Annotated in this window: 99 protein-coding genes, 1 tRNA gene and 4 pseudogenes (2 of these 104 cut by a window edge); 54 read left to right on the top strand and 50 right to left on the bottom strand. The window is 72.5% G+C overall.

Annotated elements, in window-relative coordinates; all coding sequences use genetic code 11:
* A protein-coding gene (locus tag ACZ7N4_RS15965; RefSeq protein ID WP_471358655.1) for a helix-turn-helix domain-containing protein crosses the window boundary here: on the bottom strand, positions 1-1,005 show its 5' portion. 339 nt of this gene lie to the left of the window's left edge; only the first 1,005 of its 1,344 coding nucleotides appear in the window; its start codon is at positions 1,003-1,005; the stop codon falls past the left edge of the window.
* A 389-nt stretch (positions 1,006-1,394) separates the two neighbouring features.
* Between ACZ7N4_RS15965 and ACZ7N4_RS15960 the strand changes: the two genes are divergently transcribed.
* Positions 1,395-2,636, top strand: coding sequence for an amidohydrolase (locus ACZ7N4_RS15960; protein WP_471358652.1), 1,242 nt, complete (start codon positions 1,395-1,397; stop codon positions 2,634-2,636).
* A 124-nt stretch (positions 2,637-2,760) separates the two neighbouring features.
* Complete coding sequence (locus tag ACZ7N4_RS15955; protein ID WP_471358649.1) at positions 2,761-4,734, top strand: Ig-like domain repeat protein; 1,974 nt, start codon at positions 2,761-2,763, stop codon at positions 4,732-4,734.
* A 3-nt stretch (positions 4,735-4,737) separates the two neighbouring features.
* Here ACZ7N4_RS15955 and ACZ7N4_RS15950 read toward each other — a convergent pair whose 3' ends face one another.
* Positions 4,738-5,931, bottom strand: a complete 1,194-nt coding sequence (locus ACZ7N4_RS15950) for a hypothetical protein (RefSeq protein ID WP_471358645.1) — start codon at positions 5,929-5,931, stop codon at positions 4,738-4,740.
* A gap of 70 nt (positions 5,932-6,001) precedes the next feature.
* On the bottom strand, positions 6,002-7,171 hold the full coding sequence (locus tag ACZ7N4_RS15945) for a PP2C family protein-serine/threonine phosphatase (RefSeq protein ID WP_471358818.1): 1,170 nt from the start codon (positions 7,169-7,171) through the stop codon (positions 6,002-6,004).
* Between the two features lie 186 nt (positions 7,172-7,357).
* Between ACZ7N4_RS15945 and ACZ7N4_RS15940 the strand changes: the two genes are divergently transcribed.
* From ACZ7N4_RS15940 to metG, 9 genes and pseudogenes are all read left to right on the top strand, one after another.
* Positions 7,358-7,879 carry a hypothetical protein gene (locus ACZ7N4_RS15940; RefSeq protein WP_471358642.1) on the top strand — a complete coding sequence of 174 codons (522 nt, stop codon included), beginning with the start codon at positions 7,358-7,360 and terminating at the stop codon, positions 7,877-7,879.
* 261 nt (positions 7,880-8,140) lie between these two features.
* Entirely contained in the window at positions 8,141-9,064 is a 924-nt protein-coding gene (locus tag ACZ7N4_RS15935; RefSeq protein ID WP_471358639.1) for a hypothetical protein, read from the top strand.
* Positions 9,065-9,281: 217 nt separating this feature from the next.
* The gene (locus ACZ7N4_RS15930; protein WP_471358636.1) at positions 9,282-9,806 is read left to right on the top strand and encodes a toxin-antitoxin system HicB family antitoxin; all 525 of its coding nucleotides are present in this window, start codon (positions 9,282-9,284) and stop codon (positions 9,804-9,806) included.
* A gap of 115 nt (positions 9,807-9,921) precedes the next feature.
* The gene (locus tag ACZ7N4_RS15925; RefSeq protein WP_471358633.1) at positions 9,922-10,764 is read left to right on the top strand and encodes a DUF4097 family beta strand repeat-containing protein; all 843 of its coding nucleotides are present in this window, start codon (positions 9,922-9,924) and stop codon (positions 10,762-10,764) included.
* Between the two features lie 111 nt (positions 10,765-10,875).
* Positions 10,876-11,865, top strand: a complete 990-nt coding sequence (locus tag ACZ7N4_RS15920; RefSeq protein WP_471358815.1) for an ATP-binding cassette domain-containing protein — start codon at positions 10,876-10,878, stop codon at positions 11,863-11,865.
* On the top strand, positions 11,862-12,644 hold the full coding sequence (locus tag ACZ7N4_RS15915; protein WP_471358630.1) for an ABC transporter permease: 783 nt from the start codon (positions 11,862-11,864) through the stop codon (positions 12,642-12,644). Before ACZ7N4_RS15920 ends, ACZ7N4_RS15915 begins: the two co-directional genes overlap by 4 nt.
* Before the next feature lie 229 nt (positions 12,645-12,873).
* A pseudogene (locus ACZ7N4_RS15910) lies at positions 12,874-14,817 on the top strand (FUSC family protein).
* Positions 14,818-14,906: 89 nt separating this feature from the next.
* Positions 14,907-16,571 (top strand): VWA domain-containing protein, encoded by a 1,665-nt coding sequence (locus ACZ7N4_RS15905; protein WP_471358628.1) that lies wholly within the window; start codon positions 14,907-14,909, stop codon positions 16,569-16,571.
* A 106-nt stretch (positions 16,572-16,677) separates the two neighbouring features.
* Entirely contained in the window at positions 16,678-18,393 is a 1,716-nt protein-coding gene (metG, locus tag ACZ7N4_RS15900) for a methionine--tRNA ligase (protein WP_471358626.1), read from the top strand.
* A gap of 69 nt (positions 18,394-18,462) precedes the next feature.
* Here the strand turns inward: metG and ACZ7N4_RS15895 are convergent, their stop codons facing one another.
* Positions 18,463-19,806 carry a pectate lyase family protein gene (locus ACZ7N4_RS15895; protein ID WP_471358622.1) on the bottom strand — a complete coding sequence of 448 codons (1,344 nt, stop codon included), beginning with the start codon at positions 19,804-19,806 and terminating at the stop codon, positions 18,463-18,465.
* Positions 19,807-19,921: 115 nt separating this feature from the next.
* On the opposite strand from ACZ7N4_RS15895, the gene ACZ7N4_RS15890 reads away from it, so the two are divergent.
* Positions 19,922-20,614 carry a hypothetical protein gene (locus ACZ7N4_RS15890; protein ID WP_471358620.1) on the top strand — a complete coding sequence of 231 codons (693 nt, stop codon included), beginning with the start codon at positions 19,922-19,924 and terminating at the stop codon, positions 20,612-20,614.
* Between the two features lie 7 nt (positions 20,615-20,621).
* Here ACZ7N4_RS15890 and ACZ7N4_RS15885 read toward each other — a convergent pair whose 3' ends face one another.
* Positions 20,622-21,515 carry an intradiol ring-cleavage dioxygenase gene (locus tag ACZ7N4_RS15885; RefSeq protein ID WP_471358617.1) on the bottom strand — a complete coding sequence of 298 codons (894 nt, stop codon included), beginning with the start codon at positions 21,513-21,515 and terminating at the stop codon, positions 20,622-20,624.
* A 113-nt stretch (positions 21,516-21,628) separates the two neighbouring features.
* The gene (gene aspS / locus ACZ7N4_RS15880; protein ID WP_471358613.1) at positions 21,629-23,392 is read right to left on the bottom strand and encodes an aspartate--tRNA ligase; all 1,764 of its coding nucleotides are present in this window, start codon (positions 23,390-23,392) and stop codon (positions 21,629-21,631) included.
* 175 nt (positions 23,393-23,567) lie between these two features.
* On the opposite strand from aspS, the gene ACZ7N4_RS15875 reads away from it, so the two are divergent.
* Positions 23,568-25,766: a SpoIIE family protein phosphatase gene (locus ACZ7N4_RS15875; RefSeq protein WP_471358610.1), complete on the top strand. Its 2,199-nt coding sequence runs from the start codon at positions 23,568-23,570 to the stop codon at positions 25,764-25,766.
* On the opposite strand, the gene ACZ7N4_RS15870 is transcribed toward ACZ7N4_RS15875, so the two are convergent.
* The 5 genes from ACZ7N4_RS15870 to ACZ7N4_RS15850 form a co-directional block, all read right to left on the bottom strand.
* Positions 25,718-26,782 (bottom strand): AI-2E family transporter, encoded by a 1,065-nt coding sequence (locus ACZ7N4_RS15870; protein WP_471358607.1) that lies wholly within the window; start codon positions 26,780-26,782, stop codon positions 25,718-25,720. The genes ACZ7N4_RS15875 and ACZ7N4_RS15870 overlap by 49 nt on opposite strands.
* A gap of 79 nt (positions 26,783-26,861) precedes the next feature.
* Positions 26,862-27,440 carry a fasciclin domain-containing protein gene (locus ACZ7N4_RS15865; protein WP_471358604.1) on the bottom strand — a complete coding sequence of 193 codons (579 nt, stop codon included), beginning with the start codon at positions 27,438-27,440 and terminating at the stop codon, positions 26,862-26,864.
* 256 nt (positions 27,441-27,696) lie between these two features.
* A complete protein-coding gene (locus tag ACZ7N4_RS15860; protein ID WP_471358601.1) occupies positions 27,697-28,668 on the bottom strand; it encodes a pirin family protein in 972 nt (323 codons plus the stop codon).
* A gap of 154 nt (positions 28,669-28,822) precedes the next feature.
* On the bottom strand, positions 28,823-29,299 hold the full coding sequence (locus ACZ7N4_RS15855) for an SseB family protein (protein ID WP_189296402.1): 477 nt from the start codon (positions 29,297-29,299) through the stop codon (positions 28,823-28,825).
* A 39-nt stretch (positions 29,300-29,338) separates the two neighbouring features.
* Positions 29,339-29,767: a BP74-related protein gene (locus ACZ7N4_RS15850; RefSeq protein WP_471358598.1), complete on the bottom strand. Its 429-nt coding sequence runs from the start codon at positions 29,765-29,767 to the stop codon at positions 29,339-29,341.
* Between the two features lie 264 nt (positions 29,768-30,031).
* On the opposite strand from ACZ7N4_RS15850, the gene ACZ7N4_RS15845 reads away from it, so the two are divergent.
* The 3 genes from ACZ7N4_RS15845 (at position 30,032) to ACZ7N4_RS15835 (ending at position 33,592) form a co-directional block, all read left to right on the top strand.
* The gene (locus ACZ7N4_RS15845) at positions 30,032-31,858 is read left to right on the top strand and encodes an acyl-CoA dehydrogenase (protein WP_471358813.1); all 1,827 of its coding nucleotides are present in this window, start codon (positions 30,032-30,034) and stop codon (positions 31,856-31,858) included.
* A gap of 99 nt (positions 31,859-31,957) precedes the next feature.
* Complete coding sequence (locus ACZ7N4_RS15840) at positions 31,958-33,274, top strand: M18 family aminopeptidase (protein WP_471358595.1); 1,317 nt, start codon at positions 31,958-31,960, stop codon at positions 33,272-33,274.
* A gap of 66 nt (positions 33,275-33,340) precedes the next feature.
* Positions 33,341-33,592 (top strand): DUF6458 family protein, encoded by a 252-nt coding sequence (locus ACZ7N4_RS15835; RefSeq protein ID WP_388320994.1) that lies wholly within the window; start codon positions 33,341-33,343, stop codon positions 33,590-33,592.
* Here the strand turns inward: ACZ7N4_RS15835 and ACZ7N4_RS15830 are convergent.
* From ACZ7N4_RS15830 to ACZ7N4_RS15820, 3 genes and pseudogenes are all read right to left on the bottom strand, one after another.
* Positions 33,580-33,920, bottom strand: a pseudogene (locus ACZ7N4_RS15830) (hypothetical protein); the annotation flags it as partial. The gene ACZ7N4_RS15835 and the pseudogene ACZ7N4_RS15830 sit on opposite strands and share 13 nt — an antisense overlap.
* A 34-nt stretch (positions 33,921-33,954) precedes the next feature.
* Complete coding sequence (locus tag ACZ7N4_RS15825; protein WP_471358592.1) at positions 33,955-34,815, bottom strand: calcium-binding protein; 861 nt, start codon at positions 34,813-34,815, stop codon at positions 33,955-33,957.
* Between the two features lie 149 nt (positions 34,816-34,964).
* Positions 34,965-35,351: a cupin domain-containing protein gene (locus ACZ7N4_RS15820; RefSeq protein ID WP_471358588.1), complete on the bottom strand. Its 387-nt coding sequence runs from the start codon at positions 35,349-35,351 to the stop codon at positions 34,965-34,967.
* Positions 35,352-35,403: 52 nt separating this feature from the next.
* Between ACZ7N4_RS15820 and ACZ7N4_RS15815 the strand changes: the two genes are divergently transcribed.
* Positions 35,404-36,372, top strand: coding sequence for a GlxA family transcriptional regulator (locus tag ACZ7N4_RS15815; protein ID WP_471358585.1), 969 nt, complete (start codon positions 35,404-35,406; stop codon positions 36,370-36,372).
* Between the two features lie 42 nt (positions 36,373-36,414).
* Positions 36,415-36,909 (top strand): LURP-one-related/scramblase family protein, encoded by a 495-nt coding sequence (locus tag ACZ7N4_RS15810; protein ID WP_471358582.1) that lies wholly within the window; start codon positions 36,415-36,417, stop codon positions 36,907-36,909.
* A 3-nt stretch (positions 36,910-36,912) separates the two neighbouring features.
* Here ACZ7N4_RS15810 and ACZ7N4_RS15805 read toward each other — a convergent pair whose 3' ends face one another.
* Positions 36,913-37,704 (bottom strand): carbon-nitrogen family hydrolase, encoded by a 792-nt coding sequence (locus tag ACZ7N4_RS15805; protein WP_471358579.1) that lies wholly within the window; start codon positions 37,702-37,704, stop codon positions 36,913-36,915.
* Between the two features lie 179 nt (positions 37,705-37,883).
* On the opposite strand from ACZ7N4_RS15805, the gene ACZ7N4_RS15800 reads away from it, so the two are divergent.
* Positions 37,884-38,708, top strand: a complete 825-nt coding sequence (locus ACZ7N4_RS15800; RefSeq protein ID WP_471358576.1) for a maleylpyruvate isomerase family mycothiol-dependent enzyme — start codon at positions 37,884-37,886, stop codon at positions 38,706-38,708.
* 118 nt (positions 38,709-38,826) lie between these two features.
* Here the strand turns inward: ACZ7N4_RS15800 and ACZ7N4_RS15795 are convergent, their stop codons facing one another.
* Together ACZ7N4_RS15795 and ACZ7N4_RS15790 are read right to left on the bottom strand one after the other, a co-directional pair.
* Positions 38,827-40,134 carry an MFS transporter gene (locus tag ACZ7N4_RS15795; RefSeq protein ID WP_471358573.1) on the bottom strand — a complete coding sequence of 436 codons (1,308 nt, stop codon included), beginning with the start codon at positions 40,132-40,134 and terminating at the stop codon, positions 38,827-38,829.
* Positions 40,131-40,805, bottom strand: a complete 675-nt coding sequence (locus ACZ7N4_RS15790) for a GntR family transcriptional regulator (protein WP_471358570.1) — start codon at positions 40,803-40,805, stop codon at positions 40,131-40,133. Before ACZ7N4_RS15790 ends, ACZ7N4_RS15795 begins: the two co-directional genes overlap by 4 nt.
* A gap of 189 nt (positions 40,806-40,994) precedes the next feature.
* Here ACZ7N4_RS15790 and ACZ7N4_RS15785 point away from each other — a divergent pair, with 189 nt between their 5' ends.
* The 3 genes from ACZ7N4_RS15785 (at position 40,995) to ACZ7N4_RS15775 (ending at position 42,966) form a co-directional block, all read left to right on the top strand.
* On the top strand, positions 40,995-41,897 hold the full coding sequence (locus ACZ7N4_RS15785) for a D-alanyl-D-alanine carboxypeptidase family protein (protein WP_471358567.1): 903 nt from the start codon (positions 40,995-40,997) through the stop codon (positions 41,895-41,897).
* Positions 41,898-41,974: 77 nt separating this feature from the next.
* Positions 41,975-42,517 carry an RNA polymerase sigma factor gene (locus tag ACZ7N4_RS15780; protein ID WP_471358565.1) on the top strand — a complete coding sequence of 181 codons (543 nt, stop codon included), beginning with the start codon at positions 41,975-41,977 and terminating at the stop codon, positions 42,515-42,517.
* A complete protein-coding gene (locus tag ACZ7N4_RS15775) occupies positions 42,514-42,966 on the top strand; it encodes a hypothetical protein (protein WP_471358562.1) in 453 nt (150 codons plus the stop codon). The genes ACZ7N4_RS15780 and ACZ7N4_RS15775 overlap by 4 nt, the downstream gene beginning before the upstream one ends.
* A 6-nt stretch (positions 42,967-42,972) precedes the next feature.
* On the opposite strand, the gene ACZ7N4_RS15770 is transcribed toward ACZ7N4_RS15775, so the two are convergent.
* Entirely contained in the window at positions 42,973-43,848 is an 876-nt protein-coding gene (locus ACZ7N4_RS15770) for an alpha/beta fold hydrolase (RefSeq protein ID WP_471358559.1), read from the bottom strand.
* Between the two features lie 235 nt (positions 43,849-44,083).
* On the opposite strand from ACZ7N4_RS15770, the gene ACZ7N4_RS15765 reads away from it, so the two are divergent.
* The gene (locus ACZ7N4_RS15765) at positions 44,084-45,061 is read left to right on the top strand and encodes a BRO family protein (RefSeq protein WP_471358556.1); all 978 of its coding nucleotides are present in this window, start codon (positions 44,084-44,086) and stop codon (positions 45,059-45,061) included.
* Between the two features lie 88 nt (positions 45,062-45,149).
* Here ACZ7N4_RS15765 and ACZ7N4_RS15760 read toward each other — a convergent pair whose 3' ends face one another.
* The 3 genes from ACZ7N4_RS15760 to pdhA (ACZ7N4_RS15750) are packed head-to-tail and all read right to left on the bottom strand — an operon-like array spanning position 45,150 to position 48,775.
* Positions 45,150-46,556 carry a dihydrolipoamide acetyltransferase family protein gene (locus ACZ7N4_RS15760; RefSeq protein WP_471358553.1) on the bottom strand — a complete coding sequence of 469 codons (1,407 nt, stop codon included), beginning with the start codon at positions 46,554-46,556 and terminating at the stop codon, positions 45,150-45,152.
* A gap of 10 nt (positions 46,557-46,566) precedes the next feature.
* Complete coding sequence (locus ACZ7N4_RS15755; protein WP_471358549.1) at positions 46,567-47,544, bottom strand: alpha-ketoacid dehydrogenase subunit beta; 978 nt, start codon at positions 47,542-47,544, stop codon at positions 46,567-46,569.
* Position 47,545: 1 nt separating this feature from the next.
* Complete coding sequence (gene pdhA / locus ACZ7N4_RS15750) at positions 47,546-48,775, bottom strand: pyruvate dehydrogenase (acetyl-transferring) E1 component subunit alpha (protein ID WP_471358546.1); 1,230 nt, start codon at positions 48,773-48,775, stop codon at positions 47,546-47,548.
* Between the two features lie 500 nt (positions 48,776-49,275).
* Here pdhA (ACZ7N4_RS15750) and ACZ7N4_RS15745 point away from each other — a divergent pair, with 500 nt between their 5' ends.
* Entirely contained in the window at positions 49,276-50,319 is a 1,044-nt protein-coding gene (locus ACZ7N4_RS15745) for a phosphotransferase (RefSeq protein ID WP_471358543.1), read from the top strand.
* A gap of 103 nt (positions 50,320-50,422) precedes the next feature.
* On the opposite strand, the gene ACZ7N4_RS15740 is transcribed toward ACZ7N4_RS15745, so the two are convergent.
* Positions 50,423-52,072, bottom strand: a complete 1,650-nt coding sequence (locus ACZ7N4_RS15740; protein ID WP_471358540.1) for a protein kinase domain-containing protein — start codon at positions 52,070-52,072, stop codon at positions 50,423-50,425.
* 343 nt (positions 52,073-52,415) lie between these two features.
* Between ACZ7N4_RS15740 and ACZ7N4_RS15735 the strand changes: the two genes are divergently transcribed.
* Positions 52,416-54,056 carry a protein kinase domain-containing protein gene (locus tag ACZ7N4_RS15735; protein ID WP_471358536.1) on the top strand — a complete coding sequence of 547 codons (1,641 nt, stop codon included), beginning with the start codon at positions 52,416-52,418 and terminating at the stop codon, positions 54,054-54,056.
* 90 nt (positions 54,057-54,146) lie between these two features.
* Here the strand turns inward: ACZ7N4_RS15735 and ACZ7N4_RS15730 are convergent, their stop codons facing one another.
* On the bottom strand, positions 54,147-54,686 hold the full coding sequence (locus tag ACZ7N4_RS15730) for a bacterial proteasome activator family protein (RefSeq protein ID WP_471358533.1): 540 nt from the start codon (positions 54,684-54,686) through the stop codon (positions 54,147-54,149).
* Between the two features lie 174 nt (positions 54,687-54,860).
* Here ACZ7N4_RS15730 and ACZ7N4_RS15725 point away from each other — a divergent pair, with 174 nt between their 5' ends.
* Positions 54,861-55,619 carry a hypothetical protein gene (locus tag ACZ7N4_RS15725; protein ID WP_471358530.1) on the top strand — a complete coding sequence of 253 codons (759 nt, stop codon included), beginning with the start codon at positions 54,861-54,863 and terminating at the stop codon, positions 55,617-55,619.
* 40 nt (positions 55,620-55,659) lie between these two features.
* On the opposite strand, the gene ACZ7N4_RS15720 is transcribed toward ACZ7N4_RS15725, so the two are convergent.
* From ACZ7N4_RS15720 to pdhA (ACZ7N4_RS15690), 7 genes and pseudogenes are all read right to left on the bottom strand, one after another.
* A complete protein-coding gene (locus tag ACZ7N4_RS15720; protein ID WP_471358527.1) occupies positions 55,660-56,640 on the bottom strand; it encodes an NAD(P)H-quinone oxidoreductase in 981 nt (326 codons plus the stop codon).
* Between the two features lie 29 nt (positions 56,641-56,669).
* Positions 56,670-57,775 (bottom strand): annotated as a pseudogene (locus tag ACZ7N4_RS15715) (potassium channel family protein).
* Entirely contained in the window at positions 57,763-59,148 is a 1,386-nt protein-coding gene (locus ACZ7N4_RS15710; protein WP_471358524.1) for a molybdopterin molybdotransferase MoeA, read from the bottom strand. Before ACZ7N4_RS15710 ends, ACZ7N4_RS15715 begins: the two are co-directional and overlap by 13 nt.
* On the bottom strand, positions 59,145-60,053 hold the full coding sequence (locus tag ACZ7N4_RS15705; RefSeq protein WP_471358521.1) for an NTP transferase domain-containing protein: 909 nt from the start codon (positions 60,051-60,053) through the stop codon (positions 59,145-59,147). The genes ACZ7N4_RS15710 and ACZ7N4_RS15705 overlap by 4 nt, the downstream gene beginning before the upstream one ends.
* A gap of 46 nt (positions 60,054-60,099) precedes the next feature.
* Complete coding sequence (locus ACZ7N4_RS15700; protein ID WP_471358517.1) at positions 60,100-61,488, bottom strand: dihydrolipoamide acetyltransferase family protein; 1,389 nt, start codon at positions 61,486-61,488, stop codon at positions 60,100-60,102.
* Positions 61,488-62,492 (bottom strand): alpha-ketoacid dehydrogenase subunit beta, encoded by a 1,005-nt coding sequence (locus tag ACZ7N4_RS15695; RefSeq protein WP_471358515.1) that lies wholly within the window; start codon positions 62,490-62,492, stop codon positions 61,488-61,490. Before ACZ7N4_RS15695 ends, ACZ7N4_RS15700 begins: the two co-directional genes overlap by 1 nt.
* Complete coding sequence (gene pdhA / locus ACZ7N4_RS15690; RefSeq protein ID WP_471358513.1) at positions 62,489-63,652, bottom strand: pyruvate dehydrogenase (acetyl-transferring) E1 component subunit alpha; 1,164 nt, start codon at positions 63,650-63,652, stop codon at positions 62,489-62,491. Before pdhA (ACZ7N4_RS15690) ends, ACZ7N4_RS15695 begins: the two co-directional genes overlap by 4 nt.
* A 175-nt stretch (positions 63,653-63,827) precedes the next feature.
* On the opposite strand from pdhA (ACZ7N4_RS15690), the gene ACZ7N4_RS15685 reads away from it, so the two are divergent.
* On the top strand, positions 63,828-64,325 hold the full coding sequence (locus ACZ7N4_RS15685; protein WP_471358511.1) for an Lrp/AsnC family transcriptional regulator: 498 nt from the start codon (positions 63,828-63,830) through the stop codon (positions 64,323-64,325).
* A gap of 2 nt (positions 64,326-64,327) precedes the next feature.
* Here the strand turns inward: ACZ7N4_RS15685 and ACZ7N4_RS15680 are convergent, their stop codons facing one another.
* A complete protein-coding gene (locus tag ACZ7N4_RS15680) occupies positions 64,328-64,915 on the bottom strand; it encodes a TetR/AcrR family transcriptional regulator (protein ID WP_471358508.1) in 588 nt (195 codons plus the stop codon).
* Positions 64,912-66,426, bottom strand: a complete 1,515-nt coding sequence (locus ACZ7N4_RS15675) for a 3-hydroxyacyl-CoA dehydrogenase (protein ID WP_471358506.1) — start codon at positions 66,424-66,426, stop codon at positions 64,912-64,914. The genes ACZ7N4_RS15680 and ACZ7N4_RS15675 overlap by 4 nt, the downstream gene beginning before the upstream one ends.
* A gap of 158 nt (positions 66,427-66,584) precedes the next feature.
* Here ACZ7N4_RS15675 and paaN point away from each other — a divergent pair, with 158 nt between their 5' ends.
* Positions 66,585-68,279: a phenylacetic acid degradation protein PaaN gene (gene paaN, locus ACZ7N4_RS15670; RefSeq protein WP_471358504.1), complete on the top strand. Its 1,695-nt coding sequence runs from the start codon at positions 66,585-66,587 to the stop codon at positions 68,277-68,279.
* Between the two features lie 15 nt (positions 68,280-68,294).
* Here the strand turns inward: paaN and ACZ7N4_RS15665 are convergent, their stop codons facing one another.
* Genes ACZ7N4_RS15665 through ACZ7N4_RS15655 form a run of 3 tightly spaced genes read right to left on the bottom strand, consistent with a single transcriptional unit; the run spans position 68,295 to position 71,037 of the window.
* The gene (locus ACZ7N4_RS15665; RefSeq protein ID WP_471358501.1) at positions 68,295-69,047 is read right to left on the bottom strand and encodes a TrmH family RNA methyltransferase; all 753 of its coding nucleotides are present in this window, start codon (positions 69,045-69,047) and stop codon (positions 68,295-68,297) included.
* Positions 69,044-70,255, bottom strand: a complete 1,212-nt coding sequence (locus tag ACZ7N4_RS15660) for an HTTM domain-containing protein (RefSeq protein WP_471358497.1) — start codon at positions 70,253-70,255, stop codon at positions 69,044-69,046. The genes ACZ7N4_RS15665 and ACZ7N4_RS15660 overlap by 4 nt, the downstream gene beginning before the upstream one ends.
* Positions 70,252-71,037 (bottom strand): DUF5819 family protein, encoded by a 786-nt coding sequence (locus ACZ7N4_RS15655; RefSeq protein ID WP_471358812.1) that lies wholly within the window; start codon positions 71,035-71,037, stop codon positions 70,252-70,254. The genes ACZ7N4_RS15660 and ACZ7N4_RS15655 overlap by 4 nt, the downstream gene beginning before the upstream one ends.
* 400 nt (positions 71,038-71,437) lie before the next feature.
* On the opposite strand from ACZ7N4_RS15655, the gene paaA reads away from it, so the two are divergent.
* The 6 genes from paaA to ACZ7N4_RS15625 all read left to right on the top strand — a co-directional run bounded on the left by paaA (position 71,438) and on the right by ACZ7N4_RS15625 (position 76,567).
* Positions 71,438-72,454, top strand: coding sequence for a 1,2-phenylacetyl-CoA epoxidase subunit PaaA (gene paaA / locus ACZ7N4_RS15650; protein WP_471358495.1), 1,017 nt, complete (start codon positions 71,438-71,440; stop codon positions 72,452-72,454).
* The gene (gene paaB, locus ACZ7N4_RS15645) at positions 72,451-72,738 is read left to right on the top strand and encodes a 1,2-phenylacetyl-CoA epoxidase subunit PaaB (RefSeq protein ID WP_190016117.1); all 288 of its coding nucleotides are present in this window, start codon (positions 72,451-72,453) and stop codon (positions 72,736-72,738) included. Before paaA ends, paaB begins: the two co-directional genes overlap by 4 nt.
* A gap of 71 nt (positions 72,739-72,809) precedes the next feature.
* On the top strand, positions 72,810-73,511 hold the full coding sequence (gene paaC / locus ACZ7N4_RS15640) for a 1,2-phenylacetyl-CoA epoxidase subunit PaaC (RefSeq protein ID WP_471358810.1): 702 nt from the start codon (positions 72,810-72,812) through the stop codon (positions 73,509-73,511).
* Positions 73,505-74,038: a 1,2-phenylacetyl-CoA epoxidase subunit PaaD gene (paaD, locus tag ACZ7N4_RS15635; RefSeq protein ID WP_471358490.1), complete on the top strand. Its 534-nt coding sequence runs from the start codon at positions 73,505-73,507 to the stop codon at positions 74,036-74,038. The genes paaC and paaD overlap by 7 nt, the downstream gene beginning before the upstream one ends.
* Positions 74,038-75,102, top strand: coding sequence for a 2Fe-2S iron-sulfur cluster-binding protein (locus tag ACZ7N4_RS15630; RefSeq protein WP_471358487.1), 1,065 nt, complete (start codon positions 74,038-74,040; stop codon positions 75,100-75,102). Before paaD ends, ACZ7N4_RS15630 begins: the two co-directional genes overlap by 1 nt.
* A gap of 322 nt (positions 75,103-75,424) precedes the next feature.
* On the top strand, positions 75,425-76,567 hold the full coding sequence (locus ACZ7N4_RS15625) for an acyl-CoA dehydrogenase family protein (protein WP_471358485.1): 1,143 nt from the start codon (positions 75,425-75,427) through the stop codon (positions 76,565-76,567).
* Between the two features lie 19 nt (positions 76,568-76,586).
* On the opposite strand, the gene ACZ7N4_RS15620 is transcribed toward ACZ7N4_RS15625, so the two are convergent.
* From ACZ7N4_RS15620 to ACZ7N4_RS15605, 4 genes are all read right to left on the bottom strand, one after another.
* A complete protein-coding gene (locus tag ACZ7N4_RS15620) occupies positions 76,587-76,916 on the bottom strand; it encodes a rhodanese-like domain-containing protein (RefSeq protein WP_471358807.1) in 330 nt (109 codons plus the stop codon).
* A 48-nt stretch (positions 76,917-76,964) separates the two neighbouring features.
* On the bottom strand, positions 76,965-77,777 hold the full coding sequence (locus ACZ7N4_RS15615; RefSeq protein ID WP_471358482.1) for a hypothetical protein: 813 nt from the start codon (positions 77,775-77,777) through the stop codon (positions 76,965-76,967).
* Positions 77,778-78,020: 243 nt separating this feature from the next.
* Entirely contained in the window at positions 78,021-79,487 is a 1,467-nt protein-coding gene (locus ACZ7N4_RS15610) for a DUF2252 domain-containing protein (protein WP_471358479.1), read from the bottom strand.
* 283 nt (positions 79,488-79,770) lie between these two features.
* A tRNA-Leu gene (locus ACZ7N4_RS15605) sits at positions 79,771-79,854 on the bottom strand.
* Positions 79,855-80,570: 716 nt separating this feature from the next.
* Between ACZ7N4_RS15605 and ACZ7N4_RS15600 the strand changes: the two genes are divergently transcribed.
* The 6 genes from ACZ7N4_RS15600 (at position 80,571) to pknB (ending at position 88,896) form a co-directional block, all read left to right on the top strand.
* On the top strand, positions 80,571-81,434 hold the full coding sequence (locus ACZ7N4_RS15600) for an FhaA domain-containing protein (protein WP_471358477.1): 864 nt from the start codon (positions 80,571-80,573) through the stop codon (positions 81,432-81,434).
* Between the two features lie 10 nt (positions 81,435-81,444).
* Positions 81,445-81,981, top strand: coding sequence for an FHA domain-containing protein FhaB/FipA (locus tag ACZ7N4_RS15595; RefSeq protein ID WP_471358474.1), 537 nt, complete (start codon positions 81,445-81,447; stop codon positions 81,979-81,981).
* A 140-nt stretch (positions 81,982-82,121) separates the two neighbouring features.
* A complete protein-coding gene (locus ACZ7N4_RS15590; RefSeq protein ID WP_471358806.1) occupies positions 82,122-83,744 on the top strand; it encodes a Stp1/IreP family PP2C-type Ser/Thr phosphatase in 1,623 nt (540 codons plus the stop codon).
* A gap of 27 nt (positions 83,745-83,771) precedes the next feature.
* The gene (locus ACZ7N4_RS15585) at positions 83,772-85,214 is read left to right on the top strand and encodes an FtsW/RodA/SpoVE family cell cycle protein (protein ID WP_471358472.1); all 1,443 of its coding nucleotides are present in this window, start codon (positions 83,772-83,774) and stop codon (positions 85,212-85,214) included.
* Entirely contained in the window at positions 85,211-86,695 is a 1,485-nt protein-coding gene (locus ACZ7N4_RS15580; protein ID WP_471358470.1) for a peptidoglycan D,D-transpeptidase FtsI family protein, read from the top strand. The genes ACZ7N4_RS15585 and ACZ7N4_RS15580 overlap by 4 nt, the downstream gene beginning before the upstream one ends.
* A 194-nt stretch (positions 86,696-86,889) precedes the next feature.
* Positions 86,890-88,896, top strand: a complete 2,007-nt coding sequence (gene pknB, locus ACZ7N4_RS15575) for a Stk1 family PASTA domain-containing Ser/Thr kinase (protein WP_471358467.1) — start codon at positions 86,890-86,892, stop codon at positions 88,894-88,896.
* A 99-nt stretch (positions 88,897-88,995) separates the two neighbouring features.
* Here pknB and ACZ7N4_RS15570 read toward each other — a convergent pair whose 3' ends face one another.
* The 6 genes from ACZ7N4_RS15570 to ACZ7N4_RS15545 all read right to left on the bottom strand — a co-directional run bounded on the left by ACZ7N4_RS15570 (position 88,996) and on the right by ACZ7N4_RS15545 (position 93,258).
* Entirely contained in the window at positions 88,996-89,757 is a 762-nt protein-coding gene (locus ACZ7N4_RS15570; protein ID WP_471358465.1) for a class E sortase, read from the bottom strand.
* 27 nt (positions 89,758-89,784) lie between these two features.
* The gene (locus ACZ7N4_RS15565; RefSeq protein ID WP_471358463.1) at positions 89,785-90,891 is read right to left on the bottom strand and encodes a class E sortase; all 1,107 of its coding nucleotides are present in this window, start codon (positions 90,889-90,891) and stop codon (positions 89,785-89,787) included.
* Positions 90,888-91,526 carry an aminodeoxychorismate/anthranilate synthase component II gene (locus ACZ7N4_RS15560; protein ID WP_471358460.1) on the bottom strand — a complete coding sequence of 213 codons (639 nt, stop codon included), beginning with the start codon at positions 91,524-91,526 and terminating at the stop codon, positions 90,888-90,890. The genes ACZ7N4_RS15565 and ACZ7N4_RS15560 overlap by 4 nt, the downstream gene beginning before the upstream one ends.
* Positions 91,523-91,684, bottom strand: a complete 162-nt coding sequence (locus ACZ7N4_RS15555) for a hypothetical protein (RefSeq protein WP_467929480.1) — start codon at positions 91,682-91,684, stop codon at positions 91,523-91,525. The genes ACZ7N4_RS15560 and ACZ7N4_RS15555 overlap by 4 nt, the downstream gene beginning before the upstream one ends.
* A gap of 63 nt (positions 91,685-91,747) precedes the next feature.
* Positions 91,748-92,440, bottom strand: coding sequence for a class E sortase (locus ACZ7N4_RS15550; RefSeq protein ID WP_471358457.1), 693 nt, complete (start codon positions 92,438-92,440; stop codon positions 91,748-91,750).
* 29 nt (positions 92,441-92,469) lie between these two features.
* A complete protein-coding gene (locus tag ACZ7N4_RS15545) occupies positions 92,470-93,258 on the bottom strand; it encodes a DUF881 domain-containing protein (protein ID WP_471358455.1) in 789 nt (262 codons plus the stop codon).
* 152 nt (positions 93,259-93,410) lie between these two features.
* Between ACZ7N4_RS15545 and crgA the strand changes: the two genes are divergently transcribed.
* Positions 93,411-93,665, top strand: coding sequence for a cell division protein CrgA (gene crgA / locus ACZ7N4_RS15540; protein WP_471358454.1), 255 nt, complete (start codon positions 93,411-93,413; stop codon positions 93,663-93,665).
* A 292-nt stretch (positions 93,666-93,957) separates the two neighbouring features.
* On the opposite strand, the gene ACZ7N4_RS15535 is transcribed toward crgA, so the two are convergent.
* Together ACZ7N4_RS15535 and ACZ7N4_RS15530 are read right to left on the bottom strand one after the other, a co-directional pair.
* A complete protein-coding gene (locus ACZ7N4_RS15535) occupies positions 93,958-94,848 on the bottom strand; it encodes a rhomboid family intramembrane serine protease (RefSeq protein WP_471358451.1) in 891 nt (296 codons plus the stop codon).
* A gap of 83 nt (positions 94,849-94,931) precedes the next feature.
* Positions 94,932-95,489 carry a peptidylprolyl isomerase gene (locus ACZ7N4_RS15530; RefSeq protein ID WP_471358450.1) on the bottom strand — a complete coding sequence of 186 codons (558 nt, stop codon included), beginning with the start codon at positions 95,487-95,489 and terminating at the stop codon, positions 94,932-94,934.
* Positions 95,490-95,775: 286 nt separating this feature from the next.
* Here ACZ7N4_RS15530 and ACZ7N4_RS15525 point away from each other — a divergent pair, with 286 nt between their 5' ends.
* The 4 genes from ACZ7N4_RS15525 (at position 95,776) to ACZ7N4_RS15510 (ending at position 100,090) form a co-directional block, all read left to right on the top strand.
* Entirely contained in the window at positions 95,776-96,474 is a 699-nt protein-coding gene (locus ACZ7N4_RS15525) for a DUF5324 family protein (RefSeq protein WP_471358447.1), read from the top strand.
* Positions 96,475-96,871: 397 nt separating this feature from the next.
* Entirely contained in the window at positions 96,872-98,233 is a 1,362-nt protein-coding gene (locus tag ACZ7N4_RS15520; protein WP_471358803.1) for a sugar transferase, read from the top strand.
* A gap of 106 nt (positions 98,234-98,339) precedes the next feature.
* Entirely contained in the window at positions 98,340-98,900 is a 561-nt protein-coding gene (locus ACZ7N4_RS15515) for an LbetaH domain-containing protein (protein ID WP_471358446.1), read from the top strand.
* Positions 98,897-100,090 (top strand): glycosyltransferase family 4 protein, encoded by a 1,194-nt coding sequence (locus ACZ7N4_RS15510; protein ID WP_471358445.1) that lies wholly within the window; start codon positions 98,897-98,899, stop codon positions 100,088-100,090. Before ACZ7N4_RS15515 ends, ACZ7N4_RS15510 begins: the two co-directional genes overlap by 4 nt.
* A 145-nt stretch (positions 100,091-100,235) precedes the next feature.
* On the opposite strand, the gene ACZ7N4_RS15505 is transcribed toward ACZ7N4_RS15510, so the two are convergent.
* The gene (locus ACZ7N4_RS15505; RefSeq protein WP_471358441.1) at positions 100,236-101,438 is read right to left on the bottom strand and encodes a glycosyltransferase family 4 protein; all 1,203 of its coding nucleotides are present in this window, start codon (positions 101,436-101,438) and stop codon (positions 100,236-100,238) included.
* 5 nt (positions 101,439-101,443) lie between these two features.
* A complete protein-coding gene (locus ACZ7N4_RS15500) occupies positions 101,444-102,424 on the bottom strand; it encodes an NAD-dependent epimerase/dehydratase family protein (RefSeq protein ID WP_471358439.1) in 981 nt (326 codons plus the stop codon).
* 165 nt (positions 102,425-102,589) lie between these two features.
* Between ACZ7N4_RS15500 and ACZ7N4_RS15495 the strand changes: the two genes are divergently transcribed.
* The 5 genes and pseudogenes from ACZ7N4_RS15495 to ACZ7N4_RS15475 form a co-directional block, all read left to right on the top strand.
* Positions 102,590-104,116: a hypothetical protein gene (locus ACZ7N4_RS15495; RefSeq protein ID WP_471358437.1), complete on the top strand. Its 1,527-nt coding sequence runs from the start codon at positions 102,590-102,592 to the stop codon at positions 104,114-104,116.
* Positions 104,113-105,765, top strand: a complete 1,653-nt coding sequence (locus tag ACZ7N4_RS15490; protein WP_471358435.1) for a YveK family protein — start codon at positions 104,113-104,115, stop codon at positions 105,763-105,765. The genes ACZ7N4_RS15495 and ACZ7N4_RS15490 overlap by 4 nt, the downstream gene beginning before the upstream one ends.
* On the top strand, positions 105,762-107,288 hold the full coding sequence (locus ACZ7N4_RS15485; RefSeq protein WP_471358432.1) for an oligosaccharide flippase family protein: 1,527 nt from the start codon (positions 105,762-105,764) through the stop codon (positions 107,286-107,288). Before ACZ7N4_RS15490 ends, ACZ7N4_RS15485 begins: the two co-directional genes overlap by 4 nt.
* A gap of 181 nt (positions 107,289-107,469) precedes the next feature.
* Positions 107,470-108,930 (top strand): fibronectin type III domain-containing protein, encoded by a 1,461-nt coding sequence (locus tag ACZ7N4_RS15480; protein WP_471358430.1) that lies wholly within the window; start codon positions 107,470-107,472, stop codon positions 108,928-108,930.
* Positions 108,921-109,307: pseudogene (locus ACZ7N4_RS15475) on the top strand (FAD synthase family protein); the annotation flags it as partial. The gene ACZ7N4_RS15480 and the pseudogene ACZ7N4_RS15475, both read left to right, overlap by 10 nt.
* A gap of 15 nt (positions 109,308-109,322) precedes the next feature.
* On the opposite strand, the gene ACZ7N4_RS15470 reads toward ACZ7N4_RS15475, so the two are convergent.
* Positions 109,323-110,066, bottom strand: coding sequence for a CDP-alcohol phosphatidyltransferase family protein (locus tag ACZ7N4_RS15470; RefSeq protein WP_471358428.1), 744 nt, complete (start codon positions 110,064-110,066; stop codon positions 109,323-109,325).
* A 62-nt stretch (positions 110,067-110,128) separates the two neighbouring features.
* On the opposite strand from ACZ7N4_RS15470, the gene ACZ7N4_RS15465 reads away from it, so the two are divergent.
* From ACZ7N4_RS15465 to pqqB, 4 genes are all read left to right on the top strand, one after another.
* A complete protein-coding gene (locus ACZ7N4_RS15465; protein ID WP_471358426.1) occupies positions 110,129-111,667 on the top strand; it encodes a glycosyl hydrolase family 28-related protein in 1,539 nt (512 codons plus the stop codon).
* A 181-nt stretch (positions 111,668-111,848) separates the two neighbouring features.
* Positions 111,849-112,961 carry a PQQ-dependent sugar dehydrogenase gene (locus ACZ7N4_RS15460; protein ID WP_471358424.1) on the top strand — a complete coding sequence of 371 codons (1,113 nt, stop codon included), beginning with the start codon at positions 111,849-111,851 and terminating at the stop codon, positions 112,959-112,961.
* A 66-nt stretch (positions 112,962-113,027) separates the two neighbouring features.
* Entirely contained in the window at positions 113,028-113,165 is a 138-nt protein-coding gene (gene pqqA, locus ACZ7N4_RS15455) for a pyrroloquinoline quinone precursor peptide PqqA (protein ID WP_471358422.1), read from the top strand.
* Positions 113,166-113,172: 7 nt separating this feature from the next.
* Positions 113,173-113,704, top strand: partial view of a pyrroloquinoline quinone biosynthesis protein PqqB gene (gene pqqB / locus ACZ7N4_RS15450; protein WP_471358419.1) — the 5' portion only. Its footprint extends 383 nt past the window's final position; the window shows 532 of its 915 coding nt (coding positions 1-532); it begins with the start codon at positions 113,173-113,175; the stop codon falls past the right edge of the window.

Here is a 113,704-nt window from a genome sequence, read left to right as displayed (position 1 = left end):
CCTGCCCCGGCGGTGCAGCACGTCGGCGAGTTCGACGGCGGCCTGGCTGCGGTACAGGGCGGCGCGGCTCTCCGAGAGCATGGCGTACGCCTGCCGCAGCTCCGTCTCCGCCCGGTCGAGTTCGCCGTTCTGCGCGCTGACGTAGCCGCGCATCCAGTGGCAGTTGGCCAGCTCGGTGCGCAGGCTCAGCTGCCGGTACAGCTCGGCCGCCTTGGCCAGGGAGGCGTCGGCCTCGGCGACCCGGCCCTCGGCGAGCAGGGTACGGGCGACCGAGCGGTGCATCCGGGCGATCAGCGCGGGGTCGCCGGCCCGCGGGGCGAGCGCGAGGGCGAACTCGGCGGCCTGGGCGGCACGGGCGTGCGCGCCCATGTCCATGTACGGGCCGATCACGCTGGCGTAGAGCAGCAGCAGCGCGTCGGGGTCGTGCAGTCCGCCGCGGTTCAGTTCGTCGAGGGTGGACTCCAGGAGGTAGACGGCGTACCGGAGTTCGCCCGCCAGGTAGTGGGCCACGGCCCTGCCGCGGATGGCGGGCACCCGGGCCGGCAGGGTCTTTCCGGCCAGTCGCTCCTCGGCCTGTTCGAAGTGCTCGCGGGCCGCCGTCAACTCGCCTGTCTCCAGCGCGCATTCGCCGAGTCCGAGCAGTGCGGTCGCCTGTTCGCCGCCGAGTCCGTGCGCCTCCGCCTCCGCGCGCAGCACGGCGTACTGGGCGGCCGCCTCCTCGGCCCGGCCGTCGGCGAGGACCCGCTGGGCCTCGGTGAGCCGCAGCCGCAGATCCGTGGCCAGGTGGGCGGGGCGGCCCACGGCCAGCTCCTCGAAGGCCACGCCGAGCCGCTCCGCGATGTGCCGTAACGCCTCGTCGGAGGCGCGGGCCCGGCCCGCCTCCAGTGTGGAGATGTAGGCGGGCGTGTACGCGGGTTCCGCCAGCTGCCGCTGGGTGAGACCCCGCTGCGTCCGCAGCCGCTGCACCCGCCGCCCGATGACCTCCGGGTCGTCCCGCTCGCGCATGCCCCCTGCTCCCCCCGGCTCCCCTGGCACCCCTTGCCGTCGGACTCCGGCAGCCCCTACGTTAAACGGCGGATTAAGCATGCTTAACAGGCCGCTGTCGTGTTGCGAGGTCGCCGTGTCCGGACGTACATCCGCACCCTACGCACGCCCCACCGCACGGAGGGCGGTAACGGCCGCGGTGATCGCCGCGGCCGCCCTGCTGATAGCGGCCAACGCCGGCCCGGCGAGAGCGACCCCGGCCGCCCCGGCCGCGCAGATCGCGGCACCGGCGCAGCACCGCTGACCAGCCGGACGACGTACCGGACGACGTACGGGGCGGCGAACCGCCGGCCTACCGGATCACGTACCGGACGGCACACGCCGACCGGAAATCCCCCTACTCTGCGACCGTGACCTCACCTGCCGCCCGCACCGCGCTGGAGCTGACCGCCGACCTGCCCGTACCGGGCCTGGAGGAGTTCTACCGGGATCTGCACCGGAATCCCGAGCTGTCCCTGCGCGAGCACCGGACCGCCGGGAAACTGGCCGAACTGCTCGGGAGGGCGGGGTTCGACACCGCCGAGGGCGTGGGCGGCACCGGAGTCGTCGGCGCGCTGCGCAACGGGGACGGGCCGACGGTGCTGCTGCGGGCCGACATGGACGCGCTGCCGGTGACGGAGGAGACCGGGCTGCCGTACGCCTCCGAGGTGCCCGGCGTCATGCACGCCTGCGGGCACGACCTGCACGTCACCTGGCTGGCCGGGGCCGCGCGGGCGCTGGCGGCCGGGCGGGACACCTGGCGGGGGACGCTGCTGGTGGTGGGGCAGCCCGCCGAGGAGACCGGGCAGGGCGCGGCCCGGATGGTCGCCGACGGGCTGTACGAGCGGTTCGGGCGTCCGGACGTCCTGCTCGGGCAGCACGCGGCGCCGGGCCCGGCGGGCCTGTACCCGCACGCGCCCGGGCTGATCATGTCCGCCGCCACGGACGTGGACATCGTGGTGCACGGCCGCGGCGGGCACGGCTCCCGGCCGGAGACGACCGTCGATCCGGTCGTGACGGCCGCCTATCTCGTCACCCGGCTCCAGACGGTCGTGTCGCGCGAGATCGCCGCGGGCGAGTCCGCGGTGCTGACGGTGGGCCGGATCGAGGCGGGCAGCCGGCACAACATCATCCCCGCCGAGGCCCGCATCGCGCTGAACCTGCGGACGCAGTCCGAGGCGGTGCTGCGGCGGATGCTGGCCGCGATCCGGCGGATCGCGCAGGGCGAGTGCCTGGCCGCCGGCTGCCCGCGCGAGCCGGAGATCACCATGGGCGCCTCGTTCCCGCTGACGGTGAACGACGCCGTCACGGACGCCGCCGTCGCCGCCGTGCACGGCGAGGTGTTCGGCGCGGGCACGGTCTTCGACCCGGGCCCCTCGATGGGCAGCGAGGACTTCCCGGAGCTGGCGCTCGGCACGATCCCGTACGCGTACTGGTTCGTCACCACGACCCCCGCCGGGGTCTGGGAGCAGGCGCCCGGAGAGACGCTCCCGGAAAAAATCTCTGCCGTGCCGAGCAACCACAGCCCCCACTTCGCGCCCGACCTGTCCACGGTTGCCCCAGGTGTCCGCACGCTGGTCTCCGGGGCCCTGGCCCTGTTGTCACCGGCATGACCTAGTCTTTGCGCACACTCGCCACGCGCGGCCCACACGGCTCATGCACAGGGGGCTCCACACTTCGCCGTGCCCACGCGCGGGCACCCACGTCTTTCATTCGTTCCGGGGGGTTCGAATCAGCGTGCGCAAGCGCTCTCTCACGGCTGCCACCACCCTGGCGGTCCTCTTCAGCTCGGCGGCCCTCGCCGCCACTCCGGCGTCCGCCGACTCCACCGCCGTCCTGCCGGTCAGGACGACCGGCGACATCGTCGTGGACGCCGTCCACCAGCAGGTCTTCGTCAGCGATCCACTGAACGGCAAGATCGTCGTGACGGACTTCGCCGGGAAGTTCGTCAAGCAGCTCGACACCAACCTCTCCGGCGTCCAGGGCCTGGAGCTGTCCGCCGACTCCGGCACGCTCTACGCGGCCGTGCAGGACCTCGACGCCATCGCCGTCTTCGACACCGCCACCGACACCGAGACCACCCGGTACGCGGTCGGCGACAAGCCGCTCAGCGTCGCCCTCGCGGGCGGCAGGCTGTGGTTCGGCTACGGCGGCGCCGCCGACGGCAACATCGGCTCCGTCGACCTCTCGGCCGAGGACCACAAGGTCACCCTCGACCAGGACGGCGACTGGTACGAGGCCCCGCTGCTGGACGCCGCGCCCGGCTCCGGCACCCTGATCGCGGGCGCGGTCGGGCAGAGCCCGGTCGAACTGGCCTCGTACGACGTCTCGTCGGGCACCGCCGCGAAGGTGGCGAGCACCCGCGAGGCGGGCAGCAACCTCGGCGACCTCCAGGTCACCCCCGACGGCAAGGACGTCGTGGTGGCCAGCGGCGCGCCGTACTACCAGCAGGTGTTCCGGACGTCCGACCTGAACGAGGACGGCAAGTACGTCACGGACGCGTACCCGAACTCCGTCGCCATCGCGCCGGACGGCACGGTCGCGGCCGGCATCGACGGCTCCTACGAGCCGGACGTCTACATCTTCAAGCCCGGCAGCAGCGAGGCCGTCCGCAGCTACGACTTCCCGAACACCGGCACCAGCAGCGGCTCCGACCTGCTCGCCCGCGGCGGCCTGGCCTGGGCCCCGGACGCCTCCCGGCTGTTCGCGGTGACCAGCAACAGCCAGGGCGTGTACTCCCTGCGGGTCCTGACCGCGCCCACCAAGGCGGCGAGCACGGTCACCGTGGACGCGCCGGCCACCGCGACCCGCGCCAAGCGGCTCACCGTCAAGGGCAAGGTCGCCTCCAAGGTGGCGGTCCCGGCCGGCACCAGGCTGGCCGTGACCCGCACCGACCTGGAGTCCCCGAAGGGCAAGGCCCTCGCGGCAGCGGTCACCAAGGCCGACGGCACCTTCTCCTTCACCGACACCCCGCCCTCCGGCGGCAAGGTGAAGTACACCGTGTCCTACGCCGGCGACACCGGCCACGCGGCGGCCTCCGGCTCGGACTCCGTCGACGTCTCCCGCGCCAGGCCGACGCTGACGGTGAACAACAACGGCAAGGTGTACGCGTACGGCAAGGACGTCAAGTTCACCGCGCACCTCGGCAAGACGTACACCAACCGCACGGTCGAGATCTGGGCCGACCCGTTCGGCGGCGACAAGCCGAACAAGCTGGTGAAGTCCGGCAAGGTCGACTCCGACGGCAACCTCTCGGTCACCCTGGACCTGAAGCGGGACACCAAGGTCACCGCGAAGTTCAAGGGCGACTCCCGCTACACCCCGGCGTCCGCCGCCGGCACCGTCGGCGCCCAGGTCAGCGTGTCCACGTCGGTCGGCAACCACTACAAGTCGAAGTACACGTGGAGCCACACGTACTACTTCTTCCACAAGAACAAGAACCCGCTGATCACGACCCGGATGCCCTACTACCCGGGCCGGGCGCAGAAGTTCGAGTTCGAGGTGTACTACCAGGGCCGCTGGTACCCGGGCGACCCCGCGTACTTCAAGCTCGGCTCCGACGGCGTCTCCCGGGTCACCATCACCGGCGACCACGGCGAGGACGTCGGCTGGCGCTTCCGGGTCCGCTCGTCGTACATCAACAGCGCCTCCGGTGACACCGTGAACTCCACGACGCACGGCGCCTGGAAGTACTTCACCTTCACCCGGTAGGCGTTAGGGGGCGCCCTGCAGCTGGCGCAGCTGCCGCTGGACGTTCTCCAGCGCGCCGCGCCGGCGGCCGGGCACCCTGAGCCGCAACCGAGCGAGCGCGGGCCCGAGTTCACGGGCCCGCGCCGTGTCCTTGATGCAGGTCCACTGGTGGTGGGCGCGGTCCACGGCCGCCTCCACCGCGGCCGCGTCCCCCGCCTGCCCGGCGGCCAGCCGCGCCTCGGCGACCCCCAGCCACATCCGGCAGCTGCGCACCGCGTCGCCCGCGAACATCGCCAGGTCGGCCCGGACCTCGCTCCAGTGCAACGCGTGCTCGGACACGGCCCCGTACGCCCGCACCGCCTCCGCCTCGTGCCGGGCGGCCAGCCCGTCGGCCTCCGCGTGCCGTCCGGCCCGCACGGCGTCCGCGATCCCGGCGTGCGGATCGCCTTCCTGCGGTCCGGCCGGGACGGCGCCGGGCCCGGCAGCCGGTGCCGGGACGGCGGCGGGGCCGGCAGCCGGTGCCGGGACGGCGGCGGGGCCGGCAGCCGGTGCCGGGAGGACACCGCCCGCCCCCGGCCCCCACGGCACGCCCCCCACGCCGGACAGCAGCAGGTTGCCCCCGGCTTCCTCCGCGATCCGGGCCAGCGCCTGCTGGTGCAGGGACTCCAGCGGAGGCCGGTGGCCGCTTCTCAGCAGGGTGGCCACCGTCTTCATGTACGCCGGCTCGGCCAGGCCCCGCCGGCCCGTGGCCGGGGCGACGCGGCCGTACACCACGGTGGTGCGGCCGCAGTCGAGGCCCCGCTCGGCGAGGTGGCGCCAGGCCTCGGCGTCGGCGTGCAGGTCGACCACGAGCGCGGTGTCCGCGGCGGAGCGCAGCCGGAGCTCCTCGCGGATCCAGTGCCAGGGGAGCGCGGTGTAGCGCAGGGTGGCCGGGGTGGTGCGGGCCAGGGCCAGGTGGGGCTGGTACTGGCGGCGGTCCAGGTGCAGCTGGCCGGTGACGTAGACCGTGAGCGGGCCGGGGGTGGCCGCGGCGGCGCGCAGCCGCGTGAGGACGGCCTGGGGTTCCAGCGGGTCGGCGAGTTCGACCACGTTCGCGGTGTCGGTGCCGGACAGCACGGCGGGGGCGACGGCGGCCAGCACCGGCAGGACGCCCGCCGCGTCCACCAGGCGCGCCCGGCCCAGCGGCGAGGCCGCGAGCAACAGCACGGTTCCGGGCATCGTGCTCCCCCTGTCCCGTAGATCCGGTCTCCAGCCAGCACCGTAGCCGCTGCCGCCGCACGGCGGTGCCTCAGGACCGCAAACGTCCCTGTTCGTGGTCTTCGCCCCGGGCGCCCGGCCCGCCCCCCGTGTCCGTCCGCCGCACCGCGAAGATCGTGGTGTCGTCCTCCAGCCGGCCCTTGCCGTGCCGCAGCACGCCGTCGCGGACCCGGCGGACCAGGCGCCGGGGCTGGGAGCGGCCCGGGTCGGCGGCGACCGCGCGGGCGACCTCGCGGGCCAGCGGGAAGAACGCGCCGGTCCCGTCACGGGCCTCGGTCACCCCGTCGGTGACGAGCAGCAGCGTCTCGTCGGCGGCCAGCGGCACCCGGTGCACCGGCGGCAGCCCGCCCGCCAGCTCGCCGAGGCCGAGCGGCACCCCCTCGCCGCTGGGCAGTTCACGGACCCCGCGCGGACCGACGGCCAGCGGCGGCTCGTGGCCGAAGTTCGCGACGTCGATCGCCTCGGCGGTGTCCTCGGGGAAGCCGATGAGGACGGCGGTGGCGAAGCGGTCGCCGTCGGCCCGGCCGAGCGCGGCGGTGTGCGAGCGGTGCCGCAGCATCCGGGTCTCCAGACGGGCGGCGACGGTCGCGAGGTCCTTCTCGTGGTAGCCGGCCTCGCGGAAGGTGCCGAGCAGCGCGGCGGCGGCCTCCACCGCGCCGAGGCCCTTGCCCTGCACATCGCCGACCAGGACCCGGGTGCCGTGCGGGCCGGGCTGGATGTCGTAGAAGTCGCCGCCGACCCGGGCGTCCACGTCGGCGGCCAGGTACACCCCCGCGTGCTCCAGACCGGCCCAGCACGGCGGCAGCGGGCGCAGCACCGTGCGCCGGGTGGTCTCGGCGATGTCCCGGATGTGCAGGACCTGCCGTTCCTGGCGCACCCGCACCACCGAGGCGAGGGTGGCCAGCGCGCCGCCGAGGGCGACGAGCAGGAAGTCGCCGAAGCCGGCCTGGTACTGGTCCGGCCAGGCGCTGTCCACGAGGACGTACGTCACCACCGACAGGAGGCTGTAGGCGGCCGTCGTCCACACCCCGCAGATCGCGGCGGCGATGCCCGGGACCAGGACGATCCAGGTGATGATCCGGAACCGTTCGCCGGTGTTGAAGTCCAGCACGATGATCCCGGCGAGCAGTGCCAGGGGCGGCAGCCAGGCGACGCTCCGCCCGCCGACCCACAGCAGCCGGCGGCGCCGCCCGTACTCCATCTCCGTCACGGCCGGCAGCCTTCCATGCGGTTCAGCGAATCACGGGAGAGAACCGCCCGCATCCGGGCACTCGTGACCCGGCCCGGCCGAGTTGCCGGGCCCGGGCACCCGGTGTGCCCTGGAGACGTGCCCCGGGAGGGGCCCCGGCGGCGGGGCGTGCCCGGGGCGAGAGGAAGGAGTGCTCCCATGGCTCAAGCGGCACCCGCGCCCGGCGGAAGGTCCCGGCCCGGCCGCACGTCCGAGGTGGAGCGCCGGTCGTCCGACATCGCCCGGCGGACACCCGACGTCTTCGACGCCCGCACCCACCGCATCGCCCGGCTGGCCGTCCCCGTCGTCCTCGGCCTGGTCTACGGCTACTGGGTGGCGGCCAACAACCGCGTCGGCGGCGGGGTCACCGGCGGGAACCTGGCGCTCGGCTTCGTCAGCGCGGCGGTGTTCGCGGTGCTGTGCGCGGCCCTGCTGACGCTGGCCCCGCGGATGCCGAGGGAGGTGCACGCCCTGCTGTGGACGGCGTTCGTGGGCTGTGCGTTCGGCTTCCTCTACAGCCAGAGCGGCAGCTTCTTCGCCACTCAGGGCGCCGGCCAGGGCCCCCACGACGACGTGGTGCGGTCGGTGCTGATGTCCCTGCTGGCGTCGGCGGTCACCTTCGCGGTGTTCTTCTACCGCTACTACACCCGGGAGGACGCGTCCGGGCGCCGGATCCGCTGAGCGGGCGGGAAGGACCCTGTCGCGCGTGGGCCCCGGGAACGCGTGGAGGTACGCGTGGGTCCCGGCCGAGCCGGCCGGGACCCACGCGCTCCCCTGTTTCCCCGGTTCCCCACGTGGCCGTTCCGCGCAAGTGGTGCACTTCGGCCACTTCCGTCCCCCCAGCACCAGGAAACACCCGTTCGGGTGATCCCTCCACCGGAGGACCGCCCGAACGCAGTCGTCCCGCTCGCGCACCGGCCTCCGGGACCCTTGCCTGGAAACGTGCCCTCACGTCTCCGGAGTGCCCTGTCGGCCGTACTGATCGCCCTGTCCTGCCTCCTCGTGCCGTTCGGCGCGCTGGCGGCCTGGGCGGCGTACGGGCTCACCGACACGGGCCGGTACGTCACCACGATGGCGCCGCTCGCCGCCGACCCGGCCGTGCGGGAAGCCGTCGTGGACACGGTCGGGGACGGCATCCTGCGCGCGTTGGACCAGCACCTCGACGTCCGCCCGGTGCGCGGCTCGGTACGCCCGTTCGTCCACGACGCGGTCCGCTCCTTCACCCACACCCGGGCCTTCCGGCTGGCCTGGGACACCGGCAACCGGGTCACCCACGACGCCGTGCTGCGCGCCCTGCGCGCCGAGGACGCGCACGCCGTCACCGTCGACCTCGCCCCCGTCACCGCCCAGGTCAAACGCCAGCTCACCCGTGACCACGTACCGCTGGCCGCGCGGATCCCGGTGGAGCACACCGCGGTCGCCGTGCTCCCGGCGGACCGGCTGACCACCCTCCGGAAGGGGTTCCACGTGCTCGAAGTCGCCGGTTTCTGGCTGCCCGTGGCAGCGGTCGCCTTCGCCGTCGGCGGGATCGCGTTCGCCGTCCGCCGGCGCCGCGCGGTCACCGCCACCGCCCTCGGCACGGCCCTGGGCGGCGCCCTGCTGATCCTCGCCCTCGCCGTCGGCCGCAGCCTCACCCTGTCCGACCTGCCGGCCGGCGTGTCCCACCCGGCCGCGGGCGCGGTCTACGACGCCCTGACCGGCACCCTGCGCACGACGGCCTGGCTGCTGCTCGGCCTCGGCACGGCGGTGGCCCTCACCGCCTGGCTGACCCGCCGGCTGCGGCCGCCCCGCCCCACGCGCCGGCGGGAAGACTCCTCGCCGTCGTCGCCCGCCGGGGGGCCGGCGCCGACGCGGGCCCGGATCTGAGGGTCGCCCGGCACCGGGTGGCGCCAGATGGCACCACTTGGCACCATGCGGCACCATCCGACGTCACTCGCCGCCACCCGACGCCGCTTGGCGTGAACGGCCGCCCGTGACGCCGTTTCCGTATGTGCGCAGGCCAGAAGGTATGTCACCACCCCTGTTCCCAACCTGGCACCACTAAGGCTTGCGCATAGCGCCACGATGGTGCCAGTATGGCGTCATGGACCTCACGCCGTATGTCGACACCCTCCGCCGCGAACTCGCGGTGGCCGCCGAAGCCGGCGGTGAAGACGCCCGCGAGCTGGCCGAGCGGCTCACCGCGCCGCTGGAGTCGGCGACCCGTCTGACCCTGCTCAACGTGCTCTCCGCCGCGATGGACGAGATCACCCGCGAACTCGCCCCCGGCTCGGTCGACGTACGGCTGCGCGGCCTGGACCCCGACTTCGTGGTCACCCTGCCGCCCTCCGGCGGTCCTGGCGAGGCGGCCGCCGAGCCGTTCCGGGCCCCGGCTCCGGCACCGGCGCCGGCATCGGGCGAGGGCGACGAGGGCGGCACGGCCCGCGTGAACCTGCGCCTGCCGGCCCACCTCAAGGCCCGCGCCGAGGAGGCCGCGGCCCGCGAGGGGCTCTCGGTCAACGCCTGGCTGGTGCGCGCCGTGTCGGCCGCGGTCGAGGGCGGCGCCCGGCCGCGTACGGCGGAGAAGAGCCAGAGCGTCGGACAGAGCTTCACGGGCTGGGTGCGCTGACCGCACCACCGCCCGCACGCACCACAGCACCCCGCACCCCTTCACCCGCACCACCTCACCCACACCGCGTCCCACCTGCGAGGACGCCCCGAAGAGCCAAGAGGACGGGACAGCCATGCCTTCTTTCGACACCCCCGAAGCGATCTCGGTCACGGCGCGCGTGGACGCCGGTTCCCTCCAGTTCACCGCGGGCGACCGCCTCGGCACCGTCGTCGAGGTGCGCCCCCGCGACCCGAAGAAGGACCTGGACGTGCGGACGGCCGACCAGACCGAGGTGACGTACGCGAACGGCGCCCTGACCGTCCGGACGCCCAAGCCCAGCCTGTTCGGCCGCACCGGCACCGTCGACGTGACGATCGACCTGCCCACGGGCTCACGCGTCGACGCGACCGGCGCCTGGACGCAGGTGGTCGGCGAGGGCCGGCTCGGCGAGGTCCGGGTGAAGACCTCGGCCGGCGACGTCCGCCTCGACACGACCGGCCCGGTCACGCTGACCGCCTCGCACGGCACGATCACCGTGGACCGCGTCGAGGGCATGGCCGAGATCACCACCAGCTCCGGCAGCCTGCGTGTCGGTCTCCTCGACGGCCCCGCCGTCCTGAAGAACTCGCACGGCACCACCACCGTCGGCGCCGCGACCGGTGAGCTGCGGGTGAGCGGCGCCAACGGCGACATCGAGATCCGGCGCGCCGAGGACTCGGTCACCGCCACCACCGCCCACGGGACCCTGCGCGTCGGCGAAGTGGCTCGCGGCTCCGTCCAGTTGGAGACCTCCTACGGTGCCATCGAGGTGGGCGTCCGCGAGGGCACGGCCGCCTGGCTCGACGTCAGCTCGGACGCCGGCCAGGTACGCAACTCCCTCACCGCGTCCGAGACCCCGGAGGAGACCGAGGACACCGTCAAGATCCGCGCCCGCACCCGGTACGGCAACATCGACATCCGCCGCCCCCGCCCCTGAGCACCCCCCTCCCCCCCACGCTCCTCTCCTCTCTTCTCCTCTCTCCTCCTCTCCGCCTCACTCTCCGCCCACTCCAGCCTTCGAACGGGAGGGCCCATGCCTTCTTCTGTCATGCCCACGCCAAGGAGGGCGGGTGCGCAGCCGCCCGCCGCCGTCTCCGCCGTCGGCCTGCGCAAGTCGTACGGCGACAAGACCGTGCTCGACGGCATCGATCTGCGCATCCCGGCCGGGTCCGTGTTCGCGCTGCTCGGTCCGAACGGCGCCGGCAAGACCACCACCGTGCAGATCCTGTCCACGCTCGTCGCCGCCGACGGCGGGCAGGCCGAGGTGGCCGGCCACGACGTCACCCGCTCACCCGACGGCGTGCGCGCCGCGATCGGTGTCACCGGGCAGTTCGCCGCCCTCGACGACCTGCTCACCGCGGAGGAGAACCTGCTCCTCATGGCCGACCTGCTGCGGCTGGGCAAGCGCGAAGGCAGGGCGCGTACCAGGGAGTTGCTGGAGCGGTTCGGCATCGCGGACGTCGCGCACCGGCGCGCCGCGACCTTCTCCGGCGGTATGCGGCGCCGGCTCGACATCGCCATGACCCTGGTCGGCGACCCCGAGGTGATCTTCCTGGACGAGCCGACGACCGGACTCGACCCGCGCAGCCGCCGCACCATGTGGGACACCGTGCGCACGCTGGTCGCGGGCGGCACCACCGTCTTCCTCACCACCCAGTACCTGGAGGAGGCCGACCAGCTGGCCGACCGGATCGCCGTGCTCGACGGCGGCCGGATCGTCGCCGAGGGCACCGCCGACGAGCTGAAGGCGCGGATCCCCGGCAGCCATGTGCGGCTGCGGTTCACCGAGCCCGCCGCCTACGAGCGCGCGGCGGCCGTCTTCCCCGGCGCCGCCCGGGACGACGAGAACCTCGCGCTGCGCGTGGCGGGCGACGGCGGCCTCGACGCGCTGCGCGGCCTGCTGGACCGGCTCGACGCCGCCGGCGTCCGGGCCGCCGACCTCTCCGTGCACACCCCCGACCTCGACGACGTGTTCCTCGCCCTCACCGGCGAGGGCACCGCCGACTCCGCGCTTCACGTCAAGGAGACCCCGCGATGAGCACCCTCGCCCACGCCGTGCACGACTCGATGACGATGCTCCGGCGCAACCTGAAGCACGCGATCCGCTATCCGTCCGTGGGGCTCGGCAGCGCCATGATGCCGATCCTGATGCTGCTGCTGTTCGTGTACGCCTTCGGGGACTCGATCGGCGCCGGGATGGGCGGCGGCCGGGACGCCTACCTGGAGTACCTGACACCCGGCATCGTCATCATGGGCGTCGCCGCCGGCTCGATGTCGACCTCGATCGCGGTCTGCTCCGACATGACCGAGGGCATCATCAACCGGTTCCGGACCATGGACATCACGCGGTCGTCGTTCATGACGGGGCATGTCATCGGCAGTGTCGTCCAGACGATGGTGTGCATGGTCCCGGTGGTGGGCGTCGCGCTCGCCGTCGGCTTCCGCTCCGGGGCGACCCCGCTGGAGTGGCTGGCGGCGGCCGGCCTCCTCGCGGCCATCGCCTTCGCGGTGACCTGGCTGTCGGTGGCGCTCGGCCTGATCTCCAAGACCGTCGAGTCCGCCAGCAACAAGCCGCTGCTGATCCAGTTCCTCCCCTTCCTCGGCTCGGCGTTCGTCCCGGCCGGCTCCATGTCCCCGGGCCTGCGCTGGTTCGCCGAGAACCAGCCCTTCACACCGATGACCGAGACGCTGCGCGGCCTGCTCTCCGGCACCGCGATCGGGAACAACGGCTGGATCTCCCTCGCCTGGTGCGCCGGCATCACCGTGGTCGGCTACGTCTGGTCGCGCTCGCTGTTCAACAGCACCACCAAGCGCTGAGCACCGCCTCCCTCCGCCGGGCCGCCAGGTCCCCGGAGCGCCGGATCACCGGGGCTCCGGGGCTCCGGCGTGCCGGGGTGCCGAGGTGCCGAGGTGCCGAGGTGCCGAGGTGCGGGGCGGGCGTGAACAGCGCACCGGCGGACGCACACCCCGCACCCCGCACCCCGCACCCCGCACCCCGCACCGGCGGCTATGATTCGAATTCACCCGAACAATCCATAATGGGCGCATGCCACGAGAGTTCCCCATCGGCCTCACCCCTCCCGACTGGCTGGTCCGGAACCTCAAACCCCAGCAGGCACCCGTCAACCGGGCCGCCATCACCCGCGCCGCGCTCGCGATGGCCCTCCCCCTGGCGCTCGGCCTCGCCGCCGGACGCCCGGCCTACGGCGCCCTCGCCTCCATGGGTGCCCTGTCCGGCGTCATCGGCGACACCGCCGACGCGTACCGCATGCGCATCCTCAACATCGCCGTACCGCAGCTCTTCGGCGCGGTCGGCGTGACCCTGGGCACGCTGGCGTACGGCCACGGCTGGTACGCGGTGGCCGTGCTCACCGGCGTCGCCCTGCTCTCCGGGATGATCTCGACGATCGGCGCGGTCGCCTCGGTCTCCGGCCTGCTGCTCCTTCTGAACTGCGTGGTCGGCGCGGGTCTCCCGCTCCCCTCCCCCTGGTGGCTGGCCCCCGCCCTGATGACCGGCGGCGGCCTCCTGGTCCTGCTGCTGGCCCTGCTCGCCTGGCCGCTGCGCGCGGGCGTCCCCGAACGGACCGCGGTCGCCGCGACCTACCGCACGGTCGCCGCCCTCCTCGCCGTCGCCGGCACCGACCGCACCGAGCAGTACGAGGAGGCCCGGCGCGCCGTCACCCAGTCCCTCAACGAGTCGTACGACCTGATCCTGGCCCGGCGCGCCCGCCACCACGGCCGCAGCCGCGAACTCACCCGCCTGCTGGCCCGGTTGAACGCGATCACCCCGGTGATCGAGGCGGCCCCCGCGGCGCATCTGGCGGCCCGCCCGCTCCCCGGGCGGATCCCGGAGGCCGTACGCCTCCTGGCGCGGTCGGTGGAGGGTGCCGGCACCCCGCTCCCGCCCCTGCGCCTCCCCCTCCCCACCACGGAGACCGGGCGGGCGGTGGACCACGCCCTGCGGCACACGGCCGAGGTCGTCACCACGCCCGACGTGGACCCCCGGGGCATCGACGACCGGCTGGGCCGGCCGGCCGCACTCGGCATCCGCACGGCCCGCGCCGCCCGCACCGTCGTCCTGTCCGCCAACTCCTGGCGCTACGGCGTCCGTCTGGCGGTCTGCATCGGCATCGCCCAGGCCCTGGTCTCGCTGGTCCCCGTCCCGCGCTCCTACTAGGTCGCCCTGACCATCACCTTCGTCCTCAAACCCGACTTCGGCTCGGTCTTCTCCCGCGCCCTGCTGCGCGCCCTCGGCACGGTGGCCGGCCTGGTGGTCGCGGCGGTGGTCCTGGCCGAGGTCCCGCTGGGCTGGTGGGACGTCCCGGCCCTGTTCCTCCTGGCGCCCCTCATCCCGGCACTGACCCCCCGCGGCTACGGCTACCAGACGATGGCGATCACCCCGGTGATCCTCCTCCTCTCCGACATCCTCAACCACCAGGGCACGGCACTGCTGCTCCCGCGGCTGACCGACTCCCTGCTGGGCTGCGGGGTCGCCCTGATCGCCGGCTACCTCCTGTGGCCGGAGAGCTGGCACACCCGGGTCGGCGACCGCCTGGCCGACGCGGTGGCCGACACGGCGGCCTACGTGGAGGCGGCCTTCGGCCCGCCCACCGAACCGGCGGCCCGGGCCCGCATGCGCCGCCGCCTCTACCGCGACCTGTCCGTCATCCGCACGGAGTTCCAGCGGGCCCTGACCGAACCACCCCCGACCGGCCGGCGCGCCGCGGCCTGGTGGCCGCTGGTCGTCGCCGTGGAACGCATCGTGGACGCCACGACGGCGGCCCGGGTCCGCGTCCGCCACGGGGCGGCGCCGCCGTCCAGCGGCGAGGTCTCCCAAGTGGCCCTGCAACTGCGCGAGCTGTCCGAGGGCGTACGACGGTCGAAGTCACTGGCAGCCGTCCGCACCGACCTCACGGGCCCCTCGGGCAGCGTCCTGGAACCCCTCCGCCAGGAGGTCGCCGCCGCGCGGGCCATCACGTCCCCGCACTGACGCGGTCCGGCGACGCGGGGCCGCTAACCTTACGTGTCCGTCCTGGCCAGCGATTGACGGGTTACAACCTCACGCGAAGGGTTGCGCACATGGGCATTCTCACTCTCCTGCGGAACGCATTCGGCCGCTCACGCAAACCCCGAGCCACCGAGCCGGAGGGTGCGCCCCTGACCCCCGAACCGCCGACCGCCACCCCGTCGGTACCGGAACCCCGCCGGTCCCCCACCTCCTCCGAACACGAACTGGTGACAGCGGCGTTCACGGACGTCCAGATCGCCGACCCCGACCCGGACGACACCGCTCCGCCCGAGGGCGAGCTCGGCAGGAAGTCCGAGGAATCCGCTTCGGTGACGGCCGCCCCGAAGCCGGAGGAGACGCCCGAGCCGGCGGAGGCCACGAAGGCGGAGGCTCCGTCCGAGCCCGGGGAAGCGGACGTCGAGACCCGGGCCGACGAGCCGCCGGCCGCCCGGGCAGCCGAGCCGAGCGCACCGGCGGAGACCCAGGACGGGACGGCTCCGTCCGGGACCGACGAGAAGCCCGAGCCCGTATCCGAGCCGACGACTCCCCAGACCGCACCGGCGCGGACCACTCCGGAACCGGTGGCCGCGGAGGTGGCGGTCACGGACGCGACCGACCGGAGCGCGGCGGCGGACGAGCCGACGGACACGGAGCCGACCGAGACCACGGGGGCCTCCGAGCAGGGAACCGCTGCGGAGCCGACCGACACCGCAAGGACCCCCGAGCAGAGGTCCGCGGAGCCGGCCGACACCGCGAGGACCTCCGAGCAGGGAACCGCGGAGCCGGCCGCGACTGTGGCGCCGGACCCGATCGGCACGGAGGCAGCCGGGCCGGAGAAGGAGGGGGAGGAGACGGCAACCGATCCCACCCCGCCGACGGAACCGGCCCCGAAGCCCACCGACGCCACGGACGAGCCGGCCGTGGTCACCGAGCAGCCCGCCACCGCCCCGCAGGCCGCCGACGGCGAGGACGGCCCACTGGGGCCACCCGCACCCGACAACGGAACCCGCACGGGTGCTGCGAGTGGCAGCGTGGACGCCGAAGGCGAAGCCGAGGCCGTCAAGGCCAGGCCCGCGACCACCCTCGCCAAGGTCAAGGCCCGCACCCCCGCCCTCACCACCGCCTACAAGGCCGCCACAGCCGCCCTCAGGAAGACGGACCTCACCGGCACCCGCGCCAAGGTCTACCTCGTGCTCGACCGCTCCGCGAGCATGCGCCCGTACTACAAGGACGGCTCCGCCCAGGCCCTCGCCGACCAGACCCTCGCCCTCGCCGCCCACCTGGACCCCGAGGCCACGGTCCACGTCGTCTTCTTCTCCACGGAGGTCGACGGCACCACCGACCTCACCCTCGCCCCGGACCACGAGACCAGGATCGACGACGTGCACGCCGGTCTCGGCCGGATGGGCCGTACCAGCTACCACGCCGCCGTGGAGGCCGTACTCGCCCACCACGGGAAGACAGCCGGTCCGGACGGCCCCGCCCTCGTCGTCTTCCAGACCGACGGCGCCCCGGACGCGAAGACCCCCGCCACCCAGGCCCTCACCGAGGCCGCGGAGAACCACCCCACCGTGTTCTTCTCCTTCGTCGCCTTCGGTGAGCACGACAACAAGGCCTTCGACTACCTCCGCAAACTGAAGACCGGCAACACGTCCTTCTTCCACGCGGGCCCCACCCCCCGCGAGCTGACGGACACCGAGCTGTACGACGGCGTTCTGGCCGCCTGGCGCCCGTGACCCCGCGCCGCCCGCTTCTCACCCCGTAAAACGGGAAGCGGGCGGCATACACACGTCGGCTACGATTTCAAGGTTCGTACACATAGCGACCTGGGAGCAGCCCCCGATGGCTCGACACCTCATCACCAGCGCCCTTCCGTACATCAACGGGATCAAGCACCTGGGCAACATGGTGGGGTCCATGCTCCCGGCGGACGTGTACTCCCGGTACCTCCGCCAGCGCGGCCACGACGTCCTGTACATCTGCGCGACCGACGAGCACGGCACCCCCGCCGAGCTGGCCGCCAAGGAGCAGGGCCTCCCGGTCGCCGAGTTCTGCGCGCAGGCGCACGACGCCCAGAAGGCGGTCTACGACGGCTTCGCGCTGGCCTTCGACTACTTCGGCCGCAGCTCCAGCCCGGAGAACCGAGAGATCACCCAGCACTTCGCGCGCAAGCTGAACGAGAACGGCTTCATCGAAGAGCGCGCGATCCGCCAGGTCTACTCGCCCACCGACGGCCGCTTCCTGCCGGACCGCTACGTCGAGGGCACCTGCCCGCACTGCGGCTACGACAAGGCCCGCGGCGACCAGTGCGAGAACTGCACCCGCGTCCTGGACCCGACCGACCTGATCAACCCGCGCTCGGCGATCTCCGGCTCCACGGACCTGGAGGTCCGCGAGACCAAGCACCTCTTCCTGCTCCAGTCCAAGCTGCAGCACGAGGTCGAGGCCTGGGTCGCCCGGCACGAGGCGGACTGGCCGCAGCTGGCCTCCTCCATCGCCCGCAAGTGGCTGACCGAGGGCCTGCACGACCGGGCGATCACCCGTGACCTGGACTGGGGCGTCCCGGTCCCGGCGGACACGTGGCCGGAGCTGGCGGCCGAGGGCAAGGTCTTCTACGTCTGGTTCGACGCCCCGATCGAGTACATCGGCGCCACGAAGGAGTGGGCGGACCAGGACCCGGCGAACCGCGACTGGAAGTCCTGGTGGTACGAGGCGGACGACACCGTCCGCTACACGGAGTTCATGGCCAAGGACAACGTCCCCTTCCACACGGTGATGTTCCCGGCCACCGAGCTGGGCGTGCGCGAACCGTGGAAGAAGGTCGACTACGTCAAGGCGTTCAACTGGCTGACGTACTACGGCGGCAAGTTCTCCACCTCGCAGAAGCGGGGCGTCTTCACCGACCAGGCCCTGGACATCCTGCCCGCCGACTACTGGCGCTACTTCCTGATCGCCAACGCCCCCGAGTCGGACGACTCGTCCTTCACGTGGGAGCACTTCACCGCCACGGTGAACAAGGACCTGGCCGACACCCTCGGCAACTTCGTCAACCGCGTGCTGTCCTTCTCCAGGAAGCGCTTCGGCGAGGAGGTCCCCGCGGGCGGCGAGCCGGGCGAGGCCGAGGCACGGCTCGGCGAGCAGATCGCCGAACTCCTCGCGGAGTACGAGTCGCAGATGGAGGCGCTCCAGTTCCGCAAGGCCGCCGCGGCCCTGCGCGCCCTGTGGTCGGCCGGCAACTCCTACCTGGAGGAGAAGGCCCCCTGGCTGGAGATCAAGACCGACAAGGACGGCGCGGCCCTCACCCTGCGTACGGCGATGAACCTGATCCACCTGTACGCGGTGGTCTCCGAGCCGTTCATCCCGGCGACGGCGAAGACGATGCGCGAGGCGTTCTCCCTCGCCGACGACACCGCCACCTGGGTGAGCCGCGAGGAGGCGAAGGCCCTGGCGTCCGTGCCGGCCGGCACCCCGTTCACGGTCCCGCCGGTGCTGTTCGCCAAGCTGACGGACGAGGACCTGGAGACGTACAAGGAGCGCTTCGGCGGCGAGGAAGGCTGACCGGGGCCCGACCCGCGCCGAAGGGGCGCCGAGCCGGATGCTCGGCGCCCCTCTTCGGTAGGCGGCGGGTTACTTCAGCACGCCCGCTCCGGTCGTGCCCGCCAGCTCCGCCGGCAGGTTCTTCGCCGAGGTCTCCAGGCCCGCGGTGAGCGCCGGCGTCCAGTCGACCGTGGTCTTGATCTTCTTCGAGCTCGCGGCGTTGTACGCGGCGACCAGGTCGGTGACCGTGCCGTTGACCAGGTTGCCGCTGCCCGCGACCGAACCGGTGCCGTCGCCGCTGAGCAGCTTGGCGACCTTGCCCCCGGAGGGCACCGTCCAGTAGTTGGCCTGCGCGACGACCTGGGCCTTGGCGCGGGAGTTGATGCTGTACAGCGGCGCGTAGCCGTCGACGGTCGTCGTGTCGTACAGGTTGTTGTAGAGGTGGACCTGGCCGATGCGGGTCAGCGGGGCGCGCTGGACGATGCCCTTCCACACGTTGTGGTGGATCGACACCCGCAGCTTGCCGGTGCTGTCGGTGTCGCTGGAGCCGATCAGCATCGTCTTGTCGTGGTCGGTGAACCGGTTCCGCTCGACGGTCACCAGGTCGGAGCCCTTGGTGATGTCCAGGGCGCCGTCGTGGATCTGGTACTCGCGGCCGAAGTACTTCGGGTTCGCCTTGTCGAAGTGGGGCGCGTCGGTGAACGTGTTGTGGTCCGCCCAGACGTGGGTCGCGCCGCGCAGGGTGACCGAGTCGTAGTCCGAGTTCCAGTTGCCGTCGTCGCCGTCGGTCGGGTCCCACTGCGGGAAGCAGTCCTCGGTGGCGGTGAAGTTCAGGTTGCGGACGATGACGTTGTCCACATTCTGGATCCGGAGCATGCCGCCGGTGATCCCGGCGTCGCTGCCCGGCACGCCCACGATCGAGGTGTTGGCCGGCACCTTGAGGACGACGTTCTTCGCCTGCCTGGCCTGGGCGGCGGCGCGGGCCTTCTCCTGGGTACCGGAGGGCAGCCTGGAGCGCCCGTATACGGCGGGGTCGTAGGCCTTGAGGTAGGCGGACAGCGAGTAGCCGGTGCCGGAGGCGTAGTCGGCGCAGGTCAGCTTCTTGCCGCTGTCGTCGGTGTTGGCGTCCACCGTGCCCTTGACCTTGATGATCCGGGGCGTGGTGTCGGACGCCGAGCCCAGCGCCTTCACCAGCTGGGCCCGGGTGGAGACGGTGAAGGTGTGCGCGGAGTCGGCCTTCGCCCCGCCGGTGGTCCCCGTGCCGGAGGAGGCCCAGCCGTCCTTGGCGGCGAGGGTCTGGTGGTACAGGTCGACGGCGTCTGCGTTCGCGTTCATCACGAGCACCCCGGCGCCGACACCCGCGGCCACGACGGCGGCGGACACGGCGAGGGTGCGTCGCCTGCGGAGGGACCGGCGGTGGGAGGGAGCTGCCACGGAGGAGTCCTTAAGGGTCTGTCGAACATGCCTTACGACTCCTCAGTGGCCGCCGCGCCGGGGAAAGTTGCCGCTCGTCGCGCATCAGTGGCGCGGAAGCCGGGAAGATCGTCCCGTGGACATCCCCGAACCCCATCACCGGCTCCTCGCGGACGTCGTCCCGGCGGGCGGCCCGTACGGTCTGGTCCTGGCCGGCGGCTACGCCCTCCAGGCGCACGGACTGCTCCGCCGCCCCCATGCCAACCTGGACCTCGCCACCGAGAGCGCCGAGGCCGTCGAGCACATCGCCGGTGGCGTCGCCGCGGCCCTGGAGGCGCGGGGGCGCCGGGTGCGGACCGGCCCGGTGACCGCGCTCACCGCGCAGCTGACGGTCACGGACCCGCCGAGCGGCGAGGAGTGCGCGCTGGCACTGCACAAGGAGGCGTTCTGGCAGCCGCCGGAACTCACCGCGTACGGCCCGGCGCTCTCCCTGGCGGACGCCGTCGGTACGAAGATCCGGGCCCTGTACGACCGGGGCGCGGCCGTCGACCTCGTCGACGCGCGGGCCTGCGCGGCCCGGTTCTCCCTTCCCGGCCTGGAGGAACTGGGCCGTCGGCACGCCCACGACCCGTTCGACCTGCCCACCCTCCAGTCCCGTCTGACCGGCACGGACTTCTACGCCGACCGGGACTTCCTCCGGTACGGCCTGGACGAGGCCGCCGTCGCCGCCCTGCGCGCCTGGGCCCAGCACTGGTCCGACGACATCGCCGAACGCCTCCTGGAGGAGGGCGCGACCCCGGACGCCGAGACCGACGAGCAGGGCGGCTGAGCATCGGTCAGCCGCCGTCGTGCGTCTCGTCCGGGGCCACGCCCAGGGTGAGGCGGGCCCGGACCCCGCGCGCGATGTGCCTGCGGTCGTACGTCAGGTGCAGCAGGCCGCCCGCGTGGCCGTTGCCCGGGTAGAGGGCGTCCTCGTCGAGCGTGGTGCGGGTGGTGGTGTTGGCGGAGTACGGCTCGACGTCCTCCGTCAGCAGCACCGCCTTCTCGGCGAAGAACAACTGCCCGGTGTGGCAGGTGTGGCCGCCCTCGTACCCGGCGTCCGTCCAGGTGCCGTCGACGTGGACCTTGACGTGGATGTGCACGCAGCGGCCCTGGTACCAGCCGGGGAAGAGGGTCCGGAAGGTGACGTACCCGCGCGCGTCGGTGCGCCGGGTGCCGCGCAGGTAGCGGCGGTCGTCGGTGGGCTCCTGGTGGCCCCCACCGCCGCCGGGACCGCCGGAGGGCGGCGCCCCCGTCGGCGTACCGGTGGGGGTTCCGGTCGGGGCGCCTGTCGGGGCCGGGCCCCCGCCTCCGCCGCTGCCCGACGCCTCGTACCCGGAGTAGACGCCCACCGCGTTGCAGTGCCAGAGGTCGACGGCCGCGTTCCGCAGCGGCTCGCAGCTCTCCGCGTCGATCACCTTGAGGGTGAGCGCCAGCGGGATGCCGTCCTGGTCCTCGGTGATGTCCTGCCGGATCTTGTCGGCGTCGATGTAGTAGGGGCCTTCGACGGCCTCGGAGGTGAGTGTGTAGCAGGTGGCCGCGGTGCTGTCGTCCTCGGCGGACGCGCCGTGGGCCAGGGTGCCGCCCAGGCCCACGGCGACGGCGGTGGCACCGCCCGCCATGAGCACCGTACGACGGGACAGCTCACGGTCTCTGCCCGCGGTTTCCGGGGTCTCAGGGGTTTCGGTCATGGGCCGGGACCCTAGGGACGCAAGCTGTCACCGGGCCCGGAGACGGCTGTGCGCGCCGATCGTCAAGAGCGAGTCAGGACGGATCGGCGCGCACAGCCGGTGCTCGGTGTCCGCTACTTGGGCTGCGGCTTCCTGATGTTCAGGTGCAGCTCGCGCAGGCGGGACTCGTCCAGCTCGGTCGGGGCGCCCATCATCAGGTCCTGGGCGTTGCCGTTGAGCGGGAAGGCGATCGTCTCGCGGATGTTGGGCTCGTCCGCGAGGAGCATGACGATGCGGTCCACGCCCGGGGCGATGCCGCCGTGCGGCGGGGCGCCGAAGCGGAACGCGCGGAGCATGCCCGCGAACTTCTCCTCGACGGTCTCCCGGTCGTAGCCCGCGATCTCGAAGGCCTTGAGCATGATCTCCGGCTCGTGGTTCCGGATCGCGCCGGAGGACAGCTCGACACCGTTGCAGACGATGTCGTACTGCCAGCCCAGGATGTCCAGCGGGTCCTGGGTCTCCAGGGCCTCCAGGCCGCCCTGCGGCATCGAGAAGGGGTTGTGCGAGAAGTCGATTCCGCCGGTCTCCTCGTCCTTCTCGTACATCGGGAAGTCGACGATCCAGCAGAAGCGGAAGACGCCCTCCTCGAAGTGGCCGGCGCGCTTGGCCGCCTCGACGCGGACCGCGCCCATGATCTTCGAGACCTCGTCGTACTCGCCCGCGCCGAAGAAGACGGCGTGGCCGGGGGCCAGCGAGAGGCGCTTGGTCAGCTCCGCGACGTTCGCCTCGGTGAGGAACTTCGCGATCGGGCCGGACAGCGAGCCGTCCTCGGCCACGCGCACCCAGGCCAGACCCTTGGCACCCTGCTCGACGGCGTACTCACCGAGCTGGTCGAAGAACTTGCGGGGCTGCCCGGAGACGTCCGGCACCGGCAGCGCGCGCACGTGCTTGCCCGCGAAGGCCTTGAACTCCGAGCCCTCGAAGACGTCGGTGATGTCCACCAGCTCCAGCTTGGCGCGCAGGTCCGGCTTGTCGGAGCCGTACTTCGCCATCGCCTCGCGGAACGGGATGCGCGGGAAGGGGGAGGTGACGTGGCGGCCGCCGCCGAACTCCTCGAACAGCTCGGTCATGAGCTTCTCGATCGGCTGGAAGACGTCCTCCTGCTCGACGAAGCTCATCTCGACGTCGAGCTGGTAGAACTCGCCCGGCGAGCGGTCGGCGCGGGCGTCCTCGTCGCGGAAGCAGGGCGCGATCTGGAAGTAGCGGTCGAAGCCGGAGATCATCAGCAGCTGCTTGAACTGCTGCGGGGCCTGCGGCAGGGCGTAGAACTTGCCGGGGTGCACGCGGGAGGGCACCACGTAGTCACGGGCGCCCTCGGGGGAGGTGGCGGACAGGATCGGCGTCGCCATCTCGTTGAAGCCCATCGCCGCCATCTTCTGGCGCATGGCCGAGATGACCGCCGTGCGCAGCATGATGTTGCGGTGCATGCGCTCGCGGCGCAGGTCCAGGAAGCGGTACTCCAGGCGCCGCTCCTCGTTGACCCCGTCCTCGGTGTTGATGGTGAAGGGCAGGGGCTGGGCCGCGCCGAGCAGCTCGACCTCGGCGACCTCGACCTCGACCTCGCCGGTGGGCAGGTCGGGGTTCACGTTCTCGGTTCCACGTGAAACCACCTGGCCGTCGACGCGGACCGTGGACTCCTTGGAGAGCTTGTCCAGGGCCTCGTAGGCGGGGGTGCCGGGGCGGGCGACCAGCTGCGTGATGCCGTAGTGGTCGCGCAGATCGATGAAGAGGATGCCGCCCAGGTCGCGCCGATTGTGCAGCCAGCCACTCAGCCGGACGTCGGTGCCGACGTCAGAGGCGCGGAGCTGGCCGCAGGTGTGGGACCTGTACCGATGCATCGTCGTTCATCGTCCTTCGTGGTGGGGTTTCTCCTGCCGGCTCTGCGGACCGGCGGGAACGGGCACGGGGCCCGGACCCATCAAGGGTACCGGGCACCCCCAGCTCGGCTCCCCACCATGACCGCTCGCCCGCCTACGGTGGCAGGCACCGGTCACATCTTCCTAAAGTGGGGCAATGCGCACCGGCGAGCCCCTGCCGTCCACCGAGGACGTCCTCGCCGCCCTCGCGACCGGGCTCTGGCACTGGGACACGGCCACCGGACTGGTGACCGTGGACGCGGAGGCGGCACGGCTGCTCGGCCTGCCCGCGGAGCCGGCCACCCTCACCGAGGCCCAGACCCGGGCCCGGTTCCACCCGGTGGACTGGAACGAGATCACCGGCGTGGTGCGGCTGGCCGTCGCCGAGGGCACCCTCGCCGAGGTCCGCATCCGGATCATGAACAGCGAGGGCGAGATCCTGCGGGTGGTCCGCAGCCGGTCCCAGCCGTCGTACGACCCCGAGCGGCACGCGTACGAACTGATCGGCACCCTCCAGGAGGTGACCGAGCCGACCCCGGGCACGGCGGCCGCCCGCAGCGCGGTCACCGGGGACTGGCGGCGCTCCCGGGAGGCGTTCCTGCTGGACGCCGGCCGGGCGCTGGCGGAGGCCCGGTCCACGGCCGAGGTGCTGCGGGTGGCGGGGGGCCTGTCGATGCCGGGGTTCTCCCCGGACGGGCTCGTGGTCTTCGGCGTCCAGGGCGACCGGCTGACCATCACCGGCCAGCACGGGCACCAGCCCGGCGACATGAACCCCTTCTCCGACATGCCGCTGGACACCGACTACCCGGCCGCCGAGGTCGTCCGCACCGGACGGGCCGTGTACCTGTCCTCCCCGGAGGACTACAAGGAGCGCTACCCGGCGACCTGGCCGCTGGCCCGGGTCTTCGGCCGCCACTCCTGGGCCTTCCTGCCGCTGACGGCCGCCGGACGCACGAGGGGTGCCTGGATGGCTGCCTTCACCTACCCGGTGGCCTTCACCCCGGACGAGCGGGCGGTGCTGACCACGGTCGCCCGGATGCTCGCCCAGGCCCTGTCCCGGGCGGGTGCCGCCGAGTCCGAGCGGGAGCTGACCGAGGGCCTGCAACGCTCCATGCTCCCCTCGCTGGGCCCGGAGATCCCGGGGATGCGGGTGGCCGCCCGGTACATCCCGACCGGCGGCGGACTCCAGGTCGGCGGCGACTGGTACGACCTGATCCCGCTGCCCTCCGGGCGGTTCGCGCTGGTCATCGGGGACGTCCAGGGTCATGACGTGCGCGCGGCCGGCCTCATGGGCCAGCTCCGGATCGCGCTGCGCGCCTACGCCGCCGAGGGGCACCGCCCGGACGCCGTCCTCTCCCGCGCCTCCCGTTTCCTGCACGGCATCACGCAGACCTCCGGCGTCGGCCCGCCCCCGGACCTCCCCCCGGACCCCCACCCGGACCGGCACCCCGACCCGCACCCCGACCTGCGCTTCGCGACCTGCCTGTACGTGGAGGCCGACCCGCCGACCGGCCGGCTGGAGATCGCCCGCGCCGGGCATCCGCACCCGGTGATCCGGATGGCGGACGGCACGGTGATGATGCGGCCGACGGTGGGCGGGCTGCCGCTGGGCATCGACCCGGACGCCGACTACCCGACGACCCGTTTCACCCTGGAACCCGGCGAGACGCTGATGCTGTGCACCGACGGCCTGATCGAGACCGGCGGACACGACCTGGAGAGCGGCTGGCGCAGGCTCCGCCAGACCCTGGAGGACCACCGGGGCGACCTGGAGTCCCTGGCGGACACGCTGGTGCAGGCCGTGCACGGGCCGTCCTCGCACCACACCACCGGCCCGCTGGCCGACCGCCGCGAGGACGACATCGCGTTGCTGCTGGTGTGCCGGCCGGGGGAGGGCTGCGGCTGCGGCGACACCGTCGCGGTACGGCCGCGGGTGCGGCGGACGCTGCTGTCGGTGGCGCAGGACGAGCCGGACCGGATCGCCGAGGCCCGCCAGCACCTGCGCGAGCTGCTGCACGACTGGGCCTCGGCCGACCAGCTGGACTCGGCGGTGCTGCTGGTCTCCGAGATGATCACGAACGTGCTGGTGCACACGGACGCCGAGGCGCTGCTGCTCGCCGAGGTCATCGGCGAGGGGTCCGGGCGGCGGCTGCGGGTGGAGGTCTTCGACAGCGGCGACGACCTGCCGCACCGGCGGCGCCCCGGTGAGCTGGCCTCCTCCGGCCGCGGCCTGATGCTGATCGAACTCCTCGCGGACGCGTGGGGGGTGGACCCGCGGGGCGAGGGCAAGAGCATCTGGTTCGAGCTCTACGAGCCCGGGGGCTCGGCGGCCGAGGCGTCGGACGAACCGGCGTAGCGCTCCCTGAGCTCCTGTACGACCCCGAAGGCCGCCGCGGTCAGCGGGACCGCGAGGAGCATGCCGAGGATGCCCGCGACGGAGGCGCCCGCGGTGATCGCCAGCAGCACCACGGCCGGATGCATCTGCACGGTCCGGCTCTGGATCACCGGCTGCAGCACGTGCCCCTCCAGCACCTGCACCGCGAGCACCACCCCGAGCGCCCACAGGGCGATCACGAGACCCCGGTCGGCGAGGGCGACCAGGACGGCCACCGCGCCGGAGACGAACGCGCCGAGATAGGGGATGTAGGCGCCGACGAAGACGAGCGCACCGAGCCCGACCGCGCCGGGCACCCGGAGGACCAGCAGGCCGACGGTGATGCACAGGGCGTCGATCAGGGCGATGAGGGTCGTCCCGCGCATGAACCCCTCCACCGCGGCGAAGGCCCGCCGGGCCATGGCCTCCAGGGTGTCGGCGGTGCCGCCGGGCGCGACCGAGCGCAGGGCGCCCACCGCCCGGTGGGAGTCGCGCAGGAAGAAGAAGACGAGCAGCAGCGCGAGCACGGCCATGGCGAGGGACTCGGCGACGACGCTGACCCCGCTGATGACGTTGGAGACGGCCGTCCCGCCGAACTTGCGCAGCAGTTCGCGCGCGTTGCCGGCCAGGTCGTCGAGGCTGGTCCCGGCGGCCCCGAAGTGCCGCGCCACCCCCTTGGCGGCGTTCCGCAGCGAGGAGACGATCTGGTCGCCGGTGTCGATGAGCGCGGCGACGATGATGTACACGGCGCCGCCCACCACGGTCAGGACGGCGACGCAGGTGAGCCCCGCCGCCACCGACGTCTGCACCCCCGCCCGCACCATCCGCCGGTACAACGGTCCGAGCAGCGCGGTCCCGAGGAGCGCGAGCAGCACGGGCGTGACGGCCGTACGCAGCTCGCCGCACAGCAGCACCCCGAGCCAGACCACCGCGGCGCCGAGCAGCACCACGGCGCACCAGGCGGCGAACCGGCGTACGGGGACGGGCAGGAGATGCACGCCTCCAGCGCAACACGACCGGCCCCGCGTGTCCTGCGGTGCGGGGCCGGACGGATGGCCGAGGAGACTCCGCCCTGGGTCAGGACGGCGGCCTGAGCACGGAGTCGACGACGTACACGGTGGCGTTGGCCACCTTGATGTTGCCGCAGACGATGTGCGCCTTGCCGTTGACCGTGAAGTCGGTGCCCGATCCGGATGTGGTCAGTTTGCCGCCCTCCACCGTCGTGAAGGACCCGTGGGACAGTTGGTCCGGCGTGATCTGCTTGTTGACGACGTGGTAGGTCAGCACCTTCTTCAACTGGCCCTGGTTGGCCAGCAGGGAGGCGAGCTGGTTCTTGTCGACCTTCTGGAAGGCCTGGTTGTCGGGCGCGAACACCGTGATGCCGGGCATGCCGTCGAGGTCGCCGCTCACCCCCGCCCTGACCGTTGCCGCGACCAGCTGACTGAGCTGCGGGTAGGCGGCCGCGGCCTCGACGACCTTGTCCCTGGCCGTGTCCGCCTTCCGGGAGAGCGCGGAACAGCCGGGACCGAACGGCCCGGAGGAGCTGGGAGACGGACTCTGCGCGTGGCTCTGCGTCGCCAGGCCACCGCATGCAAGGGGTAGTGCGACGGCGGCCGCCGTGACGGCTTTCGCTGTGCGCGTGCCAGTGAGCCTCATGGCGTTCCTCCCGCTGAGGCGTCGTCCTGCAGGGGTCTGGTCGCGGGGATTCACCTTGTCGCCACGGAACCCAACCGAGTTCGGACCCAGGGCACTTCCGTGTGCGCTCCCGCTCATCGAGCGTATCCGGCGCTTCCCATGACCGCATCCCCGAACAGGCCGGGACGGCCCCGGGAGGCGGGCTCGGCCGGAGGTCGCCGCGCCCGCCTCGCCGTCCCGTCGCACGGGGACCGGCGAGGCGGTGGGGGCGCGGGACCTAGAGCCCGCCCTCGGTCATCCCGTGCACCGCCGGGACCGTTCCGAGGCGGCCCTTCCGGAAGTCCTCGAAGGCCTGCATCAGCTCGTCCTTGGTGTTCATGACGAACGGGCCGTAGTGGACCATGGGCTCCCGGATCGGCTGCCCGCCGAGGAGGACGACCTCCAGGTCCGGGGTGTGCGCGTCCTGCCTCTCGTCCGCGCGGACGGTCAGCGAGGAGCCGGCACCGAAGACGGCCGTCTGGCCCTGGTGGACCGGGCGGCGCTGCGTCCCGACGCTGCCGCGCCCCGCGAGGACGTACGCCAGGCCGTTGAAGTCCTCCCGCCAGGGCAGGGTGATCTCCGCGCCGGGGGCGAGGGTCGCGTGGATCATCGTGATCGGCGTGTGCGTGATGCCCGGGCCCTGGTGGCCGTCCAGCTCACCGGCGATGACGCGCAGCAGCGCGCCGCCGTCGGGGGAGGTGAGCAGCTGGACGTCGCCACCGCGGATGTCCTGGTAGCGCGGGGCCATCATCTTGTCCTCGGCCGGAAGGTTCACCCACAGCTGGAGCCCGTGGAAGAGGCCGCCGGACATGACGAGGGACTCCGGCGGGGCCTCGATGTGCAGCAGGCCGGAGCCCGCCGTCATCCACTGGGTGTCGCCGTTGGTGATGGTCCCGCCACCGCCGTTGGAGTCCTGGTGGTCGAAGACGCCGTCGATGATGTAGGTGACGGTCTCGAAGCCGCGGTGGGGGTGCCAGGGGGTGCCCTTGGGCTCGCCGGGCGCGTACTCCACCTCGCCCATCTGGTCCATCATGATGAACGGGTCGAGATGGCGGTAGTTGATCCCCGCGAACGCCCGGCGCACCGGGAAGCCCTCGCCCTCGAAACCGCTCGGAGCGGTCGTGACGGCGAGCACGGGACGTGCCACGGCGTCGGCGGGTGCGGTCACACGGGGCAGCGTCAACGGGTTCTCGACGGTCACTGCAGGCATGGTGGGTCCCTCCTTGGTACGCCCACTTTAGTTGAGCGTTGAACTTCTTGCCACCAGAACAGGGAAAGCCCGGAGGGCATTCCCTCCGGGCCCGGTCGTGCGAGATGTGCTGTGAGTGTGCTGCGGGAGTGTGTGGTGAGGCGTGCCGCGCGGCTCAGCCGCCGTACATACGGCGCATCGCGAAGTCGACCATCTGCTCGACGGCCTTCGCGTCGAACACCATCCGGTGCTCGCCCTCCATGTCCAGGACGAAGCCGTAGCCGGTCGGCAGCAGGTCGATCACCTCGGCACCGGTGATCACGAAGTACTTGGACTCCTTGCCCGCGTACCGGCGCAGCTCCTTCAGCGAGGTGAACATCGGGATCACCGGCTGCTGGGTGTTGTGCAGGGCGAGGAAGCCGGGGGTGTCGCCGCGCGGGCAGTACACCTTCGACGTGGCGAAGATCTGCTGGAAGTCCTCGGCGGACATCTGGCCGGTGGTGAAGGCGCGCACCGCGTCCGCGAGCGAGGGCGGGGACGGCTCGGGGTACAGCGGCGGCTGCTGCCCGTATCCGCCGGCCATCGGCTGCTGCGGCGGGGCGTACTGCTGCTGGGCGGCGCCCCCGTCCATGGACTGGCCGTATCCGTACATGAGCGCAAGCGTACCGAGCCCTCCTGCCGCCCGAACGGCCTACGGCGCCGGAACCTCACGGACCAGCCGGGAAGTCCACGGGCACCAGATGTAGCCGGGGAGGAAGGCGCCGCCCGCCTCGTCCAGGTGGGCCTCGACGTAGGGCAGCGTGGCGTCGCAGACCTCTATGGCGGCGTCGAAGAAATCGACGGTGTCCGGGTGGTAGTGGAAGGACCACCCGGGGTTGTAGGCGGCCGTGCGCGGGACGATCCGTCCGAGGAGGTGGGGGCGGTCGGTGGTCACGCCGCCGAGGAGCTCGCGGGCGTGCCGGATCTTGGCCGGGTCGTCGATCCGGACGATCGCCCGTTCGCGGGTGATGTCGGTGAACTCGAAGTAGGCGTGGTCCGCCGCCCGGGAAGGGTGGGCCGGCCCGACGGTGAGCATCGCCGTCGCCGCCAGTCCGCCCAGCGTGGTCAGGAGCCGTCGCATGAGTGCCTCCGGTGCACGAGAGGGGATCGAGCGGGCACCGAACGTAGCCAATCGGTTACGCCGGGTGCCCTGAACGGAGGCATGGATTCACCCGGACGGCCGAGGCGCACGGGGTCGCCCGAGGCGCACTTGAGACGCGTCACAGATGACCGGTTCGGGGTTGCGTCTTATTACCGGCGGGTAGCATCATCGGAGCTACTTGTTGGTACGTGAACTAGGTGCGAGGAGTCAGTGCCTCGCCGATCCCTCTACGGAGCCGTCGCCATGGGGCACTACAAGTCGAATCTCCGCGACATCGAGTTCAACCTCTTCGAAGTACTGGGGCGCGACAAGGTGTACGGCACCGGCCCGTTCGAGGAGATGGACGTCGAGACCGCCAAGAGCGTCCTGGAGGAGCTGACCCGCCTCTCCGAGAACGAGCTGGCCGAGTCCTTCGCCGACGCCGACCGCAACCCGCCGGTCTTCGACCCGGAGACCAACACCGCGCCCGTCCCGGCGTCCTTCAAGAAGAGCTACCAGGCCTTCATGGACTCCGAGTACTGGCGCCTCGGCCTGCCCGAGGAGATCGGCGGCACCACCTCGCCGCGCTCCCTGATCTGGGCCTACGCCGAGCTGATCCTGGGCGCCAACCCGGCCGTGTGGATGTACTCCTCCGGCCCCGCGTTCGCCGGCATCCTCTTCGAGGAGGGCAACGACGTCCAGAAGCACATCGCCAAGATCGCCACCGAGAAGCAGTGGGGCTCCACCATGGTGCTCACCGAGCCGGACGCCGGCTCGGACGTGGGCGCCGGCCGCACCAAGGCGGTCCAGCAGGAGGACGGCTCCTGGCACATCGAGGGCGTGAAGCGCTTCATCACCTCCGGTGAGCACGACATGTCGGAGAACATCCTCCACTACGTGCTCGCGCGTCCCGAGGGCGCCGGCCCCGGCACCAAGGGCCTGTCCCTCTTCCTCGTCCCGAAGTACCTCTTCGACTTCGAGACCGGCGAGCTGGGCGAGCGCAACGGCGTCTACGCCACCAACGTCGAGCACAAGATGGGCCTGAAGGCCTCCAACACGTGCGAGATGACCTTCGGCGACAAGCACCCCGCCAAGGGCTGGCTGATCGGCGACAAGCACGACGGCATCCGCCAGATGTTCCGCATCATCGAGTTCGCCCGCATGATGGTCGGCACGAAGGCGATCTCCACGCTCTCCACCGGCTACCTGAACGCGCTGGAGTACGCCAAGGAGCGCGTCCAGGGCCCGGACCTGGCGAACTTCATGGACAAGACCGCGCCCAAGGTCACCATCACGCACCACCCCGACGTGCGCCGCTCGCTGATCACGCAGAAGGCGTACGCCGAGGGCATGCGCGCCCTCGTCCTCTACACCGCCTCGATCCAGGACGCGATCCAGGTCAAGGAGGCCAACGGCGAGGACGCCTCCGCGGAGATCGCGCTGAACGACCTGCTCCTGCCGATCGTCAAGGGCTACGGCTCCGAGAAGGGCTACGAGCAGCTCGCCCAGTCGCTGCAGACCTTCGGCGGCTCCGGCTTCCTGCAGGAGTACCCGATCGAGCAGTACATCCGGGACTCCAAGATCGACACCCTGTACGAGGGCACCACGGCGATCCAGGGCCAGGACTTCTTCTTCCGGAAGATCGTCCGCAACCAGGGCGCCGCGCTGAACTCCCTCGCCGAGGACATCAAGAAGTTCCTGGCGCTCGGCACCGGCGGCGAGGAGCTGGCCGGCGCCCGCGAGCACCTGGCCAAGGCCGCCGTGGAGCTGGAGGCGATCGTCGGCCTGATGCTGACCGACCTCGCCGCCACCGAGCAGGACACCAGGAACATCTACAAGGTGGGCCTGAACACCACCCGCCTGCTCATGGCCTCCGGTGACGTCGTCGTCGGCTACCTGCTCCTCAAGGGCGCCGCGATCGCCGCCGAGAAGCTGGCCACCGCCTCGGCGAAGGACAAGGCGTTCTACACCGGCAAGATCGCCGCGGCGAAGTTCTTCGCGGCGAACGTCCTGCCGGGCGTCACGCTCGCCCGCAAGGTCGCCGGCACCGTCGAGCTGGACCTGATGGAGCTGGACGAGGCCGCGTTCTAGCCGAGTCGTCCGGACGTGTCGGACGTCCCCGTCGATTCCTCGCACGGGCCCGCTCCCTTTACCGGGAGCGGGCCCGTGCACGTCGTTAAGGTGAGTCCCATGAGCGCACCCTCCCGCCCGTCACCCGCCGCCCCTTTCGACCGCGGCCACACCGACGACCTGATGTCCTTCCTGGCGGCGAGCCCGTCGCCGTACCACGCCGTGGCGAACACCGCCGAGCGGCTGGAGAAGGCGGGCTTCCGGCAGGTCGCGGAGACGGACGCCTGGGACGGCACCAGCGGTGGCAGGTACGTGCTGCGCGGCGGCGCGATCGTGGCCTGGTACGTGCCCGAGGGCGCCGAGCCGCACGCCCCCTTCCACATCGTCGGCGCGCACACCGACTCACCGAACCTGAGGGTCAAGCCGCGCCCGGACACCGGGGCGCACGGCTGGCGCCAGGTCGCCGTGGAGATCTACGGCGGACCCCTGATGAACTCCTGGCTGGACCGCGACCTGGGCCTGGCCGGCCGGCTGACCCTGCGCGACGGCTCCTCGGTCCTGGTCGACATCGACCGGCCGCTGCTGCGGGTGCCGCAGCTCGCCATCCATCTGGACCGTTCGGTCGGCTCCGAGGGGCTCAAGCTCGACAAGCAGCGGCACCTGCAGCCGGTGTGGGGCCTCGGCAACGACGTCTCGGACGGTGACCTCATCGCCTTCCTGGAGCAGGAGGCCGGGCTGACGGCGGGCTCGGTGGCCGGCTGGGACCTGATGACGCATCCGGTGGAGCCGCCGGCCTACCTCGGCCGGGACCGGGAACTGGTCGCCGGTCCGCGCATGGACAACCTGCTGTCCGTGCACGCCGGTGCCGCCGCCCTCGCCGCCGTCGCGACCTCCGGCGCCCCGCTCACCCGCATCCCGGTGCTGGCCGCCTTCGACCACGAGGAGAACGGCTCCCAGTCGGACACCGGTGCGGACGGCCCGCTGCTGGGATCGGTGCTGGAGCGCTCGGTGTTCGCGCGCGGCGGCTCGTTCGAGGACCGGGCCCGGGCGTTCGCCGGCACGGTCTGCCTGTCCTCCGACACGGGCCACGCGGTCCACCCCAACTACGCCGAACGGCACGACCCCACGCACCACCCGCGGGTCAACGGCGGCCCGATCCTCAAGGTCAACGTCAACAACCGCTACGCCACGGACGGTTCGGGCCGCGCGGTGTTCGCCGCGGCCTGCGAGAAGGCGAACGTCCCCTTCCAGAGCTTCGTCTCCAACAACTCCATGCCGTGCGGCACCACCATCGGCCCGATCACCGCGGCCCGGCACGGCATCCGCACGGTCGACATCGGCGTGGCGATCCTCTCCATGCACAGCGTCCGCGAACTGTGCGGCGCCGACGACCCGTTCCTGCTGGCGAACGCCCTGACGGCCTTCCTGCAGGGCTAGTCGGGGCCTCGCCGGGTACCCGGACGGCACCGGAGATTCCGGAACCGGAAGGGGAGGCGAGGTCTCATGGGTCTCGGCGGATGCATCATCCTCATCGCCATAGGGGCCATCCTGACGTTCGCGACCGACTGGCACATGCAGGGTGTCAACCTCACCGTCGTCGGCCTGATCCTCATGGCCGTGGGTCTGATCGGGGTGGCCACCTTCAGCGGCATCGCGCGACGCCGCCGTGTGGTGGTCCCGCCGACGACGCCGGTGGTGGAGAGCGAACCGCACCACCACCGCGCCGACGGCTACAGCGACGGTTACGGCGTCTGAGCAGCCGCCTCCTGCTCGTCCGCGCCGGCGTCCGTGCCCGCCAGGACGAGCGGCAGGCGGTCCGCGCCGCCCCTGTCCCGCTGGTGGACACGGCAGGCGGGGTATGCGCCGGCGCCCGCGGCGGAGCCGCTGTCGGACGGGTGTCGTCGCAGGAGGCCGCCATCGCGGAGACGTGCGGGCCGTCCTTGGTGACGGCCGGGTCCGGCTCCAGTGCCCGGGACTTGCCCGTGCCCGCTCCCTCGCCCTCGAGCGGCGGCTCGGGCGGGGTCGACGAGACCGGCAGGCGCGTCCAGGGACCGTACCGGCCGTCGTCGCGACCGCCGCCCGGCCCGTGGGCCCCCGGTCCTCCCGGCGACCGGTCGTCAGTCCTGGTGGACCGCGTCCGTGCCGGGGCCGCCGGAGAGGGTGTCCCGGCCGGCGCCGCCGTACAGCCTGTCGTTCCCGCTGTTGCCGTACAGCCGGTCGTCGCCGCCGTTGCCGTACAGGATGTCGCTGCCCTTGCCGCCGTACAGGGTGTCGGCGCCCGCGCCGCCGGTGATCGTGTCCCGGCCGTCGTCGCCGGACAGGTACTGGCCCCCTGCGCCGCCGTGCAACGTGTCGTCACCCCTGCCGCCTTGCGCGATGTTGTCGCCGCCGGTCGCGGTGATCGTGTCGTTGCCGTCACCGCCCCAGGCCAGGCCCTCCTTGCCGACGATCAGGGTGTCGTTGCCCGCGCCACCCGAGACGTAGGCCCCGTCGAGGGGGCCGGAGTCGGTCGCCCTGTCGTTGCCGGCACCCAGCGAGATCTCGGCGTAGGAGTAGATCTGGTCGGTTGCGTTCCGGTACGCGACCGAGTCGTCGCGGTCGCCCAGGTCCATGACCAGGGCGGCGTAGGGGTCCTGGCTGTCGACGCTGGTGACCGTGCAGGAGACCTTCGTGCGGTCCGCGCCGTCGGGGTGGCGGCAGCCGTGGCCGGCGCGGATCGGGACGGCGTCGTCGACGACGTAGGTGATGCCCGTGCGGTCCGCCGTGAGCGACGCGGTGACGGCGGCCTTGTTGGTCTGGCCGGGGGCGGCCTCGTAGGTGAGCTGCCAGTCGTACGAGTTGACCCGGGCCGTGGCCGGCGCCGTGGCGGCGCCGGCGGGTCCGGCCAGGGCGAGCGGTACGGCCAGGGCCGCACCGACGACCAGGGCCGCCGCCGGGACGGCGTGGGTCACCCGGCGGCGGGTGGGACGAGAGGACATGGCGGAACCTCCGAGAGAGGAGCGTGCGGTCTGCTGCGCCTTGCACGACGTCCGACTCGGGGACCGCCGGTTGGGTTGGGCAAGTTGCCCGCGCGCACGGGATGTTCACGCAGAGGACACCCGTGGGACCGGTGGATTCCGGTGCCCCGTCAGGTGAGCGCGTGGCCCGTGGTCGCGTCCACGTGGCCGGGGACCTCCTCGTGCCGGTCGCCGACGGTCAGCGTCCCGGTGGGCTCGAAGAGCAGGATCTCGGTGGGCACGGGCGCGTACGGCTTGTGCTCGACGCCGCGCGGCACGGTGAACACCGAGCCCCTGGGCAGGACCACCGTGCGTTCGCCGGCCGGTTCGCGCAGCCCGATGTGGAGTTCGCCCGTGAGGACCAGGAAGAACTCGTCGGTGTGCGCGTGCGCGTGCCAGAGGTGCTCGCCCTCGACCTTCGCCACGCGCACGTCGTAGTCGTTGACGGCCGTGACGATGCGGGGGCTCCACTGCTCGGAGAAGGAGGCGAGGGCCGCCTCCAGGGAGATGGGTTCCATGGGTTCATCGTCGCCGGGTGCCGATACGCCCGGCGAGTGCTAGAAATCGCATATGCCGCAACGATCCTCTCACCGAGTCGTGCTGATGGTCGACGACAACTCCAACCCCTTCGAGATGAGCTGCGCCATCGAGGTCTTCGGGCTCGCGCGGCCCGAGCTGGGGCGGGAGCTGTACGACTTCCGGCTGTGCGCGGCCGGGCCGGAGACCCGGATGCGGGACGGTTTCTTCACGCTCACCGGGGTCGCCGGGCTGGAGGCCGCCGAATCCGCCGACACGCTGATCGTCCCGAACCGGCCCGACACCGAGGTCCCGCGCGCGGATCGCGTCCTGGACGCCGTCCGGCGGGCACACGCGCGGGGCGCCCGGCTCGTCGGCTTCTGCTCGGGCGCGTTCACCCTCGCGGAGGCCGGGCTGCTGGACGGGCGCCGGGCGGCCTGCCACTGGATGTGGGCGGACGCCTTCCGGGCCCGCTTCCCGCGGGTGCGCCTGGAGGCGGACGTGCTCTTCGTGGACGACGGCGACATCCTCACCGCCTCCGGCAGCGCCTCCGCGCTCGACCTCGGCCTGCACCTCGTCCGCCGCGACCACGGCGTGGAGATCGCCAACCACGTCTCCCGCCGGCTCGTGTTCGCCGCGCACCGGGACGGCGGCCAACGGCAGTTCGTGGAGCGGCCGGTGCCCGCGGTGCCCGACGAGTCGCTCGGCCCGCTGCTGGCCTGGGCGCAGGAACGGCTGGGCGAACCGCTGACCGTCGCGGACCTCGCCGCGCGCGCGGCCGTCTCCCCCGCCACCCTGCACCGCCGCTTCCGCAGCCAGCTGGGGACGACTCCGCTGGCCTGGCTCACCGGGGAACGGGTGGCGCTGGCGTGCCGGCTGATCGAGCGGGGCGAGGAACGGCTGGACGTCGTGGCGGCGCGCAGCGGCCTGGGTACGGCGGCCAACCTGCGGGCCCGGCTGCGGCGGGAGACGGGGCTGAGCCCGTCGGCGTACCGGCGCCGGTTCGGAGCGGGACTCCTCTGACGGCTCTGTGAGGATCATCCGGCACCGGGGAAACGTCACCGTATGAGATTCCTCGTACGCGACCGGATCCTCGGCATCGGTGACGACTGGTGGATCGAGGACGAACACGGCCGGAAGGTGTTCCTCGTCGACGGCAAGGCCATGCGGCTGCGCGACACCTTCGAGCTGAAGGACGCCCAGGGGCGGGTCCTGATCGACATCCACCAGAAGATGTTCGCCCTGCGCGACACCATGGTGATCGAACGGGACGGCGAGGCCCTGGCCCGGATCCGCCGCAAACGGCTGTCCCTGCTGCGCAACCACTATCGGGTCTCGCTGGTGGACGGCACCGAACTGGACGTCAGCGGGAAGATCCTGGACCGCGAGTTCGCCGTCGAGTACGACGGCGAACTCCTCGCGGTGATCTCCCGCCGCTGGCTGAGCGTCGTCGACACCTACGGCGTCGACGTCGTGCGGGAGGACGCCGACCCGGCGCTGCTGATCGCCGTGGCGGTGTGCGTGATCCACCTCGCCGAGAAGGAGGGGGAGGAGGACTGACCGCTACCGGGGCCGGTCCAGGCCGAGTACCCGGTCCTTCAGCGCCGGGAACTGCTCGCGGGTCGCGGCCACCTTCGCCGGGTCGAGGTCGACCGTGAGGACCTCTTCGCCGGGGCCGGCCTCGGCGAGCACCTCGCCCCACGGGTCCACCACGATCGAGTGACCCGCCTGCGGAACTCCGGCGTGGGTCCCGGCCGTTCCACAGGCGAGCACGAACGCCTGGTTCTCCACCGCCCGCGCCTGGGCCAGCAGCGTCCAGTGCGCGCGTCGCCGCTCGGGCCAGCCCGCCGGGATCACCAGCGTCTCGGCGCCGGCGTCGACCAGTCCACGGAAGAGTTCGGGGAAACGGAGGTCGTAGCAGGTGGCCACGCCGAGCGTGGTTCCGGGCAGCCGGACCGTCACCAGGTCGCGGCCCGCGCCCATCAGCACGGCCTCGCCCTTGTCGAAGCCGAAGCGGTGGATCTTGCGGTAGGCCGCGGCCAGTTCACCGGAGGGGGAGAAGACGAGAGACGTGTTGTAGAGGGGGCCGTCCGGGTCGCGTTCCGGGATGGAGCCGGCGTGCAGCCACACGCCCGCGTCGCTCGCCGCCTTGGCCATGGCCTCGTACGTCGGCCCTTCGAGCGGCTCGGCCTCCCGGCCGAACTCCTCGTAGGCGAAGGCGCCGGTGGTCCACAGTTCGGGCAGGACGACGAGGTCGGTCCCGCTCTGTTCCCGCACCAGCGCGGCCACACGCCGCCGCCGGGAGTCGACCGGTTCGCCCTCGTCCACGGCGATCTGGATCAGCGAGGCGCGCACACTACCACCGTCCTGGCATTCGAGTCGTCCACACAGGCCTACGATCGTCACACGAAAGCACTGCCGGGGTGCCTTTCAGCAGCGTAACTTAGCTCCCCAAGACACCCGCGAAGTGCAACCGCCCGCTGGCACCGCCGCCGCAACCTGCCCGTGTACCGACCGCCGAGGGGTCCCGTTCCGTGAGTCTGCATCCCACCCTCCAGCCCTACGCCGACGCCTGGACGCACTCCATCGAAGCGATATCCGAGATGGTGCAGTCGCTCGTCGAGGGCGAGTGGAACCGGCGGACCCCCTGCCCCGGCTGGTCGGTGCGGGACATCGTGTCCCACGTCATCGGCCTGGACTGCGAGATGCTCGGCGACCCGCGCCCCATCCACTCCCTGCCCCGCGACCTCTTCCACGTCACCACCGAGCACCAGCGCTACATGGAGATGCAGGTCGACGTCCGACGCCACCACACGGCGCCGGAGATGACGGCCGAGCTGGAGTACACGGTCATCCGCCGCAACCGCCAGCTGCGCGGCGAGTCCCGTGACCCGGGCACCGTGGTGCGCGGCCCGCTGGGCACCGACATCACCCTGGAACAGGCCTACCGCGCCCGGGCGTTCGACGTGTGGGTGCACGAGCAGGACCTGCGTACGGCCCTGGGCCGCCCCGGCAACCTGGACTCGCCGGGCGCGTACGTCACCCGGGACGTGCTGCTGGACGCGCTGCCCAAGGTCGTGGCGCACGACGCGAACGCCCCGCGCAGCTCGGCGATCGTGTTCGACGTGCACGGCCCGGTGGAGTTCCTGCGCACGGTCCGCGTCGACATCCAGGGCCGCGGCACCGTGGAGACCGCCCCCGCCCTCGGCCCGGCCGCCACCCTCACCCTGGACTGGGAGACCTACGTCCGCCTGGCCTGCGGCCGCGTCACCCCGGAGGCGGTGACGGACCGGGTGAAGACGGAGGGCGACCAGGACCTGGCGGCGGAGATCCTGCGCCACTTCGCGGTGACGCCGTAAGGCACGGCTGCGGGCAGTCGTGCCTCCTCCGCACTCTTCGAGCAGGGGGTGCCCCCGGGGGCGGCACGGGTGGACGCGGCGGCCCCCCGCGCGCGCCGGTGAGCCCCACCCCGGGCGCCTATGCGGGGACGTGCACCGTCTCCACCCGGCTGGCCACCAGCCGCTCCCGCTCCCGACGGGCCGCCCGCCCCCGCAACCGCAGGATCTGGCCGACGCCGAGCGCCTGCAGCACGAACACGGCGCTGAACGCCACGGTGTAGTCGTCCCCGGTCGCGTCCAGCAGCACACCGATCGCGAACAGCGTCGTCATGGAGGCGATGAAGCCGCCCATGTTGGTGATGCCGGACGCGGTCCCCTGCCGCTCCGGCGGGTTGGCCGGCCGCGCGAAGTCGAAGCCGATCATCGACGCCGGCCCGCACGCGCCGAGCACCGTGCACAGCACCAGCAGGAGCCACATCGGCGCATGGTCACCGGGGAAGGCGAGGGTGGCCGCCCACAGCAGCGCGGTGGCACTCACGGTGCCCAGCGCCAGCGGCAGCCGCGCCGCGTGGTGCCGGGCGACGATCTGGCCGTAGACCAGGCCGATCACCATGTTGGACAGCACGACGAGGGTGAGCAGTTCGCCGGCCGTGGCGCGGCTGAGGCCCTGTGCCTCGACGAGGAACGGCAGGCCCCACAGCAGCAGGAACACCATCGCCGGGAACTGGGTGGTGAAGTGCACCCACAGGCCCAGCCGGGTGCCCGGCTCCCGCCAGGCGGCGGCGATCTGCCGGCGGACGTAGGCGGCGCCCCGGTGCGGGGACGGCTCCGGTTCCTGGCCCTCGGGGTGGTCCTTCAGGAACAGCAGGGTCAGGACCAGGACGACCGCGCCCGCCAGCGCGCTGCCCGCGAACGCCGGGGTCCAGCCGATGCCGTGCAGCAGCCGGGACAGGACGAGGGTGGAGACCAGGTTGCCCGCCATGCCGACCAGCCCCGCGAGCTGCGCGACCATCGGACCGCGCCGGGCCGGGAACCAGCGGGTGCCGAGCCGCAGCACGCTGATGAAGGTCATCGCGTCGCCGCAGCCCAGCAGGGCGCGGGAGGCGAGCGCGGTGCCGTAGGAGGGGGAGAAGGCGAAGCCCAGCTGCCCGGCGGTGAACAGGACCGCTCCGATGCTCAGCACCCTCTTGGTGCCGAGGCGGTCGACCAGCAGGCCGACGGGTATCTGCATGCCCGCGTAGACCAGCAGCTGGAGTATGGAGAAGGTGGACAGGGCGGAGGCGCCCACGTGGAAGCGGTCGGCCGCGTCGAGGCCGGCCACGCCCAGGGACGTACGGAAGATGACGGCGACGAAGTAGACGGCCACGCCTGTGGACCACACGGCGACGGCCCGGCGCCCGCCCGGCGGGTCACCCGGAAGGGTGGCGTTGCGCACCGCACCGCTCATCGGACCTCACCCCGGGCGAGGTGGGAGAACCAGCCCACATGCCGGTGCACGACAGCGACGGCCGCCGCCGCGTCCCCGGCGCGCAGCGCGTTCAGGATCTCCTCGTGCTCGGCGAGCGTCTTGGCGATCCGGTCGGGGTGGGAGTGCATGACGGCGACGCCCATCCGCAGCTGGCGGTCGCGCAGCTGGTCGTAGAGCCGGGAGAGGATTTCGTTGCCCCCGCTGCGCACGATCTCGGCGTGGAAGCAGCGGTCGGTGACCGCGGCGGCGGCCAGGTCACCGGCGGCGGCCTGCGCCTTCTGCCGCTCCAGCAGCTCGGTCAGCCGCTCCAGCAGGCCGGGCGGGGCGGGCACGGCCTTGCGGGCCGCGTGCTCCTCCACCAGCAGCCGGGTCTCCACCACGTCGGCGATCTCCTGCGCGGAGACCGGCAGGACCAGGGCGCCCTTCTTCGGGTAGAGCCGGATGAGTCCCTCGACCTCCAGCCGTAGCAGCGCCTCCCGGACGGGGGTGCGCGAGACGCCGACGGCCTCGGCCAGCTCACCCTCGGTGAGCAGGGTGCCGCCCTCGTAGCGGCGGTCGAGTACGCCCTGCTTGACGTGGGTGTACACGCGGTCGGCGGCGGGGGGCTGTTTGAGGGACTGCGGGGCGGGCTGCTCGACGGCCGTGTTCATGCCCACAGCATAGATACAACACGTACGCAACGGTGGCAGCGTCCATGATGCGGACGAGATGACCCCCTTCCGCAGCGACCGCACAACCTTCTGTGCTACTTACGTGTCACACATGCGCGGCCCCCTCCTCCATGCCACCTCAACTCGGCCGCGCTTCAGGGGCATTCAAGACATTAGAGGTACATCGCTTTGATTACCGGCATTAAGGGCACCCGCCTTCGCAGAGCCGCCGCGGTCGCCGTCACCTCCGGCGCGCTGCTCACCACCGGTGCCCTCACCGCAGCGCCCGCCCAGGCCGTCACCGCGCCCTCGATCGTGGCCAAGGGCGGGTACGTGATGAACAACGCGAACGGCTCCACGCTGTTCACGAAGGCGGCGGACACCAAGCGCTCCACCGGCTCCACCACCAAGATCATGACCGCCAAGGTCGTGCTCGCCCAGTCGAACCTGAACCTCGACGCCAAGGTCACGATCAAGAAGGCCTACAGCGACTACGTCGTCAAGAACAACGCCTCCCAGGCCCACCTGATCGTCGGCGACAAGGTGACCGTCCGCCAGCTGCTGTACGGCCTGATGCTGCCGTCGGGCTGCGACGCCGCCTACGCGCTCGCCGACAAGTACGGCTCCGGCTCCACCACCTCCGCACGCGTGAAGTCCTTCATCGGCAAGATGAACTCCGCCGCCAAGAGCCTGAACCTGAAGAACACCCACTTCGACTCCTTCGACGGCATCGGCAACGGCAACAACTACTCGACGCCGCGCGACCTGACGAAGATCGCCGGCAGCGCGATGAAGAACTCCACGTTCCGCACGATCGTCAAGACGAAGTCGTACACCGCGAAGACGATCACCAAGACGGGCAGCACCCGCACGATGAACCCGTGGAAGAACACCAACGGGCTCCTCAGCAGCTACAGCGGCACCATCGGTGTGAAGACCGGCTCCGGTCCCGAGGCCAAGTACTGCCTGGTCTTCGCCGCGACCCGGAACGGCAGGACGGTCATCGGCACCGTCCTCGCCTCCACGTCCATCACCCAGCGTGAGACGGACGCGAAGAAGCTGCTGAACTACGGCTTCGCCAAGCTCGGCTGACGCACCGGCACCGCAAGACCCCGGGATGGACCCCTCGCACACCCGCGAGGGGTCCATCCCCTTAGGGTGGCCCCGACATGGACGCACAGGGGGACCACGCCCGGCCGTGGGACACGGCCGCCGCGCTGGTCCGGGCCGCGCAGGGCGGCGACGCCCTGGCCATGGACGAACTGCTGGCACTGGTGACGCCGTACGTCACCCGGCTGTGCCGCCCGATCGCCCCGTACGACGTCGCCGACGCCGTCCAGGAATCCCTGCTGGCCGTCTTCAGGGGGCTGCGCGGACTGCGCGACCCGCGGGCCCTCTACGGCTGGGTGCGCACCGCCACCGTGCGCGAGGCGGTACGCGTCGCCCGCCGAGGGGCCGCCGAGGAACCGGCCGACCCCGCCGGCCTCGCCCACCTCGGCGGACTGCGGGCGGCCACCGACGGCGAGCTGCCGGCCGACGTACGCGACGTCCTCGCCCGGCTGCCCGTCCGCCACCGTGCCGTCCTGGTACTGCGCGAGCTGGAGGGCCTGGACGAGGCCGCCGTCGCCGACCTCCTCGGGGTGCCGCGGGGCACCGTCAAGTCCCGGTTGCACCGGGCGCGATCCTCCTTCCGGAAAGCGTGGTCACGATGAGTTCCGATCCGGTACGCCGGCTCCGGGTCCTGGCCGCGGGCCTGCACGCCGGCCTGTACGCCGAGGAACACCTCGCCCTGCCGTACGACCGGGTGTGGCAGGTCGCCGCCGACCTGGGGACCGAACTCCCGCACCTCCTCCCGTTCCTGCGCGATTTCCGGGTGGCACCGGGCGACGCCGACCGCAAGGAGGCCCTGGCGGTCGGCCGTTCCGGTCTGACGGAGGCTTTCGAGGTACGGCTCGCACCCGGCTGGTGCCTCATGCAGTCCCGTCTCGTCGTGGGCGGCATGGCGGCCGTACCGGAGGCCGGCGGCACCCGCTTCGCCGTCCTGGGCGCCACCCGGCCGGCCGCCCTGCGCCCCGCCCAGTGGCTCTACGGCCGCCTGCTCGGCGCGCGGCGCGGGCGGGCCTTCGTACGGCGGGTGGCGGAGCGGGCGGCGCTGCGGTAGACGGCCTCAGCGCGGGAAGTGGGCGCGGACCGCCTCGGCCACCTCCCCCGGCCGCTCCTGCGGCAGATGGTGACCGGCCCCGGGCACCAGCCGCACCCGCAGCTCGTCGGCGTACGGCTCCGCGCCCGCCAGCAGCGAGGGTGCGACGACGGTGTCCCGTTCCCCGCCGAGCAGCAGCGTCGGCACGGTGAGCCGGTGCCGCCGCCAGCTGCCGAGGACCAGCGCGGGGACGTCGTGCAGCACGTACTGCCAGAACAGCGACTGCGCCGCGGCCGCGCCGGCCGAGGCCGCGGCGGCGTACTCGGCCAGCTCGGCCTCCGTCCACACGGACCGGTCGGCCACCTGGTGCCGCAGCAGGAAGCGGGTGAAGCCGGGCCAGTGGCGCAGCACGGCCCGCCCGAGCACCGGGTACTCCAGGAGCGCCGTGTACCACAGCCGCCACAGGTTCGGCAGCACCGCCCGGTGCCGCGGCCACGGGTGGGACATGTTCAGCGCGAGATACCCGGTGAACCGCTCCGGTGCCCGCAGACACAGCCGGAAGCCCAGGTGCGCCCCCCAGTCGTGTCCGACGAGCCCGACCGGGCCGTCGATCCCGAGCGCGTCGAGCAGCGCGAGGGCGTCGTCCGCCAGGCCGTCCATGTCGTACCCGCGCCGCGTGGCCTGCGACCACCCGAAGCCCCGCAGGTCCGGGCAGAGCAGCCGGTACTCACCGCCCAGTCGCGCGGCGACCTTGTGCCAGGCGTACCAGTGCAGCGGAAAGCCGTGCAGCATGAGCAGCGGGGTGCCGGTGCCGCCGTACTCGGCGAGGTGCAGCCGGGTGCCGCGTACGGTGATGTACCGGTGGACCGCCTGTCGGTCCTCCGGAAGCACACGTCCATCCATCCCTGACCCCCTGGGTCGTCGCGGCCCCCCGTCGGGGCCGCGTCGCCGGGTCAGGAGGCGGCACCGGCACCAAAGGTTCCCTCGCGTTGCGGACGGCTCCGGCGGATGCTCCCACCACACAACGGGGCTGTGGCGCAGCGGAATTGGCGTATTTCCCACGCGATCGTGAACATCCACCTTTCCGCTGGCATATTCCTCTTCATCCGCCCTACGTTCCGCGGCGGAGGTGGTTCACATGAACGAACCCAGGAAGCGGTCCGGACCCGTCGGACAGCACAACGCGATCGACGTCAGCGACTTCGTGTACGCGGCCACCGGAGCCCGCGTCCGCCGGCTGACCATGCCGGACGGAAGTCATTGGTTCCCGGCGGTGGACGTGTGCAAGGAACTCGGGCACACCAACTCTCGTCAGGCTCTCGCCGATCACGTCCCCGAAGAGCACCGAGAGATGCTCCAGACCGTAACTGGAGCTTACGGTCTCAGCATTCCCGCAGGCAGGGAGTGGCGCCGAGACCTGAACGTCATCTCTGTGCAGGGCCTCGTCCTCCTCGTCAACGCCTGCACGAAGCCCGCCTGCATGCCCTTCAAACTGTGGGTCGCCGAAGTCGTCGAGACCGTACAGCGGGAGGGTTCCTACACTCTCGAAGAGGCCGAGGTGCAGCCGGCCGAACCGGGCGCGCCCGTCGCGTACGCCATGCCCGAGCAGGTCGCGGAGGCCATCGTCCGGCTGGAGGCGCACAACCTCCATCTGGACGAGGAGCTGGCGAACGGGCAGCGCGAGTCGATCGCGCTGCAGAAGGAGATGCTGACCGTCCAGCGGGAGACGCTGGCGACCCAGAAGGCCACCCTCGCCGTGCAGCAGGCCCTGGTACGGGCGTTGGAGCGCATCGCGGACCGGTTCGACGCGCTCGTCCTCGCGCGTCCGGTGCCCGGCGGCCGGCCGGCCGCCCCGCCCACCGCGGAGTCCGTGCTGGCCGACTGGCGGCAGCGGTTGTCCGTGACCGAGGACGTGTGGACGGTGGCCGTGGTCATCGCCCCGATCCTCGTCGAAAAGGGTGAGCTGCGCGAGCGGCTCGAGGTCATCGCGGCCCGTACGGGAATGCCGGCACACCGCGTCAACGAGTGCCTCCGCCTGCTGCGCAAGCACGCCTGTATCCGCTCGCGGGGCGGGGCGGACGACGGAGCGCCGGTGTACGTGCTCGACCGGGGCTGACCGGGGGCTCGAAAAGAGAGGGGGCGGTCGCAAGACGAAGTTGCGGCCGCCCCCTTCGGTCTCAGACGTTACCCGTCGAGACGGGTATTCACGCCCAGGTGATCAGCCTCTTGGGCTGCTCCAGGATCGCCGCGACGTCCGCCAGCACCTTGGAACCCAGCTCGCCGTCGACCAGGCGGTGGTCGAAGCTCAGGGCGAGGGTGGTGACCTGGCGCGGCTTCACCTTGCCCTTGTGGACCCAGGGCTGCGCCTTGATCGCGCCGACCGCGAGGATCGCCGACTCGCCGGGGTTGAGGATCGGGGTGCCCGTGTCGACGCCGAAGACGCCGACATTGGTGATGGTCACCGTGCCGCCCTGCATCGCCGCCGGGGACGTCTTGCCCTCGCGGGCCGTCGCCACCAGCTCGCCCAGCGCCTCCGCCAGCTGCGGGAGCGTCTTGGCCTGTGCGTCCTTGATGTTGGGGACGATCAGGCCGCGCGGGGTGGCCGCCGCGATGCCCAGGTTGACGTAGTGCTTGAGCACGATCTCCTGGTTGGCCTCGTCCCAGGCCGCGTTGATCTCCGGGTTGCGCTTGATGGCGACCAGCAGGGCCTTGGCGATCAGCAGCAGCGGGTTGACCCGCAGCCCCTGCATCTCCTTGTCCTGCTTCAGCTCCTCGACCAGCTTCATCGTGCGGGTCACGTCCACCGTCACGAACTCGGTGACGTGCGGCGCGGTGAACGCCGAACCGACCATCGCCTGCGCGGTGGCCTTGCGGACCCCCTTGACCGGGATGCGGGTCTCGCGCGCGGTGTCGTACGACGCCACGGGCGCCGGTGCGGCAGCGGTGGCCGGGGCCGCGGGGGCCGCCGAGGCCGGGGCCGCCTGCTCGGCCGCCCGGGGCGTGGCCGCCGCGTGGACGTCCTCGCGGGTGATGATGCCGTCCGGGCCGGACGGGGTGATCGCGGCCAGGTCGACGCCCAGGTCCTTGGCCAGCTTGCGCACGGGGGGCTTGGCCAGCGGGCGCTTCTCGGCGACCGCACCGGCATGGCCGTTCAGCTCCGCCTGGATCGCCTGCGCCGGCGCCGACGCCGGCACACCGGTCTCGGCACCCTTGCGGGGGCGGCGCCGGGTGGAGGACGTCGCCACGCCGTAACCGACGAGGACCGGCTGGCGGCCCTCCGGCTTGGGCTCCTCCTTCGCCGGGGCGGGTGCCGCCGCGGGCTGCTCGGCGGGGGCCTCCGGCGCCGCAGCGCCGGCCACGGCCACCGCGATGATGGACGTGCCCACGTCCACCGTGGTGCCTTCGGGGAAGTGCAGCTCGCGGACCACGCCGTCGTAGGGGATGGGCAGTTCGACGGCCGCCTTCGCCGTCTCCACCTCGCAGACCACCTGGCCGTCCGTGACCGTGTCGCCCGGCTGGACGTACCACTTGAGGATCTCGGCCTCGGTGAGCCCCTCGCCCACGTCGGGCATCTTGAACTCGCGTACGGACGCTTCCGTCATCGTCGTCACGGCCCTCTCCTCAGTACGCCAGCGAGCGGTCGACGGCGTCGAGCACGCGGTCCAGGTCCGGCAGGTACGACTCCTCCAGGCGCGCCGGCGGGTACGGGGCGTGGTAGCCGCCGACACGCAGGACCGGGGCCTCCAGGTGGTAGAAGCAGCGCTCGGTGATCCGGGCGGCGATCTCCGCGCCGGAACCGAAGAACACCGGCGCCTCGTGCACCACGACCAGGCGGCGGGTCTTCTCCACCGAGGCCTGGACGGCGTCGAAGTCGAGGGGGCTGACCGAGCGCAGGTCCAGGACCTCCAGGGACTTGCCCTCCTCGGCCGCCGCGTCCGCGGCCTCCTGGCACAGCTTCACCATCGGGCCGTAGGCGGCCAGGGTGAGGTCCGTGCCCTCGCGGACCACGCGCGCCTTGTGCAGCGGGGCGGGGATCGCCTCGGGGTCGACCTCGGCCTTGTCCCAGTAGCGCCGCTTGGGCTCGAAGTAGATCACCGGGTCGTCGCTCTGGATGGCCTGCTGCATCATCCAGTACGCGTCCGACGCGTTCGACGGCGAGACGATCTTCAGGCCCGCCACATGGGCGAACAGCGCCTCCGGCGACTCCGAGTGGTGCTCGACCGCGCCGATGCCGCCGCCGTAGGGGATGCGGACGACGACCGGCAGCTTGACCTTGCCCAGCGAGCGGGCGTGCATCTTGGCGAGCTGGGTGACGATCTGGTCGTAGGCCGGGAAGACGAAGCCGTCGAACTGGATCTCCACCACCGGGCGGTAGCCCCGCAGGGCCAGGCCGATCGCGGTGCCGACGATGCCGGACTCGGCGAGCGGGGTGTCGATGACCCGGTTCTCGCCGAAGTCCTTCTGCAGGCCGTCCGTGACGCGGAAGACACCGCCGAGCTTGCCGACGTCCTCACCCATGATCAGGACCTTGGGGTCCGCGTCCAGGGCACGGCGCAGCGACTCGTTGATGGCCTTGGCCATCGCCATCTTCTCGGCCATCTCAGTGACCCCCTTCATCGGCGAACGACGCCTGGTAGGCGGCGAACTGGGCGCGCTCCTCGTCGACGAGCGCGTGTCCGTCCGCGTACACGTTCTCGAAGATGGCGAAGTGGTCCGGGTCGGGCATGGAGCGGACCGCTTCGCGCACTCGTTTGCCCAACGCTTCGGACTCGGCCTCCAGTTCCGCGAAGAATCCCTCGTCCGCGTGGTTTGAGGCCTCCAGGTACCGGCGAAGGCGCAGGATCGGGTCCTTCGCCTCCCAGGCCAGCCGCTCCTCGTCGCCCCGGTAGCGGGTGGGGTCGTCGGAGGTGGTGTGGGCGCCCATGCGGTAGGTGAACGCCTCGACGAGGGTCGGGCCCTCGCCGTTGCGGGCGCGTTCCAGCGCCTGCTTGGTGACCGCCAGGCAGGCGAGCACGTCGTTGCCGTCGACCCGGACGCCGGGGAAGCCGTAGCCCTGCGCGCGCTGGTAGAGCGGGACGCGGGTCTGGCGCTCGGTCGGCTCGGAGATCGCCCACTGGTTGTTCTGGCAGAAGAACACCACCGGGGCGTTGTAGACCGCGGCGAAGGTGAACGATTCGGCCACGTCGCCCTGGCTGGAGGCGCCGTCGCCGAAGTAGGCGATGACCGCCGAGTCCGCGCCGTCCTTGGCCACGCCCATCGCGTAGCCGGTGGCGTGCAGCGTCTGGGAGCCGATGACGATCGTGTACAGCTGGAAGTTGTTGCTGTTGGGGTCCCAGCCGCCGTTGTTCACGCCGCGGAACATGCCGAGCAGGTTGGCGGGGTCGACCCCGCGGCACCAGGCGACGCCGTGCTCGCGGTAGGTCGGGAAGACGTAGTCGTCCTCGCGGGTGGCCCGGCCGGAGCCGATCTGGGCGGCCTCCTGGCCGAGCAGGGAGGCCCACAGGCCCAGCTCGCCCTGGCGCTGCAGCGAGGTGGCCTCGGCGTCGAAGCGGCGGGTGAGCACCATGTCGCGGTACAGGCCGCGGAGTTCCTCGGGCGTGATACCGGCGACGTAGGCGTCGTACTCGGCGTTCTTGACCCGCTTGCCCTCCGGGGTCAGGAGCTGCACGAGTTCCGTTTCGGTGCTCTTCCTGGCGGTGCTGCGGGTGGTGCGCTGGGTGCCGGTGGCTCCGGTCCTGCCGGCGGTGGTGCCGGCCTTGCTGCCGGTGGTGCCGGCCTTGCCTGCGGCGGTGCGTCGCGGCTTGCGCGCGGCACTGCTCTCCACGGTCACGTGTGCTCCTCCGTCGTTCCGGCCCCCGGGGTTGCCGGTAGGCCAGTGCGGCTCACCTGTTCGACCACCGGGCACGGGGTGGGTGCCACTCGGCCGGGAACAGGCGTGACAGGTGCCCCGGCGAGCGCCCTGCAACCATCACGTTACCCAGTGCCTCACATTTCTGTGAAACCCCGTTTGACCTGCGATTTTGCTTGGATTTCCAAGTAAATCGAGGTGGTGTGAAAGCACGCTGGTCACAGCCTCGCGCCTGTCCGGAGCAACCGCACGTTATCCCGCGCACCCAGGTCACGGGAAGACTTTCATGTGAGACTGACCTCGCACACGAAGGCGGAAATTCCGGGTATTTCCTTTCGGCAGCCCGCTCGACAACCCGCATGGCCGCGGACACCGTCCACGGAAAAGCGGAAAAGCCCGTCGCGTGACCGAAAGCGACCGTCGGCGACTGCGTGTGACAACCCCCAGCTCACAGGGGCTGCGCTTGCCCTACCATCTGGCGCGTGCCGCGCTCATGTGTACCACCCCTGGTCCCCCACGCGCCCCCTCTGGGCGCCCTGCTCCGCCTGTACGCCGCCGGAACCGCCCTCACCTGTGAGCCGGTCGACCAGGGCCTCCTGAACCGCGGCTACCGGCTGTGCACCACCAGCGGCCGCTACTTCCTCAAGCACCACTTCGATCCGGACACCGCCGACCCGGCCGCCATCGAACGCCGGCACCGGGCCACCCAGCGCCTCGCCGACCTCGGCGTCCCGGTCCCGCTGCCCCTGGCGCACCGCGAGGGCCGCACGGTCGCCGTCATCGGCGGCCACGCCTACGCCCTGCACCCCTGGATCGACGGCAGGCACCGCCACGGCGGCCAGCTCACCCGCGGGGAGAGCGCACGCCTGGGCGCGCTCCTGGGCGCCGTGCACGCCTGCCTGGAGCGGGTGATGCCGCCCAAGGGGCGCACGCGCCCGGCGACGAGCCCGCACCCGGTGGAGAGCGCCGACCCGGCCGACACCTTCGCCCTCATCGACGACCTGCTCGCCCATGTACGCCGGCACCGGCCCGCCGACGCCTTCGACGAACTCGCCCGGCACCGGCTGCTGGAACGCCGCGCCCTCCTGGAACAGCACGCGGACCGGCGCCCGCCGCGCGGCGGCTCGGTGGGCTGGGTGCACGGCGACTTCCACCCGTTCAACCTGCTCTACCGGGACGACGCCCCCGCGGCCATCGTGGACTGGGACCGGCTCGGTGTGCAGCCGCGCGCGGAGGAGGCCGTACGCGCCGCCGTGATCTTCTTCGTCCGGCCCGGCGGAACGCTGGACCTGCCGAAAGTGCGTGCCTACGCGCGCGCGTACCGGCGTGCGGCCGGCGCCACGCCCTCGGAGCTGGCGGCGGCCGTGCACCGGGTGTGGTGGGAGCGGCTGAACGACTTCTGGATGCTGCGCTGGCACTACGAGCGCGGTGACACGCGCGCGGACTGCCAGTTCCCGGCCGCGTCGGCGCTCGCCGTGTGGTGGACGCGCGAGTACGACGCGGTGTGCGACGCGTTCGTGGAGTGAGCCGCGTTCGTGGAGTGAGCCGCGTGAGCGGCCGGCGTCACCTGGGGGCCGGACCGCCCGTGCCTGCTCAGGGTGACGCCGGTGCGGGCGCCGTGGGCGTCCTTCAACCGGTGGTGTCGCCGGCCGTGCCCTCGGTCGTGGTGCCCGCGTCCGTACCGCCGGCGTCCGTGCCCCCCGTGTCCGTGCCCCCGGTGTCCGTGCCCGCGGTCGCGCCCCCGGTGTCCGTGCCCGCGTCCGTGCCCCCGGTGTCGGTGCCGGCGTCGGTTCCGCCGGCCGTCGTGCCCGTGGGCTGCGACGGCGTGGTCTGCGGGGTCGACGGCTCGCTGCTCGGGGAGGAGGGGGCCGAGCGCGACGGCGTGGTCGCCGGCGGATAGCCGGATCCGGTGCCCGTACCCGAGCTGCCGTTCTCCGTGGAGGGGTCCGAGGGCTCGCCGGTGTCCTCGTCGGTCGGGGTCGCCGAGGGCGACTTCTCCTTCGTGTCCTTGGAGTGCGTCGACGTCGGCTTGGTGTCGGTGCCGTTGCCGCCGTTGCCGCCCGTGTTCTTCAGTGCCAGCGCGGCGCCCGCCGCGATCGCGATCACCGCGAGCACGGCGAGGATCCACAGCTTGCCGCGTCCGCTGCCCCTGTTGCCGTGCCCCTCGAAGCCGCCGTCGTCGCCGTTGCCGTAGCCCGCGGGCAGGATCGGCTGCGGGATCTGCGTGGTGCCGCCCCCGTCCACGGGGTGCGGCATGACGGTCGTCCCGGCGAAGCCGGCCGCCGGGGTGTGCCGGCCGTCGTGCGCCTGCACCGGGCCGGTGTTCCAGGTGCCGGTGTGGCCGCCCTGGTCGTACAGCATCTGCAGGCCGTACTGGACCAGGCCGCGCATCTCCTCCGCCGTCTGGAACCGGTCGTCGGGCTCCTTGGCGAGGGAGCGCATGACCAGGCCGTCCAGCTCCGGCGGGCAGGTCCCGTCGGCGACCTGCGACGGCGGCACCGGCATGTCCTGGACGTGCTGGTAGACCACCGACAGCGGGGTCTCGCCGGTGAAGGGGGGCCGCAGTGCGAGGAGTTCGTACAGCAGGCAGCCCGTCGCGTACAGGTCGGAGCGGTGGTCGACGGCCTTGCCGAGCGCCTGCTCCGGGGAGAGGTACTGCGGGGTGCCCATGACCATGCCGGTCTGCGTCATCGTTGTCGAGGCGCCGTGCAGGGCGCGGGCGATGCCGAAGTCCATCACCTTGACGGCGCCGCTGTCGGTGATGATGACGTTCGCCGGCTTGATGTCACGGTGGACGATGCCGTGCTGGTGCGAGTAGGCGAGCGCCTCCAGCACACCGGAGACGATGATCAGGGCCTGCTCGGGCCCCGGTGCCTCGGCGTTCATCAGCAGGTCGCGGATGGTGCGGCCCTCGACCAGCTCCATGACGATGTACGGCACGGACTGGCCGCCCACCACGTCCTCGCCGGAGTCGTACACGGCGACGATCGCGTGGTGGTTGAGGCCGGCGACGGACTGCGCCTCACGGGTGAAGCGGGCCTTGGAGACGGGGTCCTCGGCCAGGTCGGCGCGGAGCAGCTTGACAGCGACCGTACGGCCCAGACGGACGTCCTCGGCCGCGAACACCTCGGCCATGCCGCCCCGGCCCAGACGGTGCGTGAGCCGGTACCGGCCGTCGCCGACGAGCCCGCCGTTGCCCCACAGCTCCGGCGCGTCCGACATGCCGCCGCCAGTCGCCTCGGGGTCGGACGGGCCCTGAGAGCGCTGCGTCTGTGCCATCAGTCCTCGCCGTCGTTTCTGCCCGCGGTGCGCGCGGTGTTGTCACGGTCTCCGTCGGCCACGCTACAGCCTCCGCGGGCGCCACCGGTTCGGAACGGCAACCGGGACCGACCCGGGACGGACCGGTCATGAAACCCCTAGCACGCGCTGTCGTGCAAATTCTGTGTGCCGCTCGTACACCCCTCGTAACGCTTGCGCGACGCTTCTTGCGCGTACGGTCACGGAACGGGCACCGCGCTTGACGTGTCGGTGCCCTGGGGCAGACTTGGCCGGGAATGACACATTCGATCAAGGCCTGTTCGATGGACGACGACGCCGGACGGCCAGTGGGGGACGCGGAGAGATGAGCCAGGACGGCGCACACGGCCGGTATGCGGGGCAGGCGCTGGCCGGAGGCCGCTACCAGCTGCGCGACTTGCTGGGCGAGGGCGGTATGGCCTCGGTGCACCTCGCCTACGACGCCGTGCTGGACCGCCAGGTCGCGATCAAGACCCTCCACACCGAACTCGGCCGGGAACAGGCCTTCCGCGAGCGCTTCCGCCGCGAGGCGCAAGCCGTGGCCAAGCTCACGCACACCAACATCGTCTCCGTCTTCGACACCGGCGAGGACGACCTGAACGGCATGGCGACGCCGTTCATCGTCATGGAGTACGTCGAGGGCCGGCCGCTGGGCTCCGTACTGGAGGAGGACATCCGGCAGTACGGCGCGATGCCCGCCGACAAGGCGCTGAAGGTCACCGCCGACGTGCTCGCCGCCCTGGAGATCAGCCACGAGAAGGGGCTGGTCCACCGGGACATCAAGCCGGGCAACGTGATGGTGACCAAGCGCGGCGTGGTCAAGGTGATGGACTTCGGCATCGCCCGCGCCATGCAGTCCGGTGTCACCTCGATGACCCAGACCGGCATGGTCGTCGGCACCCCGCAGTACCTCTCGCCCGAGCAGGCCCTGGGCCGCGGTGTGGACGCCCGCTCCGACCTGTACTCGGTCGGCATCATGCTGTTCCAGCTCGTCACCGGACGGCTGCCGTTCGACGCGGACTCGCCGCTGGCGATCGCGTACGCGCACGTACAGGAGGAGCCGGTGGCGCCCTCCTCGGTCAACCGCGCGCTGCCGCCCGCCGTGGACGCGCTGATCGCCCGCGCGCTGAAGAAGAACCCGAACGAGCGCTTCCCGACCGCCGAGGCCATGCGCGACGAGTGCCTGCGGATCGCGGCCTCCCTCCAGGCGGCCCCGCCGAACATCGTGCCGGGCGCCGGTCCGACGCAGAGCGGCGCGGGCGTGAGCTCCGCGGTGTTCCCGCCGGTCGGCCAGGCGCCCCCGGCATCGCACGGGCAGGTCCGGACGCCGTACCAGCCGGCCACCACCCCGGTTCCGAACCCGTACGGCCACCCGGCGCCCGCCCCCTCCTACGGCTACCCGCAGCAGGGCGGCTACCAGACGCCCGCGGCGGGGTACGGCCCGCAGGCCGCCGTCCCGACCCCGCCGCCGTACACGATCGCGCCGCAGACCGCCGGGCAGCCGGCCGGCCGGCCCGGTGGCCGCAGGAAGCGGCCGGTGGTCGTCGCATCGGTCGGGATGGCGGTCATCGTGGTCGTCGGCGTGGTCGTCGCGCTGACGCTGAAGAACGCCGGCGAGGACATCAAGGGCAGCGGCGGATCGAGCGCCTCCGCGTCCGCGTCCCACCGCGCGGGATACCGCGAGCCGGACCGCACCCGGACGATCGACAAGTCCAAGTGCACCGACCCGCAGGAGTCGTGGAAGGACCCGGACAAGATCGAACTGCCCGACTTCCGCTACAAGGACATCAACTCCGTGAAACAGTGCCTGCAGGCCGCGGGCTGGAAGTGGGACCGCGACGACAGGAACGACAACACCTGGCCCGACGGTGCCGTCCTGCAGCAGTTCCCCGAACAGGGCACCGATGTCGACCCGGACAACGTCGAGATCGAGTTGAGCGTCTCCACGGGCAACCCCCCGCAGTGAGCGGTCCGGACCTGCGGTCCGGAGAACGGGTCGGGCCCGGCGGTCGTCCGCCGGGCCCTTCGTGTGCCGTGACCGGATCGGGTGGGCGGATTACAGGTACGGGCCGCCCGAACGGCCGCCCGCCTGATGGTCGTCGCCCTCGTGGCCGGACACGCCCGGCGGAAGGGCGCGGCGCATCTGCTCCAACTGGGCCCGCGCGGCCATCTGCTGGGCGAACAGCGTCGTCTGGATCCCGTGGAAGAGACCCTCCAGCCAGCCCACCAGCTGCGCCTGCGCGATCCGCAGTTCCGCGTCGCTCGGCGTGGCCTCGTCGGTGAACGGCAGGGAGAGCCGCTCCAGTTCCTCGACCAGCTCGGGGGCCAGGCCGTCTTCCAGCTCCTTCACCGAGCTGGCGTGAATCTCCTTCAGCCGCACCCGGCTGGCCTCGTCGAGAGGAGCCGCACGCACCTCCTCCAGCAGCTGCTTGATCATGCTGCCGATGCGCATGACCTTGGCCGGCTGTTCCACCTGTTCCGTCACCGGGGTCTCACGGGATTCCACGTCCCCGCCACCGCCGAGCGTCATCCCGTCCTGACCCACGACGAGGATCTGGGGGTTCTCCGGCGACCGTTCGTTCCTCGGCATCTCCATGCCGCCATTCTCTCGCACGCCACCACCTCATCACCGTGGTGCCCCCTCGTGGCGCTGATCCACCGTGTAGACCCGACGGCCCAATCCGGAATGCCTGCTTTGCCATGGGATGTGAGGCTTATTCCCGTTGGTTTTCCATCGGTCACGACACCTGGGCTCCGGGAGGTCACCGCCGTGACTCCACGCCTGCGACACAGACTCCGCTGCGTCCCGCTGCTGGTCGTCCTCACGACGGCGGCCCTGCCGGCGTACGGCACCGCCGTCGCGTACGGCGGCCCGCCCGCACGCGTCACGGAGCCGGGCCCACGCGTCACGGAGCCGGGCGCCGCCCGCCCGTCCGCCACGGGCCCGGCCCTCCGGGGCCGGCGGCCCGACGAGGGCACGGTCCGCGCGGAAGCGGCTCCGCGGGACACCGCTCCGAGCCGCGGACAGCCGGAGCAGAGCCGGCCGGGCCGGGACGGCCCGGGCCGGGCGCCTGCCACTGCGGCCGCCCCCGCGCACCAGGCCTCGCCGGCCGCCGTGCCGATGCCGTCCGACTCCGCCTCGGCGTCGGTCCGCCCCTACCGTCCGCTCGCCTCGGTCGAACCGTCCCGGGCGGGCAGCCGGGCCGGCGAGGGGCGGATGCGGCCGGGCCGGCCCGACGGGCCGGCGGTGGAGGTGGAGGGCGACGACGACCCGCCTCCCGCCACCCCCGTCGCCCGGCCGAACGAGCCGGAGGAACCGGAGACCGCCGAGATACCGGGCGCCTCCTCGCCCTCCGAGGAGGCCGGTCTCGACTCGGACGGGCGTTCGGCGGAACCCGCCGCCCGGCAGGCCGCCCCGCAGGGCGAGGCGGAACCGGTCCTGCGCATACTCCCGCTGGGCAGCGGCCTGGTCCTCATCGGTCTCGGCCTCGGCCTCGCCCTGCTGGGCCTGAGGCTGCGCCGGAGCTGACCGCCCGCACCACGGTCCGGCCGCTCCACCGGTCCCGCCGCTACGGCACGACCAGCAGCACCTTGCCGACGTGCCCGCTCTCCTCCACCAGCCGGTGTGCCTCGGCCGCCTGCGGCATCGGCAGCTCGCGGTCCACGACCGGACGGACGTGCCCGGCGGCCAGCAGGGGCCACACATGCTCGCGTACGGCGGCGACGATGGCCGCCTTCTCGTCCAGCGGACGGGCACGCAGCGAGGTCGCGCTGATCGCGGCCCGCTTGCCGAGCAGCGCGCCGATGTTCAGCTCGCCCTTCGTCCCGCCCTGCATGCCGATGATCGCGAGGCGTCCGTTGACGGCGAGGGCCTGGACGTTGCGGTCCAGGTACTTGGCGCCCATGTTGTCGAGGATGACGTCGGCACCCGCTCCGCCGGTGGCCTGCCTGATCTCTTCGACGAAGTCCTGCTCGCGGTAGTTGATCAGCACGTCGGCGCCCAGCTCGGCGCAGCGGTCGAGCTTCTCCTTCGTGCCGGCGGTCACCGCCACCTTGGCGCCGACGGCCTTGGCCAGCTGGATCGCCATGGTCCCGATGCCGCTGGAGCCGCCGTGGACCAGCAGCGTCTCGCCCGGGCGCAGGTGGGCGACCATGAACACGTTGGACCAGACGGTGGAGACCACCTCGGGCAGTGCCGCCGCCCGGGTGAGGTCGACGCCGTCGGGCACGGGCAGCAGCTGCCCGGCCGGTACGGCGACCTTCTCGGCGTAACCGCCGCCCGCGAGCAGCGCGCACACCGGGTCGCCCACGGCCCAGCCGGAGACCCCGGTGCCGAGCGCGGCGATCCGGCCGGAGCACTCCAGGCCGGGGTAGGGGGAGGCGCCGGGCGGCGGGGCGTAGAAACCCTGGCGCTGCAGGACGTCGGCGCGGTTCACGGCGCTGGCCACCACCTCGACCAGCACCTCGCCCTCGCCGGGCACCGGATCGGGGACCTCGTCCCACACCAGCGCCTCGGGACCACCAGGTTCGGGAATCGTGATCGCATGCATGTCCGTGACGCTACTCCCCGGGGGGCCGGTCACTCGTCCGGCAGGGGGCGGGTGTCCGGGGTGAGCTGGATTCCGGGGGTGGCGCGGACGATGGTGATGAGCCGGTCCGTCAGCTGGAGGGTGCCGACGGACGGATCGTCGTAGCCGAGCACCCGGTGACCGCGTATGACGCTCACCACCAGGTCGTCCGTCTCGCGCGGCTTCCTGCCCACCTCCGCACGGACCACCGGCCGTTCGACGAGGTCCAGCCCGCTGCCCTGCTGGATCAGGTCCTCCATCACCATGCCGGCGGCGGGGCTGAGCACGGAGAGGCCGAGCAGTCGGCCGGCCGCGCCCGAACTGGTGATGACGGCGTCGGCCCCGGACTGCTTGAGCAGCGGGACGTTCTCCTCCTCGCGCACCGCGGCCACGATCTTGGCGCCGCGGTTGAGCTGGCGGGCCGTCAGCGTGACGAGGACGGAGGTGTCGTCGCGCTGCGGGGCGACGATGATCTGCCGTGCCCGGTGCACCTCGGCCCGTTTGAGCACGTCACTGCGGGTGGCGTCGCCCATGACCCCGGCGTAGCCCTCCGCGTTCGCCGCATCGATCGCCTTCGAGCTGGGGTCGACCACGACCACCTGCTCCTTCTTCAACCCGGTCGCGCAGACGGTCTGGATGGCCGACCGGCCCTTCGTACCGAAACCGATGACGACGGTGTGATCGCGCAACGTGGACCTCCAGCGGTTCAGGCGCCACTCCTCACGCGTCCGTTCGGTGAGGACCTCCAGCGTGGTGCCGACCAGGATGATCAGGAACAGCACGCGCAGGGGCGTGATGACGAAGATGTTGGCGAGCCGGGCTCCGTCGCCGACCGGGGTGATGTCGCCGTAGCCGGTGGTGGAGAGGGTGACGGTCGCGTAGTAGAACGCGTCGAGCAGGTCGACGGAGCCGTCGGCGTTGTCGTGGTAGCCGTCGCGGTCCGCGTAGACGACCATCGCGGTGGCGACCAGCACCACCAGGGCCATGATCAGTCGCTTGAGGACCTGGCGGGTCGGGCGTTCCACCACTTTTCTCGGCAGGCCACCCGATGGGGCACCAGGTGTTCGCCCGCTTGGCGGGCTATGGCGTCATGGCCCGGAAGTTTCACGTGAAACACACTCCGATCCCGCCGGTCGCCCACGGCAGGTCCAGCAGCTCCGTCTCCTCGCCCTGCCGGGCCCCGCCCGGCGGTACGACGGCCAGCGCGTCGGCGGCGGCGACGCCCCGGAGCATGGCCGGGCCGTTGTAGTGCAGCGGCACGGCGTGGTCACCGCGCAGCACCACGGGGATGAGCCGGGTGTCGTGCGGATGCCCGTGCACCGCCTCGCGGAGCGGCAGCGTGTACGGCTCGGGGGCGGGGTGGGCGGCGAGGGTCCGCAACAGCGGTTCGGCGAGGGTGAGCAGCCCGGAGACGGCCGCGAGGGGGTTGCCCGGCAGACCGACGAGGTGCTGGTGGTCCGAGGTGCGGGCCAGCAGCATGGGGTGGCCGGGGCGGACCTTGACGCCGTCGACGAGGAGTTCGGCGCCGATGCGCTCCAGGACCGGGTGGACGTGGTCGACGGGTCCGGAGGCGGTACCGCCCGTGGTGACGATCAGGTCGGCGTCGGAGCGGGTGACCGCCTTGTGCAGCGCCCTGGCGTCGTCGCCGATCCGGCGTACGGCGAGGACGTCGGCGCCGAGCGCGCGCAGCCACGGCGGCAGCATGGGACCGAGGGCGTCCCTGATCAGCCCGTCGTGCGGCAGCCCCTCGGACAGCAACTCGTCGCCGAGTACGAGGACTTCGGCGCGGGGCCGGGGGACGACGGTGACCGTGTCGTAGCCGGCCGCCGCGGCGAGGCCCAGGACGGCGGGGGTGACCAGGGTGCCGACGGGCAGCAGCTGGTCACCGCTGCGGCACTCCTGGCCACGGGGGCGGATGTCCTGGCCGTGGAGCATCTCGCGGGTGGTGTGCAGGCGGCCCTGGGCGTCGATCCGGCCGTGCTCGGTGCGCAGGACGGCGGTGGTGTCGGCGGGGATGCGGGCGCCGGTGGCGATACGGACCGCCTCGCCGTCGGTGAGCGGCTCCGGCTGCGCGTGCCCTGCCAGCACGCCCTCCTCCCGTACCTGCCAGGGGCCGGGGCCGGCGACCGCCCAGCCGTCCATCGCGGAGGTGTCGAAGGAGGGCAGGTCGGTGAGCGCCTCGAGCGGGGCGGCCAGGGCCCGGCCCAGTGCGTCGGCGAGCGGTACGGAGGCGGGGGCGCGGCGGGCGCGGGAGCGGGCGGCGCGGGCGGCGGTCTCCCGGGCCTGGGCCCAGGGGGTGGCGCGGTGCCGCTCGGCGGGCCGTTCGGCGGACGTCTGGGGGGCAGGCGCGGACGCCCGGCCGGAACCGTCGCCCGCGCCGTCGTCCCGGGCCTCCCCGTGGGGTTCCCTCACCAGGGCCAGGGCCTCCTCGACGTCGAGGTCGTCGGTGTCCTCGGCGGGTGCCTCGGACCGGGTGCCGGGGGCGGTCATCCGGCGTCCGGGGCGCTCGGGCCCCCGCTGCTCGCATCCCTGCCCGCGGCGTTCTCTTCCTCCCAGCGCAGGGCCAGCGCGGTGGCCTTGCGGGCGGCCTCGGCGACGGCCTCCGGGCCGCCCTCGGCCCGCGCCGCGGCGTAGCCCACGAGGAACGTGGTCAGCGGGGCCGCCGGGCGGGCCACGCCGTGGGCGGCGTCACGGGCCAGGTCGAGCAGGACGCCGGTGTCGACGTCCAGGTCGATGCCCAGCTCGTCCTTGACTGCGGAGATCCATTCATCCAACACGTGCCCATGCTCCCTGATCCGTGCCCTGGCGTCGGCGATGTCGTCCCAGGTGTCGCAGTCGAAGGACGCGAGCGGGTCCGGGACGCGGGTGAGCGTGAGGGCGCCGGTGAGCCGGCGCAGGGGCAGCCCGGCGAGGCCGTCGTGCGCGGCGGCCAGGGCGGTCAGCTCGCGGCGCAGGGCGGCGGTGCGATAGGCGGCCACGAGGGGCTGGTCGCGGCCGTCGGTGTCGGTGAGCAGCGCGCCGTCGGCGCCGGTGTCCTGAACGGTGGTCAGCAGGCGCCGGAGGGTGGCCGCTCGGAGGAAGGGCAGATCGGCGGAGAGGACGACGGTGTGCGCGGCCGTGGTGAGCCGCAGTCCGGCCTCCAGCGCGGCGACCGGCCCGCCGCCCGGCGGCTCCTCGCGCGCCCAGCGCACCGGACGGGCGGTGGGCCGGGGCGCGGCCACGACGACGGTCGTCGCCGCGTCGGCGCAGGCCCCGAGCACCCGGTCGAGCAGGGCGCGCCCGCCGACCCTGAGGCCGGGCTTATCGGCCCCGCCGAGCCTCCGGGCGGCACCGCCGGCCAGCACGACGGCGTCGTACGGGGCGGGTGTTCCGGCGGCGGGCGCGGTGTCGGTCACCCTCCGAGTATGTCCTGTGGCTCCCTTCCTCCGGACCCGGCGTGGGTCACAGGGTGCGCAGCAGCACCGCCGGCTGTTCCACGCAGTCGGCCACATACCGCAGGAAGCCGCCCGCCGTGCCGCCGTCGCACACCCGGTGGTCGAAGGTGAGCGAGAGCTGGACGACCTGGCGGACGGCCAGCTCGCCCTCGTGCACCCACGGTTTGGGGATGATGCGGCCGACGCCCAGCATGGCCGCCTCGGGGTGGTTGATGATCGGGGTGGAGCCGTCGACGCCGAAGACCCCGTAGTTGTTCAACGTGAAGGTCCCGCCGGTGAGTTCCCCGGGAGTGAGCGTTCCCGCGCGGGCGGACTCCGTGAGCCGGGCGAACTCGGCGGTCAGGGACTCCGCGTCGCGCGCGTGGGCGTCCCGGACGACGGGCACGACCAGGCCGCGCTCGGTCTGGGCGGCGAACCCGAGGTGGACCTGGTCGAGCCGGACGATCTCGCGGGCCCCGGTGTCGACGAAGGAGTTCAGCTCGGGGAACCGGGCCAGGGCGGCCGTGCAGATCCGGGCGAGCAGCGCGAGCAGGGAGATCTTCGGTTCGCCTGCGGCGTTCATGGCGGTGCGCGCCCGCATGAGTTCGGTCGCGTCGGCGTCGACCCAGCAGGTCGCGTCCGGGATCTCCCGGCGGCTGCGGGAGAGCTTGTCGGCGACGGCACCGCGCACGCCCTTGAGCGGGACCCGGACTCCGGCCTCGCCCCGGGGGGCCACCGCGGGGGCCCGTACGGCCGGTTCCCCGCCCGTCGGCGCCGCCGCGGCGGGGGCCGGTACGACCGGTTCGCCTGCCGTGCGGGGCCTTCCCGCCCCGGTCCGCAGCGCGTCCTCGACGTCCGCGCGCAGGATGAGCCCGTCCGGCCCGGAGCCGGTCAGCCCGCGCAGGTCGACGCCGTTGTCCCGGGCGAGCTTGCGTACGAGCGGGGAGATCACGGGGACCGGCCCCTCCACCGGCACGGGCGCCCGCGTCACCGCCGGTGTCGGCGTCGGCGCGTGCACGCGCGCGTGGGGGGCCGCCGAAGCGGTCCCGGGCCGTCGCGCCTGCCCGTCGACGCCGGCCGTGCCCGCCCGGACCCTTCTGCGGCGGGCCGCCGGGGCCTGGGTGCCGTAGCCCACCAGGACGTTCCCGGAGCCCTCGGGCTCCGCCGCCGGTTCACCGACGGCGACCGTCAGGAGCGGAGCGCCGACCGGCAGTTCGGTTCCCTCCTCGCCGAAGCGGGCGGTGACCACACCGCCGTAGGGGCAGGGCACCTCGACCATCGCCTTGGCCGTCTCCACCTCGACCACCGGCTGGTCGATGGCGACCACGTCACCGACCTTGACCAGCCAGCGGACGATCTCCGCCTCGGTGAGCCCCTCACCGAGGTCGGGCAGCTTGAACTCCAGCACCTGAGCCATCAGCCCTCGGCCTCCCACTGCAGCCGGGCCACGGCGTCCAGGATGCGGTCGACGCCGGGCAGGTGGTGCCGCTCCAGCATGGGCGGCGGGTACGGGATGTCGAAGCCGGCCACGCGCAGCACCGGCGCCTCCAGGTGGTGGAAGCAGCGCTCGGTGACACGGGCCGCGATCTCGCCGCCGGGCCCGCCGAAGCCGGTGGACTCGTGGACGACGACGGCGCGGCCGGTACGCCGCACGGCCGCGCAGACCGTCTCGTCGTCGAACGGCACCAGTGAGCGCAGGTCGACGACCTCCAGGTCCCAGCCCTCGGCCCGGGCGGCCTCGGCGGCCTCCAGGCAGACCGGCAGTGAGGGGCCGTAGGTGATGAGCGTGGCGCTGGTGCCGGGGCGCCGGACGACCGCGCGGCCGATGGGCTCGACGTCCGTCGGCTGCTCGGGGTTCCAGCTGTCCTTCGACCAGTACAGCCGCTTGGGCTCCAGGAAGACGACCGGGTCGTCGGAGGCGATGGCCTGGCGCAGCAGCCCGTAGGCGTCGGCGACGGTGGCCGGGGTGACGACGTGCAGGCCCGGGGTGGCCATGTAGTAGGCCTCGGAGGAGTCGCTGTGGTGCTCGACGCCGCCGATGCCACCGCCGTAGGGGACGCGGACGGTGATCGGCAGGGGCATCCTGCCGCGCGTGCGGTTGCGCATCCGGGAGACATGGCTGATCAGCTGCTCGAACGCCGGGTAGGCGAAGGCGTCGAACTGCATCTCCACCACCGGCCTGAGGCCGTACATGGCCATGCCGACGGCGGTGCCGAGGATGCCGGCCTCGGCGAGCGGGGTGTCGGTGCACCGGTCCTCGCCGAACTCCTTGGCGAGACCGTCGGTGACACGGAAGACCCCGCCCAGGGTGCCGACGTCCTCGCCCATGACGTGCACGGTGGGGTCGGCGGCCATCGCGTCGCGCATCGCGCGCGTGAGGGCCTGTGCCATGGTGGCGGGCTTGACGGCGACGGTGGTCATCGGGCGCCGCCTTCCGGCGCGCCGGGCTCGCCGTGCTGCTCCCGCTCGGCATCCAGCTCCGCCCGCAGCAGTGCCTGCTGCTCGCGCAGTTGCGGGGTGCTCTCGGCGTAGACGTGGTCGAAGAGGTCCATGGGGTCGAGGCCGGGGTCCTGGTTCATGCGGTCGCGCAGGGCGGCGGCCATCGTCTCGGCGTCCTGCCGGGCCGCCTCGATGCCGGCCTGGTCGAGCAGACCGCGGGTGGTCAGTTCACGTTCCAGCAGGTCGATCGGGTCGTGGGCGCGCCAGGCCTCGACCTCGGTGTCACCGCGGTACCGGGTGGCGTCGTCGGCGTTGGTGTGGGCGTCGATGCGGTACGTCACCGCCTCGACCAGGGTGGGGCCGCCGCCCGCGCGGGCGCGGCGCACGGCGTCGCCGAGGACCTCGTGCACGGCCGCGGCGTCGTTGCCGTCGACCAGCCGGCCCGGCATGCCGTACCCGACGGCCTTGTGGGCCAGGGAGGGGGCGGCGGTCTGCTTGGCGAGCGGGACGGAGATGGCGAAGCCGTTGTTCTGCACCAGGAAGACGACCGGTGCCTGCCAGACGGCGGCGAAGTTCAGCGCCTCGTGGAAGTCGCCCTCGCTGGTGCCGCCGTCGCCGACCATGGCGAGCGCGACCACGTCGTCGCCCTTGATGCGGGCGGCGTGCGCGAGACCGACGGCGTGCGGCAGCTGGGTGGCGAGCGGAGTGCTCAGCGGGGCCACCCGGTGGGCGTGGGGGTCGTAGCCGTTGTGCCAGTCGCCGCGCAGCAGGGTGAGCGCCTCGGCGGGGTCCACGCCCCGGGCGACGACGGCGAGCGTGTCGCGGTAGCTGGGGAAGAGCCAGTCGCGCTCCTCCAGGGCCAGGGCTGCGGCGACCTCGCAGGCCTCCTGGCCGGTGCTGGACGGGTAGACGGCGAGCCGGCCCTGTTTGGTGAGCGCGGTGGCCTGCGTGTTGTAGCGGCGGCCGCGCACCAGCTGGGCGTACAGCCGGCGCAGCAGGTCGGGGTCGGCCTTCCCGGCCGCCTCGGTGCCGAGGACGCGGTAGGGCTCGGCGTCGGGCAGCAGCGGCGCGGGGTCCATACGGGGCTGCCAGGCGGGCGGCGGCGATGGCCGGTACGCGCCCCGCTGCTCCAGAACCGTCATGACGGCACCTCCTCGTGGGAGCGGCTACGGGAGGCGTGTCGGCTGTGACCCGCCTCACCAACCGATTGTTCGGTCGTCGGCACATTTTGGCTACAGGCACCTCAAGGCTGTGGACAAACGGTTCTCCACAGCCTGCAATGAACGCAGGACGTCCACGGCGAGGAAGCGGGGGGACATGGGACCTGAACAAATGGCCGACGGGCCGCAGGACGGTGTCGCGCTGCCGCCCCGCCCGCTGGACGCCATCGACCAGGACATCCTGCGCATTCTCCAGGCGGACGGCCGCGCCTCGATACGGTCCGTCGCCGAACGCGTCCACGTCTCGCGCGCCAACGCCTACGCGCGCATCAACCGGCTCGTCGAGGACGGGGTGATCCGGGGCTTCAGCGCGCGCGTGGACCACGAGCGGGCCGGCCACGGCACCTCGGCGTACATCACGCTGAAGATCGTCCAGAACAGCTGGCGCACGGTTCGCGAGGAGCTCAGGCAGCTGCCGGGCGCCTCCCACATCGCCCTGGTGGGCGGCGACTTCGACGTACTGCTGCTGGTGCACACGCCCGACAACCGGACGCTGCGGGAACTGGTGCTGACCCGGCTCCAGGCCATCCCCGAGGTGCTCAGCACCCGCACGCTGCTGGTGTTCGAGGAGGAGGACCTGGAACCGGACAGCTGAGGTCAGCCCTGGCGCAGCCCCGAGAAGACCAGCCGGGCCACGGCGTCGGATACCTCCAGGTCGCTCGCGCCCCGCGCCTCCGGCCGGTACCACTCCACGATGGAGTTGATCATCCCGAAGACCAGCCGGGTGGCCAGCCGCACCTCCACGTCACCGCGTACGTCGCCGTCGGCGGCCGCCGCCTTCAGCAGTTCCGCGACCCGGTGGTCGAAGTCGCGGCGCCGCTCCAGCGCCCACCGCTCGGTCTCGGTGTTGCCGCGCACGCGCAGCAGCAGCGTCACGTAGGGCAGCTCGGCTATGAGCACCTCGACCATGCGGCGCACCACGTGCTCCAGCCGGTCGACGGACCGCCCCGTGCGCGCGTGCTCCTCCTCCAGGATGGCGAACAGCCCGTCCAGGGCGCGGCTGACGGCCCGGCGCAGCAGCTCCTCCTTGCCGCTGACGTGGTGGTAGATGGACGACTTGGAGATGCCGGCCGCCTTGGACAGGTGCTCCATGGAGGTGCCGTCGTAGCCGCGCTCGTTGAAGACCCGCACGGCGACCGAGAGCAGCGTCTCGGGGGTGTACGTGTCGCGCTTGGCCGTGGTCATGGGGTGCCCTCCCGCTTGTCCTGGGCGTACGAGTGGCGGTAGAGCGCCAGGGAAGGCGCGTAGCGGCCGGAGGGGTCGCGCTCGTGCAGCTCGTCCAGCAGTTCGTGGGCCCATGCGCGGGGGAGACCGCGGCTCCACTCGAAGGGCCCGAGCGGGTAGTTGACGCCGAGGCGCATCGCGGTGTCGATGTCCTCCTCGGTGGCGACGCCCTTGGCGACGGCGTCGTGCGCGAGGTCGATGATCCGGGCGACCGTGCGGGCGACGATCATCCCGGGGACGTCGCCGATGACGCTGACCTTCTTGCCGAGCGCCTGGAAGAGCCCGGTGGCCTCGGCGAGTGTCTGCGGCAGTGTGTCCTGGGCGGTGGACAGGGCGATGCGGGTGGCCTTGCGGTAGTCCAGGGCGAGGTCGAAGTAGACGACGTCGCGGAACTCCACGGAGGTCTGGCCGTCGGCGAGGGCCAGCTGGCCGCCGCTGGGCAGCACCAGGCGGGTGCCGCCGTCCTCGTCCTCCTCGCGGACCGTGATGCCCGCCTCCCGGATCATCGCCAGCAGCTCGGCCGCCGGGCCCAGGTCGCCCTCGGCGACGACGTAGGCGGGCGGCCGCTCCTCGTCGGCGGTGTGCGGCTCGGGCCGCTCGGCGCCCTCGGCGTGGTCGTACCAGCCGTGCCCGCTCTTGCGGCCGAGCCGGCCGGACTCCACCAGCCGGCGCTGGGCCAGCGAGGGGGTGAAGCGCACGTCCTGGAAGAAGGACTGCCACACCGAGTGGGTGACGGACTCGTTGACGTCCTGGCCGATCAGGTCGGTCAGCTCGAAGGCGCCCATCCGGAAACCGCCCGACTCACGCAGGACCGCGTCGATGGTCGCGGGGTCGGCGGCCTGGGCCTCGTAGACGGCGAACGCCTCCGCGTAGAACGGCCGGGCGATGCGGTTGACGATGAAGCCCGGGGTGTCCGCGCAGGCCACCGGCGTCTTGCCCCAGGCCCGGGCGGTCTCGTACGCGCGCGTGGCCGACGTGACGTCGGTGGCGAACCCGGAGACCACCTCGACCAGCGGCAGCAGCGGCGCGGGGTTGAAGAAGTGCAGGCCGACGAAGCGCCCGGGGTGGCGCAGGGCGCCGCCGATGGCCGTCACCGACAGCGAGGACGTGTTGGTGGCGAGCAGGCAGTCCTCGGCGACGATGTCCTCCAGCTCGCCGAAGAGCTGCTGTTTCACGTCCAGCCGCTCCAGGACGGCCTCCACGACCAGCCCGCAGTCCGCCAGCCGGGCGAGGCCGTCCACGGGCTCCAGACGGGCGCGGGCGGCGTCGCGGTCGGCCGCGGTGAGCCGGTCCTTGGCCACGAGCCGGTCGAGGCGGGCGCCGATCGCTTCGGCCGCGTCCCGGGCCCGGCCGGGGACGGTGTCGTACAGCCGTACGGGATGGCCGGCGACCAGCGCGACCTGGGCGATTCCCTGGCCCATGGTGCCGGTCCCGACGACGGCCACGGGGCTGCTGAGGGCGAGAGCTGTCATGTGCGCGATCCTCCCGCACGGGGTTTTCCACAGATGCGGCGGACCCCCTTGTACCGACCGATCGTTCGGTTACTCTAGCTCTGACCGTTCCATTCCGCTGCTCTTTCTGCCAGGTCAGGACTCGAAGGAGAGTCCTCCAGACGAGGAGTTGGTCCCGCATGGCCGCCGAACTGACCGCGCCCGAGCTGATCGCCAAGCACCGGCCTACTCTCGATCAGGCCCTGGAAGCGATCCGCACCCGCGCGTACTGGTCTCCGCACCCCGAGCACCCGAAGGCGTACGGCGAGGGCGGCAGCCTGGACGCGGCGGCCGGCAAGGCCGCCTTCGACGCCCTGCTCGGCAACCGCCTGGACCTCACCGACCAGCCCGGCACCGACGACTGGGTGGGCGAGGAGGTCTCCCCGTACGGCATCGAGCTGGGCGTGAGCTACCCGCACGCCGACCTCGACGTGCTGCTGCCCGCGATGCGGGCCGGCCGGCGCGCCTGGCGGGACGCCGGCCCGGAGCTGCGGGCCATGGTGTGCCTGGAGATCCTCAAGCGGATCAGCGACCGCACGCACCAGTTCGCGCACGCGGTCATGCACACCTCCGGCCAGGCGTTCATGATGGCGTTCCAGGCGGGCGGCCCGCACGCCCAGGACCGCGGCCTCGAGGCGGTGGCGTACGCGTACGCGGAGCAGATCCGCACCCCCGGCACGGCGGAGTGGTCCAAGCCGCAGGGCAAGCGCGACCCGCTGGCGCTGGCCAAGACCTTCACGCCGGTCCCGCGCGGCATCGGCCTGGTCATCGGCTGCAACACCTTCCCGACCTGGAACGGCTACCCGGGCCTGTTCGCCTCCCTGGCCACCGGCAACGCGGTCCTGGTCAAGCCGCACCCGCGCGCGGTGCTGCCGCTCGCGCTCACCGTCCGCATCGCCCGGGACGTGCTCGCCGAGTCGGGCTTCGACCCGAACCTGGTCGCGCTGGCCGCCGAGCGGCCCGGAGAGGGCATCGCCAAGACCCTCGCCCTGCGCCCCGAGATCAAGATCATCGACTACACGGGGTCGACGACGTTCGGTGACTGGCTGGAGGACAACGCCCGTCAGGCCCAGGTCTACACGGAGAAGGCCGGCGTCAACACCGTGATCGTGCACTCGACGGACGACTACCAGGGCATGCTGTCCAACCTGGCGTTCTCGCTGTCCCTGTACAGCGGCCAGATGTGCACCACCCCGCAGAACCTGCTCATCCCCCGCGACGGCATCAGCACCGACCAGGGCCCCCGGACCTTCGACGAGGTCACCGCCGACCTCGCCCGCGCGGTCGACGGCCTGCTCGGTGACGACGCGCGCGCGAACGCCCTGCTCGGCGCGATCGTCAACCCGGACGTCAAGGCCCGTCTGGAGGCCGCCGCCGGCCTCGGCGAGGTGGCGCTCGCCTCCCGCGAGGTCACCAACCCGGAGTTCCCGGGCGCTGTGGTCCGCACCCCCGTCATCGTCAAGCTGGACGGCGCCAAGCCGGACGACGAGGCCGCCTACATGAGCGAGTGCTTCGGCCCCGTCTCCTTCGCCGTCGCGGTGGACTCGGTGACGGACGCGGCGGAGCTGCTGCGTCGCACGGTCCGGGAGAAGGGCGCGATGACGGTCGGCGCCTACACCACGGACGCCGGGGTCGAGGAGGCGATCCAGGAGGTGTGCCTGGAGGAGTCGGCCCAGCTGTCGTTCAACCTCACCGGCGGGGTGTACGTGAACCAGACCGCCGCCTTCTCCGACTTCCACGGCTCCGGCGGCAACCCGGCGGCCAACGCGGCCCTCACCGACGCCGCGTTCGTGGCCAACCGGTTCCGGGTGGTGGAGGTCCGCCGTCAGGCCTGAGCGGCCGGCCCGGTTCTAGAACACGGCCCGGGCGCTCCCGGCGCTCCAGTGGTACAGCGTCATCGCCACGCTGGTGGCGAGGTTGTAGCTGGAGACCTGGGGGCGCATCGGCAGCCGCAGCAGGTGGTCGGCCCGGGCCCGCAGCTCCGGTGACAGGCCGGAGCGCTCCGATCCGAAGGCCAGCACGGCGTCGTCGGGCAGCTTGGTCCCGCGGATGTCCTCACCCTCCGGGTCGAGGGCGAACAGCGGTCCGGAGGGCAGCTCGTCGACGCCGAGGCGCTCCACGGCGGTCGCGAAGTGCAGGCCCGCCCCGCCGCGCAGCACCGTGGGGTGCCAGGGGTCGAGGGTGCCCGTGGTGACCACGCCGGTCACCCCGAAACCGGCGGCCAGCCGGATCACCGCGCCCGCGTTGCCGAGGTTGCGGGGGTTGTCCAGGACCACGACGGGCGCGGTGCGCGGTGTACGGCCGAGCGCGCGCAGGCCGGCCTCCCGGGACGGCCGTACCGCGAGGGCGGCCACGCCGGTCGGATGGGGGCGCGGGACGAGCGCGGCGTACGCCGCCTGGGGCACCTCCGTCAGGAGGGCGTCCAGGGTGTCGCGTACGTCCTCGGCCAGTTCCCCGGCGAGAGCGAGCGCGGCCTCCCGGTCGGTGGTGACCGCGACCGGCACCTCGGCCCCGAAGCGCAGCGCGTGCTTCAGGGCGTGGAAGCCGTCGAGCAGCACGGCACGGTCCGCGTGCTCACGCCAACGGCCCAGCGGATCGGTCATGCCGTGAACCCTACGCGGTCCATGGGGCTCTCCTCGGGGGAGCGCGGCGCGGGCACCGTACGGCCCACGCGCCGGGCGAGCCGTCCGCGCGCGCGTACGGCCAGGCCGCCCAGCCGGCGCAGGAAGGACGTCGGCAGGAAGACCGCGTCCGCGGTGATCATCGCCAGCGAGAAGAACGGCAGACCGAGGACGACCGCGATCACCGCGTGCTCGATCATCATCAGCGCCAGCAGGACGTTCTTGACCCGCCGGTTGAACAGCGTGAACGGGAAGGCGACCTGCACCATGACCGTCCCGTAGGCCACGAGCATCAGGATCGTGCCGCTGGACGACATCAGGTCGGCCAGGGCGGGCCAGGGCGAGAAGTAGTCCAGGTGGAGCGGGTAGTAGACGGCGGTGCCGTCCTGCCAGCGCGAGCCCTGGACCTTGTACCAGCCGGCCGTGGCGTAGATCAGGCAGGCCTCCGCCATGATCACGGCCAGGGCGCCGTTGTGCAGGATGTTCGCGATGACGTCCAGCAGGATGCGCGGCTGCTCCCAGGCCGCCCGGCGGCCGACGGCCCACCACAGGCCGAGCCCGGCCCAGGCCGTCCACAGCAGCGCCGGGATCAGCCAGCCGTTGTCGAACCGGCCGGTCAGCGTCGCCGCGCCGAGCGCCAGGCCGGACACCGCCCACAGCACCGGTCCCGTCCGGTCGGCGGGCGTCCGCTCCCCGCGCGCGCGTGCCGCCGCGCCGTGGGCCGCGCGACGGGCATCCAGCGACCACACCTGCCCGCAACGCGTGAACACCAGGTAGAAGGCCATCAGGTGCAGGACGTTGTCGCCGCCGTCACCGATGAAGACGCTGCGGTTCTGCAGCGACAGCACACCCACCATGAACAGCACGGACGAGGTCCGGGTGCGCCAGCCGAGCAGCAGGGCGGCACTGGCGAGGATGGCCAGCGCGTAGCAGCACTCGAACCACAGCTGCCCGTCGGACCACAGCAGCGCCGTGAAGGCGTGGTTGTCGGCGGTCAGCTCCTTGGCGAGGTTCCAGCCCCACGGCCCGGTGGGGCCGTACAGCTCCTGGCGGTGCGGGAACTCGCGCAGCAGGAACAGCAGCCAGGTCCCGGCGAAGCCGATCCGGATCACGGCGCTCTGGTACGGCCCGAGAGCCGCCTCGGTGACCCGGGCGACGCCCCGCGAGAGGGTGAGGGAGAGACGGTTCACCGCACGCCTCCCGCGGCCTCGTCGGACGTCAGGGCCCACCAGGGCAGCAGGCGGTAGACGGGTTTGTCGGACACCCGCTCACGGCTCCACGGCGGCGGCTGCACGTTGGTGGTGCTGGAACGGATCTGCACGCGCTGGATCACGCCTTCCCGGCTCGTCGGGTCGTCCCGGTACAGGCGCATGACCACGATCCGGCGCAGGTACTGCTCGGACAGGGAGCCGCGCAGGCCGACGGGACGGTTGTCGGTGCCGTGCGTGGCGCCGAAGAAGTCCCAGGCCCGGCGCAGCAGGTTCTGCTGGGTGTGGCTGGGGGCCAGGTTGCCGTCGATGGCGGCGCCGTCCCGGGCGGACAGGTCCGTCCAGCCGGTGGTGCGCAGCCCGCCGTCCCGCATCCGCACCTCGGCGCGTACCTGGACGGCGATGTTCTGCTGAAGCGGGTTGGGGGCGAAGAGCTTCCAGTTCTGCTCGAACTCGGGATACACCCATTCCTCTATCGCCTTGCCGTGCTGCTTCGTCACCGTGTTGGCGGGGGCGAGGCTGAGGAACACCATCAGCAGGTGCACACAGGCGGCCACGGCGACCACCGCGAGCGCCAGCGCCGCGCCGACCTGATAGCGCGGGGAGAGCGCGGCGACGCCGGTGCGGGGCGTGGGTGCGGGTGCGGTTCCAGGCTCGGGGCCGGGGTCGGGGGGCGGCGGCGCCGGGGGTTCTTCCGGGAGACGCGTCCCGGCCGACCCGTCCGGGCCCTGCGGGCCCCGCGGATCCTCGTCGTACGCGTCCATTCCGTCCCGTCCCCCGTCTCGGCTCATGCGGTCAGCTCGGTGTCTTCGTCTCGGTCGTCCGGCCCGGCGGTTGACCGAGCGGGCGGACCGTCGCGCGGTGCCCCGTCCCGGGCGCCGCACGCGGCACGAGCGCCTCGTCTCGACGCTCGCACGGAACGGTACTCAGCCCCGGGCCCCGGGCGCAGCCCCGGGTACGGACGGAAACGGTGGTCCTCGCCATCCGGGGCGGGGCCGCGGCCCCGCCTCCTCCCTGCTGTCCACAGGCGGCGCGAGGAGTTTTCCACAGCGGTTGACACCCGCGGCGACCCCGCACACCATGGACTACGCACGGACCGAACGATCGGTCGGGACGCATCGCTCGGACAGGATTCACCGCAGAGCCCGAGGTCAGGGGGACCGCATGGCCACAGCAGCCGCGCAGCCGACCGCCCGCACGGTGGCGGACGGCGCACCGGACACCGCCGGGACGGCGGCCTACCAGCGCGCCTTCGACGCGGCCGTGGCCGCCGACGAACGCATCGAACCGCGCGACTGGATGCCCGACGCCTACCGCGCGACCCTGGTCCGGCAGATCGCCCAGCACGCGCACTCCGAGATCATCGGCATGCAGCCGGAGGCCAACTGGATCACCCGCGCGCCGTCCCTGCGCCGCAAGGCGATCCTGATGGCCAAGGTCCAGGACGAGGCCGGCCACGGCCTGTACCTCTACAGCGCGGCCGAGACCCTCGGCACCAGCCGCGACGAACTGCTCGACAAGCTGCACACCGGCCGCCAGAAGTACTCCTCGATCTTCAACTACCCCACCCTGACCTGGGCCGACGTCGGCGCGATCGGCTGGCTGGTGGACGGCGCCGCGATCACCAACCAGGTCCCGCTGTGCCGCTGCTCCTACGGCCCGTACGCCCGGGCGATGGTGCGGATCTGCAAGGAGGAGTCCTTCCACCAGCGCCAGGGGTACGAACTGCTGCTGGCCCTCAGCAAGGGCACCCCGGAACAGCACGCCATGGCCCAGGACGCGGTGGACCGCTGGTGGTGGCCGTCGCTGATGATGTTCGGTCCGCCCGACGACGAGTCCCAGCACTCGGCGCAGTCCATGGAGTGGAAGATCAAGCGCCACTCCAACGACGAACTGCGCCAGCGCTTCGTGGACATCTGCGTCCCCCAGGCCGAATCCCTGGGCCTCACCCTCCCCGACCCGGAGCTGCGGTGGAACGAGGAGCGCGGGCACTACGACTTCGGCCCCATCGACTGGACCGAGTTCCGGGACGTCCTCAAGGGCAACGGCCCGTGCAACGAAGCGCGGATCACCCAGCGCGTACGAGCCCACGACGAGGGCGCATGGGTACGGGAAGCAGCCGCGGCCTACGCGGCCAAGCACGCCGGCGACACCGGTGAGACGGGAGCGACGCGAGCATGAGCACCACCGACTGGCCCCTGTGGGAGGTCTTCGTGCGCTCCCGGCGCGGCCTCTCCCACACCCACGCCGGCAGCCTGCACGCGCCCGACGCCGAACTGGCCCTACGCAACGCCCGCGACCTGTACACCCGGCGCGGCGAGGGCGTCTCCATCTGGGTCGTCCCGGCCACCGCGATCACCGCGTCCTCGCCGGACGAGAAGGACCCGTTCTTCGAACCGGCCGCCGACAAGCCCTACCGGCACCCGACCTTCTACGAGATCCCGGAAGGGGTGAAGCACCTGTGACCGCCACCGGCCCCACGGCCAGCACCACGCCCCACCCCGCCTCCGGCGCCGCCCACCTCGGCACCGTCCCGGTGACCGCCGCGCTCGCCCTCGGCGACGACGCCCTGGTGCTCTCCCACCGCCTGGGGGAGTGGGCCGGGCACGCCCCCGTCCTGGAGGAGGAGGTCGCCCTCGCCAACATCGCCCTGGACCTGCTCGGCCAGGCCCGGGTGCTGCTGTCCCTGGCCGGCGACGAGGACGAGCTGGCCTTCCTGCGCGAGGAACGCGCCTTCAGGAACCTCCAGCTGGTCGAGCAGCCGAACGGCGACTTCGCCCACACCATCGCCCGCCAGCTGTACTTCTCCACCTACCAGCAGCTCCTCTACACCGAACTCGCCGGGACGGACGGCCCGTTCGCGCCGCTCGCCGCGAAGGCGGTCAAGGAGGTCGCCTACCACCGCGACCACGCCGAGCAGTGGACGCTGCGGCTCGGTGACGGCACGGAGAACAGCCACGAGCGGATGCGGCGGGCCTGCGACGCGCTGTGGCGGTTCACCGGGGAGATGTTCCAGCCGGTGGAGGGCCTGGAGGCCGACTGGCGTGCGCTGGAGGACCGTTGGCTGGAGTCCGTCACCGACGTGCTCGGCCGGGCCTCCCTGACCGTCCCGGAGGGCCCGCGCACCGGCGCCTGGTCGGCGGGCGCCGGACGACAGGGCCTGCACACCGAGCCGTTCGGACGGATGCTCGCCGAGATGCAGCACCTGCACCGCAGCCACCCGGGGGCGACATGGTGACCGCCACCGCCCTGGAGGCGGAACTGCTGGAGCTGGCCGGCTCCGTGCCCGACCCCGAGCTGCCGGTGCTCACCCTGCGCGAGCTGGGCGTGCTGCGCGCGGTGCACGTCCACGGCGGCGACGCGGTGGAGGTCGACCTGACTCCCACCTACACCGGCTGCCCGGCCATCGAGGCGATGAGCCTGGACATCGAGCGGGTGCTGCGCGCCCACGGCATGCGCGAGGTCACCGTCCGCACGGTGCTCACACCCGCCTGGTCGACCGACGACATCACCCCCGAAGGCCGGGAGAAACTCCAGGAGTTCGGCATCGCCCCGCCGCGCGTGGGCCACGACAGCGGTCCGGTGCCGCTGAGCCTGGGCCCGACCCGCACCCGGGAACCGCGGCCCCCGGCCGAACCGGTCCGGTGCCCGCACTGCGGCTCGGCCGAGACCGAGCTGCTGAGCCGGTTCTCCTCCACCGCGTGCAAGGCGCTGCGCCGCTGCCTGGCCTGCCGTGAACCGTTCGACCACTTCAAGGAGTTGTGATGGCCCGCTTCCACCCGCTCCCGGTGGCCGCGGTCGACCGGCTCACCGACGACTCCGTCGCCCTCACCCTCACCGTCCCGCCGGAGCTGCGCGAGGAGTACCGGCACGCACCCGGCCAGCACCTCGCGCTGCGCCGCCGGATCGACGGCACGGAGGTCCGGCGCACCTACTCGATCTGCTCCCCCGCCCCCGACCCAGTCGGCGAGGGCCCGGAGAGTCTGCGCGTGGGGGTGCGGCTGGTCGAGGGCGGTGCCTTCTCGGCGTACGCGCTGAAGGAGATCAACGTCGGGGACGAGCTGGACGTGATGACCCCGGCGGGCCGCTTCACGCTGGAGCCGGCCCCGGGCCTGTACGCGGCCGTCGTCGGCGGCAGCGGCATCACCCCGGTGCTGTCGATCGTGGCCACGCTGCTGGCGCGTGAGCCGTCGGCCCGGTTCTGTCTGATACGCAGCGACCGCACGGCCGCCTCCACGATGTTCCTGGAGGAGGTCGCCGACCTGAAGGACCGCTATCCGGAGCGGCTCCAGCTGGTGACCGTGCTCTCCCGGGAGGAGCAGCAGGCGGGACTGCCGTCGGGCCGGCTCGACCGGGACCGGCTCACGGGGCTGCTGCCCGCGCTGCTGCCGGTGGACCGGGTGGCGGGCTGGTTCCTGTGCGGGCCCTACGGGCTGGTGCAGGGCGCGGAGCGGGCGCTGCGCGACCTGGGCGTGGACCGGGCGCGGATCCACCAGGAGATCTTCCACGTGGACGCGGGCTCCGCCCCGGCGGCCACCGCTTCGGCACCGGCGCACAGCACCGTCACCGCACGACTCGACGGCCGCGGCGGCACCTGGCCGGTGCGGGAGGGGGAATCGCTGCTGGAGACGGTGCTGCGCAACCGGTCCGACGCGCCCTACGCCTGCAAGGGCGGGGTGTGCGGCACCTGCCGGGCCTTCCTGGTCGCGGGCGAGGTGCGCATGGACCGCAACTTCGCGCTGGAGACGGAGGAGACGGAGGCCGGGTATGTGCTGGCCTGCCAGTCGCATCCGCTGACGGAGAGGGTGGAGCTGGACTTCGACCGCTGAGACCCCCCGAGCGCGCCCGCCTCGACCGCTGACACCACCCGGGCGCACCCGCCTCGACGGTTCACGTCTCGACCGCCCCGTCCTCGACTGGCCCCTTCTCAACCCTCCACCCTCGACCGGCCCGCCCTCGACCGGCCCTTCCCGACCGTCTCCCCCTCGACCGGCCCTTCCCGACCGTCTCCCCCTCAACCGTCCGTCCTCAACCGTCCGTCCTCGACCGTTCCCTTCTTCTAGAACCTGTCCTATCTTGACGGCCCGTCAGACACCGGCAGCCGCGTCTCGGTGCGCTGCCGGAGGACCGGACCCGCCAGGAGGACAGGCCGTGGACTTCACCTTCACCGAGGAGCAGCGGGCGGCGGCCGAGGCGGCGCGGGGGGTGTTCGCCGGGGTCGCGCCGGACGCGGTGCCCAGCCCGGCGCTCACCCCCGGCGCCGTGGCCGAGGGCTTCGACCGGGCGCTGTGGTCCCGGCTGGCCGACGCGGACCTGCTGAGCCTGCTGCTGTCCGAGGCGCACGGCGGAGCCGGTCTGGACGTGATCGCGCTGTGCCTGGTGCTGCGCGAGGCCGGCCGGGTGCTCGCCCGGGTGCCGATTCTGGAGCACAGCGCCGCCGCCGCGGCCGTGCAGGCCTACGGCGGCCCGGAGCAGGCGGACCGGCTGCTGGCCCGGGCCGGCCGGGGCGAGCTGGTGCTGACCGTCGCGGCCGAGGGGCGTACCGGCCACGACCCGGCCCCGCTGGCCGTCACCGCGCGCCGTGCGGGGCCGGTGTGGCTGCTGGACGGGGTGCAGACGGCGGTGCCGTGGGCCTACGACGCGGACCTGGTCGTCGTACCGGCGCACGTCGAGGGCCCGGGGGCCGAGCGGACCGTGCTGGCGCTGGTGCCGCGGGAGGCCGAGGGGCTGGTGCTCGCCGAGCAGGTCTCCACCAGCGGTGAGCGGCTGGCCGAGCTGCGACTGCGGTCCGTGCGGCTCGGGCCGGACGAGATGATCGAGGCCGACGGAGCCTGGGAGTGGCTGCACGGGCTGCTGGTGACGGGCACCTGTGCGCTGGCGCTCGGGCTGGGTGAGCGGGTGCTGCGCATGACCGGGGAGTACACCGGCAAGCGGGAGCAGTTCGGCCATCCCATCGCGACGTTCCAGGCGGTGGCTGTGCAGGCCGCGGACCGGTTCATCGACCTGCGCGCCATGGAGGCCACCCTGTGGCAGGCCGCGTGGCGGATCGCCTCCGGGGCCCCGGGGGCACTGCCGCTCGCCGGGGACATCGCCGTGGCGAAGATCTGGGCGGCGGAAGGGGTCCGGCGGGTGGTGCAGACGGCGCAGCATCTGCACGGCGGGTTCGGCGCGGACACCGACTACCCGCTGCACCGCTATCACGCCTGGGCCAAGCACCTGGAGCTGGCACTCGGCCCGGCGGCGGCGTTCGAGGAGCGGCTGGGCGACCTGCTGGCCGCCCACCCCCTCGGCTGACCGGGCGTGGAGGCCCGGGTCAGAGGACGAAGCCCGGCTGGCCCGCGTCGGTGACAACCGGGCGGCCGGCGGTCTGCCAGTGCTGCATGCCGCCGTCGACGTTGACCGCGTCGACGCCCTGCTGGACCAGGTACATGGTGACCTGGGCGGAGCGGCCGCCCGAGCGGCAGATGACGTGGACGCGGCCGTCCTGCGGGGCGGCCTCGGTCAGCTCACCGTAACGGGCGACGAACTCGCTGATGGGAATGTGCAGGGCCCCCTCGGCGTGGCCCGCCTGCCACTCGTCGTCCTCGCGGACGTCCAGCAGGAAGTCACCGTCCTTGAGGTCCGTGACCTGGACCGTGGGCACACCAGCTCCAAAATTCATGGCTCCGACGCTACCCGACGCCCCGCCGGTTCAGTTCTGCCCCAGCAGGCCGGCCAGCTCCGTCTCCCGCTGGGAGATGTCGGTGCGCAGCCGTTCGGCGATCTCGTCGAGCAGCCCGTCGGGGTCGTCCGGGGCGAGGCGGAGCATGCCGGCGATCGCGCCGTCCTCCAGTTCGCGGGCGACGAGGGTGAGCAGCTCCTTGCGCTGGGCGAGCCATTCGAGGCGGGCGTACAGCTCCTCGGCGGGGCTCGGCCGCCGCTCGGGCGGTACCGGACCGGCGGCCCACTCCGCGGCCAGCTCTGTGAGCAGGGTCTCGTCGCCGCGGGCGTAGGCGGCGTTGACCCGGCTGAGGAACTCCTCGCGCCGCTTGCGCTCGTCCTCCTCCTGGGCGAGGTCCGGGTGGGCCTTGCGGGCCAGTTCGCGGTAGAGCTTGCGGGCCTGCTCGCTGGGCCGTACGCGCTGCGGGGGCCGTACCGGCTGGTCGGTGAGCATGGCGACGGCCTCCGGGAACAGGCCGTCGCCGTCCATCCAGCCGTGCAGCAGTTCCTCCACGCCGGGCATCGGCAGCACGCGGGCGCGGGCCTCCGCGGCACGGCGGATGTCTTCGGGATCGCCGCTGCGGGCGGCCTTCGCCTCGGCGATCTCGGCGTCCAGCTCCTCGATGCGGAGGTAGAGCGGGCCGAGCCGCTGCTCGTGGAGGCGGGAGAAGTTCTCCACCTCGACGCGGAAGGTCTCCACGGCGATCTCGTACTCGATCAACGCCTGCTCGGCGGCCCGCACGGCCTGTTCCAGCCGTTCCTCGGGGCGGGGGGCCTGGGACTGATCGGCTTCCGGGGTCGTCACCCGCCCAGCGTAGCCGCTGCCCCCGGCGCGGACCGGGATACGGCTCCCCGCCCCGGGAAACCCCTCACGACAGCCGGGAAACCCCTCACCACACTCCCAGGGTCGCCTAACGGCACTCGTGACGTCCCTCACGACACCCTGTGGCACCCCTCAAGACGCCCGGTGACCCCACGACGCCCGGTGGCACCCCTCACGACGCCCGGTGGCGCTCCGCACGACACCCCGTGGCACCCCTCACACCCCTCACGCCCCCAGCTCCGCCTCGATCCGGCCCGCCCGGATGCCCGCGAGCAGGTCCGCGTGGTCCGCCTCCGTGCGGTCGGCGTAGGCGACGGCGAAGGCGGCGACGGCCTCGTCCAGTTCCTCGTTCTTGCCGCAGTAGCCGGCGATCAGGCGGGGGTCGGCGCTGTGGGAGTGGGCGCGGGCCAGCAGGGCGCCGGTCATGCGGGCGTAGTCGTCGACCTGGTCGGCGGCGAGGGCGGCCGGGTCGACGCTGCCCTTGCGGTTGCGGAACTGGCGCACCTGGTAGGGGCGCCCGTCGACGGTGGTCCAGCCGAGCAGGGTGTCGCTGACGACCTGCATCCGCTTCTGCCCGAGCACCACCCGGCGTCCCTCGTGCTCCGCCGGCGGGGCCGGGAATCCGGCCGTGGCCAGGTGCGGGAGGAGCGCGGAGGGGCGGGCCTCCTTCACCTGGAGGATCAGGGGCTCGCCGCGGTGGTCGAGGAGCAGTACGACGTAGGACCGGGTGCCGACGCTGCCGGTGCCGACCACGCGGAAGGCGACGTCGTGCACGGCGTGCCGGGCGAGCAGGGGGTGGCGGTCCGCGCCGAGGGTGTCGACGTAGGACTCCAGGGACCGGACGACCTCCGCGGCCTCGGCGTCGGGTATGCGGCGCAGCACCGGCGGGGCGGGCACGAACCGGCGTCCGCCGTCCGGCGCCGCCTCGGTCGACTTGGCGGCGAACCGGCCGCTGGTGTTGGCCCGGGCCTTCTCCGAGACCCGCTGGAGCGTGCCGAGCAGGTCGTGGGCGTCGGTGTGGGAGACGAGTTCCTCGTCCGCGATGGCGTTCCAGGCGTCGAGTGCGGGGAGCTTGGCGAGCAGCCGCATGGTGCGGCGGTAGGCGCCGACCGCGTCCCGTGCCGCGGTCCGGCAGGTGTCCTCGTCGGCGCCTGCCTCGCGGCCGGCGAGGACCAGCGAGGCGGCGAGCCGCTTGAGGTCCCATTCCCAGGGGCCGTGGACGGTCTCGTCGAAGTCGTTGAGGTCGATGACGAGGCCGCCGCGGGCGTCGCCGTACAGACCGAAGTTGGCGGCGTGCGCGTCACCGCATATCTGGGTGCCGATCCCGGTGGCGGGGGTGCGGGCGAGGTCGTACGCCATGAGACCGGCCGAACCGCGCAGGAAGGCGAAGGGGGTGGCCGCCATCCGGCCCACGCGGAGCGGGGTCAGTTCGGGGATGCGGCCGGCGTTGGACCCGGCCACCGCGCTCACCGCGTCGGGGCGGGCGGCGTCCAGGTCGAACGTGCGGTGGGCGGAGCGCGGCACGCTCGTGCGCAGCGCCTTGCCCTCCTCCTTCGGCGAGCCCTGCGGCGGCCAGTCGGCGAACCCGCGCACCCGCGGCAGCCGGCGCGCACCCCCGCCCGCCCCGTTCGTCCCGTCCGTCCCGTCCACTCCGGCCCTTCCGTCCGTGGCCCCCACACCGGTTCCGGTCATCACGACCGCCTCCCCCGAACTGCCCGCACGCCGTCGGACAGGCGCCGGTACGAACATCAACTCGCGGAGACCGTACAACCGGTGGCCGAAACGCGTCAGACCCTGTGGACAACTCCGCCGCCCCCGGCCCGGAAGCGGGGACCGACGCGCCGACCGTCCTCGCCGGGTACGGCCGTTGGCGACCTGAGAGCTTCCTCACACAAGGCCCGGCGGCCCCAGCGGACGCACGCCACCACATACGACGAAGGGCCCATCGTTTTCACGATGGGCCCTTGGCCTTCTGTGCGCGAGGGGGGAGTTGAACCCCCACGCCCTTGCGGGCACTGGAACCTGAATCCAGCGCGTCTGCCTATTCCGCCACCCGCGCATTGGGTGTGTCTTCCGTTTCCGGCCCTTTCGGGCTGGCCCCTTCCGACACCCAGAACATTAGCACGTCGTACGGGGTGGATTCACATCCCTTCCCGCCCGGCCCCCACCGCCCCGCCCGCGCCGGTTCACCGGCCCGCACCGGCCCCCACCGGCCCCGTCGTCCCGCGCACCGGCATGCGTCGGCCCTCGTACCGGCCCCGGTCGACGCCCGCACCGGCCCCCTGGGCGCGCCCGCCCCACCGGCCTCCGGGCGCCCGCCCCACCAACCTCCAGGCCACCGTCGTACCGGCCCGCCCGGCGCGCGCACCGGCCCGGGGGCGCGCACATGCCGGACCGGAGTGGGCGCGTACCGACTGACGATGGCGTGCGGACCGGGCCGGGGTGGCGCGCGGGTGGGCAGGGGGCGGCGCGCGTATCAAGGAGGCGCGCGTCTCGTATCAACCTCGTACCGGTCCAGGACATCTCACCGGGAGGCGGGCCGGGTCCGCAGCCGGGTGCGGGACACTGGTCTTCGCCCCCCTCTACGATCCATGCAGCAGGACACGCACCCGGGAGTTCGAAGGGGAGCCGCTGGGGGAACCGGCTGATTGGCGGGCGCGTAGATACGATCAGTGAGCAGTACCCGGCAGTACCCGGCAGGACGGCCGCCCACAGGGCGGCCGAGGCAGCGGCACAGAGCAGGCAAGACGACGGCAGGGACGGAGGAGGTGCCCCATGGGAGTCCTGAAGAAGTTCGAGCAGCGTCTCGAAGGTCTGGTGAACGGCACCTTCGCCAAGGTCTTCAAGTCCGAGGTCCAGCCCGTGGAGATCGCCGGAGCGCTCCAGCGGGAGTGCGACAACAACGCCACCATCTGGAACCGCGACCGCACCGTCGTGCCCAACGACTTCATCGTGGAGCTGAGCACGCCGGACTACGAGCGCCTCAGCCCCTACTCCGGACAGCTCGGCGACGAGCTGGCCGGCATGGTGCGCGACTACGCCAAGCAGCAGCGCTACACCTTCATGGGCCCGATCAAGGTCAACCTGGAGAAGGCCGACGACCTGGACACCGGCCTGTACCGGGTGCGCTCGCGCACCCTCGCCTCCTCCAGCAGCCAGCAGGCGGCACCGCAGGCTCCCGGCGCACCGGCCGGACGCCCCGGACAGGCCGCCCCGGGCGGCTACGGCTACCCGCCGGCCGCCCCCGCGGGCGCGCCCCCGATGCCCTCGGCGCCGCCGCCCGGCTCCCGCCCCGGCGGCTACGGCTACCCGCAGCCCGCCACCCAGCGGCCCGCCGCGGCCCCGATGAGCGGCGCGCGCACCCGCTACTGGATCGAGATCAACGGCACCCGCCACCAGATCTCCCGCCCGACGCTCGTGCTGGGCCGCAGCACCGACGCCGACGTGCGGATCGACGACCCCGGCGTCTCCCGCCGGCACTGCGAGATCCGGACCGGAACGCCCTCGACGATCCAGGATCTCGGCTCCACCAACGGCATCGTGGTGGACGGGCAGCACACCACCCGCGCTACGCTCCGCGACGGCTCGCGGATCGTCGTGGGCAGCACCACCGTTATCTATAGGCAAGCCGAAGGGTGAAGCGGGGGCAATGTCAGAGCTGACCCTCACGGTCATGCGGCTGGGTTTCCTGGCCGTACTGTGGCTGTTCGTGATCGTGGCCGTGCAGGTCATCCGGAGCGACCTGTTCGGTACGCGCGTCACCCAGCGCGGATCGCGTAGGGAGGCGGCCCGGCCGCAGCAGCAGGCGGGCGGCCGGCAGCAGGCCCGGCAGCAGGCCGCGCCGCCGCAGCAGCGCGGCCAGCAGGGCGGGGGCGGCCGGCGCGGCCGCAACGCCCCCACCAAGCTGGTCGTGACCGAGGGCACGCTGACCGGCACCACCGTCGCGCTCCAGGGACAGACCATCACCCTGGGCCGGGCACACGACTCCACGATCGTGCTGGACGACGACTACGCCTCCAGCCGCCATGCCAGGATCTACCCCGACCAGGGCGGCCAGTGGATCGTCGAGGACCTCGGCTCCACCAACGGCACCTACCTGGACCGGTCCCGGCTGACGACCCCCACACCGATCCCGCTGGGCGCGCCGATCCGCATCGGCAAGACCGCAATCGAGCTGCGGAAGTAGTGCTACGTCATGGATAAGCGCGAGCGGAGCGAGCACGCAGCGGCAGGCCGCCACCCGGTCTCCGGCGCGCTCCCGACCGGAGGGTGGGCAGTGTGGCTCGACACGACCGGCTGTACCCGGAGCCGACGGGCGAGGTGCGCATGAGTCTGTCACTGCGCTTCGCCGCCGGATCGCACAAGGGCATGATCCGGGAGGGCAACGAGGACTCCGGTTACGCCGGTCCGCGCCTGCTCGCCATCGCCGACGGCATGGGCGGCCAGGCCGCGGGCGAGGTCGCCTCCTCCGAGGTCATCTCCACCCTGGTCACGCTCGACGACGACGTGCCCGGCTCCGACATCCTCACCTCGCTCGGCACCGCCGTGCAGCGCGCCAACGACCAGCTGCGCTCCATGGTCGACGAGGACCCGCAGCTGGAGGGCATGGGCACGACCCTCACCGCCCTGCTGTGGACCGGCCAGCGGCTCGGTCTCGTCCACGTCGGCGACTCGCGCGCGTACCTGCTCCGTGACGGTGTGCTCACGCAGATCACCCAGGACCACACCTGGGTGCAGCGGCTCGTGGACGAGGGCCGGATCACCGAAGAGGAAGCCACCACCCACCCGCAGCGCTCCCTGCTGATGCGCGCCCTGGGCAGCGGCGACCACGTCGAGCCCGACCTGTCGATCCGCGAGGTCCGGGCCGGCGACCGCTACCTGATCTGCTCCGACGGCCTGTCCGGCGTGGTCTCCCACCAGACGATGGAGGAGACGCTCGCCAGCTACCAGGGCCCGCAGGAGACCGTGCAGGAGCTGATCCAGCTCGCCCTGCGCGGCGGCGGCCCCGACAACATCACGGTCATCGTCGCCGACGTGCTCGACCTGGACACCGGGGACACCCTCGCCGGGCAGCTCTCCGACCAGCCGGTGGTGGTCGGCGCCGTCGCCGAGAACCAGCACCACCTGCACGACAACGGGATCATGCAGACCCCGGCCGGCCGCGCCTCCCACCTGGGCCGCCAGGGCCAGGGACACGGCGGCGGCGAGTTCGGCCCGCCCGGCTCCGGCGACACCGCCGGGTACGCCCCGGCCGGCGGCTTCGACGACTACGCCGACGACGACCTCACCAAGCCGCGCAAGCGGCGCAGATGGCTGAAGACCTCGCTCTACGGCGCCCTCGCGCTCGCCGTCGTCGGCGGCGGCCTCTACGGCGGCTACCGCTGGACACAGACGCAGTACTACGTCGGCGCCAACGACGAGCACATCGCGCTGTACCGCGGGATCAGCCAGGACCTGGCCTGGGTGTCGCTGTCGAAGGTGGAGACGGACCACCCCGAGATCGAACTCAAGTACCTGCCGCCGTACCAGCAGAAGCAGGTGAAGGCCACGATCCCGGAGGGCGGCCTCGAGGCGGCCCGGACCAAGGTCGACGAACTGGCCGTGCAGGCCTCCGCCTGCCGCAAGCAGGCCGAGCGCAAGGCCGCCGAGGACGCGCTGAACAACGCCCGGAAGAACCAGGACAAGCCCGGCAAGACCGGCCAGGACAAGACCGGCGGCACCGCCGGTACCACGGGTACGACCGGCACCACCGGTGCGAACAGCACGTCCGGCACCACCACCCAGACCGCCTTCGTCAAGGCCTCCCCGACCCCGAACCCGTCGGCCTCGAAGACGTCGCCGACGTCCCCTTCGAAGTCTCCGTCCACGACCCCGTCCGCGACCCCCAGCCCCGGCCCCACTCTCTCGGAGGACGAGCAGAAGGTCGTCTCGCTGTGCGGTAAGCAGTAGGCAAGCCGTGAGAGGCCCTGTCACACGATGAGCAGTACTACGAACTCGCCGACGCATCACACGTCCACGATCGGCGCCATCGGCGCGCCGAGCCGCCGCAACACCGAACTGGCCCTGCTGGTCTTCGCCGTGGTCATCCCGGTGTTCGCCTATGCCAACGTGGGCCTGGCCATCGACGACCAGGTCCCCGCCGGCCTGCTGAGTTACGGCCTCGGTCTCGGCCTGCTGGCCGGCGTCGCCCACCTCGCCGTACGCAAGTTCGCGCCGTACGCGGACCCGCTGCTGCTGCCGCTGGCCACCCTGCTCAACGGGCTGGGCCTGGTGTGCATCTGGCGGCTTGACCAGTCCAAGCTGCTGCGGTCGCTGCCGCACTTCGTCACGGCCGCGCCCCGCCAGCTGCTGTACACAGCCCTGGGCATCGCCCTGTTCGTCGTGGTCCTGATCTTCCTGAAGGACCACCGCGTCCTCCAGCGCTACACCTACATCTCGATGTTCAGCGCGCTGGTGCTGCTCATCCTGCCGCTGGTGCCGGGCCTCGGCGCCAACATCTACGGCGCCAAGATCTGGATCAACATCCCCGGCCTCGGCTCCCTCCAGCCCGGCGAGTTCGCCAAGATCGTCCTCGCGATCTTCTTCGCCGGCTACCTGATGGTGAAGCGTGACGCCCTGGCCCTCGCCAGCCGCCGCTTCATGGGCCTCTACCTGCCGCGCGGCCGTGACCTCGGCCCGATCCTGGTCGTCTGGGCGATCTCGATCCTCATCCTCGTCTTCGAGACCGACCTCGGCACCTCGCTGCTGTTCTTCGGCATGTTCGTGATCATGCTGTACGTCGCCACCGAGCGGACCAGCTGGATCGTCTTCGGTCTGCTGATGTCCGCGGCGGGCGCGGTCGGCGTGGCCAGCATCGAGCCCCACGTGAAGAGCCGTGTCCAGTCCTGGCTCGACCCGATGCGCGAGTACACCCTCAGCCGCCAGGGCCAGGCCGGGCACTCCGAGCAGCTCCAGCAGGCCCTGTGGGCCTTCGGCTCCGGCGGCACCCTCGGCAGCGGCTGGGGCCAGGGCCACTCGGACCTGATCCGGTTCGCCGCCAACTCCGACTTCATCCTCGCCACCTTCGGCGAGGAGCTGGGCCTGGCCGGCATCATGGCGATCCTGCTGATCTACGGTCTGATCGTGGAGCGCGGCGTGCGCACCGCCCTCGCCGCCCGCGACCCCTTCGGCAAGCTCCTCGCCGTCGGCCTCTCCGGCGCCTTCGCCCTCCAGGTCTTCGTGGTCGCCGGCGGTGTCATGGGTCTCATCCCGCTGACGGGTATGACCATGCCGTTCATGGCGTACGGCGGTTCCTCCGTGCTGGCCAACTGGGCCCTGATCGGCATCCTCATCCGCATCAGCGACACCGCCCGCCGCCCGGCCCCCACCCCCGCCGGCAACCCCGACGCCGAGATGACCCAGGTGGTCCGCCCGTCATGAACAAGCCCCTGCGCCGGATCGCGATCTTCTGCGGCCTCCTCGTACTGACCCTGCTGCTGCGGGACAACTGGCTCCAGTACCTGAAGGCCGACAGCCTCAAGGACGACCCGAACAACCGCCGCGTCACCATCGCCCGCTACTCCACCCCGCGCGGCGACATCATCGTGGGCGGCAACCCCATCACCGGGTCCGCCGAGAACGCCAAGACCGGTCTGAACGACCTGAAGTACAAGCGCACCTACAAGAACGGCCCCATGTGGGCGCCGGTCACCGGCTACGCCTCGCAGGCCTTCGGCGCCACCCAGCTGGAGTCCATCGAGGACGGCATCCTCACCGGCAACGACGACCGGCTGTTCTTCCGCAAGACGCTGGACATGATCACCGGCAAGGAGCAGCAGGGCGGCAACGTCGTCACCACGCTCAACGCCGACGCGCAGAAGGCCGCCTTCGACGGGCTGAGGAAGCAGGGCGGCAAGGGCGCGGTCGTCGCCCTGGAGCCCTCCACCGGCAAGATACTGGCGCTGGCCTCCTACCCGTCGTACGACCCCTCGTCCTTCGCGGGCAACACCGACGACGACGCCAAGGCCTGGAAGAAGCTCCAGAAGAAGTACAACCCGAACGACCCGATGCTGAACCGGGCGCTGCGCGAGACCTACCCGCCGGGCTCCACCTTCAAGGTGGTCACGGCCGCCGCGGCGCTGGAGAACGGCAAGTACACCTCGGCCGACGAGAAGACCCAGTCACCGCTGCCGTGGACCATGCCGGGCACCACGACCCAGCTGAAGAACGAGGGCAACATCCCGTGCGAGAACGCGACCATGCGGGTCGCGCTCCAGTACTCCTGCAACACCGTCTTCGGCAAGATCGGCGCCGACCTCGGCAACGACAAGATGCTCGCCGAGGCGAAGAAGTTCGGCTTTGACTCCGAGCAGTTCGTCCCGGTCCGCTCCAGCGCCTCGGTGTTCTCCGACGACATGAACCAGTCGCAGACCGCGCTATCCTCCATCGGCCAGTACAACACCGCCGCCACCCCGCTGCAGATGGCGATGGTCGCCTCCGCGGTCGCCAACGACGGCAGGCTGATGAAGCCGTACATGGTCGACTCGCTGGAGTCCTCCACCCTGGACCCGGTCGCCACGACCCAGCCGGAGGAGCTGAGCCGGCCGCTGTCGCCGAAGAACGCGCAGGTCCTGCAGGACATGATGAAGACGGTGGTCGAGAAGGGCACCGGTACCAACGCGCGGATCAGCGGCGTCACGGTCGGCGGCAAGACCGGTACCGCCCAGCACGGTGTCGAGAACAGCGAGAACCCGTACGCCTGGTTCATCTCCTTCGCCAAGCTGCCCGACGGCAGCTCGCCGGTCGCCGTGGCCGTGGTGGTCGAGGACGAGAGCGCCAACCGCGACGACATCTCCGGCGGCGGCCTGGCCGCGCCGATCGCGAAGAACGTCATGGAGGCGGTCATCGACTCCAAGAAGTGACCGCAGCCGATCACCGGGCGTGAGGCCGCTCACATCACCTTCACATCGCCGCACGTTGCGGTACCGGTCCTGTATCGGGTTACGGGCTTGGCCAGGTCACACAGAGCGAGCCGGGTACGGTAGGCCCGGACGGCAGCCTCGGCCGCGCACAGGGGTGCGCGGCCGAGACCGACGGAGAGGGCTGGTAGGTAGCTATGGAAGAGCCGCGTCGCCTCGGCGGCCGGTACGAGCTGGGCCAGGTGCTCGGCCGCGGTGGCATGGCGGAGGTCTACCTCGCGCATGACACCCGCCTCGGCCGCACCGTGGCGGTGAAGACGCTGCGTGCGGACCTCGCGCGCGACCCGTCCTTCCAGGCCCGGTTCCGCCGGGAGGCCCAGTCGGCCGCCTCGCTCAACCATCCCGCGATCGTCGCGGTCTACGACACGGGCGAGGACTACATCGACGGTGTCTCCATCCCGTACATCGTGATGGAGTACGTCGACGGTTCCACGCTGCGTGAGCTGCTGCACTCCGGCCGCAAGCTGCTGCCCGAGCGCGCGATGGAGATGACCATCGGCATCCTCCAGGGCCTGGAGTACGCGCACCGCAGCGGCATCGTCCACCGGGACATCAAGCCGGCCAACGTCATGCTGACCCGCAACGGCCAGGTCAAGGTCATGGACTTCGGCATCGCCCGCGCCATGGGCGATGCCGGCATGACCATGACCCAGACCGCGGCCGTCATCGGCACCGCCCAGTACCTCTCCCCGGAGCAGGCCAAGGGCGAGCAGGTCGACGCCCGTTCGGACCTGTACTCGACCGGTTGCCTCCTCTACGAACTGCTGACGGTGCGGCCGCCCTTCGTGGGCGACTCCCCGGTGGCCGTGGCCTACCAGCACGTCCGCGAGGAGCCCCAGCCCCCGAGCGTCTTCGATCCGGAGATCACCCCGGAGATGGACGCGATCGTCCTGAAGGCGCTGGTCAAGGACCCGAACTACCGCTACCAGTCGGCGGACGAGATGCGCGCCGACATCGAGGCGTGCCTGGACGGCCAGCCCGTCGCGGCCACGGCCGCCATGGGCGCGGTGGGCTACGGCGGCTACCCCGACGACCAGCAGACCACCGCCCTGCGCTCGGACTCACCGGCCGGGGCGACCGCCATGCTCCCGCCGATGAACGCCGACGACGGCGGTTACGGCTACGACGACCGCCCGGACCGCCGCCGCCAGCAGCAGAAGAAGTCCAACACCTCGACGATCCTGCTGGTCGTCGCGGGCCTGCTGGTCCTGGTCGGCGCGATCCTGATCGGCAAGTGGGCGTTCCCCGGCGGCAAGGCGGACCAGTCCTTCGAGGCACCGAACTTCGTCGGCCACACCTACAAAGAAGCCCAGAAGATGGCGGTGAACTCCGACCTGAAGCTGGCGCCGCCGACCCGCAAGGAGTGCAAGGAGCAGCCGAAGGGCAACGTCTGCGACCAGGACCCGACGGCCGGCACGGACGTCGACAAGGGCGACACGATCACCCTGGTGGTGTCGACGGGCGCGCCGAAGGTCCAGGTACCGGACGTCCGGGGCATCCAGTACGACCAGGCGGAGACCCAGCTCAAGGAGAAGGGCTTCCAGGTCGAGAAGAAGACCCAGGTGTCCACCCAGACGCCCGGTGTGGTCATCACCCAGGACCCGACGGGCGGCACCAGCAAGGAGAAGGGCACCACGATCACCCTCACGGTCGCCAAGGCCGAGGAGAAGGTGGCCGTGCCCGACGTCACCGGCAAGTCCTGTGACGAGGCGAAGGCCGAACTCCAGGCCAAGGGTCTGGTGCCGAGCTGCAACGACACCCCGGTCACCGACCCGGCCCAGGACGGCAAGGTGCAGAGCACCAACCCGGGCGCGGGCCAGCCGGTCGCGAAGAACAGCAACGTGGTGATCAACGTCGGCAAGGCGCAGAAGCAGCAGACGCAGGTCCCGGACGTCCGTGGCCGCACGGTCGCGGTGGCCCGGCAGATGCTGAACGCCGCCGGCTTCACGAACATCCAGTTCGCCCCGGGCAGCGACGGCAGCGACACCGCGTTCGTCGCCTCCCAGGACCCGAAGCAGAACGAGAAGGTCGACGACCCGGCGAGCACCACGATCACGCTGACGACCGTGGGCATCGGCAACGGGAACAACGGCGGCGGCAACGGCAACGGCGGCGGCCTCTTCGGCGGCGGCAACGGCGGCTGACGCCTGAAGGGGCCGCCCCGAGAGGGCGGACACGCGTGGGCCCCGGCCGGGACGTTCCGGCCGGGGCCCACGCGTGTCCGGTGTCTCACACGGTTACGGTCAGCCCCGCAGTTCCCTCGGCGGCGTCCGGGCCGCGTCCACCTTCTGCACCCGGACCAGTTCGCCCCAGACCACGTACCGGTAGCGGGAGGTGTAGACGGGGGTGCAGGTCGTCAGGGTGATGTAGTGGCCCGGCTTCTTCCTGCCGGACTCCTTGGGGACCGGGGAGAGGACCTCGACGTTGTACTTCGAGGTCTCGGGGAGGACCGAGTAGACCTTGTAGACGTACCAGTCGTCCCGCGTCTCGAAGACGATCGGGTCGCCCTTCTCCAGCTTGTCGATGTTGTGGAACTTGGCGCCGTGCCCGTCCCGGTGGGCGGCGACGGAGAAGTTGCCGTCCTTGCCGGTGGTGGGGAGCGCGGCCTTGACCGGGTCGGTGTAGTAGCCGGCCACGCCGTCGTCGAGGACGTCCGTGCCCGTGCCCTTCTCGACCAGCACCTCGCCGTTGCGCATCGCCGGCACGTGCAGGAAACCGATGCCGTCCTTGGTGTCGAGCGCGCCGGGGCCGGACTCCTTCTGCTCGGCCCAGTGCTCGCGGACCTTGTCGGCCTGCCGGTCCGCCTTGCGGTCCGCTATCACGTTCGTCCACCACAGCGAGTAGACGACGAACAGGCCGAGCAGCACGCCCGCCGTGATGAGGAGTTCCCCGAAGACGCTGACGGCCAGCGCGATCCGGCCGGGACGCCGGCGGCGCGGAGCGGGATCCGCGGCCGGTTCGGACCCGTCCGTGGTCTCTTCGGTCTCGTCGGCGGTCGCTGCCACAGTTCCTCTGCCCTTACTCGATGAGCCCTACTCGATGAGCGCGTCCGGCTTGCCCTTGCTGCGCGGGCTTTCCTGGACCATCTTGCCCCAGACGATCAACCGGTACTTGCTGGTGAACTCCGGTGTGCAGGTGGTGAGGGTGATGTAGCGCCCGGGCCCGGTGAAACCGGAGCCCGGCGGGACCGGGTCGAGCACGCTGGTGTTGCCCGGCGGGGTCACCGGAAGCGTCGAGGTCACCTTGTACACGAAGTACGTGTCCTGCGTCTCGACCACGACCGCGTCGCCGGGCGTCAGCCGGTTGATGTACCGGAACGGCTCACCGTGCGTGTTGCGGTGCGCCGCGAGACCGAAGTTGCCGGTCTTCGCGTCGGGCATCGCCGTCTTCAGCGGGGCCTCGCCGTAGTGCCCGACCATGCCCTTGTCGAGGACCCTCTTGTTGCTGACGCCCTCCGCGATGGGCGCCACCACGTCCAGCTTCGGGATGTGCAGGATGGCGAAGCCCTGCCCCGGCTCGAAGACACCCGGGTTGCGCTTGCCCTTGGCCCAGTCGTCCTGGAGCTGGTGCGTCTCGCTGCCGGCCTGCGCGTGGGCGCGGACGTTGGTCCACCACAGCTGGTAGGTGACGAACAGCAGCATCAGCACGCCGGTGGTGATGAAGACCTCGCCGACCGCCCGGCTCACCAGGGTCGCCGGGCCGGGCCTGCGCTGCCGGGCCTGCCGCCGGGCCTCCACCCGCGTCAGGGGCCGTTGCGGGTCCCGGTCCGCCGCGGGTGCCGCCGCCGTCGGCCGGGTGCCGCCGCCGCGCCGCCGCCCGCCGCGCCTCCTGGCGGCCTTTCTGCGGGCCGCACGACCGCCGGGTGTGACTCCGGTGGCCGGAGAGGCGGACGAGGCGCCAGAGGCCTCCGTGGGGGCGCCCGCGGCCGGGATCCGCAGCGCCATCGTCTCGTCGTCGAGGGGAGACACCCGGGGCATCGGCGCCGTCGGCGCCTCCTCGACCGGCCCGGGTGTCACCCGGGGCATCGGGGCCGTCGGCGGGTCGGGCCGGCGGCCCGCGTACGGCCGCGCACCGGCGGAGGACTCGTAGGGGCTCTCGCCGCCGTACAAGTCCTCGCGCTCGGGGCGCAGCGCGGTCACGCCGTGGCCCTGCCCACCACCGGGGCGAGCCCCGCCGATCTCGCCACGGCACCGTGGTCGCCGCACTCCGCCAGCCAGTTGGCCAGCATCCGGTGCCCGTGCTCGGTCAGCACCGACTCGGGATGGAACTGCACGCCCTCCACGAGGAGTTCGCGGTGGCGCAGGCCCATGATGATGCCGTCGTGTGTGCGGGCGGTCACTTCCAGCTCGGCCGGGACCGTGGCCGGCTCGGCGGCCAGGGAGTGGTAGCGGGTCGCCGTGAAGGGCGAGGGCAGGCCGGCGAAGACGCCCTTGCCCTCGTGCTCGACCGGCGAGGTCTTGCCGTGCAGCAGCTCGGGCGCCCGGTCGACGACACCGCCGTACGCCACCTGCATCGACTGCATGCCGAGGCACACCCCGAAGACCGGCACCCCGGTCGAGGCGCAGTGCCGGACCATGTCCACGCACACCCCCGCCTCCTCCGGCGTACCCGGCCCGGGTGACAGCAGCACGCCGTCGAAGCCGTCCTGGGCGTGCGCGGTCGACACCTCGTCGTTGCGCAGCACCTCGCACTCGGCGCCCAGCTGGTACAGGTACTGGACGAGGTTGAAGACGAAGCTGTCGTAGTTGTCGACGACGAGAATCCGCGCACTCACTGGTTGTCCACCGTCACATCGTTGAAGGGCAGCAGCGGTTCCGCCCAGGGGAAGACGTACTGGAAGAGGACGTAGACCACGGCCAGGACCAGTACGAGCGAGAGGAACGCCTTCACCCACGCGTTCCCCGGAAGATGCCGCCAGATCCAGCCGTACATGCCGTCCCTTGCCGTCCTTTCCGTGTCCCCTACGGCACCAGACCCACGCCGTACGTCACCAGATTAACGGCGCAGCGCCCTCGGTTCGCCTGTGTCCACGGGCTGGGTGGCGTCGAGATGCGCCCACACGATCAGCCGGTGGCTGTGGCCCCACTCCGGATCGCACGTCGTCAGGGTCAGATAGCGGCCGGGGCGCGCGTATCCCGACTTCCCGGGCACAGGATCGATCACCCCGACGTCCGTCGGCACGGTTTTGTACGGCCCTTTGTCGATCCGATACGTGTACCAGGTGGTCCCGTCGGTCAGCACCACGGCGTCGCCCGGACGCAGCCTCGGGAAGTCCTTGAAGGGGTCGCCGTGGGTACGCCGGTGGCCGGCGACCGAGAAGTTGCCGGTCCCGCCGAGCCGGGCGGTGCGCGTGTAGTGCCCCAGGCCCTTCTGCAGGACGCCGGTGCCGGTGCCCTCCAGGACCGGCTTGTGCCAGCCGGCGCCGAGGCGGGGGACGTACATGACGGCGAAGGCCCTGCCGTCGCGGTAGGGCTCCGGTCTCGCCGCCGAGACGGTCTGCCCGCCCCGAGCCGCGGCCGTCGGCCGCGCACGCCCCTCCGACCACTGCTGGTGCAGCTGGTCGATCTGGTCGTTCATGGCGCCGTCGGCCCGCACACCCGTCCAGAACAACGCATAGACGACGAAGAGCACGATCAGGGTGCCGACGGTGATGCACAGCTCGCTGACGGTCCGGACGATCACGCGCACCGGCGCCTCCGCGACGGATGGCTGACTGGCTACTGCACGGGCTTCGCGTAGTGCAGATCCACTGTGCCGGAGTAGCCGGGAAGAGTCACCGTCCCGTCGTCGGTGACTTTCCAGCCGAGGCCGTAGACGTTGACGTAGACCATGTAGGTCTGGATCGCCTTGCTGTCCGCGAGGGCCTGCTTCAGCCGGCCCGGGTCGCCGACCGCCGTGATCTTGTACGGCGGTGAGTAGACGCGGCCCTGGAGGATCAGGGTGTTGCCGACGCAGCGCACCGCGCTGGTGGAGATCAGCCGCTGGTCCATGACCTTGATGCCCTTGGCACCGCCCTGCCACAGCGCGTTCACCACGGCCTGGAGGTCCTGCTGGTGGATGACCAGGTAGTCGGGCTGCGGCTCCGGGTAGCCGGGGAGCTTGGCGGTGGCGCCCGGCGGGGCGTCGTTCAGCGTGACGGTGATCGCCTTGCCCGTCAGCTTCCGCGTGCCCGCGCTCTTCTCCAGCCCGCCCAGCCTCTGGTCCTCGGCCCTGGTGCTGCCGTCGTCGTTCTCGGCGAGCGACTCCACGCCGTCGCGCAGGGCGGCGTTGGACTCGTCCAGCTCCTTGTTCTTGCGGCTGCGCTGCTGGATCAGGTCGGACAGCTTCAGCAGCGAGCCGTCCTGGCGGATGTCCGTGCCCTTGGCCGTGTCGAAGCTGGTGAAGAAGATCAGCCCGGCGAGGGCGAAGACGGCCGCCGTGAGTATCCGCACGGGCCTGAGACGCGGCCCGCGCCGGGGGCCGGTACCCGTTGATCCCGTCCCGGGGGAGTCGGCAGAATTGCTCAACGTACCCTTATCTCCTTCGGCGCCGCGGAAGCACTACGCTAACGGACGCCCGGGGGAGCACACAGAGTCGTCATGTTGGCCCCTTGTACGCTGCCCCGAGCCCGACCCAGTTACCTGCGCGGCCACGCAGCGCATCGACAGGAGAGACCCTCGTGCCGAAGTCACGTATCCGCAAGAAGGCCGACTACACGCCGCCGCAGGCGCGGCAGGCGCAGGCCATCAGGCTCACCAACCGCGCGTGGGTCGCGCCCGTCATGCTGGCCATGTTTTTGATCGGCCTGGCCTGGATCGTCGTCTTCTACGTGACGGACGGCACGCTGCCGATCGACAGCCTGGACAACTGGAACATCGTGGTCGGCTTCGGCTTCATCGCCGCCGGGTTCGGTGTCTCCACGCAGTGGAAGTAGCGCGGCGGGGACCAGCTCTGCCCACGGCTCGCCGCTGAGTTATCCACAGCCGTTTTCCACATGGGGAAAAGAACGACGATCTGTGGATAACTCATCGGGTGTTGACGCCGGTGTGACCGGTCAACCGCTCTTCAGACACCCGTTCGCCCCCTGTCCGACCTGCGGAAACACATCCGAGCGACAGGGGGCACAGCTGTGTCCGCACCATATGCACAAGATCCGCCACCGGCTGTGGACAACGGTTCGGTGACAGAGTGTTCCCCCCTGCTCCCCGCCCGTCGGTTCCGCCCGGTCAGGTGAGCTGCGCGGTCCTGACCAGCACCAGGGCCAACGACAGGACGAGCACCACGGCGCAGGTGCCGTACTGCACCAGCGCGCGCTTCTCCCGCGGGGCGTGGACCATCCCGTACCCGGTCACGACGCCGGCGACCAGACCGCCGATGTGCGCCTGCCACGAGATGCTCATGGCCGGGTTGAAGGTGATGATCAGGTTGATCACCAGCAGGGCGATGACCGGCCGCATGTCGTAGTTGAGCCGGCGCATCAGCACGGCGGTGGCGCCGAAGAGACCGAAGATCGCGCCCGAGGCGCCGAGCGAGGCGGTCGTCGGGGAGGTGAGCAGGTAGGTCAGCGCGCCGCCGGCCAGCCCCGAGACGAGGTAGACCGCCAGATAGCGGGCGCGGCCGAGGGCCGCTTCGAGCGGGCCGCCGATCCACCACAGGCTCAGCATGTTGAACCCGATGTGCCAGTACTCCTGGTGCGCGAACATCGAGGTCACGAAGCGGTACCACTCGCCGCCGGCGACGCCCGAGGTCGGCTGGTACGGCTTCGGGGGCCGGGCGCCGTAGAGCACGACCTGCTCCACCAGGGAGCTGTCGGCCTTGATCGCGATGAACAGCGCGAGGTTGAGCCCGATGAGGATCTTGGTGAGCAGGCGCGGGTCGGCCGTGACCGTGCCGCCGGCGATCGTGCGCGGCCGGGACGCGGCGGGGTCGTGGCCCGTGCCGGAGCCGCCGCGGACGCAGTCCGGGCACTGGAAGCCGACCGAGGCGCTGACCATGCACTCGGGGCAGATCGGCCGGTCACAGCGGGTGCAGCGCACGCCGGTCTCGCGGTCCGGGTGCCGGTAGCACCCCGGCACGCTGCGGGCGGCGCCCTGCGCGCTCCCTGCGGCCTGGTCCATCAGTTCCCCTTGGTCGTCGTGTCCCTGTACCCCCGTGACCGGCGTGCGCCGGCCCTGACGGCACTGTCCTGCCCGTTTCATCCTTACGGACGAGCGGGGTGATTGGTTCCCCGGCTCTCGCGCGTCTCCACGACGACCGTCTCGATGAAGACGTCCACGAGCGGCCGGTCGTTGCGGCCGGTCGGCACGCCGGCGATGGCGTCGACCACCTTGCGGCCGGCCGGGTCGTCGACCTCGCCGAAGATGGTCCGCTTGCCGTTCAGCCAGGTGCTCGGTGTGACCGTGATGAAGAACTGCGAGCCGTTGGTGCCCGGGCCCGCGTTGGCCATGGCCATCAGATAGGGGGTGTCGAAGGCGAGGTCCGGATGGCACTCGTCCTCGAACCCGTAGCCGGGGCCGCCCAGGCCGTTCCCCAGCGGGTCGCCGCCCTGGATCATGAAGCCGCTGATCACGGAGTGGAAGACCGTGCCGTCGTAGAGCGGTCTTCTGCTCCGCTCCCCGGTGCCCGGGTGGACCCACTCGCGTTCACCGCGGGCCAGCTCGACGAAGTTTCTGACCGTGACGGGGGCGTGGAACGGGAAGAGCCGCACCTCGATGTCGCCGAGGGTGGTCCTGAGGGTGGCATAGAGCTGCTCGGCCACGGTCCGCCTTCCGTCGTCGTCCGCCGCGACACTTCGATCCTTCCACGGTCCGGTCCGCGCGTCGCCGGGCGGCCACGACTTCCGCCGGGCGGGCGGTGTGCCCCGGCGATTCGTGGCAGGGTCGACGTAGGAACCCTTGTCTCCCTCGATCATGCGGAAGAAGAGGCGCAAGAAGGAGATCGGCACCCATATGCCCGTCCGCGCATGCCGCACCGGCCCCGGACAGGCATGATCCGTAAAAGGGTGGAAAGTCGAAATACCGTACGCCACCGAGGAGGAGGAACCCGTGACCCGCATCGACAGCGTGCGCGCCGCGACCGGCTCGGCGAAGGACAGCGTGCTGCACGCCGCGGAAGTGGTGGCGCCCTACGCCGACACGGCCAAGGAGCGTGCCGCGTACTACGCGCAAGAGGCACGCGTACGGCTGGCGCCCGTGGTGTCGCAGGCCGCCGAACAGGCCCGCGTGCAGTACGACGCCCGGCTCGCCCCGCGCCTGGAGCAGGCCCGCACGCATGTGCCGCCGAAGATGGACCTGGCCGCGCAGGAGGCCGCCGCCCGTACCCGCAAGGCCGCCCGGCAGGCCGCCGAGTACTCGCGCCCCAAACTCGAACAGGCCGCGGCCGCGGCCGCGCCGGTACGCGACGAGGCCGCCGCTCGCGGCGCCGCCGCCCTCGCCGCGCTGCGCGGTCAGGTCTCGGCCGAGGACATCCGGAAGCTGGCCCGGCGCAACGCCCGTCGGTGCCGGGCCGGCCGCGCCGTGAAGACGCTGGCGGTGCTGACCGTGGTCGCGGGCGGTGCCTTCGCGGCCTGGAAGTGGTGGGACAAGCAGGCCAACCCCGACTGGCTGGTCGAGCCGCCGGCGGCGACGGAGGTCCCCGGCGGGGGCCACCTCACCTCGGTGGACGGCACCGGTGCGGGGCTGGACCCGGAGGTGCAGGCGAAGCAGGCCGAGGAGGACGAGGTCGACCGCGACGACAGGCCGTAGACCGGCCGGCCCGCCGCCGCTCGCGAGCCCCCTCCCCCGGACGTCCGGGGGAGGGGGCTCGCGGTGTGTACGGACGCTCCTGTCCCCGGCCCGTCTTCGGCGCCCTGCCCGGCACCTGCGCCGAGCCCCACACCGGCGCCCGCCCGCTGATGCACGGAGCGGGAGCAAGCAAATCGGACATAGCCACCTATCACTTGATATAAAGATCACATGAAGGCGTGACCAGCCCCTGCACGGGCGGTGCGGCCGCGCCCGCTGTCTGCGATTGGAGCCCCTAAGGAGAGGCATGCGGCCCTTCAGACTCGCGGCATCCCGACAGGCGCCGCTCTCCGTGCCCCGCCGGCCCGCTCATCCGAAGGGCACCCAGGCACGCTGGTACGTCCCCCTGTCGGTCGGTGTGGACCTGACCGGCGCGGCCCTGCCGGTCGCGGCGGCGATCGTGGAGGTCCACGAGCCCCACCCGCTGCGTCTGGCGGCCGCCGCCGCCCTGCTGTGGCCGCTCATCAGAGTCGCAGGCAAGCGGTACACGCCGTCCGCCTGGGGGGACGGCGGGGGCCTGCGGGCCGTGCTGCGGGACTGGCTTCTGCTGGTCGGCGCGCTGGCGACGCTGCGCGTGCTGTGCGGGCTGCAGAGCGTGCCGGCCGAGTCCTTCACCGCGCTGATCCCCGCCCTGGTGCTCACCGCCGTCTGCCACAAGGCGGTCCACCGCCACCTCCTGGCCGCCCGCCGCGGCGGCCGCGCCCTGCGGCACGTCGTGGTGGTCGGGGAGGGACCGACGATCGACGCGGTGGTCGGGCAACTGGCCCAGCGCACCGACCACGAGTACGTGATCGTGGGCTGCTGCCCGGTCGGGGAGGACGAGGTGCTCTCCGGTGTCCCGGTGTACGTACGGCTGCCCCGCGAGGAACCCCAGGCGCCCGGCCAGGACGCCGCGACGGTGCTCGGCGCGGCGGACGAACTCTGCGCCGGCCTGGTCTTCGTGGTGCCGGGCCCGCACCTGTCGGGCGAACGGCTGCGCCGGCTGTCCTGGGCGGTGCACGACCGGGGGTGCCCGATCGTCGTGCTGCCCGGCATCATCGAGGTCGCCCGCCGACGGGTCCGGCTCACCTCGGCGTCGGGACTCACCCTGCTGCACATCGCGCCGCCGCTGCGCCGCGGCCTGCCGTCCCTGCTGAAGTCGGCCGTGGACCGCGTGGGCGCGCTGCTGCTGATCGTGCTGCTCTCGCCGCTGCTGCTCCTGCTGGCGCTGGCCGTGCGGCTCGGCTCGCCCGGTCCCGCCTTCTACCGTCAGATCCGGGTCGGGCAGTACAACACCACGTTCCCGATGTGGAAGTTCCGCACGATGGTGGTCGACGCGGACCGTCTCAAGGACGAGCTGGAGGCGGCGAACGAGCACGACGGCCACATGTTCAAGATGCGCCGCGACCCCCGCGTCACCCCCCTGGGACGCGTCCTGCGCCGCTACTCGCTCGACGAGCTGCCCCAGCTGTTCAACGTCCTCCTCGGCCACATGTCCCTGGTCGGCCCGCGTCCGCCCGTGCCGGAGGAGGTCGCCCGGTACGACCCGGTGGAGCTGCGCCGGCTGCACGTCAAGCCGGGCCTGACCGGGCTGTGGCAGGTGAGCGGACGGTCGGACCTGTCCTGGCACGAGACGGTCTCCCTCGACCTGCGCTACGTCGACAACTGGTCCCCCGCCATGGACATCAACGTCATGGCCCGCACCGTGCGCGCGGTGCTGAACGGCCAGGGCGCCTACTGAAGTTCCTCCATCCGGGCAAGCCTGCCGCCAACACGGGCCGATGGCGGCGGGTTCTTTTTGCGCGGCATGAAGGATCACGCGGAGGACCACCGGGAGGAACACCGTCATGGCGCAGACCGCCGCCGCCCCGCACCGGCCCGTCGTGGAGAGGTCCCTGCGCGGCTTCACCGGCGCCGGCTACGACAAGGGGCGCCCCCTGCTCGTCCAGGCCGCCTGGTTCGCCGTCCTCCACCTGGTCTTCGTCAAGTGGTGGTGCCCGGACCGCTGGCGGCCGGCGCTGCTGCGCGCCTTCGGCGCCCGCGTCGGCCGGCGGGTGCTGATCCGGCACGGGGTGCGGGTGCACTGGCCGTGGAAGCTGGAGATCGGCGACGACGTGTGGATCGGCGAGGACGCCTGGATCCTCAACCTCGAACCCGTCACGATCGGCCACGACTGCTGTGTCTCCCAGAGCGCGCTGCTGTGCACGGGCAGCCACAGCCCCCGGTCCGCCACGTTCGAGTTCGACAACGGGCCCGTCCGGCTGGAGCCGGGCAGCTGGGTCGCAACCCGTGCCGTCGTCCTGCGCGGGGTGACCGTCGGCCGGGGCGCCGTGGTGGGCGCCGGCGCCGTCGCCCACCGGGACCTCGCGCCCGGGGCGGTCCTGACCACGAAGGGACGTACGGCATGAGACTCCTCCACGTGGTCACGCTCGTCAGTGACGACGGTGCCTTCGGCGGTCCGCCGAGCGTCGCGGTCGCCCAGTGCGAGGAGCTGGCCGCGCGCGGCCACGACGTCACGCTGGTCTCGCTGTGGCGGGGCGGCGGCCGGGCACCCGACCGTGTCGGCACCGTACGCCTGCGCTCCCGCCCCGCCCGTACGCTGCTGCCGGGGCGGGGCCGCATCGGCCTGCTGCACCCCCTTCTCGTCCGCGACCTGTGGCGGGCCACGGGCGGCGCCGAGGTCGTGCACGTCCACGCGGGCCGGGACCTGGTCTCCCTGGCCGCCCTCGCGGTGGCGGCCCTGCGCCGGGTGCCGTGCGTGGCCCAGACCCACGGCATGGTCGAGCCGCGCACCGCGCTCCCCGTCCGGCTGTTCGACCTGCTGTACCTGCCGCTGCTGCGCCGGGCGCGCGCCTGCTGCGTGCTGACCGAGCAGGAGCGCGGGCTGGTGGCGCGGGTGCTGGGGCCGGACGGTCCGCCGCTGCGGATCCTGCCCAACGGGATCCGGCCGGGGCCGCCCGGGCCGGAGCCGCGCCGGCCGCGCGAGCCGCACGTGCTGTTCCTGGCCCGGCTGCATCCCCGGAAGCGGCCCGAGGCCTTCGTGGAGATGGCCGCGCTGGTCCACCGGACGATGCCCGAGGCCCGCTTCACGCTGTACGGCCCGGACGACGGCTCGCTGCCCGCCGTGCGCCGGCTCATCGAGGAGGGGCCCGCGGGCGTGGTCCGCTACGGCGGTGCGCTCGACCCGGCCGAGGCGCGCGAGGCCTATCGCTCGGCGGCCGTCCACGTGCTGTCCAGTGTGAACGAGCCGTTCGGGATGACCGTCATCGAGGCGCTGGCCGCCGGCACGCCCGTGGTGTGCACCGACACCTGCGGCATCGCCGACGAACTGTCCCGCCGCGGAGCCGCCCTGGTCACCGACGGCACCCCCGGGTCCATGGCGGCGGCGGTCCACCGCCTGCTCACCGACCCGGCCCTGTGGACCCGGATGGCGGAAGCCGGCCGCCGCGTCGTCGAGGACGTCTACTCCATCGGCGCGGTGACGGACCGTCTGGAGGAGATCTACCGGACCGGCACCGGCACCGGCACGGACCGGGCCGCACACCCGGCCGACGACCGCCCCCGGCAGGAACCCGCCACCGCCGGCCCGGCCGCCTGACCGACCGAGGCCGACCGAGGCCGACCGAGGCAGGCGCCCCGATCACCGCCCGGTGCCCCGCCCGCCCGACCGCTCCGGTGGGCAGGCCGGCCGGCGGACCCGTGGCCGACGGCGTGTCGCGGTCGGCCACGGAAAGGGGGGCCGGTCAGGGCCGGCGGCGGTGTCCGGCCGCGTCCTGGAGGATGGTCTCGAAGCGGGAGACACAGGACTCCAGGGCGAACTCGCGCTCGGCCAGGGCGCGGCTCTCCTTGCCCAGCCGTTCGGCCCGGGCCGGGTCGGACAGGACGTCCCGGACCCAGGCGGCCGCGTCTCCCAGGGCCTGCTCGCCCGGTGGGAAGACCGCCGAGCCGGCCTGCCGGAGCAGCCGCGCGGCGAGGTTGTCGGCGGGCATCAGACCGAGCACCGGCCGCCCGGCGCACAGATACGAGAGCGTCTTGGACGGCACCGAGAACTGCCCGGCGTCCGGGCCCAGCAGGACGACGAGGACGTCACCCGTGCCGAGCACCTCGGACAGCCGCTCGTAGGGCTGGAAGGGGAGCAGGGTCAGCTCGACGCCCCGCGCGGCGGCGGTGTCCCGGAGCACGGGTACGGCGGGACCGTCGTTGACGACGACGAGCCGTACCGGGCTCCCCTGGGCGCGCAGCCGCTCGGCCAGCCGCACCAGCAGCTCGGGGTCGTGCTTCAGCCCGAGCGTGCCCGAGTACAGCACCGTCCGCACGCCGTCCAGACCGTGCTCCGCCGACCAGGCGTTGGCCCGCTCGACCGGCACGATCTCGTCCAGCGGCGCCCAGTTGGGGATGACGGTGACCTTGTCGGCGGTGTCCCACCGCTCATGGACCCGCACGAACGAGTCGGCGATCACCACGACGGCCGCGGCCTGCCGCGCGGACCACTTCTCGCCCGCCCCGAAGACCTTGGCCGCCAGCCCCATCGACCGGGCGACACCGCCGGCGGCGAAGCTCTCCAGCGCGACCGCGGTCACGTCCTGGTGCCACAGCACCCAGGGGATGCGCAGCCTGCCCAGCACGGCCGCGGTGGCCACCAGCACCGGGATCGGCAGGTTGGACAGCAGCGCCACGTCGGGTTTCTCACGGCGGACCTGCCGGGCGAGTTCGAGGCCCAGCCGGGTCTCCTGGCCGAGCCGGCGGACGTAGGCCTCCTTGCGCAGCCGGACGCCGTCCCCGATGGTGGCGAAGCGCAGGCCGGGGACGTCGGAGGCGAGGTCGCCCTTGCCGGAGACGTAGGCCGTGCACGTCGAGTGGACGACCTCGTGGCCGCGGCGCGCCAGCTCCCGGCTCAGCTGCGCCTGGAAGGGGTGGCCGCTGTAGTCGTGGACGAGGATTCTCATCGGCGTCACTGGTGGGAGCGCTTGACCTGGTCGTAGACCCACGCGTAGGTCTTCTCCAGTCCGTCGGCCAGGGAGACCGACGGCTCCCAGCCGTGGATCTCGCGGATCAGGGTGTTGTCGGAGTTGCGGCCGCGCACTCCCTGGGGGGCGTCCAGCCGGTAGCTGCGCTCGCAGCGGATGCCCGCGATCCGCTCCACGATGTCGACCAGCTGGTTGATGGTCACCAGCTCCGAGGAGCCGAGGTTGACGGGTACGCCGCTGTCCCCCGCCATGATCATCTGTGTGCCGTGCAGGCAGTCGTCGATGTACATGAAGGAACGGGTCTGCAGGCCGTCGCCCCAGATCTCGATCCGGTGGTCCCCGGAGAGCACCGCCTCGGCCACCTTCCGGCACACCGCGGCGGGCGCCTTCTCCCGGCCGCCGTCCCAGGTGCCGTGCGGGCCGTACACGTTGTGGTAGCGGGCGACGCGGGTGGTGAAGCCGTAGTCCTCCGTGTAGTGGCGGCACATGCGCTCGGAGAAGAGCTTCTCCCAGCCGTAGCCGTCCTCCGGCTGCGCCGGGTAGGCGTCCTCCTCGCGCAGCGCGGTGACGTCCGGGTCGGCCTGCTTGCCGGCGGCGTAGACGCAGGCGGAGGAGGAGTAGAAGTACCGTTCCACACCCGCCTCGTGCGCGGCCTGCAGCATGTGGGTGCTGGTCAGCACGGACATCATGCAGGCGGCCTTGTTGTTCTCGATGAAGCCCATGCCGCCCATGTCGGCGGCGAGCATGTACACCTGCCGCGCGCCCCGGACGCCCGCGCGCGCGTTCTCCAGCAGGGACAGGTCGGCGATCACGTTCTCCGCGGCGTCGTGGACCTGGTACCACTCCTGCCGGGGCTTGACGTCGATGGAGCGGACGGAGAGCCCCTGGGCCAGCAGCGAGCCCACGAGATGCCCCCCGATGAACCCCCCGCCCCCGGCAACGACGACGTCGACCTGCTTGTCCATGGGCAACTCCCCTGTCCGAAGATCCGATGACCTGACGCGACTAGGAATGCACATTTGTCCTGATTTTCGGCTTATGGCACGCCGACCGCTCCGCCCGCGTCACCCGAGGACGGAGCCGCGCGCGCCTGTCCGACTTGATGAATGGCGGGCTATATAAACCTTCTGATGAGCTTTCAGATGAAATACCCGATGGGGAAGGAGTCGCCGGCAGGGGAGGCACCCGTCCGCAGCGCGGTCGCGGTCTCCCTCTGGTCGCCGGCGCTGCTGGTCCTGCTGCCGGGGCTGCTCCTCGCGTCGGACGGCACCCGCCCGTCGGTCGCGCTCGTCGCGCAGGCCGCGGTGGTGGCGCACACCTCAGTGGTCCTCGTCCGGGTGCTCACCGCGACGACGGTGCGGCTCGTCGCCCTCGGCTTCTGGATGTTCGCCTACATCTGGCTCGGTCTCGCCCCCCTGGCCCAGCTCGCCACCGACACCTACCCGTGGCCCTACCGGACCGGCCAGGGCACCACCCTCAGCGCCGTGGCCGTCGTCGAACTCGGCCTCCTCGCCCACACCGCGGGAGCCGCCGTCGTCGCCCGCCGGGAACGCACCCGCACGGCCGCCTCCGCACCGGGGCCGGCGGAACGCCTGCTGTCCCGCCGCCTCGCCCCCTGGCGCCTGCTCTCGCTGTGCGGGCTCGCCCTGGCCCTGGCCGTCCTGCTCGTCCCCGGCCAACCCGGCGGCCTCCGCGCCTACTTCACCAGCCGCCAGGCGCTGCACGAGGCGGGCCTCATGGACGGGTCCGGCGACGCCTTCGTGGCGGCCCTGCGCAGCTGGTCCCTGTCCGTACCCGCGTTCTGGGCGCTGCTGGGCCTGCTGCACGTCCCGCGCGTCCCCGGCGGCGACCGTGTGCTGCGCGGGGTCCGCCGGCTGCTGCTCCCGCTCCTCCTCGCGCTGAACGTCGTCGTCAACAACCCCGTCAGCAAACCGAGGTTCTGGGTCGGCACGGTCCTGATGGCCCTGCTGTTCTCCGTGCCCCGGCTGTGCCGGCCCCGCGCCTTCCGCGTCATCGCGGCCACCCTCATGGCGACCGTGCTGCTGGTCTTCCCGTACAGCGACTACTTCCGCTACAGCGACCGGGAGCAGTTCACCGTCGTCTCCCTCACCGCGCAGTTCACCGCCAACGGCGACTACGACGCCTTCCAGCAGGTGCAGACCGGTGTCGACCTCGCGCGGGACGAGGGGTTCGCACCGCTGGACGCGCTGGGCCCCGCGCTGTTCTGGATCCCGCGCTCGGTGTGGCCGGACAAGCCGGACGACACCGGGATCGCCCTGGCCCGCTACGCGGGCTACGACTTCCTCAACCTCTCCGCCCCGCTGTGGATCGAGAGTTACCTGTGGGCCGGGCCGCCCGCCGTGGCCGCCGTCTTCTTCCTGCTCGGCGCGGCCGGGCGGCGCATGGACGACGTACGCCACCGGCTCCGGAGCCGGACCGGCACCCTCGCGGCCCTGCTGGTCCCGGCCTTCGCCTTCTACCAGATGGTCTTCCTGCGCGGCAGCCTGCTCGGGATCGTCGGCCCGCTGACGCTGCTGCTGGCCGTTCCGCTGCTCATCACCACCCGCTCGGCCCGCGCCCCGCGGCCCGCCCCGTCGGCGCCGCCGGCCGCACCCATCCGCCCCGCACAGATCCCCGGAACAGGAGGCCCTCCGTGACCGGCCCCATCCACCTCCCCGACCGGTACGACGAGCCCGACCAGCTCCGCGACCAACTCCGCCGGCTCCTGCGCCACCGCGCCCTCATCGCCCTGGGCATCGTCCTGGGGCTGCTCGGCGGGGCCGCCCTGGCGCTCAGCCGCGCTCACACCTACACCTCCACCAGCGAAGTCCTCGTACGTTCCACCGCCGATCCGTTCGGCGCGGTCAGCGTGGCCGCCGACAACCAGGTCAGCATGGGCACCGAGCAGCAGATCGCGGCCAGCACCGCGGTCGCCGTCCGCGCGGCGCGCCTCCTGGGCCAGGCCGCCGGCAGCGCAGCCGCGCTGGAGGACGACCTGCGGATCACCAACCAGGCCAAGTCCCAGGTGCTCCGCTTCGAGTTCACCGCCCGCACCCCGGCGCGCGCGGCGCGCGGCGCCAACGCCTTCGCCGAGGCCTATCTGGCCGACCGCAAGGCCCGCAACGAAGCCGCCGTACAGCGGGCCACCCGCAGCGTGCAGCAGCAGATCGACGCGGTGCAGGCGGCCAAGAAGACGGACGCCGAGAAGGACACCGATGACGACGCCGCCAAGGCCGCGCAGAGCGAGCTGGACACCCTGCACAAACGTATCGTCGACATCAGGTCCCGCGACACCGACGGAGGCGACGTCGTCCGCCGCGGCGAGGCACCCCGCGGCCCCTCGGTCCCGGGCCGGCCGACCCTGCTCACGCTCGGCCTGGCGGGCGGGCTCGCCCTCGGCGTCCTGCTGGCCTGGCTGCGCTCCGTCCTCGACACCCGGGTCCGCTCGGCCGACGAGGCCCGGGCCGCGCTGCGCACCCCGGTGCTCGGCCTGCTGCCCCCCGGCCGCGACGAGGACGAGGAGGCGGCCGGGGCCCGGGAACTGCTGACGGTCGGCCGCCAGGGCGGCGACCGCGCGGAGACCCTGCGCGCCCTCGCCTGCCGGCTGCGCCGGACCGTGCTGCCCGCCGGCCCCGGCCGCGTCCTCGTCGTGTCCCCCCGGCACGGTGCCGCCACCGAGGAGGTCGCCGTGAACCTCGCGGCGGCCCTCGCGGAGTGCGGTGACGAGGTGCTGCTGGTGGACGCCGACCCCGGTACGCCCGCCCTCACCGCGCGGCTGCCGCTGCTCCAGGACGACGCCCGCGGCCCCGAGGAGGCATCCTCGCTGCCCGACGGCAGCCGACTGGTCGACGCCGGGAGCGCCGGGCGGTTCGCCTGCTGGGCCGGCGGCACGGGCTCGCCCGACCGGGCCGGCGGGGCCTCCGCCGTCCAGCGGGTGCCGGCCGACTCCGGCTCCCGCACCACGGTCGTCGTCACCCGGCCGCTGCTGGAACACGCCGACGCCCTGGCCCTCGCCCACCGCGTCGACGGCGTCCTGCTGGTCGCGGGCCTCGACACCACCCGGCGGGACGACCTCAGGCGGGCGCACGAGCTGATCGGCTGCGCCGGCGGGACCCTCCTCGGCGCCGTGCTCGACGGCGGCCCCCGGCGCGGACTCCTCCGCGCCGTGCTCGACGGCGGCCCCTGGCACGGACTCCTCCGCGCCGTCCCGCGCCGACGCCCCGGGCGCCGCCCCGAGACCGAGCCCGCCGCACCGGTCGTGGAGCTGCCGGCGCAGGACGACACCCTCTCGGTCTCCCGCGGATGACCGCCCCGCAAGCGCCCGCCCCCGCCGGTCCGAACAGCGTCGCCGCCACCGCGCGGGGCGGGTGGTGGGGGGTGGCGGGCTCCGCGACCAACGCCGTCTTCGCCTTCGTCTTCGTCGGGCTGATCACCCGCGCCCTCGGAGCACGGGGAGCGGGCTCCGTCTTCACCGGCGTCGCGCTGTTCACCATCCTCAGCCACGCCTGCAAGCTCGGCTCCGACTCCGGGCTCGTCCGCTTCGTCTCCCGCGACCTCGCCGTGGACGGCGGCCGCTCGGTGGGCGGTCTGCTGCGCGCGGCCCTCGTCCCCGCGGTCGCGGCCGGCACGGCGGCCGCGCTGCCGCTGCTGCTGAGCCCCGCGGTGGCCACCACGCTCCTTCCCCACCTGCGGCCCGCCGACGCGGTCGCCCTGGTACGGCTCTTCGGGCTGTTCCTGCCCGTCGCCACCGTGGGTCTCCTCCTGCTCGGCGCCACCCAGGGCCACGGCACCGTCGTGGGGTTCGTCGGCGTGGAGCAGATCGGCAAGCCCGTGCTGCGCGTGTTGATCGCCGTGCCGGTGGCCGCGTGCGCCCCGGGCATGCTGTCCCTGGCCGCGGCCTGGCTGCTGCCCTCGGCGGCCGGCACGGTGGCCGCCTGGCTGGCCCTGCGCCGCTGCCGCGCCGCCCGCGGCACCACGCACCCGGCCGTGCGCGGAAACGTTCCCTGGCGGGCCTTCTGGAGCTTCTCGGCGCCGCGCGCGATCTCGTCCCTCTTCGACATCAGCGCGGTCTGGGTCGGTGTCATCCTGCTGTCCGCGCTGGCCACCGGGACCGAGGCGGGCGTCTACACCGCGATCGGCCGCGTCGTCACCGCCGGCACCCTGCTGCAACTGGCCGTCCGGCTCGCCGTGGCCCCCCAGATCAGCCGGCTGCTCGCCGTCGACCAGGTCGCCGAGGCGCGCCATCTGCACCGCGTCTCGACCTGCTGGATCGTGCTGTTCTCCTGGCCGCTGTTCGTCCTCGTCGCCGCCTTCCCCGCAACCGTGCTGTCGGTCTTCGGCCCGGAGTTCGTCCACGGGGCGCCCGCCCTGGTCGTGCTGTGCGCGGCCTCGATGGTCAACGTCGCGGTCGGCAACGCCCAGACCGTGCTGCTGATGTCCGGCAGGAGTTCCTGGCACCTCGCCGTCACCGCCGCGGCGTTCGCGGTGCAGCTGACGGTCGGTCTGATCGCCGTACCGCGGTGGGGCGTTCTTGGGGCCGCCGTGTCCTGGGGCGCGGCCATCGTCGTGGAGAACGTCTCCGCCGCCCTGCTGGTCCGGCTGCGCCTCGGCTTCACGACCGTCGACCGCGGCTACACCACCGCCCTCGGTACCGGGCTGGCCGTCTCGGTGGTACTGGCCGCGCTGCGTCTCCTGGAAGGTGACACGCCGTCGGGACTCGCCGCCGGGATGACCTTGGGAATGTGTGTATTTGGTACTACTTTGTGGTGGTATCGCAGGCCGCTGGGAGTGAGTGAGCTGGTCGGAGTTCTGCGCCGTCGCGCCGCGTGAGCCCAGGCAGGGGCTTACGGCCGGGGCCCGGCGGGTCCCGTGTCACTTCCCCGCGCGTCGCCCACACCACTGCCATCCGGGGTGTCCATTGCGCCTGAGAAAGCTCCCGTCGAGGGCGGCGACCAGGGCGGTCGCCGTCGCCCTCCTGTGCTCCGCCGTACCGCTCCATCCCCCTGCCGCCGTGGCCGCCGCCGAACCCAAGGCGTCCTTCACCGCCGACCCGCTGACCACATGGCAGACGAACGGCATCGTCTGGTCGCTGGCCTCCGCGCACGGTGTCGTCTACGCCGGGGGCACCTTCGACGCGGTGCGGCCGTCCGGAGCGGAACCCGGCGAACGGGAGGTCCGGCGCCGCAACTTCGCCGCGTTCGACGCCGTGACCGGCGCCCTGCTGCCGTGCGCGCCGTCGTTCACCGGGGGCGAGGGAACCGTCCGCGCCCTCAAGGCCTCCCCGGACGGCCGGGTGCTGTACGTGGGCGGCTCCTTCAGCCGGGTGGGGTCCACCGGTGTGGCCAGTGCCGTGGCCCTGGACACGACCGACTGCACCCTGCGCAGGGACTTCCGGCCGGCGGTGTCCGCGACCGTCCGGGCGATCGACACCACCGGACGGACGGTCTACCTCGGCGGTGACTTCAGCCGGGTCGACGGCCGGACCAGACGGCACCTCGCCGCCCTCACCCCCGAGGGCGACCTGCGTCCGTTCCGGGCGGACGTCGACGCGCCGGTCCGCGCGCTGTCGGCCGTGCCCTCGCACAAAAAGCTCTACGCCGGCGGCGACTTCGAGTCGGTCAACGGCCGCCAGGCCCACGCCCTGGTCGCCCTGGACGCCACCAGCGGAACGACCAAGCGCGCCTTCCCCGACTGGCTGCCGCCCCGCTCGTCGGTGAAGTCGATCGCGCAGGACGGCACCCGCTTCTACGTGGGCGCCGAGGGCCACGGCGAGGGCATCTTCGACGGACGTGTCGCGGGCCGGCTGGACGACGACCGGATGGTGTGGAAGGACTCCTGCCACGGCGCCACCCAGGCGGTCCTGCCCTACCGCGGCGTCCTCTACAGCGCCTCCCACGCCCACGACTGCGGCACGACCCCGGGCGGCTTCCCCGAGCACCAGGACCGGCAGCACCTGCTGGCCCAGTCGCCCGGCACCAGCAGGATCCTGCACTGGTTCCCCGACACCGACGAAGGCACGGGGGAGAAGGTGGGACCCCGTGCGCTGACGGTCGCGGAGGGCATCCTCTGGGTGGGCGGCGAGTTCACCCGGGTCAACGGCAGGCCCCAGCAGAGCCTCACCCGCTTCGGGCCCGGCCCCGACACCGGGGCCCCGACGGTGCCCGCCCTCTCGCTCTCCGCCGCACGCGCCGGACACGTCACCCTGCGCTGGCAGGCCTCCTGGGACCGGGACGACGCGGCCCTCACCTACCGGCTCTACCGCGACGGCCGGCTGATCGCGCGGCGAAAGCAGTCGTCCACCTACTGGGACCGCCCGTGGATGAGCCACACCGACTCCGTGGACCCCGGAACCCGGCACCAGTACCGGATCCAGGTGTCGGACGGGACGAACACCTCGCCGAAGTCGCCGGTGCTGCCCGTGACCGCACCCGGCGGGGCGACGGCCGGCACGGCGGGTGACGCATGGGGATGACCCGCATCGGGTTCGCCCCGGGCGTCTACGACCTGTTCCACATCGGCCACCTCAACATCCTGCGCCAGGCACGCCGGCACTGCGACCGCCTGATCGCCGGTGTCACCTCCGACGACCTGGTGGAGCGGCTCAAGGGCCGGCCACCGGTAGTCCCCCTCTCCGAGCGCCTGGAGATCGTCGGCAGCCTGCGCTGCGTCGACGTCGCCGTCGTGGAGTCGGAGGAGGACAAGCTGGAGACGTGGAAGCGGCTCGGCTACCACGTCATCTTCAAGGGCGACGACTGGCGGGGCACGCCCAAGTGGGAGGAGCTGGAACGGCGTTTCGCGCAGGTCGGTGTGGAGGTCGTCTACTTCCCCTACACCCTGCACACCTCCAGCACCCTGCTGCGCGGCTCACTGGAGCTGCTCTCCCGGAAGAAGGCGCCGGAGATCGTCTCGGCGCAGCTCGCGGAACCACTTGACCAGGTAGGCGGCCATGAACAGGAGGTGGGCCAGCAGCAATGCGCAGTAAACGGAAAGGAAGACGTGCTGGCTGCCCAGGAATAGGAAGCTGAAGCAGGTGATGCCGTAGTCCACCGGCAGGAGCAGCACGGCCCGCAGCGCCGGCGCGGGCCGGGCCGGCGCCGGGGCCGCCGTCCGCCGCTTGAGCTGCTCGGCCAGGATCCCCGCGAAGAAGATCACCACGGCCGCCGGTTCGAAGAGCAGCGGGGCCAGCAGGAAGGCCGGGTCGGGCAGTGAGAAGAACCGGTAGAACGACACCAGCACCACGAGGTGCACCGTGACCAGCTTGACGCAGTCCAGCACGTGGTCCAGCCATTCGCCGGACAGGCTGCCCGAGCGCTGGGTGCGGGCGAGCTGCCCGTCCGCCGCGTCCAGGGCGAACCCGACGGCCAGGGCCGCGCAGACACCGGCCGACATCCCCGGGCCGGGCCGCACCCAGGCCACCGCGGCCAGGGCCGGAAAGGTGAACAGGGCGCCCAGCACGGTCAGCTGGTTGGGGGTCGCACCGACGCGGTAGGCCAGAGCGGCGAACAGGCGGCCGGCCGGACGGTTGACGAACAGGGTGTAGGCCGACACCCCCCTCGCCGGCTTCTGCGCCGCCGCCATGTGCCTGAAGACCTCGATGAACCCGGTCATTTGCCTCCTTTAATGGAGAAAGCACGGGAAAGAAGGCGATTATGACAGAGTGGGGCAGACCGATGTCCCGTGTCAGCCGTCGGCACCTGCTCCGTGGCGGCGCCTCGGCGCTGGCCGCCACGGCCCTGTCCACCCGCGGCGCGTCCGCCCTCGGCCGCTCCGCGGACAAGCCGGACAGTGTCGTCAACGTGGTCGACCTGGGCGCGGTGGGCGACGGGCGGACCGACGACAGCGGGGCCTTCGAGGTCGCCTACTCGTACGCCGCCGCGCGTGTCTCCGGCGGGGTCGGCCGCGTGGTGATCGAGATTCCCGCCGGCGAGTACCTGATCACCCGGCCGCGCGCGCTGCTGAACGGCGTCGCACCGCCGCGGCCCGCGAGCGGCCTGCGCTTCTCCGGCGCGGGCCGGCGCATGACCAGCCTCGTCTTCCGCCCCGAGACCGGCCCGGGCTCCTTCCTCTGCCGGAACCAGGACGTGTGGTCCAACCTCTCCTTCGAACGCATGCAGTTCCGCTCGGCCACGCCCGGCGCCTCCTTCTTCGACTCGTACTCCACCGGGCAGGCGCAGGACTACCGGTTCTCCGAGTGCGAGTGGATGGGGGAGTGGGAGTACGGGCTCGCCCTGAGCGGTACGGACACCAACTCGGAGATGCGGTGGGAGGCGTGCCGGGTCGGCGGCCGGTACCGCAGGGCGTTCCTGTACTCGGGGCTGACCCGGGAGGGGCAGCAGGACCCGAACGACCAGGACCAGTTCCTCAACTACTGGTTCACCGACATGAAGGTCGAGTACGAGTGGGGGAACTTCCTGGAGTTCCCCTACGGGGGCTCCATCGCCTGCCGGGGCGGTTCGTACATCATCACCGGCAGACGCCCGCAGAGCACTCCGGAGTACGGCACCACCAGCACGTTCTTCCGCTTCCCCGTCTCCCGGCACCACGACTCCGTGCAGCGGTTCCACGCCCAGGACATCCGCTTCGAGGTGCGCAACCCGGACGTCGTCGTCATCGACTGCGTGTGGAACGGCGGAACGGTCCACTTCAGCGACTGCGACGACACCGCCTTCGCCTACCGGGACTTCTCCGCCGACGTGCGCCCGCACCGCTACACCGTGGGCCCGCGCGGGCCGCTGGTCCGCTACGACTCCTGCCAGCTGGTGGGCCGCCACGAGTACCGTCCGGCCGCCGCCCCCGCCCCCCTGCCGGTGCTCGCCCGCTACGACATGTGCCTGCTGCGCAGCCACACGGCCCGGGACTTCGCGGTCGCCGCCGGCACCGACGACCAGGTGCCCTTCGTCCGGTTCGTCGACTGCGTCGACGAGGGCGACACGAGCGGAGCGCCCCGCCCGGACACCCCCTCCTCCCCCGCCACCCCGCCGCCGTGCCTCGCACCGGGTCAGTCCCCGAACCCCCACCCGAGCCCGACCCCCGGTACCCCGACGCCGGGCCCGGAGGCGACACCGCGGCCGAGTCCCGCCTCGGCACCCGCCCCCCAGCCGGCGACGACACCCGCGGCCGGCCCCGCGGCCACCACCGGCCCCCCGGACGCCCCGCTGCCCGACACCGGTCGGACGGACTGCCCCTCCCCGCCGCGGCGGGCCCCCTGACCCGGCGCACCCCCTCCGTCCCCCTCGGCCGCCTGCCCACCTGCGGAACGGCGGTCACTCGTGGGAGGGACTTCCCGGCGCCGGTGGACCGGTGGCGGACCGGTCGGCGCGCAAGCTCACTGCTGTGCGGAGGGGGCGCCCGATACGGAAACACCGAAGGAAAGGCATCACGATGTCACGCTTGGCGCATTCGGCGCTGCACCGGGCCCGGCTGGGAACCGCCGCGCTCACCGCTGTCGCCGCCGTCCTGGCCGTAGGCCTGTCCGGACCGCCCTCGACGGCCGCGGAACCGCACGCCGTCCCCCGCGCGGGCGGCGCACCGTCAGCGATCAGCACGCTGAACCGCACCCTGACGACGCCCTGGGGAATCTCCTTCCTCCCGGGGCGCAAGGCGGCGCTGGTGACGGAACGCGACACCGCCGTGGTCTGGAAGGTCGCCCTGGACGGCGCCAAGAAGAAGGTCGGCACGGTGCCGAACGCGGTGTGGAGCGAGCAGACGCAGGACAAGGGCGGACTGCTCGGTGTCGCCGCGTCCCCGACCTGGAACGGGACGTCCGACAAGGACGTGTTCTTCATGGAGACCACGCGCACGGACAACCGCGTGGTCAGGATGCGCTTCGACGGCACCAGGCTGAGCGGGTACACCCCGGTCCTGACCGGGATCGTCAGGGACACCCAGCACAACGGCGGGAAGATCGCCTTCGGGCCCGACGGATACCTGTACGTCGCCACCGGCGACGCCCAGAAGGGCGCACTGGCCCAGGACAGGAAGTCCCTCAACGGAAAGATCCTGCGGATCAGGAAGAACGGTGCCGCGGCTCCCGGGAACCCCTTCGGCACCCGCGTCTACAGCTACGGTCACCGCAACCCCCAGGGACTGGCCTGGGACCGCGCCGGCCGCCTGTGGTCGACCGAGATCGGCGCGGAGACCTGGGACGAGCTCAACCTCGTCAAGCCGGGCCGGAACTACGGCTGGCCGTCCTGTGAGGGCTCCTGCTCCCGCGCCGGGATGACGAACCCGAAGATGGTCTGGAAGCCGGACGACGGAGGCGTGCCCGCCCAGGTCGCGGTCGTCAACAACGTCATCTACGCCTCCACGCTGAGCGGCCACCGGCTGTGGCGCATCCCGATCGGCGCCACCGGCCAGGACGTCGGCCCCGCGACCGCCTACTACAACGGCACCTACGGCCGGCTGCGGGCACTGGCCAAGGTCCCCGGCGCCGACCAGCTGTGGCTGGGCACGAGCGACCGCGGCGTCGCCAAGGACCTCCTCCTCAAGGTGACCATCAGGTAGGGACGGCCGAAGGCTCCCTCCCGACCGGGAGGGCAACACCCCCGTGCAGAAAGGAAGGTACGCACCATGACCGAAGCCGCCGAGCGGGCCGAGCAGGCCGCCCGCACCCCCGAGGAGACCGAGCGGACCGCCTGGCAGACCCCCGGATACGTGGTCGTCGACACCGCGCTGGAGGTCACCGCCTACTCCCTCAGCGTCCGCTAACCCCGTCATGCTGCTGCAGGTGCTCGGTACCGCGGCCGGCGGCGGCATCCCCCAGTGGAACTGCGCGTGCCCCGGATGCTCCGGGGCACGCGCCCACCCCGGGCGGCGCCGCCGACACGCCTCACTGGCCGTCCGTGCCGACGAGGGCCGCTGGTACCTCGTCAACGCCACCCCCGACCTCGGCGACCAGATCGAGGACCACCCGGTGCTCCACCCCGGGCCCAGGCCCCGGCAGACGCCGGTCGCCGGGGTCGTCCTCACCGACGCCGAACTCGACCACACGCTGGGGATCTGGCGGCTGCGCGAGGCGGACCGCCTGGAGATCCTCGCCACCGCCCCCGTCCGCCAGGCGGTCGAAAGCCGCCTGCGCCTCGGCCCGGTGCTCACCCCGTACACCACCCTGACCTGGCGGGACCTGCGGTGTCCGGGCACCCGGCCGCTGCTCGGCGACACCGGCGGCCCGGCCGGTTCCGGCGTACTGATCAGCGCCGTACCCGTCTCCGGCAAGCGCCCGCGCTACGCGGCCGACGCCCCCGCCA

Source organism: Streptomyces sp. NPDC107654, from assembly GCF_055639035.1.
Note: the sequence above shows the minus strand (reverse complement) of the source record. Positions and strands in the feature narration are given on the sequence as shown.

Coding starts and splice junctions, on each gene's coding strand:
- ACZ7N4_RS15930 (WP_471358636.1), top strand. CDS start 9,282: ATGGACCTCACGCCGTATGTCGACACCCTCCGCCGCGAACTCGCGGTG.
- ACZ7N4_RS15860 (WP_471358601.1), bottom strand. CDS start 28,668: ATGCCTGCAGTGACCGTCGAGAACCCGTTGACGCTGCCCCGTGTGACC.
- ACZ7N4_RS15905 (WP_471358628.1), top strand. CDS start 14,907: ATGGGCATTCTCACTCTCCTGCGGAACGCATTCGGCCGCTCACGCAAA.
- ACZ7N4_RS15500 (WP_471358439.1), bottom strand. CDS start 102,424: ATGGACAAGCAGGTCGACGTCGTCGTTGCCGGGGGCGGGGGGTTCATC.
- ACZ7N4_RS15510 (WP_471358445.1), top strand. CDS start 98,897: ATGAGACTCCTCCACGTGGTCACGCTCGTCAGTGACGACGGTGCCTTC.
- ACZ7N4_RS15590 (WP_471358806.1), top strand. CDS start 82,122: ATGAGTCTGTCACTGCGCTTCGCCGCCGGATCGCACAAGGGCATGATC.
- ACZ7N4_RS15885 (WP_471358617.1), bottom strand. CDS start 21,515: ATGACCGAAACCCCTGAGACCCCGGAAACCGCGGGCAGAGACCGTGAG.
- ACZ7N4_RS15875 (WP_471358610.1), top strand. CDS start 23,568: ATGCGCACCGGCGAGCCCCTGCCGTCCACCGAGGACGTCCTCGCCGCC.
- paaA (WP_471358495.1), top strand. CDS start 71,438: ATGGCCACAGCAGCCGCGCAGCCGACCGCCCGCACGGTGGCGGACGGC.
- ACZ7N4_RS15600 (WP_471358477.1), top strand. CDS start 80,571: ATGGGAGTCCTGAAGAAGTTCGAGCAGCGTCTCGAAGGTCTGGTGAAC.
- ACZ7N4_RS15595 (WP_471358474.1), top strand. CDS start 81,445: ATGTCAGAGCTGACCCTCACGGTCATGCGGCTGGGTTTCCTGGCCGTA.
- ACZ7N4_RS15840 (WP_471358595.1), top strand. CDS start 31,958: ATGAGCGCACCCTCCCGCCCGTCACCCGCCGCCCCTTTCGACCGCGGC.
- ACZ7N4_RS15865 (WP_471358604.1), bottom strand. CDS start 27,440: ATGAGGCTCACTGGCACGCGCACAGCGAAAGCCGTCACGGCGGCCGCC.
- ACZ7N4_RS15775 (WP_471358562.1), top strand. CDS start 42,514: ATGAGTTCCGATCCGGTACGCCGGCTCCGGGTCCTGGCCGCGGGCCTG.
- ACZ7N4_RS15815 (WP_471358585.1), top strand. CDS start 35,404: ATGCCGCAACGATCCTCTCACCGAGTCGTGCTGATGGTCGACGACAAC.
- ACZ7N4_RS15920 (WP_471358815.1), top strand. CDS start 10,876: ATGCCCACGCCAAGGAGGGCGGGTGCGCAGCCGCCCGCCGCCGTCTCC.
- ACZ7N4_RS15495 (WP_471358437.1), top strand. CDS start 102,590: ATGAGCTTTCAGATGAAATACCCGATGGGGAAGGAGTCGCCGGCAGGG.
- pdhA (WP_471358513.1), bottom strand. CDS start 63,652: ATGACGGTTCTGGAGCAGCGGGGCGCGTACCGGCCATCGCCGCCGCCC.
- ACZ7N4_RS15580 (WP_471358470.1), top strand. CDS start 85,211: ATGAACAAGCCCCTGCGCCGGATCGCGATCTTCTGCGGCCTCCTCGTA.
- ACZ7N4_RS15735 (WP_471358536.1), top strand. CDS start 52,416: ATGAGCCAGGACGGCGCACACGGCCGGTATGCGGGGCAGGCGCTGGCC.
- ACZ7N4_RS15915 (WP_471358630.1), top strand. CDS start 11,862: ATGAGCACCCTCGCCCACGCCGTGCACGACTCGATGACGATGCTCCGG.
- ACZ7N4_RS15675 (WP_471358506.1), bottom strand. CDS start 66,426: ATGACAGCTCTCGCCCTCAGCAGCCCCGTGGCCGTCGTCGGGACCGGC.
- ACZ7N4_RS15940 (WP_471358642.1), top strand. CDS start 7,358: ATGGCTCAAGCGGCACCCGCGCCCGGCGGAAGGTCCCGGCCCGGCCGC.
- ACZ7N4_RS15685 (WP_471358511.1), top strand. CDS start 63,828: ATGGGACCTGAACAAATGGCCGACGGGCCGCAGGACGGTGTCGCGCTG.
- ACZ7N4_RS15700 (WP_471358517.1), bottom strand. CDS start 61,488: ATGGCTCAGGTGCTGGAGTTCAAGCTGCCCGACCTCGGTGAGGGGCTC.
- ACZ7N4_RS15925 (WP_471358633.1), top strand. CDS start 9,922: ATGCCTTCTTTCGACACCCCCGAAGCGATCTCGGTCACGGCGCGCGTG.
- paaB (WP_190016117.1), top strand. CDS start 72,451: ATGAGCACCACCGACTGGCCCCTGTGGGAGGTCTTCGTGCGCTCCCGG.
- ACZ7N4_RS15680 (WP_471358508.1), bottom strand. CDS start 64,915: ATGACCACGGCCAAGCGCGACACGTACACCCCCGAGACGCTGCTCTCG.
- paaN (WP_471358504.1), top strand. CDS start 66,585: ATGGCCGCCGAACTGACCGCGCCCGAGCTGATCGCCAAGCACCGGCCT.
- ACZ7N4_RS15505 (WP_471358441.1), bottom strand. CDS start 101,438: ATGAGAATCCTCGTCCACGACTACAGCGGCCACCCCTTCCAGGCGCAG.
- pknB (WP_471358467.1), top strand. CDS start 86,890: ATGGAAGAGCCGCGTCGCCTCGGCGGCCGGTACGAGCTGGGCCAGGTG.
- ACZ7N4_RS15610 (WP_471358479.1), bottom strand. CDS start 79,487: ATGACCGGAACCGGTGTGGGGGCCACGGACGGAAGGGCCGGAGTGGAC.
- ACZ7N4_RS15555 (WP_467929480.1), bottom strand. CDS start 91,684: ATGTACGGCTGGATCTGGCGGCATCTTCCGGGGAACGCGTGGGTGAAG.
- ACZ7N4_RS15820 (WP_471358588.1), bottom strand. CDS start 35,351: ATGGAACCCATCTCCCTGGAGGCGGCCCTCGCCTCCTTCTCCGAGCAG.
- ACZ7N4_RS15850 (WP_471358598.1), bottom strand. CDS start 29,767: ATGCGACGGCTCCTGACCACGCTGGGCGGACTGGCGGCGACGGCGATG.
- ACZ7N4_RS15710 (WP_471358524.1), bottom strand. CDS start 59,148: ATGACCGCCCCCGGCACCCGGTCCGAGGCACCCGCCGAGGACACCGAC.
- ACZ7N4_RS15945 (WP_471358818.1), bottom strand. CDS start 7,171: ATGGAGTACGGGCGGCGCCGCCGGCTGCTGTGGGTCGGCGGGCGGAGC.
- aspS (WP_471358613.1), bottom strand. CDS start 23,392: ATGCATCGGTACAGGTCCCACACCTGCGGCCAGCTCCGCGCCTCTGAC.
- ACZ7N4_RS15835 (WP_388320994.1), top strand. CDS start 33,341: ATGGGTCTCGGCGGATGCATCATCCTCATCGCCATAGGGGCCATCCTG.
- ACZ7N4_RS15770 (WP_471358559.1), bottom strand. CDS start 43,848: ATGGATGGACGTGTGCTTCCGGAGGACCGACAGGCGGTCCACCGGTAC.
- ACZ7N4_RS15585 (WP_471358472.1), top strand. CDS start 83,772: ATGAGCAGTACTACGAACTCGCCGACGCATCACACGTCCACGATCGGC.
- pqqA (WP_471358422.1), top strand. CDS start 113,028: ATGACCGAAGCCGCCGAGCGGGCCGAGCAGGCCGCCCGCACCCCCGAG.
- ACZ7N4_RS15950 (WP_471358645.1), bottom strand. CDS start 5,931: ATGCCCGGAACCGTGCTGTTGCTCGCGGCCTCGCCGCTGGGCCGGGCG.
- ACZ7N4_RS15470 (WP_471358428.1), bottom strand. CDS start 110,066: ATGACCGGGTTCATCGAGGTCTTCAGGCACATGGCGGCGGCGCAGAAG.
- ACZ7N4_RS15765 (WP_471358556.1), top strand. CDS start 44,084: ATGAACGAACCCAGGAAGCGGTCCGGACCCGTCGGACAGCACAACGCG.
- ACZ7N4_RS15465 (WP_471358426.1), top strand. CDS start 110,129: ATGTCCCGTGTCAGCCGTCGGCACCTGCTCCGTGGCGGCGCCTCGGCG.
- ACZ7N4_RS15790 (WP_471358570.1), bottom strand. CDS start 40,805: ATGAACACGGCCGTCGAGCAGCCCGCCCCGCAGTCCCTCAAACAGCCC.
- ACZ7N4_RS15740 (WP_471358540.1), bottom strand. CDS start 52,072: ATGGCACAGACGCAGCGCTCTCAGGGCCCGTCCGACCCCGAGGCGACT.
- ACZ7N4_RS15795 (WP_471358573.1), bottom strand. CDS start 40,134: ATGAGCGGTGCGGTGCGCAACGCCACCCTTCCGGGTGACCCGCCGGGC.
- metG (WP_471358626.1), top strand. CDS start 16,678: ATGGCTCGACACCTCATCACCAGCGCCCTTCCGTACATCAACGGGATC.
- ACZ7N4_RS15780 (WP_471358565.1), top strand. CDS start 41,975: ATGGACGCACAGGGGGACCACGCCCGGCCGTGGGACACGGCCGCCGCG.
- ACZ7N4_RS15720 (WP_471358527.1), bottom strand. CDS start 56,640: ATGCATGCGATCACGATTCCCGAACCTGGTGGTCCCGAGGCGCTGGTG.
- paaD (WP_471358490.1), top strand. CDS start 73,505: ATGGTGACCGCCACCGCCCTGGAGGCGGAACTGCTGGAGCTGGCCGGC.
- ACZ7N4_RS15515 (WP_471358446.1), top strand. CDS start 98,340: ATGGCGCAGACCGCCGCCGCCCCGCACCGGCCCGTCGTGGAGAGGTCC.
- ACZ7N4_RS15730 (WP_471358533.1), bottom strand. CDS start 54,686: ATGGAGATGCCGAGGAACGAACGGTCGCCGGAGAACCCCCAGATCCTC.
- ACZ7N4_RS15665 (WP_471358501.1), bottom strand. CDS start 69,047: ATGACCGATCCGCTGGGCCGTTGGCGTGAGCACGCGGACCGTGCCGTG.
- ACZ7N4_RS15630 (WP_471358487.1), top strand. CDS start 74,038: ATGGCCCGCTTCCACCCGCTCCCGGTGGCCGCGGTCGACCGGCTCACC.
- ACZ7N4_RS15655 (WP_471358812.1), bottom strand. CDS start 71,037: ATGGACGCGTACGACGAGGATCCGCGGGGCCCGCAGGGCCCGGACGGG.
- ACZ7N4_RS15535 (WP_471358451.1), bottom strand. CDS start 94,848: ATGGACCAGGCCGCAGGGAGCGCGCAGGGCGCCGCCCGCAGCGTGCCG.
- ACZ7N4_RS15755 (WP_471358549.1), bottom strand. CDS start 47,544: ATGGCCGAGAAGATGGCGATGGCCAAGGCCATCAACGAGTCGCTGCGC.
- ACZ7N4_RS15855 (WP_189296402.1), bottom strand. CDS start 29,299: ATGTACGGATACGGCCAGTCCATGGACGGGGGCGCCGCCCAGCAGCAG.
- ACZ7N4_RS15825 (WP_471358592.1), bottom strand. CDS start 34,815: ATGTCCTCTCGTCCCACCCGCCGCCGGGTGACCCACGCCGTCCCGGCG.
- ACZ7N4_RS15485 (WP_471358432.1), top strand. CDS start 105,762: ATGACCGCCCCGCAAGCGCCCGCCCCCGCCGGTCCGAACAGCGTCGCC.
- ACZ7N4_RS15845 (WP_471358813.1), top strand. CDS start 30,032: ATGGGGCACTACAAGTCGAATCTCCGCGACATCGAGTTCAACCTCTTC.
- ACZ7N4_RS15695 (WP_471358515.1), bottom strand. CDS start 62,492: ATGACCACCGTCGCCGTCAAGCCCGCCACCATGGCACAGGCCCTCACG.
- ACZ7N4_RS15810 (WP_471358582.1), top strand. CDS start 36,415: ATGAGATTCCTCGTACGCGACCGGATCCTCGGCATCGGTGACGACTGG.